The sequence below is a fragment of the Pseudonocardia zijingensis genome, assembly GCF_042657305.1.
GTDB lineage: Bacteria > Actinomycetota > Actinomycetes > Mycobacteriales > Pseudonocardiaceae > Pseudonocardia > Pseudonocardia zijingensis.
Window position 1 is genome coordinate 1 of sequence record NZ_JBHSKO010000015.1, and the last position, 111,989, is coordinate 111,989.

Annotated in this window: 111 protein-coding genes (1 of these 111 running past the window's edge); 45 read left to right on the forward strand and 66 right to left on the reverse strand. The window is 73.8% G+C overall.

What is annotated here, in order from left to right:
- Positions 1–379: 379 nt before the first annotated feature.
- The gene (locus tag ACFPL3_RS25620; RefSeq protein ID WP_343941956.1) at positions 380–796 is read right to left on the reverse strand and encodes a DUF6010 family protein; all 417 of its coding nucleotides are present in this window, start codon (positions 794–796) and stop codon (positions 380–382) included.
- An 81-nt stretch (positions 797–877) separates the two neighbouring features.
- Here ACFPL3_RS25620 and ACFPL3_RS25625 point away from each other — a divergent pair, with 81 nt between their 5' ends.
- Positions 878–1,807, forward strand: coding sequence for a GlxA family transcriptional regulator (locus tag ACFPL3_RS25625; RefSeq protein WP_379589684.1), 930 nt, complete (start codon positions 878–880; stop codon positions 1,805–1,807).
- On the opposite strand, the gene ACFPL3_RS25630 is transcribed toward ACFPL3_RS25625, so the two are convergent.
- Positions 1,808–2,041, reverse strand: coding sequence for a hypothetical protein (locus ACFPL3_RS25630; protein ID WP_343941954.1), 234 nt, complete (start codon positions 2,039–2,041; stop codon positions 1,808–1,810). It lies immediately after the preceding gene.
- A 115-nt stretch (positions 2,042–2,156) separates the two neighbouring features.
- A complete protein-coding gene (mftD, locus tag ACFPL3_RS25635; RefSeq protein ID WP_343941953.1) occupies positions 2,157–3,347 on the reverse strand; it encodes a pre-mycofactocin synthase MftD in 1,191 nt (396 codons plus the stop codon).
- 63 nt (positions 3,348–3,410) lie between these two features.
- Here mftD and mftR point away from each other — a divergent pair, with 63 nt between their 5' ends.
- On the forward strand, positions 3,411–4,019 hold the full coding sequence (gene mftR, locus ACFPL3_RS25640; RefSeq protein WP_343941952.1) for a mycofactocin system transcriptional regulator: 609 nt from the start codon (positions 3,411–3,413) through the stop codon (positions 4,017–4,019).
- 1 nt (position 4,020) lies between these two features.
- Here the strand turns inward: mftR and ACFPL3_RS25645 are convergent, their stop codons facing one another.
- Positions 4,021–4,596, reverse strand: a complete 576-nt coding sequence (locus tag ACFPL3_RS25645; RefSeq protein WP_343941951.1) for a TetR/AcrR family transcriptional regulator — start codon at positions 4,594–4,596, stop codon at positions 4,021–4,023.
- 122 nt (positions 4,597–4,718) lie between these two features.
- Between ACFPL3_RS25645 and ACFPL3_RS25650 the strand changes: the two genes are divergently transcribed.
- Complete coding sequence (locus ACFPL3_RS25650) at positions 4,719–5,552, forward strand: alpha/beta fold hydrolase (RefSeq protein WP_343941950.1); 834 nt, start codon at positions 4,719–4,721, stop codon at positions 5,550–5,552.
- A gap of 94 nt (positions 5,553–5,646) precedes the next feature.
- The gene (locus ACFPL3_RS25655; RefSeq protein ID WP_343941949.1) at positions 5,647–6,486 is read left to right on the forward strand and encodes a CBS domain-containing protein; all 840 of its coding nucleotides are present in this window, start codon (positions 5,647–5,649) and stop codon (positions 6,484–6,486) included.
- A gap of 17 nt (positions 6,487–6,503) precedes the next feature.
- Here the strand turns inward: ACFPL3_RS25655 and ACFPL3_RS25660 are convergent, their stop codons facing one another.
- The 4 genes from ACFPL3_RS25660 to ACFPL3_RS25675 are packed head-to-tail and all read right to left on the reverse strand — an operon-like array spanning position 6,504 to position 13,800.
- Positions 6,504–10,955: a hypothetical protein gene (locus tag ACFPL3_RS25660; RefSeq protein WP_379589685.1), complete on the reverse strand. Its 4,452-nt coding sequence runs from the start codon at positions 10,953–10,955 to the stop codon at positions 6,504–6,506.
- Positions 10,948–11,748, reverse strand: a complete 801-nt coding sequence (locus ACFPL3_RS25665; protein WP_343946704.1) for a hypothetical protein — start codon at positions 11,746–11,748, stop codon at positions 10,948–10,950. The genes ACFPL3_RS25660 and ACFPL3_RS25665 overlap by 8 nt, the downstream gene beginning before the upstream one ends.
- Entirely contained in the window at positions 11,745–13,193 is a 1,449-nt protein-coding gene (locus tag ACFPL3_RS25670) for a hypothetical protein (protein ID WP_343946708.1), read from the reverse strand. Before ACFPL3_RS25670 ends, ACFPL3_RS25665 begins: the two co-directional genes overlap by 4 nt.
- A 43-nt stretch (positions 13,194–13,236) precedes the next feature.
- Entirely contained in the window at positions 13,237–13,800 is a 564-nt protein-coding gene (locus tag ACFPL3_RS25675; RefSeq protein ID WP_343946705.1) for a hemerythrin domain-containing protein, read from the reverse strand.
- Between the two features lie 106 nt (positions 13,801–13,906).
- On the opposite strand from ACFPL3_RS25675, the gene ACFPL3_RS25680 reads away from it, so the two are divergent.
- A complete protein-coding gene (locus ACFPL3_RS25680; protein WP_343946706.1) occupies positions 13,907–14,527 on the forward strand; it encodes a protein-L-isoaspartate(D-aspartate) O-methyltransferase in 621 nt (206 codons plus the stop codon).
- 1 nt (position 14,528) lies between these two features.
- Here ACFPL3_RS25680 and ACFPL3_RS25685 read toward each other — a convergent pair whose 3' ends face one another.
- Positions 14,529–16,121, reverse strand: coding sequence for a phytoene desaturase family protein (locus ACFPL3_RS25685; RefSeq protein WP_343946707.1), 1,593 nt, complete (start codon positions 16,119–16,121; stop codon positions 14,529–14,531).
- 33 nt (positions 16,122–16,154) lie between these two features.
- Between ACFPL3_RS25685 and ACFPL3_RS25690 the strand changes: the two genes are divergently transcribed.
- The 4 genes from ACFPL3_RS25690 to ACFPL3_RS25705 are packed head-to-tail and all read left to right on the forward strand — an operon-like array spanning position 16,155 to position 21,051.
- Positions 16,155–17,528 (forward strand): pyridoxal phosphate-dependent decarboxylase family protein, encoded by a 1,374-nt coding sequence (locus ACFPL3_RS25690; RefSeq protein ID WP_379589686.1) that lies wholly within the window; start codon positions 16,155–16,157, stop codon positions 17,526–17,528.
- A 50-nt stretch (positions 17,529–17,578) separates the two neighbouring features.
- On the forward strand, positions 17,579–18,541 hold the full coding sequence (locus tag ACFPL3_RS25695; RefSeq protein WP_343945541.1) for an ABC transporter substrate-binding protein: 963 nt from the start codon (positions 17,579–17,581) through the stop codon (positions 18,539–18,541).
- A 3-nt stretch (positions 18,542–18,544) separates the two neighbouring features.
- The gene (locus ACFPL3_RS25700) at positions 18,545–20,062 is read left to right on the forward strand and encodes a sugar ABC transporter ATP-binding protein (RefSeq protein WP_343945542.1); all 1,518 of its coding nucleotides are present in this window, start codon (positions 18,545–18,547) and stop codon (positions 20,060–20,062) included.
- Positions 20,059–21,051 carry an ABC transporter permease subunit gene (locus tag ACFPL3_RS25705; protein WP_343945543.1) on the forward strand — a complete coding sequence of 331 codons (993 nt, stop codon included), beginning with the start codon at positions 20,059–20,061 and terminating at the stop codon, positions 21,049–21,051. The genes ACFPL3_RS25700 and ACFPL3_RS25705 overlap by 4 nt, the downstream gene beginning before the upstream one ends.
- A 4-nt stretch (positions 21,052–21,055) precedes the next feature.
- Here ACFPL3_RS25705 and ACFPL3_RS25710 read toward each other — a convergent pair whose 3' ends face one another.
- The 13 genes from ACFPL3_RS25710 to ACFPL3_RS25770 form a co-directional block, all read right to left on the reverse strand.
- A complete protein-coding gene (locus tag ACFPL3_RS25710) occupies positions 21,056–22,270 on the reverse strand; it encodes an epoxide hydrolase family protein (RefSeq protein WP_343945544.1) in 1,215 nt (404 codons plus the stop codon).
- 35 nt (positions 22,271–22,305) lie between these two features.
- Positions 22,306–22,572: a DUF6510 family protein gene (locus ACFPL3_RS25715; protein ID WP_343945545.1), complete on the reverse strand. Its 267-nt coding sequence runs from the start codon at positions 22,570–22,572 to the stop codon at positions 22,306–22,308.
- Complete coding sequence (locus tag ACFPL3_RS25720; protein ID WP_343945546.1) at positions 22,541–23,323, reverse strand: ferredoxin reductase; 783 nt, start codon at positions 23,321–23,323, stop codon at positions 22,541–22,543. Before ACFPL3_RS25720 ends, ACFPL3_RS25715 begins: the two co-directional genes overlap by 32 nt.
- Positions 23,293–23,901 carry a molybdopterin-dependent oxidoreductase gene (locus tag ACFPL3_RS25725; protein ID WP_343945547.1) on the reverse strand — a complete coding sequence of 203 codons (609 nt, stop codon included), beginning with the start codon at positions 23,899–23,901 and terminating at the stop codon, positions 23,293–23,295. Before ACFPL3_RS25725 ends, ACFPL3_RS25720 begins: the two co-directional genes overlap by 31 nt.
- A gap of 352 nt (positions 23,902–24,253) precedes the next feature.
- Positions 24,254–24,853 (reverse strand): cupin domain-containing protein, encoded by a 600-nt coding sequence (locus ACFPL3_RS25730; RefSeq protein WP_343945548.1) that lies wholly within the window; start codon positions 24,851–24,853, stop codon positions 24,254–24,256.
- On the reverse strand, positions 24,853–25,446 hold the full coding sequence (locus ACFPL3_RS25735; RefSeq protein ID WP_343945549.1) for a cupin domain-containing protein: 594 nt from the start codon (positions 25,444–25,446) through the stop codon (positions 24,853–24,855). The genes ACFPL3_RS25730 and ACFPL3_RS25735 overlap by 1 nt, the downstream gene beginning before the upstream one ends.
- 33 nt (positions 25,447–25,479) lie before the next feature.
- A complete protein-coding gene (locus ACFPL3_RS25740) occupies positions 25,480–26,523 on the reverse strand; it encodes a Bug family tripartite tricarboxylate transporter substrate binding protein (RefSeq protein WP_343945550.1) in 1,044 nt (347 codons plus the stop codon).
- A gap of 17 nt (positions 26,524–26,540) precedes the next feature.
- Entirely contained in the window at positions 26,541–27,086 is a 546-nt protein-coding gene (locus tag ACFPL3_RS25745; RefSeq protein WP_343945551.1) for a tripartite tricarboxylate transporter TctB family protein, read from the reverse strand.
- Positions 27,083–28,606 carry a tripartite tricarboxylate transporter permease gene (locus tag ACFPL3_RS25750; RefSeq protein WP_343945552.1) on the reverse strand — a complete coding sequence of 508 codons (1,524 nt, stop codon included), beginning with the start codon at positions 28,604–28,606 and terminating at the stop codon, positions 27,083–27,085. Before ACFPL3_RS25750 ends, ACFPL3_RS25745 begins: the two co-directional genes overlap by 4 nt.
- 136 nt (positions 28,607–28,742) lie before the next feature.
- On the reverse strand, positions 28,743–29,732 hold the full coding sequence (locus ACFPL3_RS25755) for an ABC transporter substrate-binding protein (RefSeq protein WP_343945553.1): 990 nt from the start codon (positions 29,730–29,732) through the stop codon (positions 28,743–28,745).
- Positions 29,733–29,734: 2 nt separating this feature from the next.
- A complete protein-coding gene (locus ACFPL3_RS25760; RefSeq protein WP_343945554.1) occupies positions 29,735–30,751 on the reverse strand; it encodes an amidohydrolase family protein in 1,017 nt (338 codons plus the stop codon).
- Positions 30,751–31,434, reverse strand: a complete 684-nt coding sequence (locus ACFPL3_RS25765) for a 4-carboxy-4-hydroxy-2-oxoadipate aldolase/oxaloacetate decarboxylase (protein WP_343945587.1) — start codon at positions 31,432–31,434, stop codon at positions 30,751–30,753. The genes ACFPL3_RS25760 and ACFPL3_RS25765 overlap by 1 nt, the downstream gene beginning before the upstream one ends.
- A 2-nt stretch (positions 31,435–31,436) precedes the next feature.
- Complete coding sequence (locus ACFPL3_RS25770) at positions 31,437–32,555, reverse strand: zinc-dependent alcohol dehydrogenase (protein WP_343945555.1); 1,119 nt, start codon at positions 32,553–32,555, stop codon at positions 31,437–31,439.
- 70 nt (positions 32,556–32,625) lie between these two features.
- On the opposite strand from ACFPL3_RS25770, the gene ACFPL3_RS25775 reads away from it, so the two are divergent.
- A complete protein-coding gene (locus tag ACFPL3_RS25775; RefSeq protein WP_343945556.1) occupies positions 32,626–33,579 on the forward strand; it encodes a substrate-binding domain-containing protein in 954 nt (317 codons plus the stop codon).
- A gap of 5 nt (positions 33,580–33,584) precedes the next feature.
- Here the strand turns inward: ACFPL3_RS25775 and ACFPL3_RS25780 are convergent, their stop codons facing one another.
- From ACFPL3_RS25780 to ACFPL3_RS25795, 4 genes are all read right to left on the reverse strand, one after another.
- Positions 33,585–34,439, reverse strand: a complete 855-nt coding sequence (locus ACFPL3_RS25780; protein ID WP_343945557.1) for an alpha/beta fold hydrolase — start codon at positions 34,437–34,439, stop codon at positions 33,585–33,587.
- Positions 34,436–35,167 (reverse strand): 3-methyl-2-oxobutanoate hydroxymethyltransferase, encoded by a 732-nt coding sequence (locus ACFPL3_RS25785; RefSeq protein ID WP_343945588.1) that lies wholly within the window; start codon positions 35,165–35,167, stop codon positions 34,436–34,438. The genes ACFPL3_RS25780 and ACFPL3_RS25785 overlap by 4 nt, the downstream gene beginning before the upstream one ends.
- Before the next feature lie 91 nt (positions 35,168–35,258).
- Entirely contained in the window at positions 35,259–35,780 is a 522-nt protein-coding gene (locus ACFPL3_RS25790) for a hypothetical protein (protein WP_343945558.1), read from the reverse strand.
- Positions 35,780–37,066, reverse strand: a complete 1,287-nt coding sequence (locus tag ACFPL3_RS25795) for an aromatic ring-hydroxylating dioxygenase subunit alpha (protein ID WP_343945559.1) — start codon at positions 37,064–37,066, stop codon at positions 35,780–35,782. Before ACFPL3_RS25795 ends, ACFPL3_RS25790 begins: the two co-directional genes overlap by 1 nt.
- A gap of 152 nt (positions 37,067–37,218) precedes the next feature.
- Here ACFPL3_RS25795 and ACFPL3_RS25800 point away from each other — a divergent pair, with 152 nt between their 5' ends.
- Positions 37,219–37,992, forward strand: a complete 774-nt coding sequence (locus tag ACFPL3_RS25800; protein ID WP_343945560.1) for a FadR/GntR family transcriptional regulator — start codon at positions 37,219–37,221, stop codon at positions 37,990–37,992.
- A gap of 92 nt (positions 37,993–38,084) precedes the next feature.
- On the opposite strand, the gene ACFPL3_RS25805 is transcribed toward ACFPL3_RS25800, so the two are convergent.
- Positions 38,085–38,321: a hypothetical protein gene (locus ACFPL3_RS25805; RefSeq protein WP_343945561.1), complete on the reverse strand. Its 237-nt coding sequence runs from the start codon at positions 38,319–38,321 to the stop codon at positions 38,085–38,087.
- 142 nt (positions 38,322–38,463) lie between these two features.
- Between ACFPL3_RS25805 and ACFPL3_RS25810 the strand changes: the two genes are divergently transcribed.
- The 3 genes from ACFPL3_RS25810 (at position 38,464) to ACFPL3_RS25820 (ending at position 41,499) form a co-directional block, all read left to right on the forward strand.
- A complete protein-coding gene (locus ACFPL3_RS25810; protein ID WP_343945562.1) occupies positions 38,464–39,402 on the forward strand; it encodes a helix-turn-helix transcriptional regulator in 939 nt (312 codons plus the stop codon).
- 9 nt (positions 39,403–39,411) lie between these two features.
- Positions 39,412–40,227: an SDR family NAD(P)-dependent oxidoreductase gene (locus tag ACFPL3_RS25815; RefSeq protein ID WP_343945563.1), complete on the forward strand. Its 816-nt coding sequence runs from the start codon at positions 39,412–39,414 to the stop codon at positions 40,225–40,227.
- Between the two features lie 1,089 nt (positions 40,228–41,316).
- Positions 41,317–41,499, forward strand: coding sequence for a YegP family protein (locus tag ACFPL3_RS25820; RefSeq protein WP_379589687.1), 183 nt, complete (start codon positions 41,317–41,319; stop codon positions 41,497–41,499).
- Between the two features lie 22 nt (positions 41,500–41,521).
- Here the strand turns inward: ACFPL3_RS25820 and ACFPL3_RS25825 are convergent, their stop codons facing one another.
- The 5 genes from ACFPL3_RS25825 to ACFPL3_RS25845 are packed head-to-tail and all read right to left on the reverse strand — an operon-like array spanning position 41,522 to position 44,718.
- Entirely contained in the window at positions 41,522–42,208 is a 687-nt protein-coding gene (locus tag ACFPL3_RS25825) for a GntR family transcriptional regulator (RefSeq protein ID WP_343945565.1), read from the reverse strand.
- Complete coding sequence (gene pcaC / locus ACFPL3_RS25830) at positions 42,201–42,593, reverse strand: 4-carboxymuconolactone decarboxylase (RefSeq protein WP_343945566.1); 393 nt, start codon at positions 42,591–42,593, stop codon at positions 42,201–42,203. Before pcaC ends, ACFPL3_RS25825 begins: the two co-directional genes overlap by 8 nt.
- Positions 42,590–42,985, reverse strand: a complete 396-nt coding sequence (locus ACFPL3_RS25835; protein WP_343945567.1) for a cupin domain-containing protein — start codon at positions 42,983–42,985, stop codon at positions 42,590–42,592. Before ACFPL3_RS25835 ends, pcaC begins: the two co-directional genes overlap by 4 nt.
- A 6-nt stretch (positions 42,986–42,991) precedes the next feature.
- Complete coding sequence (locus ACFPL3_RS25840) at positions 42,992–43,903, reverse strand: NAD(P)-dependent oxidoreductase (protein WP_343945568.1); 912 nt, start codon at positions 43,901–43,903, stop codon at positions 42,992–42,994.
- On the reverse strand, positions 43,900–44,718 hold the full coding sequence (locus tag ACFPL3_RS25845; RefSeq protein ID WP_343945569.1) for an N-acyl homoserine lactonase family protein: 819 nt from the start codon (positions 44,716–44,718) through the stop codon (positions 43,900–43,902). Before ACFPL3_RS25845 ends, ACFPL3_RS25840 begins: the two co-directional genes overlap by 4 nt.
- Positions 44,719–44,967: 249 nt before the next feature.
- Here ACFPL3_RS25845 and ACFPL3_RS25850 point away from each other — a divergent pair, with 249 nt between their 5' ends.
- Entirely contained in the window at positions 44,968–46,068 is a 1,101-nt protein-coding gene (locus ACFPL3_RS25850) for an aminotransferase class I/II-fold pyridoxal phosphate-dependent enzyme (protein ID WP_343945570.1), read from the forward strand.
- 3 nt (positions 46,069–46,071) lie between these two features.
- Here ACFPL3_RS25850 and ACFPL3_RS25855 read toward each other — a convergent pair whose 3' ends face one another.
- Positions 46,072–46,692 (reverse strand): dihydrofolate reductase family protein, encoded by a 621-nt coding sequence (locus ACFPL3_RS25855; protein WP_343945571.1) that lies wholly within the window; start codon positions 46,690–46,692, stop codon positions 46,072–46,074.
- Between the two features lie 55 nt (positions 46,693–46,747).
- Positions 46,748–47,449 carry a helix-turn-helix domain-containing protein gene (locus tag ACFPL3_RS25860; RefSeq protein ID WP_343945572.1) on the reverse strand — a complete coding sequence of 234 codons (702 nt, stop codon included), beginning with the start codon at positions 47,447–47,449 and terminating at the stop codon, positions 46,748–46,750.
- A gap of 85 nt (positions 47,450–47,534) precedes the next feature.
- Between ACFPL3_RS25860 and proS the strand changes: the two genes are divergently transcribed.
- The 5 genes from proS (at position 47,535) to ACFPL3_RS25885 (ending at position 52,752) form a co-directional block, all read left to right on the forward strand.
- Positions 47,535–48,953 (forward strand): proline--tRNA ligase, encoded by a 1,419-nt coding sequence (proS, locus tag ACFPL3_RS25865; protein ID WP_343945573.1) that lies wholly within the window; start codon positions 47,535–47,537, stop codon positions 48,951–48,953.
- Positions 48,954–49,065: 112 nt separating this feature from the next.
- Positions 49,066–50,184 (forward strand): NDMA-dependent alcohol dehydrogenase, encoded by a 1,119-nt coding sequence (locus ACFPL3_RS25870; RefSeq protein ID WP_343945574.1) that lies wholly within the window; start codon positions 49,066–49,068, stop codon positions 50,182–50,184.
- Positions 50,185–50,188: 4 nt separating this feature from the next.
- Positions 50,189–51,505, forward strand: coding sequence for an MFS transporter (locus ACFPL3_RS25875; protein WP_343945575.1), 1,317 nt, complete (start codon positions 50,189–50,191; stop codon positions 51,503–51,505).
- Between the two features lie 24 nt (positions 51,506–51,529).
- Positions 51,530–52,309 carry an SGNH/GDSL hydrolase family protein gene (locus ACFPL3_RS25880; protein ID WP_343945576.1) on the forward strand — a complete coding sequence of 260 codons (780 nt, stop codon included), beginning with the start codon at positions 51,530–51,532 and terminating at the stop codon, positions 52,307–52,309.
- A gap of 125 nt (positions 52,310–52,434) precedes the next feature.
- Positions 52,435–52,752: a hypothetical protein gene (locus tag ACFPL3_RS25885; protein WP_343945577.1), complete on the forward strand. Its 318-nt coding sequence runs from the start codon at positions 52,435–52,437 to the stop codon at positions 52,750–52,752.
- A 7-nt stretch (positions 52,753–52,759) separates the two neighbouring features.
- On the opposite strand, the gene ACFPL3_RS25890 is transcribed toward ACFPL3_RS25885, so the two are convergent.
- The 6 genes from ACFPL3_RS25890 to ACFPL3_RS25915 form a co-directional block, all read right to left on the reverse strand.
- Entirely contained in the window at positions 52,760–54,052 is a 1,293-nt protein-coding gene (locus ACFPL3_RS25890) for a glycosyltransferase (protein ID WP_343945578.1), read from the reverse strand.
- 6 nt (positions 54,053–54,058) lie between these two features.
- Complete coding sequence (locus ACFPL3_RS25895; RefSeq protein WP_343945589.1) at positions 54,059–56,290, reverse strand: glycoside hydrolase domain-containing protein; 2,232 nt, start codon at positions 56,288–56,290, stop codon at positions 54,059–54,061.
- Positions 56,291–56,372: 82 nt separating this feature from the next.
- Positions 56,373–56,960: a nitrile hydratase subunit alpha gene (locus ACFPL3_RS25900; RefSeq protein WP_343945579.1), complete on the reverse strand. Its 588-nt coding sequence runs from the start codon at positions 56,958–56,960 to the stop codon at positions 56,373–56,375.
- Complete coding sequence (locus tag ACFPL3_RS25905) at positions 56,957–57,238, reverse strand: SH3-like domain-containing protein (RefSeq protein WP_343945580.1); 282 nt, start codon at positions 57,236–57,238, stop codon at positions 56,957–56,959. The genes ACFPL3_RS25900 and ACFPL3_RS25905 overlap by 4 nt, the downstream gene beginning before the upstream one ends.
- Positions 57,231–57,491 (reverse strand): hypothetical protein, encoded by a 261-nt coding sequence (locus ACFPL3_RS25910; RefSeq protein WP_343945581.1) that lies wholly within the window; start codon positions 57,489–57,491, stop codon positions 57,231–57,233. Before ACFPL3_RS25910 ends, ACFPL3_RS25905 begins: the two co-directional genes overlap by 8 nt.
- 9 nt (positions 57,492–57,500) lie before the next feature.
- A complete protein-coding gene (locus ACFPL3_RS25915) occupies positions 57,501–58,133 on the reverse strand; it encodes a TetR/AcrR family transcriptional regulator (protein WP_343945582.1) in 633 nt (210 codons plus the stop codon).
- Between the two features lie 98 nt (positions 58,134–58,231).
- Here ACFPL3_RS25915 and ACFPL3_RS25920 point away from each other — a divergent pair, with 98 nt between their 5' ends.
- Positions 58,232–59,248 (forward strand): aldo/keto reductase, encoded by a 1,017-nt coding sequence (locus ACFPL3_RS25920; protein WP_343945583.1) that lies wholly within the window; start codon positions 58,232–58,234, stop codon positions 59,246–59,248.
- Here the strand turns inward: ACFPL3_RS25920 and ACFPL3_RS25925 are convergent.
- Positions 59,179–59,811 carry a TetR/AcrR family transcriptional regulator gene (locus ACFPL3_RS25925; protein WP_343945584.1) on the reverse strand — a complete coding sequence of 211 codons (633 nt, stop codon included), beginning with the start codon at positions 59,809–59,811 and terminating at the stop codon, positions 59,179–59,181. The genes ACFPL3_RS25920 and ACFPL3_RS25925 overlap by 70 nt on opposite strands.
- A 70-nt stretch (positions 59,812–59,881) precedes the next feature.
- Here ACFPL3_RS25925 and ACFPL3_RS25930 point away from each other — a divergent pair, with 70 nt between their 5' ends.
- Positions 59,882–60,775, forward strand: a complete 894-nt coding sequence (locus ACFPL3_RS25930; protein WP_343945585.1) for an NADP-dependent oxidoreductase — start codon at positions 59,882–59,884, stop codon at positions 60,773–60,775.
- A 19-nt stretch (positions 60,776–60,794) separates the two neighbouring features.
- Here the strand turns inward: ACFPL3_RS25930 and serA are convergent, their stop codons facing one another.
- Positions 60,795–61,985, reverse strand: coding sequence for a phosphoglycerate dehydrogenase (serA, locus tag ACFPL3_RS25935; protein ID WP_343945590.1), 1,191 nt, complete (start codon positions 61,983–61,985; stop codon positions 60,795–60,797).
- Positions 61,986–62,127: 142 nt separating this feature from the next.
- Here serA and ACFPL3_RS25940 point away from each other — a divergent pair, with 142 nt between their 5' ends.
- Complete coding sequence (locus ACFPL3_RS25940; protein WP_343945591.1) at positions 62,128–62,364, forward strand: IclR family transcriptional regulator domain-containing protein; 237 nt, start codon at positions 62,128–62,130, stop codon at positions 62,362–62,364.
- Here the strand turns inward: ACFPL3_RS25940 and ACFPL3_RS25945 are convergent.
- The 3 genes from ACFPL3_RS25945 to ACFPL3_RS25955 form a co-directional block, all read right to left on the reverse strand.
- Positions 62,345–65,158 carry a helix-turn-helix transcriptional regulator gene (locus tag ACFPL3_RS25945; protein ID WP_379589688.1) on the reverse strand — a complete coding sequence of 938 codons (2,814 nt, stop codon included), beginning with the start codon at positions 65,156–65,158 and terminating at the stop codon, positions 62,345–62,347. The genes ACFPL3_RS25940 and ACFPL3_RS25945 overlap by 20 nt on opposite strands.
- Positions 65,159–65,318: 160 nt before the next feature.
- Positions 65,319–67,022, reverse strand: coding sequence for a peroxidase family protein (locus ACFPL3_RS25950; protein ID WP_343947048.1), 1,704 nt, complete (start codon positions 67,020–67,022; stop codon positions 65,319–65,321).
- A gap of 94 nt (positions 67,023–67,116) precedes the next feature.
- Positions 67,117–68,013 (reverse strand): universal stress protein, encoded by an 897-nt coding sequence (locus ACFPL3_RS25955; protein WP_343947047.1) that lies wholly within the window; start codon positions 68,011–68,013, stop codon positions 67,117–67,119.
- A gap of 196 nt (positions 68,014–68,209) precedes the next feature.
- Here ACFPL3_RS25955 and ACFPL3_RS25960 point away from each other — a divergent pair, with 196 nt between their 5' ends.
- Both ACFPL3_RS25960 and ACFPL3_RS25965 read left to right on the forward strand, forming a co-directional pair.
- Positions 68,210–68,737, forward strand: coding sequence for a CBS domain-containing protein (locus ACFPL3_RS25960; RefSeq protein ID WP_343941457.1), 528 nt, complete (start codon positions 68,210–68,212; stop codon positions 68,735–68,737).
- Between the two features lie 5 nt (positions 68,738–68,742).
- Positions 68,743–69,741, forward strand: coding sequence for an Acg family FMN-binding oxidoreductase (locus ACFPL3_RS25965; RefSeq protein WP_343941508.1), 999 nt, complete (start codon positions 68,743–68,745; stop codon positions 69,739–69,741).
- 19 nt (positions 69,742–69,760) lie between these two features.
- Here ACFPL3_RS25965 and ACFPL3_RS25970 read toward each other — a convergent pair whose 3' ends face one another.
- The 6 genes from ACFPL3_RS25970 to ACFPL3_RS25995 form a co-directional block, all read right to left on the reverse strand.
- Entirely contained in the window at positions 69,761–70,729 is a 969-nt protein-coding gene (locus ACFPL3_RS25970) for an ABC transporter substrate-binding protein (RefSeq protein WP_343941458.1), read from the reverse strand.
- 30 nt (positions 70,730–70,759) lie between these two features.
- Positions 70,760–71,857, reverse strand: a complete 1,098-nt coding sequence (locus ACFPL3_RS25975) for a FecCD family ABC transporter permease (RefSeq protein WP_343941459.1) — start codon at positions 71,855–71,857, stop codon at positions 70,760–70,762.
- The gene (locus ACFPL3_RS25980; protein WP_343941460.1) at positions 71,854–72,642 is read right to left on the reverse strand and encodes an ABC transporter ATP-binding protein; all 789 of its coding nucleotides are present in this window, start codon (positions 72,640–72,642) and stop codon (positions 71,854–71,856) included. The genes ACFPL3_RS25975 and ACFPL3_RS25980 overlap by 4 nt, the downstream gene beginning before the upstream one ends.
- Before the next feature lie 8 nt (positions 72,643–72,650).
- A complete protein-coding gene (locus ACFPL3_RS25985; RefSeq protein ID WP_343941461.1) occupies positions 72,651–73,919 on the reverse strand; it encodes an MFS transporter in 1,269 nt (422 codons plus the stop codon).
- 60 nt (positions 73,920–73,979) lie between these two features.
- Positions 73,980–75,479, reverse strand: a complete 1,500-nt coding sequence (locus ACFPL3_RS25990) for a long-chain-fatty-acid--CoA ligase (RefSeq protein ID WP_343941462.1) — start codon at positions 75,477–75,479, stop codon at positions 73,980–73,982.
- A 67-nt stretch (positions 75,480–75,546) separates the two neighbouring features.
- Positions 75,547–76,752, reverse strand: a complete 1,206-nt coding sequence (locus ACFPL3_RS25995) for an MFS transporter (RefSeq protein ID WP_343941463.1) — start codon at positions 76,750–76,752, stop codon at positions 75,547–75,549.
- 97 nt (positions 76,753–76,849) lie between these two features.
- On the opposite strand from ACFPL3_RS25995, the gene ACFPL3_RS26000 reads away from it, so the two are divergent.
- Complete coding sequence (locus tag ACFPL3_RS26000; RefSeq protein ID WP_343941464.1) at positions 76,850–77,455, forward strand: TetR/AcrR family transcriptional regulator; 606 nt, start codon at positions 76,850–76,852, stop codon at positions 77,453–77,455.
- Positions 77,456–77,462: 7 nt separating this feature from the next.
- Here the strand turns inward: ACFPL3_RS26000 and ACFPL3_RS26005 are convergent, their stop codons facing one another.
- Complete coding sequence (locus ACFPL3_RS26005) at positions 77,463–78,815, reverse strand: aspartate aminotransferase family protein (RefSeq protein WP_343941465.1); 1,353 nt, start codon at positions 78,813–78,815, stop codon at positions 77,463–77,465.
- Between the two features lie 11 nt (positions 78,816–78,826).
- Positions 78,827–80,350, reverse strand: a complete 1,524-nt coding sequence (locus ACFPL3_RS26010) for a CoA-acylating methylmalonate-semialdehyde dehydrogenase (RefSeq protein ID WP_343941466.1) — start codon at positions 80,348–80,350, stop codon at positions 78,827–78,829.
- 91 nt (positions 80,351–80,441) lie between these two features.
- Between ACFPL3_RS26010 and ACFPL3_RS26015 the strand changes: the two genes are divergently transcribed.
- The 5 genes from ACFPL3_RS26015 to ACFPL3_RS26035 all read left to right on the forward strand — a co-directional run bounded on the left by ACFPL3_RS26015 (position 80,442) and on the right by ACFPL3_RS26035 (position 86,861).
- Positions 80,442–82,031 (forward strand): PucR family transcriptional regulator, encoded by a 1,590-nt coding sequence (locus tag ACFPL3_RS26015; RefSeq protein ID WP_343941467.1) that lies wholly within the window; start codon positions 80,442–80,444, stop codon positions 82,029–82,031.
- A 226-nt stretch (positions 82,032–82,257) separates the two neighbouring features.
- Positions 82,258–83,418: an LLM class flavin-dependent oxidoreductase gene (locus ACFPL3_RS26020; protein WP_343941468.1), complete on the forward strand. Its 1,161-nt coding sequence runs from the start codon at positions 82,258–82,260 to the stop codon at positions 83,416–83,418.
- A 1-nt stretch (position 83,419) separates the two neighbouring features.
- Positions 83,420–84,205 carry an SDR family NAD(P)-dependent oxidoreductase gene (locus ACFPL3_RS26025; protein WP_343941469.1) on the forward strand — a complete coding sequence of 262 codons (786 nt, stop codon included), beginning with the start codon at positions 83,420–83,422 and terminating at the stop codon, positions 84,203–84,205.
- A complete protein-coding gene (locus tag ACFPL3_RS26030) occupies positions 84,202–85,503 on the forward strand; it encodes an MFS transporter (protein WP_343941470.1) in 1,302 nt (433 codons plus the stop codon). Before ACFPL3_RS26025 ends, ACFPL3_RS26030 begins: the two co-directional genes overlap by 4 nt.
- A 14-nt stretch (positions 85,504–85,517) precedes the next feature.
- Entirely contained in the window at positions 85,518–86,861 is a 1,344-nt protein-coding gene (locus ACFPL3_RS26035; protein WP_343941471.1) for an amidase, read from the forward strand.
- A gap of 8 nt (positions 86,862–86,869) precedes the next feature.
- Here ACFPL3_RS26035 and ACFPL3_RS26040 read toward each other — a convergent pair whose 3' ends face one another.
- The gene (locus ACFPL3_RS26040; RefSeq protein WP_343941472.1) at positions 86,870–88,258 is read right to left on the reverse strand and encodes an HNH endonuclease; all 1,389 of its coding nucleotides are present in this window, start codon (positions 88,256–88,258) and stop codon (positions 86,870–86,872) included.
- A 1,104-nt stretch (positions 88,259–89,362) separates the two neighbouring features.
- On the opposite strand from ACFPL3_RS26040, the gene ACFPL3_RS26045 reads away from it, so the two are divergent.
- Genes ACFPL3_RS26045 through ACFPL3_RS26070 form a run of 6 tightly spaced genes read left to right on the forward strand, consistent with a single transcriptional unit; the run spans position 89,363 to position 94,757 of the window.
- Positions 89,363–90,511: an extracellular solute-binding protein gene (locus ACFPL3_RS26045; protein WP_343941473.1), complete on the forward strand. Its 1,149-nt coding sequence runs from the start codon at positions 89,363–89,365 to the stop codon at positions 90,509–90,511.
- Between the two features lie 9 nt (positions 90,512–90,520).
- Positions 90,521–91,414 carry an ABC transporter permease gene (locus ACFPL3_RS26050; RefSeq protein WP_343941474.1) on the forward strand — a complete coding sequence of 298 codons (894 nt, stop codon included), beginning with the start codon at positions 90,521–90,523 and terminating at the stop codon, positions 91,412–91,414.
- Positions 91,414–92,220 carry an ABC transporter permease gene (locus tag ACFPL3_RS26055; protein WP_343941475.1) on the forward strand — a complete coding sequence of 269 codons (807 nt, stop codon included), beginning with the start codon at positions 91,414–91,416 and terminating at the stop codon, positions 92,218–92,220. The genes ACFPL3_RS26050 and ACFPL3_RS26055 overlap by 1 nt, the downstream gene beginning before the upstream one ends.
- Entirely contained in the window at positions 92,217–93,245 is a 1,029-nt protein-coding gene (locus ACFPL3_RS26060) for an ABC transporter ATP-binding protein (protein WP_343941476.1), read from the forward strand. Before ACFPL3_RS26055 ends, ACFPL3_RS26060 begins: the two co-directional genes overlap by 4 nt.
- A 5-nt stretch (positions 93,246–93,250) precedes the next feature.
- Positions 93,251–93,967, forward strand: coding sequence for a glycerophosphodiester phosphodiesterase (locus ACFPL3_RS26065; RefSeq protein WP_343941477.1), 717 nt, complete (start codon positions 93,251–93,253; stop codon positions 93,965–93,967).
- Positions 93,945–94,757, forward strand: a complete 813-nt coding sequence (locus tag ACFPL3_RS26070) for an inositol monophosphatase family protein (protein WP_343941478.1) — start codon at positions 93,945–93,947, stop codon at positions 94,755–94,757. The genes ACFPL3_RS26065 and ACFPL3_RS26070 overlap by 23 nt, the downstream gene beginning before the upstream one ends.
- Positions 94,758–95,163: 406 nt before the next feature.
- Here ACFPL3_RS26070 and ACFPL3_RS26075 read toward each other — a convergent pair whose 3' ends face one another.
- Positions 95,164–96,138 (reverse strand): AraC family transcriptional regulator, encoded by a 975-nt coding sequence (locus tag ACFPL3_RS26075; protein WP_343941479.1) that lies wholly within the window; start codon positions 96,136–96,138, stop codon positions 95,164–95,166.
- A gap of 74 nt (positions 96,139–96,212) precedes the next feature.
- Here ACFPL3_RS26075 and ACFPL3_RS26080 point away from each other — a divergent pair, with 74 nt between their 5' ends.
- The 4 genes from ACFPL3_RS26080 (at position 96,213) to ACFPL3_RS26095 (ending at position 101,218) form a co-directional block, all read left to right on the forward strand.
- Positions 96,213–97,136 (forward strand): alpha/beta hydrolase, encoded by a 924-nt coding sequence (locus ACFPL3_RS26080; RefSeq protein WP_343941480.1) that lies wholly within the window; start codon positions 96,213–96,215, stop codon positions 97,134–97,136.
- 78 nt (positions 97,137–97,214) lie between these two features.
- Positions 97,215–98,615 (forward strand): lyase family protein, encoded by a 1,401-nt coding sequence (locus tag ACFPL3_RS26085; RefSeq protein ID WP_343941481.1) that lies wholly within the window; start codon positions 97,215–97,217, stop codon positions 98,613–98,615.
- On the forward strand, positions 98,612–100,162 hold the full coding sequence (locus tag ACFPL3_RS26090; protein ID WP_343941482.1) for an SLC13 family permease: 1,551 nt from the start codon (positions 98,612–98,614) through the stop codon (positions 100,160–100,162). The genes ACFPL3_RS26085 and ACFPL3_RS26090 overlap by 4 nt, the downstream gene beginning before the upstream one ends.
- Positions 100,163–100,198: 36 nt before the next feature.
- Entirely contained in the window at positions 100,199–101,218 is a 1,020-nt protein-coding gene (locus tag ACFPL3_RS26095; protein WP_379589689.1) for a LacI family DNA-binding transcriptional regulator, read from the forward strand.
- Positions 101,219–101,225: 7 nt separating this feature from the next.
- Here ACFPL3_RS26095 and ACFPL3_RS26100 read toward each other — a convergent pair whose 3' ends face one another.
- Positions 101,226–101,834, reverse strand: a complete 609-nt coding sequence (locus ACFPL3_RS26100; protein WP_343941484.1) for an Rv1733c family protein — start codon at positions 101,832–101,834, stop codon at positions 101,226–101,228.
- Between the two features lie 125 nt (positions 101,835–101,959).
- On the opposite strand from ACFPL3_RS26100, the gene ACFPL3_RS26105 reads away from it, so the two are divergent.
- From ACFPL3_RS26105 to ACFPL3_RS26115, 3 genes are all read left to right on the forward strand, one after another.
- Positions 101,960–102,184 carry a DUF4177 domain-containing protein gene (locus ACFPL3_RS26105; protein WP_343941485.1) on the forward strand — a complete coding sequence of 75 codons (225 nt, stop codon included), beginning with the start codon at positions 101,960–101,962 and terminating at the stop codon, positions 102,182–102,184.
- Between the two features lie 39 nt (positions 102,185–102,223).
- Positions 102,224–102,421 carry a hypothetical protein gene (locus tag ACFPL3_RS26110; protein ID WP_343941486.1) on the forward strand — a complete coding sequence of 66 codons (198 nt, stop codon included), beginning with the start codon at positions 102,224–102,226 and terminating at the stop codon, positions 102,419–102,421.
- 72 nt (positions 102,422–102,493) lie between these two features.
- Positions 102,494–103,033: a hypothetical protein gene (locus ACFPL3_RS26115; RefSeq protein ID WP_343941487.1), complete on the forward strand. Its 540-nt coding sequence runs from the start codon at positions 102,494–102,496 to the stop codon at positions 103,031–103,033.
- Here the strand turns inward: ACFPL3_RS26115 and ACFPL3_RS26120 are convergent.
- The 4 genes from ACFPL3_RS26120 to ACFPL3_RS26135 are packed head-to-tail and all read right to left on the reverse strand — an operon-like array spanning position 103,014 to position 106,894.
- Positions 103,014–104,198, reverse strand: a complete 1,185-nt coding sequence (locus ACFPL3_RS26120; protein WP_343941488.1) for a cation:proton antiporter domain-containing protein — start codon at positions 104,196–104,198, stop codon at positions 103,014–103,016. The two genes, ACFPL3_RS26115 and ACFPL3_RS26120, sit on opposite strands and share 20 nt — an antisense overlap.
- Positions 104,189–104,683 carry an RDD family protein gene (locus ACFPL3_RS26125; RefSeq protein ID WP_343941489.1) on the reverse strand — a complete coding sequence of 165 codons (495 nt, stop codon included), beginning with the start codon at positions 104,681–104,683 and terminating at the stop codon, positions 104,189–104,191. Before ACFPL3_RS26125 ends, ACFPL3_RS26120 begins: the two co-directional genes overlap by 10 nt.
- Complete coding sequence (locus ACFPL3_RS26130; RefSeq protein ID WP_343941490.1) at positions 104,680–105,432, reverse strand: hypothetical protein; 753 nt, start codon at positions 105,430–105,432, stop codon at positions 104,680–104,682. Before ACFPL3_RS26130 ends, ACFPL3_RS26125 begins: the two co-directional genes overlap by 4 nt.
- 25 nt (positions 105,433–105,457) lie before the next feature.
- Positions 105,458–106,894: a DUF2252 domain-containing protein gene (locus ACFPL3_RS26135; RefSeq protein ID WP_343941491.1), complete on the reverse strand. Its 1,437-nt coding sequence runs from the start codon at positions 106,892–106,894 to the stop codon at positions 105,458–105,460.
- Positions 106,895–107,025: 131 nt separating this feature from the next.
- On the opposite strand from ACFPL3_RS26135, the gene ACFPL3_RS26140 reads away from it, so the two are divergent.
- Positions 107,026–107,523 (forward strand): NUDIX hydrolase, encoded by a 498-nt coding sequence (locus tag ACFPL3_RS26140; protein WP_343941492.1) that lies wholly within the window; start codon positions 107,026–107,028, stop codon positions 107,521–107,523.
- 12 nt (positions 107,524–107,535) lie between these two features.
- On the opposite strand, the gene ACFPL3_RS26145 is transcribed toward ACFPL3_RS26140, so the two are convergent.
- The 6 genes from ACFPL3_RS26145 to ACFPL3_RS26170 all read right to left on the reverse strand — a co-directional run.
- The gene (locus tag ACFPL3_RS26145) at positions 107,536–108,909 is read right to left on the reverse strand and encodes a diacylglycerol/lipid kinase family protein (protein ID WP_343941493.1); all 1,374 of its coding nucleotides are present in this window, start codon (positions 108,907–108,909) and stop codon (positions 107,536–107,538) included.
- 11 nt (positions 108,910–108,920) lie between these two features.
- On the reverse strand, positions 108,921–109,346 hold the full coding sequence (locus tag ACFPL3_RS26150; RefSeq protein ID WP_343941494.1) for a DUF7144 family membrane protein: 426 nt from the start codon (positions 109,344–109,346) through the stop codon (positions 108,921–108,923).
- Positions 109,343–110,551: an AI-2E family transporter gene (locus tag ACFPL3_RS26155; RefSeq protein ID WP_343941495.1), complete on the reverse strand. Its 1,209-nt coding sequence runs from the start codon at positions 110,549–110,551 to the stop codon at positions 109,343–109,345. Before ACFPL3_RS26155 ends, ACFPL3_RS26150 begins: the two co-directional genes overlap by 4 nt.
- A gap of 65 nt (positions 110,552–110,616) precedes the next feature.
- On the reverse strand, positions 110,617–110,919 hold the full coding sequence (locus tag ACFPL3_RS26160; RefSeq protein WP_343941496.1) for a DUF3040 domain-containing protein: 303 nt from the start codon (positions 110,917–110,919) through the stop codon (positions 110,617–110,619).
- A gap of 15 nt (positions 110,920–110,934) precedes the next feature.
- The gene (locus ACFPL3_RS26165; protein WP_343941497.1) at positions 110,935–111,159 is read right to left on the reverse strand and encodes a hypothetical protein; all 225 of its coding nucleotides are present in this window, start codon (positions 111,157–111,159) and stop codon (positions 110,935–110,937) included.
- A 107-nt stretch (positions 111,160–111,266) separates the two neighbouring features.
- Positions 111,267–111,989: the final stretch of a winged helix-turn-helix domain-containing protein gene (locus tag ACFPL3_RS26170; protein WP_343941498.1), read on the reverse strand. 1,854 nt of this gene lie beyond the right edge of the window; only the last 723 of its 2,577 coding nucleotides appear in the window; its start codon lies beyond the right edge, outside the window; it ends in the stop codon at positions 111,267–111,269.

Sequence of the window (111,989 nt, forward strand, 5' to 3'; positions counted from 1 at the left end):
CGAAATCGACACGGGAATGCGCCAACTCTCCGATCTTGGACCAAGATTGCGCTCTGGGGGCGTCGATCAAGGGGAAATGGTCGCTAGATGATCTTCAGGAGCGACCATTTGCCCTTGATCGCGTGAAACCTCCGGCTCCGCCCTTCAAGGGAAGCTGCCTCCTGGTGGCGCCGCGCGCCAGGTCAGGCAGGCCCCTGGCCTGCCCGCGAAGCCTGCCGTAGGGGCCGCAGAGGCTCGCGGGCCCCGCACGATGCGCGGCGCCACCAGGAGGCCGGCCCCGCAAGGAGGGCATGATCATTGCTCTGGCGCAAAACCCGACGAGACACGTCGGAAAACGCGCCAAGCCGGCGATCATGGCCGTGTGATGGCGGGCCGGCCGTCACATGGTCCAGGGCGCGCGGCGGCGCGGCAGGCGGGCGCGCACCGCGTCGATCACCGACGGCCCGCCCAGGAACGCCCACACCGCGATCACCGGGTCGCAGATCGCGCAGCCCAGCGACGAGTGCTCGGCGAACGGGACGATCGGCTCACCGCGCAGGTGGTGCACCACGTCCCAGGCCGTGTGCAGCAGCCAACCGATCCCGATGAACGTCCACGACTCCAGCCCGCGCCACGCCACCCAGGTCAGGAGCGCGGTGAACGCGAACTCGGCGATCCCCAGCCCGCCGCCGCTGAGGTAGGCCGCGCCGGCGCCTGCCACCACGATCGCGTTGACGTGGCGGCGGTGCGGCTCCGGGAGCAGGGAGGCGAGCACGATCCAGGTGAGGCCGATGGCGATCGGCACGAGCACGGTCACGAGCGGACCGTACGGAGGCGCGCCGCCCGCGAGGAGTGGCGCGAGCGCCGGTCTCCGACGGATTCGCGCCACACTGGCCGGGTGCACCGCGTCGCCGTCCTCGCCGTGAACGGGGTGGTCCCGTTCGACCTGTCCGTGCCGATCGAGGTCTTCGGCCGGGCCCGGCTCCCCGGCGGGGGTGCGGCCTACGACGTTCGTGTCTGCGGCCCGGACCCGGACGTCGACGCCGGGCCCGTCGGGTTGCGCGTGCCGCACGGGCTCGACGTGCTGGCGGCCGCCGATACCGTCGTCGTGCCCGGGGTCGCCGACATCACCGCGCCCGTGCCGCCCGCGGTGCTCGACGCGCTGCGGGCGGCGTCCGGGCGGCTCGTGTCGGTCTGCGTCGGGGCGTTCACGCTGGCCGCGGCCGGGGTGCTCGACGGGCGACGGGCCACCACCCACTGGGCCGCTGCCGCCGAGCTCGCCCGCAGGCACCCGGCGATCACCGTCGACCCCGACGTCCTCTACGTCGACGAGGGCGACGTGCTGACCTCGGCCGGCGCGGCCGCCGGGCTCGACCTGTGCCTGCACCTCGTGCGCCGCGACCACGGCGCCGCGGTGGCCGGCCGCACCGCGCGGCTGTCGGTCGCGCCGCTGGAGCGCGCGGGCGGGCAGGCCCAGTTCGTGGCGCACGAGCCACCGGCCCCGCAGGGCAGCTCGCTCGAGCCGCTGCTCGCCTGGCTGGCCGAGAACCTGCACCGCCCGCTCACCCTCGCCGAGATCGCGAGCCGCGCGTCGATGAGTACCCGGTCGTTCTCCCGCCACTTCCGCCGGCAGACGGGCACCACCCCGCTGCGCTGGGTGAACCGGCACCGGGTCCGCCGGGCGCAGCAGCTGCTGGAGGAGACCGACCACCCGGTGGAGCGGGTCGGCGAGCTGGTGGGGCTGGGCGCGCCGACCTCGTTCCGGGAACGGTTCCGGGAGGTCGTGGGGGTCAGCCCGCAGGCGTACCGCCGTTCCTTCCGGGCGTGATCAGGCGGGCGGGTCGAGCGCGATGCCCGCGTCCTCCAGCGCGGCCTCGGTGAGCATGCGGGCGAACGCGCGATCGCAACCGGTGGCCGTGGCCAGGGGCGCCTCGACCTCCACCATCGCGCAGGCCTCGAGCAACGCGTCGTCGTAGGCGGCGAGCAGGGCCACCGTGCGCACCCGGGTGGGCGGGCGGCAGTCGCGCACCCGGCGGTGCAGCCTGCGCAGGTCGGCGACCACGGACTCCAGGCACGGCCCCACCGGCGGGCTCGGGCAGCCCCGATGCCAGCATGGTGGCTTTGCTGGCCTATTACGCCAGTAAGGCCACCATGCCGGCATTCCGGAGGCGGCCGCGTCAGCGCGCGGCTGCGCCCTGGGGGCGGGCGGCGTCGCAGAACCCCGCCGGGACGATCACGTCCTCGCGGCTCAGCTCGGCCACCGAGCGGCGGCCCAGGCCGAGCAGGGCGGAGTCGATGCCGCCGCGTAGGACGTCGAGGACGTTCTCCACGCCGGCCTGCCCCGCGGCGGCGAGGCCCCACAGGTACGCGCGGCCTATCAGGACGGCGCGGGCGCCCAGCGCGAGGGCCTTGACGACGTCGCTGCCGCGGCGGATGCCGCCGTCGAGCAGGACCTCGACCTGGTCACCGACGGCCTCGGCGACGGCGGGGAGCGCCCGGATGGTGGCCGCGGTGCCGTCGAGGTTGTTGCCGCCGTGGTTGGACACGGAGACGGCGGTGACGCCTGCGTCGACGGCCCGCTTCGCCTCGTCCGCCCGGTAGACGCCCTTGAGCAGGAACGGCCCGTCCCACTGCTCGCGCAGCCACCGCACGTCGTCCCAGCTCGGGGGCGGGGTCTGCATCCACCGGCCGTAGGCGCCGAAGAAGGTGAGCGGCGGCTCGCCGGGGTCGTACATGTTGGGCACGGTGAGGTCGGGCAGGGTCTTGCGGCGGGCCCAGTCGAGCAGCCAGCGCGGGTGGGTGATCCCCTCAGGCGCGAAGCGCAGCGCCTCCCGGACCGAGAGCCGCTCGGGGATGTGCGGGCTGCCCCAGTCGCGGCCGTGGGAGAACGACCAGTCGGGGGTGAGGATCAGCCCGACGGCGCCGGCCGCGCGGGCCCGCTCGACACGCCGGGCGACGTCGTGGCGGCTGCCGCACCAGTAGATCTGGAAGAGCGTCTGCGGGTTGGCGGCCACGACCTCCTCCACCGGCTTGCTCGCGAAGGACGACAGACCCATCGCGGTGCCGCGCGCCGCGGCGGCCCGCGCCACCGCGACCTCCCCGTCCGGGTGGACCGCCTGGACGCCGGTGGGTGAGATCAGCACCGGCAGCGACACCTGCTGCCCCAGCACGGTGGTGCCCAGCTCGCGCTCGCCCGCGAAGCCCGCGGTGCGGGGCGCGAAGCCGATCTCGTCGAAGGCGGCCTGGTTGTCGCGGATGGTGAGGCCCTTCTCCGATCCCGCCACCAGCGCGCCGTACACCGACGGCGGCAGCCGCTTGCGTGCGCGCCGCTGCGCCTCGGCCACCGTCTCGAACCAGGCCCCGCCCATGAACAGCCTCCGTCGGCTTTTCGACATGCAGTGACGAATTTACCGGGACGATAGCGTCGCACCGTGACGGGAACAAGACCGGCGCGTCGTGGGCGCCCGCGGGGCACGAGCACGCGCGAGCTCGAACTGATCGCGCTGCACCTGTTCACCGAGCAGGGCTTCCACGAGACCACGATCGAGCAGATCGCCGCGGCGGCGGGCGTCAGCACCCGCACCTTCTTCCGCTACTTCGACGCCAAGGCGAGCGTGCTGTGGCAGACGTTCGACTCCGAGGTCGAGGCCATCCGCGCCGCGCTCGCCGACGCCCCCGACGACCTCCCGGTGATGGAGGCGATCCGCCACGCGGTGCTGGCCGCCAACCACTACCGCGCGGCCGACGTGCCCGAACTGCGCATGCGGATGAACCTCGTGGCCACCGTGCCGGAGATCGCCGCGAGCGCCGGCGTGCGCTACGACGCATGGGAGCGTGCGATCAGCGAGTTCGTCGGCAGGCGCGTGGGCCAACCGGCGGATTCCCTGTTCCCGCACGTGGTCGGGCGGGCGACGCTCGCCGCCTGCCGGGCGGCGTACGAGCGGTGGGCGGCGCGCGCCGACGCCGATCTCACCGTCTACCTCGACGCCGCGCTGCGCGCACTCGCAGGCGGGTTCGCGCGGCCGACCGCCGAACCCTGAGCTACTCCGGGAGCTGCTCCGCCCCCAGCAGGAGCTGCGGGAGCGCCGCGATCGTGCGGCGGAACGCGCCGGCGTCGCCGCGCAGCCGGGCGAGCACCAGGCTGCCCTCGATCCGCACGAACGCCTCCTCGGCGGCGGCCTGCGCCTGCTCGGGCGAGGCACCGGCGCGGCGGGCGGCGGTGGCCATGGCGTCGATCCACGCCCCGGTGACGGCGGCGGCGCCCGCGCGGACGCCGTCGGGCGCGCCCGAGAGCGTGAGGGTGTCGAGCACGCACGGCAGCGTGCCGTCGGCGTAGATCTCCGAGATCCGTCCGGCCGACTCGGCGACGCCCGCCGCGACGTCGGGGTGGCCGGTCATCGGCTCGAGGGCCTGCTCGAACCGCTCCCGCACGCGGCGCATCACAGCCTCGGCCATCTGCACCTTTCCCTCGGGGAAGCGGTGGTACAGGCTTGCGCGCTGGAGCCCCGCACCGTCGGCGAGCGCGCCGAGCGAGGCGCCCTCGAAGCCGGCGACCCGGAAGACCTCGGCGAGCCGGTCGTACAGGTCGTCGTCGGGAACGGTGCGGGGACGAGGCATGACCCAACATTACCGAACGGACGGTAAGAGCACCGCGTCGCGCACGTCACGTTGCTTTACCGATCGTTCGGTAATAGCTTCGCTCCCGTCAGCACACCGACAGCCGGAAGGAAGTCGCGATCATGGCCACGATCACCGTCGGGACCGAGAACAGCACCGACATCACGCTGCACTACACCGACCGGGGCACCGGGCAGCCCGTCGTCCTGATCCACGGCTACCCGCTCAACGGCGCCTCCTGGGAGAAGCAGGAGGAACGCCTGCTGGATGCCGGGTATCGGGTCATCACCTACGACCGCCGCGGCTTCGGCGAGTCGAGCAAGCCCTCCGGCGGCTACGACTACGACACCTTCGCCGACGACCTCGACAAGCTCCTCACGACGCTCGACCTGCACGACGCCGTGCTCGTCGGCTTCTCGATGGGTACCGGCGAGGTGGCGCGCTACCTGGCGCGGCACGGGTCCGGCCGCGTGGCGAAGGCCGTGTTCCTGGCCTCGCTGGAGCCGTACCTGATCAAGACAGCCGACAACCCGGCCGGCGTGGACCAGAGCGTGTTCGACGGCATCCTGGCCACCGCCAAGGCGGACCGGTACGCCTGGTTCACGCAGTTCTACCAGGACTTCTACAACCTGGACGAGAACCTCGGCTCGCGGATCAGCGAGGAGGCCTTGCGCAACAGCTGGAACGTGGCCGCAGGTGCCGGCGCCCGCGCGTCCTGGGCCGTGGTGCCCAGCTGGGGCACCGACTTCCGGGGTGACATCGAGAAGGTGGACGTGCCCACGCTGATCGTGCACGGCACCGCCGACCGCATCCTGCCGATCGACTCCACCGGCCGGGAGTTCACCAAGCGCCTCCCGAACGCCCGCTACGTCGAGATCGAGGGTGCGCCCCACGGGATGCTGTGGACGCACGCCGACGAGGTCAGCGACCTGCTGGTCGAGTTCCTCGCCTCCTGAGCCGGGCCGGCGGCGGGCACCGGCCCGCACGTGGATCGCGACACTTCCCGCGATCACCGCGTGCGGGTCGGTACCCGCCGCTACGGTCGGTCCCATGGCTCTGCGCGCCCGTGATGTCATGACCACCCGCGTCGTCACGGTCGGCCCGGACGACCCCGTCTCCGTTGCCGTGCACAAGATGACCGAGCTGCGCTACAGCGCCCTGCCGGTGATCGACCGCCGGTTCCGCCTCGTCGGGATGATCAGCCTCATCGACGTGCTGCGGCACCGCGAGGACGGTGGCAGCGACAGCACCCGGGTCAGCGCCGTGATGAACCCGGACGTGCTGTCGGTGCCCCCGCGGGCCAGCCTCAGCCTGCTGGCCCACCGGCTGCGCTCGTACGGCGAGCTGCGCGTCATGCCCGTGGTCGACGGTTCCACGCTCGTCGGCGTCGTCACCCGCAGCGACCTGCTGCGCGTCCGGACCCGCCCCGGTCCGCTCGGGCGGCTGATCGAGCGCGTCAAGGGCGGCGACGACCTCGACCGGCTGGCGGCCCCGCCCCCCGGGCGCCGCCGCGGCGCCACCCTGCCCGCCACCAGCCCGGTGCGGGAGGCGATGACCACCGAGGTCGTCACGGCCCGCGCGTTCGAGCTGATCGACGTCGTCGCCGAGCGCCTCGTCGAGGGCAGGCACAAGTCGCTCCCGGTGGTCGACGACCAGCACCGCCTGACCGGGCTGGTGAGCGAGGCCGACATCCTGGGCAAGGAGCCGCTGTCGGGCCGCTCGAGCGGGCGCACGGTCGGCTCGGTCATGACCAAGGACGTCGTCACGCTCTCCCCCGACGACTCGATCGGGAGCGCGCGGCTCCTCGTCGCGGAGCACGGCCTGCGGATGGTGCCCGTGGTCGAGGGCGGGCGGCTGGTCGGGGTGCTGTCGCGCAGCGACCTGGTCTGAGCGGGCGGGCGGGGCGGTCAGCCCGGGATCGGCTCGGGCCTGCGGAACACCCGGGCCGCCGCCACCCGCCCGCTGCCGTCCGGTGGCTCGAGTTCGGCAAGCCGGCGCGCGACGCGGTCGTCCACGGACAGGTACTTGCGGCCCGCCCGCAGGTCGGCGTCGTTGCGCAGCCGGATGATCAGCGGGAACGCGCTGAGCGCCCCCGCGTCGAACAGACCGGTGGTGTAGATCAGCTGCACCCCCAGCGCGCGGGCCACGCCGAACTGCAGCTCCAGCAGGTAACCGGCGGACGCACGGCCGATCGGGTTGTCCAGGAACAGCACGCCCGCGTGTGCCCGCCTGCCCTGGCCGCGCTGGTGGGCGCGCAGGGCGGCCATCGTGCAGTACAGGACGATCGCGGCCGTCAGCTGCTGCCCGCCGGAGAACACGTCGCGGATCTCCGACACCCGCAGCCGCTCGGTGCGCAGCACGGCGTCCGGCTTGAGCATCTCCACCCGCACGCCCTTGGGCATGGCCGCCCGCACCCCGCGCAGCAGCAGCGACATGCCGTCGCGGCGGTCACGGGCGTTGCCCGCGCGCTCGGTGGCCGTGCGGTCCACCACCTCGCCGAGCTCGTGCAGCAACGCGGCGTCGTCGGCCTCGTCGAAGCGGATGCGCAGGAACTGCTGGCCCGACCAGTCCGACAGGCCCTCGGGCAGCTCGGAGAGCCGCTGGGCGAGCCGCAGCGTGCGCAGGGCCTCCCCCACCATGCCGTGCAGGCGCGTGACGATCCCCGAGCGGTGCCGCCCGATCGTGGCCAGGTCGTCCTCCAGCGAGCGCAGGCGCGGGCGCAGCGCCTGCTCCCACTCGCCGGCGAGCCCCGGCATGTCGGCCCGGGCCACGCCGAGCAGGTGGCTGCGCACCGGGCTCGCCACGCCGGAGAAACGGGCCTCCTGCGCGAACTGCGCCACCGCGTCGACGGCGCCGCGCACCGCCCGCTCGGCCGCCGCGCGGTCGCGGGCCGCGTCGCGCACCGCCGACCGAAGTTCCTTCCAGCGGGCGAGCGCCGCGTCGACGTCCCCGGCGAACGGCGCGGCACCGGGCTCAGCGCTCCCGCCCGCGGCGTCGCCGGAACCGTCGTCCAGGCCGGCCACCACGTGCCGGAAACCCTCTGCCGACGCCGCCGCGGTCGGCCGGGCGGCCTCGGCCCCACCGGCCGCGTCCCGGGCCGCCACCGCCTCCGCGGCGGCCACGCGGCGGTCGCGCTCGGCCCGGTCGACCAGCTCCCGGCCGTGCTCGACGTCGGTGGGCTCGTCGTAGGGCTCCAGCGACCGCGGTCCCGCCGGGTAGCGGCCCGCCTCGCGCGTGGCCACCGCGAGCTCCGCCCCGGCCTCCCGCAGCTCCTCGGCGCACCGCGCGAGCGCCGCCCTGGCCTGGGCCGTGGCGGCCCGCCGGGTGGCCGGGTCGGCCGCGTCCGGTGAACGCAGCAGCGCGTCGGCGGCCGCCCGCACCTCGTCCGGCAGATCGTCGAACGCGGCCTGCGCCACCCGCGCCTCGCGCTCGGCATCGCCGAGCCGGGACCGCAGGTCGGCGTCGACCTCGGCCGCGGAGTAAACGGCCTCCGCGCGCCGGTACTCCGCCCGCAGCACTTCCAGGGGCGCCTCCGGCGCGCCTTCGGGGTGCGGGTCGGCGTCGTCGTCGAGCGGGAGGTCGGCGAGCTCGGTGCGGCAGGAGTCGGCCACCGCCTGCTGGCGGTCGCGGCTGCGGCGGGCCTCGTCGGCCTCCCGGCGGGCGGTGGCAGCGGCGGACCGGGCGGCCGCGGCCGCCGACTCGGCCCGCTCCACCGCGGCGCCGGCCGCCCGCACCTGCTCGTCCAGCTCCGGACGGCGCCGCGTCTCGGTGTGCAGGCCGGCGAGTGCCGCGGCCCGGGATCGGGCCTCCTCGGCGGCGGCCGCGAGCCGCGGCGCGTCCTGCTCGAGCCGGTCGGCGCGCGCGTCGAGCGCGGTGACCTCCGCGTCCGCCGACTCGGCCTCCCGGCCGGTACCCGCGACGGCCGCGCGCGCCGTGTCGGCGGCCTCGGCGAGCGCCTCGCGCTCCCCCGCCGGGTGCCGGTCGCGCCAGGCGCGCAGCCGCGCGAGCAGCTCGCGGTCGGACTCCAGCGCCTCCCCGACCGACCGCAGCCCCGCGTTGCGTTCCCGGGTCTCGTGCTCCAGCTCGGCGCGCACGGCGCCCGCGGCCGCCTCGTCGACCATCGCCGGGTTGGGGGGCACCACGTAGTCGACGCCCGGCGCCGCGGCCTCGTCCGAGATCGCGGTGGTGACGCCGACGGCCACCGCGGCGCAGGGCAGCAGCCGGGCTCGTTCCAGCTCCTCGCGCGCCCGCGGCGCGTCCTCGGGGTTGTTGAGCAGCACGCCCGCCACCAGGTGCGGGAGCCGGGCCACCACCAGCGCGCGCTGCTGCTCCGGCAACGTCGCGAGGTAGCGCCAGCCGGAGTACGCCGTGATCCCCGCGGCCTCGAGCACGCCGAGGACCTGCTCGATCTCGGCGGGTTCGGGGAGCAGCCCGCCCTCGCCGAGCGCGCGCAGCGCCCGCGCGTCGCGGTCCTGGGCGGCGAGAAGCTCGGTGCGCCTGCGGTCGCCCGCGGCGAGCGCCGCGACCAGGCGTTCCTCCAGCGCGGAGGCGTCGGTGTCGGGCCGGATCTCCTCGACGCCGAGCAGCTCGGCGAGACGCGGCTCGGCGGCCAGGGCGTCGCGGGCGGCGAGGGCCTCGGCGAGCGCGGCCTCCGCACGGTCGGCGGCGGCCCGGGCGGCGTCGTCGGCGCGGCGGGCGGCACTGCGGCGCTCGTCGGCGGCCCGCCGCGCGCGCCGCAGGTCGGTGAGCTCGGCGTGCACGGCGGCCACCTCGGCCTGCACGGCCTCGGCAGCGCTCTGCGCCGCGGCGCTCGCGGCCGCCACGTCGGCACCCTCGGCGAGGTGGCCCGCGGTGTCGGCCACCGCGGCGCGCCGGTCGGCTCGTCGCAGGTCGGCGCGGGCCTGCTCGGCGGCCGCGCGGTGGGTGGCGGCGGCGCTGACCTCGGCCAGCTCGGTGCCCCGCGCCGCCTCGGCCCGCCCGTCGGCGGCGTCGGCGGCCTCCTCCGCGGCCGCGGCGGCGGCGTCGGCCTCGCGCACCATGGCCCGCAGCACGGCGGCGAGCGCCCGCGCCGCCTCCTGGCGAGCCCGCAGCGCGGGCCGGGCCCGCTCCTGCTCGGCGTCCACCACGGTGCGCAGGCGGCGCGCCTCGGCCTCGGCCACCCGGTGGCGCAGCACCGGCTCGACGGCCAGCCAGGCCGCCACCTGCCGCTCGGCCTCGGCGTGGGCCTCCCGCGCCGCCGTCTCGGCCTCCTGCGCGGCGGCCAGCTCCAGCGCGGCGACGCGGCGGCGCAGCTCGGTGGTGACCTCCTGCAGCCGCCGCTCCGCCACCTCCGCGGCGCGCACCCGCTCCCGCGCCGCGTCGTGCGCCTGCACCGCGACGGCCAGGCGCTCGTCCTCGGCGCGGCGGCGGGCCACGATCGCGGTGGCCAGGTCCCGGGCGTCGTCCTGCGCGGTCGACTCGGCGCGGCGGGCGGCCGCCGCGGCGCGCTCGGCCTCGGTGAGCGGGCCGAGGCGGGCGAGGGTGCCCTCGACGAAGTCGCGCTCCTGCTCCAGGTCGGCACGCTGGGCCAGCCGCGTGGCGTACCCCGAGACGAGGTCGGCGAGGTTCTGGGGCTCCTCGGTGTCGAGCACCGCACGCAGCAGGAAGTCGACGAACGCCTCGTCGGAGGGGAACGCGAAGGCCTCGGCGGCCTCGCCCTCGCCCGCGTTCATCGCCCGCTGGTAGCGGAACAACTCCGGGTCGAGCCCGGTGTCGGCCAGGTGGCGGGTCCAGTCGCGCGGCCCGGTCTCCCAGACGAGCTCCAGCCCCGGCCGCTCGCGGTGGGCCTCGGTCAGCCGGTCCTTGAACCCCGTGGTGGTGACGCGGCGGCCCTCGACCGTGAACGGCAGGTCGTCGAGGCCGAAGCCGGGCCCGGGCCGGAACGAGTACCAGGCGTTGCCGAGCTTCTCCGGGTCCAGCGACGTGACGTGCCCGCGCCACTCCGACACCTTGCCGGTGACCAGCAGCTGGCCGGTGCGGGTGTGCATCCACTCCAGCACCACGTGGGCGACGTCCTCGCCGAGCACGAACTTCTCCAGCACGGTGGTGCTGGTGGTGCCCACCACCTGCCTGCGCCCCGGCAGGAGCACCGAGAACACGAGCTTGAGCAGCACGGACTTACCGCCGCCGTTCTCCAGGAACAGCACCGACGCGGGCGAGGGGCGGCGCGGCACGCGCTCCAGGTCGTCGGGGGCGAACAGGTCGGCCTGCTGGGCGGCGTGCACGGCCGGCCCGACGCCGCGCAGATCGAGGGTGACGTCCTGGTAGCGGGCCCCGGGCGGGCCGATGGAGAACAGCCGGACGCGGGAGAGCTCAAACATCGGGCGCCTCGAGACCGGGGGCGGCGGGGGCGCGCAGGGCACCGGTCGCGGACGCGGCCGGGAGCACTCCCAGCGCCAGCAGCTCGTCGAACGCGCGCTGCGCGGCGAGCTCGCGCACCTGCACCTGGTAGCGCGGGGTGGTGCGGTAGGTGCCGTCGGTGCCGACGGCCACCAGGAAGCCCTGGTCGGCGAGGAACCGCAGCGCCTTGCCCACGATCCCGCGGGTGGTGGCCTCGCCGGCCCGCCCGTCCTTCGTGGCGGTGGCCTCCGGCCTGCGCAGCCACGCGCGCCAGGCGACCTCCAGCTGCGGGGCGTCGGAGAGCGGGTCGGCCTCCGCGCCCGCCGTGCGCTCCTCGAGCGTGCGGCACGCCTCGCGCACGGCGCCGTCGACCTGGTCGACCGACACGCGCCCGACGTAGCTGTCGTCACCGAGGTCGTCGGGGCGGGGGAACGCCAGTGCGGCGGCGGCGAGGTGGGCCAGCCCGTGCAGCATCTTGTCGGTCTGGCGGTTCTGCAGCACGGTGCGCCGCGCGTACTCGTCCATCCGGATCTCGAAGACCGACTCCTCCACCGCGGCCAGCACGATCCCGGACTGCGGGCCGACCGCGAGCACGACCAGGCCGAGCCCGGCCGCCACCCGCTGCACCGTGTCGGCGAACGCGTCGTCGTCGCGGTAGCGGCGCACCAGCTCCGCGTAGCCGCCGTCCCGCGACGGCAGCGCCTTGGGCCGCATCCCGTGCGCGACGAGCCGCGCCGCGGACTCGACGTCCTGCGGCTGGAGGTCGCGGGTCATGCGACCTCCTCGATCCCTTGCTCCTGACCCAGCACCGCGGTGGTGACGAGCAGGTCGGCGCCGCCGAACTCCGGGTCGCGCAGCACCGTGCCGTCGTCGACGGCGAGCAGGACCGTGGAGTCGCCCTGGCTGCGCGCGGTGCCGACGCTCGCGCCCACGGCGTGCACGACGCGCAGCGCCACCAGGGTGGGCAGCTCCGGGTCGATCCCGCGCGCCTCGGCGAGCAGCTCGGACAGCCGCCGCGCGCGCCGGGCCGGTGCGAGCAGCGCGGACGCGCCTTCCCACAGCTGCTCGCCGAACCGCTCGGGCGTGACCGGCGCCAGGTCCGGCTCCACCACCGGCTCCCCCAGCGGGTCGCGCTCGACGGGCGGGGTCAGCAGCGTCTCCACCAGCCCGGTGAGGCTCGGCACGCTCGGCACGCGCACGCCCGCCCCGGCGCCGAAGAAGGCCGCGGCGGGCCCGGTGGCGGTGGCCGTGTCCAGCGCGAGGCAGGGGCGCAGGAGCTGCCCGAACACGTCGATCGCGGCCCGGCGGGGCCGCCCGCTGAACTGCTGGCGGTCCTGCTCCGCGCGGAACGTCGCCCCCGCCTCCTGCAGGCGCGCCTGCAGCTGGGTGTGCCGCTGGATGCAGTCGCTCACGACGTCCACCAGCTCGGCGGCCTGCCGGCGCCGGTCGGGCTCGGTGGCCTCGTCGCGGGCGTCGGCGATGTTCGCGAGGATCGCGGTCTCGGCGCGGTAGCGCGACTCGATGTGGGTGAGCGCCTCGTCCAGCAGCGCGGGCACCGTGGTGAGCCAGTCGACCGACCGGACGTCGCGGCGGGTGGCGTCGAGCTTCTGGCGCAGCGCCTCGGCGTACTGCACGGTGCGGTAGCGGGCCTGCTCGGCGGCCAGGCGCGCGTCGCCGAGGCGACCGCGGCTGATCAGGTTCTCCAGCTTCACCTCGGCCGCGACCTGCGCCGACTCCACGTCCGTGTCGAGCGCGCCCACCAGCACGTTGATCGCCTCGTCGGAGGCGCGCAGGTACACCTCACCGTCCGGCGCGGCCACCTCGACGAGCAGCTTGAAGTCGAAGCGCCGCCGCACGTAGCGTCCGTCCGGCGTGAACGTGCCGTAGTCGACCTGGAACCCGCGGTCCAGGCTCCCGACGTTGATCAGGTTCTCGATCACCCACTGCGCGACGCGCTCGTGCTCCCCGGGCGGAGCGCCGGGCGCCTGCGCCGCGACGAACGGCCGCAGCCGCCGCACGACCTGGGCCTGGTCGGCGCCGTGGTCGAAGTCCATCGACAGCGTGACCTGGTCGATGGCCTGCAGGGCGATCTCGGCCATCTGGTAGCGCGAGGCGTCCACCCAGTCCAGCCGCGCCTTGCGGGCGTCCAGGTCGTGCAGCGGGGCGGTGCAGGCCAGCGCCTTGAGCCGGCGCGTGACCCCCTCGTCCACCGCCCGCAGCACCCCTTCGACCACGGAGGGGCACTCTACGGGCGGGCGGGCCTCAGCCGGCGCGGTGGGTGAGCCGGTCGCGCAGCCGGTCGACCAGGCCCACGCCCGGGCCCACGAGCTTGTGGAACAGCTCCGAGTTGGGGGCGCTCGGGTGCGGGCGGGTGGGCGCCACCTGCTTGGCGGTCTCGACCTTCTCGCGCAGCCGCACCAGTTCCTCGTGCGGGATGTGCTCGCGCAGCTTCGGGAACTGGTCGGCCTCCTCGTCCCGGGCGTGGTGGCGCAGCTGCTCGGTCATCGTCCGCACGACCTCGTCGAACCGGGGGTCCGCCGCGTCGACGCCCTCCAGCTGCTTCATCGTCTCCTCGAGCTCCTTGTGCTCCTCGATGTCGTGCTCCACCTCCTCGTCCCCGCCCGGGACGTGTTCGCGCATCGCCGGGTAGACGTACATCTCCTCGGCGATCGCGTGCCGGACGACCTCGGCGATCACGGTGTCGGCCAGGTCGCGCTTCTCGGCCGGGTCGGTGGTGGCGGCGATCCGGTCGAGGAGGAACAGGGCCTCGCGGTGGTCGGCGATCAGCTCGTCGACGACGTCGGTGGTGGTGGTCTGGTGGGCCACGGGTGGAGCTCCTTCGAAGGTGCGAGGTTCGGGAGCTCTGGAGGTACCCGGCCCCGACCGGCCCAACCCCGCGCATGGGTCGGGGGCGCCGCGGGAACCCGCGGGCATGGCGAGCCGGGAGGCCGAGCGCGCCGCCATGGTGGAGCGCCTGCGCGCCCAGGGGATCACCGACGAGCGCGTCCTCGACGCGATGCGGCAGGTGCCGAGGGAGCGGTTCGTGCCGCCCGGGATGGCGCGCGACGCCTACCGGGACACCCCGCTGCCCATCGGCCTCGGCCAGACCATCTCCGCGCCGCTGATCGTCGCGCTCTGCACGGCGGCCCTGCAGGCCGGGCCCGACGCGCACGTCCTCGAGGTCGGCACGGGGTCGGGGTACGGGGCGGCCGTGCTCGCGCACCGCCACCGCTCGGTGGTGACGATCGAACGCCACGCCGCGCTGGCCGAGCGCGCCCGCGCCGCGGTCGCGGCGATCGGGTGCACGAACGTCGAGGTCCGCACCGGCGACGGCGCGCTCGGCGCCCCCGACCGCGCCCCCTTCGACGGGATCGTCGTCACGGCCATGGCCCGCGACGAACCCCCGCCCGCGCTGCTGGAGCAACTCGCGCCGGGCGCCGCACTGGTCTGCCCGGTCGGGCGCCGCGGGTCGGGACGGCTCCTGCGCTACCGGTCGGGCCGCGTCGAGGACCTCGGCGCCGTGGCGTTCGTGCCGCTGGTGACCGGGGGCTGAGCTAGGACCCGATCACCCGGCGCACCCGCTCCCGGGGTGTCGGCGCCGCGAGCCGCCGGGCCACGAGGTGCCCGGACGCCCCGCCCAGCCCGGGGCCCGGGTGGGTGGACGCGCCGATGTGCCACAGCCGCGGCACGGGCGTGGCGTGGCTCGAGCGCCACAGGAAGTTCTGGTCCAGCTCGGCCGACCCGCCGTACGGGTCGCCTGCCACCGCGTTCGGGTTGTACGCCGCCAGGTCGACCGGAGTGATCACGTCGACCCCGACCACCAGGTCGCGCAGCCCCGGCGCGTGCGCGGCCACCCGGTCGAGCACCCGGTCGGCGTACCCGCGGGCCAGCCCGGCGTCCCAGCCCGCGCTCACGTCCAGCTCGCCCGCCGCGTCGCCGGCCGGGGCGAACGGCACCTCCTGCAGCTGCAGCCACAGCGCGGCCGCGCCCGCGGGCACCCGCGAGGGGTCCAGGACGTGCTGCTGGCCGACCACCACGGTCGGGTGCCGGGGCAGCAGGCCCGCCTCGGCCTCCGCGCAGGCGATCGCCGTGGACGACGAGCCGTCGGAGAGGTGGACCAGCGGCACCGCGCCCAGCGCCGGATCGCGCCACGGCACCGGCCCCGACAGCGCCACGTGCACCTGCACCGCCGCCCGCCCCGGCCGGAACCGCGCCGCGTCCTCGGCCACCCCGGCCGGCACGGCCCCGGGCGGCAGCAGCGACCCGTACAGCGCGCGCGGCGCGACCGACGCGAGAACGGCCCGCCCTGCCGGGATGCTCCAACCCTCGCCCGCCACCCCGGCGGCCACCCCGTCCCGCAGCACCACCCGGTCGACCCGGCGATCGGTGTGCACCGCGACGCCCCGCTCGGCGAGCAACCGCTCCCACGCGGTGAGGAAGTTCCCCGCGCCGCCGACCACGACGGGCAGACCCGCGGCGTGCAGGGTGGCGGCGAACACCGGCACCATCAGCCCGCCCGACGCGCTGTCGGGCGCGAGACCGGCGTGCAGCAGCCAGGGCGCCCAGAGCCGGTCCACCTCGGGGCCACGGAAATGGGTGCGCAGCCACGCCCGCCCGCTGGTGACCGCCTCCCGCGCGTAGGCCGCCACCTCGCGGCGCCCACCCTCGCGGGCGAGCCCGAACAGGGGTGCGAGCACGCCGGGCGAGCGCAGCTCGCTGCCCAGCAGCCCGCCGAGGTGCGCGGCGTGCGACCCGAACCGCGCGATCGCCGCGCGGTAGGCGTCGCGGTCGGCAGGCTCGGCGAAGCCCGCCACGGTGGCCTCGACGTCGCGGTGGGCGAGCGTCACGGCGCCGTCGGCGGACACCGTGGCCGTGACCGGCCCGTCGGCGTTGGCGTACTCCAGGCCGTGCCGGTGCAGGTCGGCGCCCAGATCCGCGTAGACGGGACCGGTGACGAAGAGCGGGTGCCACGAGGAGTAGGTGTCGTGCCGGTAGCCCGGCACCGTGCGCTCGCCGCCCGCGACGAACCCGCCGATCCGGGGGTGGTCGTCGACGAGCGCGACCGACCACCCGGCGCCTGCGAGGTGCGCGGCGGCCGCCATCCCGTTGATCCCGGCCCCGACCACCACGGCGTCCACGTGATCCACGGGCCCAGCGTATGGCCTTCGTACGATCCGGCGATGGACCTGCGATCGCTCCTGCACCACGCCGCGGACGTCGCCGCGGACTACCGGGCGTCGCTGCCCGACCGTCCCGTGCAGGCGCCGGTCGACGAGGAGACGCTGCTCGCGCGGTTCGGCGGGCCGCTGCCCCGCACGGGCACCCCGCCCGAGCGAGTGGTGGCCGATCTCGTGGCGGCCGCCGAGGGCGGGTTGATGAGCACCGCGGGGCCGCGCTACTTCGGGTTCGTCGTGGGAGGCGCGCTCCCGGCCGCCACCGCGGCGGACGTGCTCGCCGCCGGGTGGGACCAGGCCCCGTTCAACGCCGCGCTCTCCCCCGCGGGCGTGGCCGCCGAGCGGGCGGCGGGCCGGTGGCTGCTCGAACTGCTCGGCCTGCCCGCCACCGCCACCGTCGGCATGGTCACCGGGGCGCAGGCGGGCAACACCGTGGGGCTCGCCGCGGGCCGCCACCGGGTGCTGCGCGACGCGGGCTGGGACGTCGAGCGCGACGGGTTGCAGGGCGCCCCGCGGGTCCGGATCGTGGCGGGCGAGGAGCGCCACGCCACGATCGACCGCGCCGCGCGGCTGCTCGGCCTGGGCGCGGCCGCGATCCGGCCCGTCGCCGCCGCCCGCAACGGCGCCGTCGACCTCGCCGACCTGGGCCGGGTGCTCGCCGCCGAGCCCGGCGCGCCGACGATCCTGTGCCTGCAGGCGGGCAACGTCAACACGGGCGCCTGCGACGACCTGCGCACGGCCGTGGCGCTGGGCTGCGAGCACGGCGCGTGGGTGCACGTGGACGGCGCGTTCGGGCTGTGGGCGGCCGCCGCGCCCGGGCGCGCCCACCTCGTCGAGGGCGCCGAGCTGGCCGACTCGTGGTCCTGCGACGGGCACAAGTGGCTCAACGTGCCCTACGACTGCGGCTTCGCGATCTGCGCGCACCCGGACGTGCACGTCGCGGCCATGAACTACGCGGCGAGCTACCTCACCGGCTCCGGTGGCCCGGTGCCGATGCCCGGCGACCTCGTCCCCGAGTCGTCGCGCCGCGCCCGCGGGTTCGCCGTGTGGGCCGCGCTGCGCGAACTCGGCGCGGAGGGGATGGCCGAGCTGGTGGAACGGTGCTGCCGGCTCGCCGCCCGCTTCGCCGAGGGGCTGGCGGCCCGTGGGCTGGAGATCGCGAACGAGGTCGTGCTCAACCAGGTGCTCGTGGGCTTCGGCTCCGACGACCGCACCGACGCGGTGATCGCGGCGGTGCAGCGCGACGGCACGTGCTGGATGGGCGGCACCACCTGGCGCGGCCGCCGGTACATGCGCATCGCCGTGTCCAACGCGGCCACGACGGAGGCCGACGTCGACCGCTCGGTCGAGGCGGTGGTGCGCGCCGTCGCTCTTATCTGATGTGTGCGTTAACATCGCGTCCCGCGACGGTGCGAGCAGGAGGTACGAGGATGGGGCTGCGGCAGCGACTGCTGGTGGCGAGCGGGCTGGTGCTGGCGTGCACCGTGGCCACGGCCTGTAGCGAGGGTGATCCGGTCACCGCCGAGCGGGGAGGGCCGGGAGCGAAGGTCGAGACGATCGGCCTGATGGTCCAGGACCTGTCCAACCCGTTCTTCCAGTCGATGGCCAACGGCGTGCAGGCCGCGGCGGAGAAGATCGGTGCCACCGTCAACGTGCAGGACGGGCGGCAGGACCTCGGCGCGCAGAACGAGCAGATCGACGCGTTCATCCAGCAGCAGATCGACGTGCTGCTGATCAACGCCGTCGACTCCGACGGCATCGGGCCCGCGGTCGACCGCGCCAAGGAGGCCGGGATCCGGGTGGTGGCCGTCGACGTCGCGGCGCGGGGCGCCGAGGCGCAGGTCACCCTCGACAACACCGCGGCGGGCAACCTGGCCTGCACCTACCTGGCCGACCAGATCGGCGGCGCGGGCGACATCCTGCTGATCAACGGCACGCCGATCTCGTCGGTGCAGGACCGCGTCACCGGGTGCAAGCAGGCGCTGCAGAACTACCCGCAGATCAGCATCGTGGCCGAGCAGAACGGCGACAACGGGCGCGCCGAGGCGCTCACCATCGCCACCGACATGCTCACCGCGCATCCCGACGTGAAGGGCATCTTCGGGATCAACGACCCCACCGCCCTGGGCGCCACGCTCGCCGCGCAGCAGGCCGGTATCGGCGGCCTGGTGATCGTCGGGGTCGACGCGTCGCCCGAGGCCGTGGCGGAGCTGCAGAAGCCGGACTCGATGTTCGAGGCCACGGCGGCGCAGGACCCCAACACCCAGGGCGCGATCGCGCTGGAGATGGCCCAGAAGCTGTTCGCGGGCGAGCAGCTGGAGGAGCAGTCCGTGCTCGTGCCCACCGAGATGATCACCCGCGAGAACCTGGCGCAGTACAAGGGCTGGCAGTAGGGCATGACCGCCCTGGTCTCCATGGAGGGCGTCACCAAGTCGTTCGGTGGCGCCCCCGCCCTGCGGGGCGTCGACTTCGACCTGCGCACCGGCGAGGTCCACGCCCTCATGGGGGAGAACGGGGCGGGCAAGTCGACGCTGATGAAGGTGCTGGCCGGCGTCCACAGCCCCGACGCGGGCACGATCCGCATCGACGGGAAGCCGGTCACCATCTCCTCGCCGATCGAGGCCACCGCGCTCGGAATCGCGATCATCCACCAGGAGCTCAACACCGTGCCCGACATGACGGTGGCGGAGAACCTGGCCCTGGGCGCCGAGCCGCGCACGCGCTGGGGTGCGCTCGACCGCAGGCGCGTGCTGCGCGACGCCGAGGAGAAGCTCGCCCGCGTCCGCGCCGACATCGACCCCCGGCTGCCGATGCGGCGCCTGTCCGTCGGCCGCCAGCAGATGGTCGAGATCGCCCGCGCGCTCGCCGAGGACGCCCGGGTGCTCGTGCTCGACGAGCCCACGGCGGCGCTGTCGGACCGGGAGGCCCGCCGGCTCTTCGCGCTCATCGACGAGATGCGCGCCGCCGGGATGGGGCTGGTCTACATCAGCCACCGGATGGAGGAGGTCTGGGAGCTCGCCGACCGGGTCACGGTGTTCCGCGACGGGCGGTCGGTGGGCACCAGCGAGAAGGCCGAGATCACCCCGGAGCGGGTGGTCACCCAGATGATCGGGCGCAACGTCGAGGACCTCTACGTCCACGACGACCGCACCCCCGGCGAGGTCGTGCTGCGGGTGCGCGGCCTCACCGACGGCGCCGGGATCGGCCCGGTCGACCTGGACCTGCGGGCGGGCGAGGTCGTGGGCATGGTCGGCCTGATCGGTGCCGGCCGCACCGAGATCGCGAGGATGATCTACGGCGCCGACCGCGCCCGGGGCGGCACCGTGGAGCTCGAGGGCAGGGTCCTGGGCGAGCGCTCCCCCGACACCAGCATCCGCGACGGCATCGGCCTGCTCCCCGAGAGCCGCAAGGAACAGGCCTTGTTCCTGCAGATGTCGATCCGCGACAACCTCGTCACGTCCGCGCTCGGCAGGCTCTCCCGCCTCGGTGTGCTGCGCCGCGGCGCCATCGGTGACGCGGCGCGCAGGCAGATGGACGCCCTGGGCATCCGCACCCCGCCCACGCGGGAGGCGGGGCACCTGTCCGGCGGCAACCAGCAGAAGGTGGTGCTGGGGCGCTGGCTCACCGTCGGCCCGCGGGTGCTGATCCTCGACGAGCCCACGCGCGGCGTGGACATCGGCGCCAAGCACGAGATCTACCGGATCATCAACGAGCAGGTCAGCCGCGGCGTCGCGGTGCTCGTGGTCTCCTCCGACCTGCCCGAGGCGCTCGGCATCAGCGACCGCGTCCTCGTGGTGCGCGGCGGGCGGATCGTGGCCGAGCTCGACCGGTCGGAGGCCACGGAGGAGGCGGTCATGCTGCACGCGACGGGAGTCGCCACCGCCGCGGAGAAGAACGGAGGCACCACGGCATGACCCGGACCGCCCCGGCGGGCACGCCGGCGACCGAGCCCGCGGAGCGCACCCGGCCCAGCTTCGGCCAGGTGTGGGACCGCTACGGCATCCTCGTCGTGCTGCTGGCCATGGTCGCGCTGATGGCTGTGATCGCGCCGAACTTCCTGAGCCTGTCCAACGGCTTCAACGTGGCCCGCGCCGTCTCGATCAACGCCGTGCTGGCGGCGGGGATGACGCTGGTGATCCTGACCGGTGGCATCGACCTGTCGGTGGGGTCCGTCATCGGCGTCTCCGGCGTCTCGTCGGTGCTGCTGTGGAACGCGGGCGCCCCCGCCGTCGTCGCCGTGCTCGGCGGGATCGCGGTCGGCGCGGCCGCCGGGCTGCTCAACGGCTTCCTCGTGGCCTACCTGGCGCTGCCCGCGTTCATCGTGACGCTCGGGGCGCTCACCTACCTGCGCGGCACCGCCTACGCCCTCACCGACGGCCAGCCGCTGATCGCCGAGGGCGACCTGGGATTCCGCCTGCTGGGCAACGGCAACATCGCCGCGATCCCCTCCCCCGTGGTGGTCATGGTGATCACCTACGTGGCGGTGTGGTTCATCCTCGAACGCACCACGTTCGGCCGCCACATCTACGCAGTGGGCGGCAACGTCGAGGCCGCCCGCCTGGCCGGCATCAAGGTCCGGCGGGTCCTGCTTCAGGTGTACCTGCTCGCCGGGCTCACGGCCGGCCTCGCGGGCGTCATGTTCGCCGCGCGCGTCGAGTCCGGCCAGCCCCGCGCGGGCGAGGGCTACGAGCTCGACGCGATCGCCGCGGTGGTGCTCGGCGGCACCTCGCTCTTCGGCGGCCGCGGCCGCATCCACGGCACGTTCGTCGGCGCGCTCATCATCGGCGTCCTCAGCAACGGCCTGGTGCTCATGAACGTCCCGTTCTTCACCCAGCTGATCATCAAAGGCGCGGTCATCATCGTGGCCGTGGGCCTGGACAGCCTGAAGAACTGGCGTTCCTAGCCGGTCACGCCCGCAGCGGCCGGAACGCGGCCCGCAGCTCGGCGGCGAAGACCTCCGGCTCCTCCCAGGCGGGGAAGTGGCCGCCGCGCTCGGCCTCGTGGAAGTACACGACGCCGGGGTAGACGGTCTCCACCCAGCTGCGCGGGGCCGCCCAGATCTCGCCAGGGAACGTCGTGAAGGCCACCGGCACCGCGACCGGCGGTGGTTCCCGGCCCGTCGCCGCGGCCACCGCGACGAACTGCCCGAACTCCCAGTACCAGCGGGCGGCCGAGGTGCCGGTGCCCGTGAGCCAGTACAGCGAGATGTTGTCGACGACGTGCTCCCGCGTGAGGTTGCCGACGGGGTCGCGCTCGACGAAGGCGCGGGACATCTTGTAGTAGCTGTCCGTGTCGTGGTCGAGCAGCCAGGCCGCCAGCCCGACCGGCGAGTCCAGCAGGGAGTAGCCGATCGTCTGCGGCCGGGTGGACTGCTCCAGGAAGTAGCCGAACCCGTCGGTCATGAAGGTGTGGAGCGCGTCGTGCGCCGCCCGTTCGCGCTCGGAACCCGCGGGCAGCCGGTCCGCGAGGCCGAGCGCCCCGGCGAGCAGGTTGACGTGGATGCCGGCCAGCCCCTCGGGTGCCTGACGCGCCATCGCGTCGGTCACGGTGGCGCCCACATCACCGCCCTGCGCAACGTAACGCGAGTAGCCGAGGCGCTCCATCAGCTCCGCCCACGCGCGCGCGATGCGACCGGACTCCCAGCCGGGCTCGGCCGGCTCGCTCGAGAAGCCGTAGCCCGGCAGCGACGGCAGCACCAGGTGGAACGCGTCCTCGGCGGCGCCGCCGTGGGCGGTCGGATCGGTCAGCGGCCCGACCGTCTCCAGCAGCTCGATCACCGATCCGGGCCAGCCGTGCGTCATGATCAGCGGCAACGCGTCCTCGTGCCGCGACCGCACGTGGACGAAGTGGACGTCGACCCCGTCGATCTCCGTGGTGAACTGCGGCAGCGCGTTCAGCCGCGCCTCGCAGGCCCGCCAGTCGTACTCGGTGGCCCAATACCGGGCCAGTGCTCGCACCGTTGCGAGCTGCACGCCCTGCGCGCGGTCCGCGACCAGTTCCCGGGTGGGCAGGCGCGTCGCGACGAGCCGGCGGCGCAGCTCCGCGAGCTGCTCCTCCGGCACGTGGACCTCGAACGGGTCGATCGCGGTGCGACCGGTGTGCGGGACGGTGGTGCTCGTCATGACGACCTCCTCCAGGTGCTGGTTCACGTGCTGGTTCAGGTGCTGATGTCGAGTGCTGCGACGCCGCTCATGTCCAGCCACGTGCGCCCCGGCGTCTCGGCGATCCGCAGCACCATCGCCTCGCAGGCCGGGCAGCGCACGACCATGCCGGGTGCATCGGCGTAGACGTGGTAGGCCCCCAGCGGGGCCGTCGAGCCGCACCCGGCGCACCGGGTGCGCGCGGCGGTGGTCTCGAAGGCGAACACTGCCGACAGCCGGCCTGCGACGGCGTTACCGTCGAGCCGTCGGGACTCCGGGGTCATGGCGGGCTCCTCTCGCATCCCCGAACCGCTCGATCCGCACGGCTGCCGGCGCGTGCCCCGACGCGACGAGGCCGTCCGCCACCGCCTCGGCGAAGCCGGTGGTGCCGCAGACGAAGACGCGCGGCTCCCGGCGGGCGGGCCAGACGTGGTCGCGCACGGTCTGCGGGGTGAGCCGCCCGCACGGGCCGGTCCACCCCGGCGGCCACTCCCGGGTCAGGGCGATCGTGACACCGATCCCGCGCGCCTCGTGCTGCTGCAGGCGGGCGTGGCCGATGACGTCGGCGGGGGTCCGCGCCGAGTACAGGAGGCGGACCGGGGCTCCGGACCCGGTCGCGGCGTGGTGGTCCAGCATCGACAGGAACGGCACCACTCCCGATCCCCCGGCCACGAGCTGCACCGGCGCGTCATCGCGGGCGTCCCACACGAAGTAGCCGCCGATCGGGCCCCGCAACTCCAGCTGGTCCCCGGCGCGCAGCACGTCGGTGAGGTACGGCGAGACCTCCCCGTCGTCGAGCCGCTGCACCACCAGGTCCACGGTGGCGTTGCCGGGCGCCGACGCGACGGAGTAGCTGCGCTGGGCCTGGTACCCGTCGGGCGCGGTGAGCCGGACGTCGACGTGCTGGCCGGGCAGGTGCCCGTCCCACCCGTCGATCCGCAGCGCCAACCGGCGGACGCCGCGGGCCTCGGGCGCGTTCGCGGCGACGGTGGCGAGCCGCCAGGTCAGTCGCCCGCGTACCGCTGCTCGCGCCACGGGTCGCCGTAGATGTGGTAGCCCAGCGACTCCCAGAAGCCGGGTTCCTCGACGCTCGACAGGGCCGCGCCGCGCACCCACTTCGCGGACTTCCAGAAGTACAGGTGCGGCACGAGCAGCCGGGCCGGGCCGCCGTGCTGCGCCTCGAGGGGCTCGCCCTCGTACCGGTCGACGATCCAGGCCTGCCCGTCGGTGACGTCCTCGAGGGGCAGGTTGGTGGTGTAGCCGCCGTCGCAGAACGCCAGCAGGTGGTCGGCCGCGGTGTCGACCCGGTCGAGCAGGGTGTCGAGGGGGACGCCGCTCCAGGCGGTCGCGAACTTCGACCACTTCGTGACGCAGTGGATGTCGACGGTGATCTCCTCGTGGGGCAGGTCCTGGAACTCCCGCCACGTCAGCCGCAGGGGCTCGTCCACCTCGCCGACGATCGAGAGATCCCAGTCCTCCAGGGCGGTGCGCGGCGTCGGCCCGGCCGACAGCACCGGGAAGCCGCTGCCGATGTCGTACTGTCCCGGGGGCAGCGCGTCCGTCTCCGGCCGGCCCTCGGGCCTGCCGACGAACCCCCGCGAGACGAATGCCATGCGCACACCCCGATCCGGCCGGCACCCGGCGGTGGGTGTGGTCCCACCGCGGCGACGCGACAGTGTGCTCGCCGGATCGCCCGGCACCAACGGCCGCCGCGCCGCCGGCCACCGGTGGGCGCGGCGCCACGGGCCCACCCGAGGCCACCGGGGTGACCCCCGTCCGGGGCGGCGCCTGCGCCGGGCGGCGCAGAGCGCGCCGGCCCGGGGTGCCCTGACGGCCGAGCCGACGCCCGGACGGGGGGCGGAATCCCCGGACCTCGCGGCGCCGGCTGCCCGAGCCGGGTGGTCTCGCGCAGGTGCAGGGGAGGTTCGGCCACCCGGAGGCCCGTTGGTCCTCCGCCCGCGACGCCTACCCGGCGCGCAGGTACCCGCGGATCTTCTCGGCGTCGAGCACGACCGACGGGTCGTACTCCGGCGCGTCCTCGATCTGCTCCAGGTCGTTCAGGCCGGAGTGCTTGTAGATCCGGTTGATCGCCGAGATGAGCCGGGCGGGCCGGTGGGGATCGGCGTTGAAGTGCTGGTGGATCGTGTTCGGCGGCACGTAGATCACGTCACCCGCCTCCCACTCGAACCGCTTGACCTCGTCCTGCGGCTTCCAGTGGTAGGTGTCGGTGATCTCGACGTCGCAGTCCTGGTGCAGGTCGTAGCCGCGGCCCTCCACCACGTAGAGGCACTCCTCGGCGAGGTGGCGGTGCTTACCGGATCGGCTCCCGGCCGGGATGATCTGCATGTAGGCGTCGACCGTCTCCATGCGCGTGTTCATGTCCTCGTTGATCAGGTGCTTGAGCAGCCCCTGCCGGGACATCTCCCACGGCATGTCCGACGGTTTGAGGATCTTGCGCCGCCCCGCGTTGCGCCGGGGGGCGTCGGCTGCGTCCTGCAGCAGGTCGGCGTAGAGCGGGGCGTTCTCGGTGCCCGCCAGCCACGCACCCGACTCCGACCACGCCATCAGTACCCCTCCGGAGGATGGTTGAAGTCCTCTTCCTCCTCGCGGACCTCGAACCCGACGCCCTCGGGCGTGGGCGTGGTCTGCCGCGGCTCGACCTGCTTCTGGAAGAGCATGTTCATGAACATGTACATCGGCTTGGTCTTGATGACCAGCGCGCGGGCCGGGCGCTCGGGGTCGGCGTTGAAGTGCTGGTGCACGCAGTTGTTGTGCACGATCGCGACGTCGCCCGCCTCCCAGTCGTAGCGCTCGCCGTCGTGGATCTCGTAGCCGCGCCCGTCGAGGATGTAGAAGGCCGCCTCGTTGACGTGACCGTGCTTCTGCGACTTCCCGCCGGGGCCGTACTCCTCCAGGTGCAGGTGGAAGGTCTGCGTGATGCCGTCCTTCGGTTCCACGTAGTGGCGGCTGTACGCCTGCGGCCCGTCGACGAACTTGATCTCGCTGGCCTTCTGCACCCGCGGCATCGACCGCAGCCGCTCGAGCTCGGCGGTGAGCCCGTACTCGCCCTGGATCGCGCGGACGAAGGTGCGGTTCTTGTTGCTGTGGTACAGCTGCTCGTGCGCCTCGCCGGGCTGCGGGTCGTCGGGCGGTGGCATGCCGGCCCCCTTCGCATGGTCTGACATTCGAACTTAATACATGCCTGCCAGCAGCTCGCGGTACTGCGGCGGCGCGGTGATGATCCGCTCCACGAGCCGGTCGAGGTCCTCTCCGCTGAGGTAGGCGAGCTCGCGCTCCTGCTGCTGGGCCGCGGCGAGCAGGTCCGGGTTGGCCATCACCGCGGCCATCGCCTCCCGCCAGCAGCTCTTCGGCGCGTCCTCCATCCCGGGCGGGCCCACGAGCGGGCGGCCGATCTCGATCAGCGCGAGGTGCGCGTCGACCAGCGCCCGCTGCTCGTCGGTCATCGGCACGTCACGGACCCACGGCACCTCGACCCGCAGCCACGGCGACGGCACCTCGCCCATGCGCAGGACGGGGGTCTGCGTGCCCTCCTCCACGGCCTGGCGGCGGCTGCCGGGGTTGCCGGACATGCCGTCGATGGCGCCCTGCAGGATCGCCAGCTCGGTCTCGCCCGAGCCGGGGAACCCGGTGACGACCTCGGCGTTGATGCCGAACACCGCGTTCAGGAGCGAGGCGGTGACGTAGTCCTCCGCGCCCGGTCCGGTGGACCCCCACCGGAAGCCCTGCGCCGCGCGCACGGCGTCGAAGGTCTGGTAGGGCCCACTCGCGCTGGTGACGATCAGCGGGGGCTCGCTCACGACGCGGCCGATGTAGGTGAAGTCGTCGAGGCCGAACTGCGCCCCCTCGGCCCCGGCGAGGGACGAGCCGCCCGCACCGACGCCGTTCATGATCGCGATCGTGGTGCCGTCGGGCCGGGCCGTGAGGAGGTTGTTGAGCGCCAGCAGGCCACCGGCGCCGGGCTGGTTCTCCACGGCGATCGTGGTGCCGGTCTGCTCCTCCAGGTAGGGCGCGAGCAGGCGCACGTAGGAGTCGTAGCCGCCGCCCGGCTCGTAGGGCACCACCAGGGACACGGTCTCCCCGTCGAGCGTGGAGCAGGCGGTCAGGGCCTCCGCCGAGCTCGCCTGGCCGCTGGAACACCCCGCCAGCACGGCTGCCCCGACCCCCAGCGCCGTTACCGCCGTGAGGCCCCGCCGTCGGGACGAGCGGTCACCCATCGAAGATCCCCTCGAGTTCAGTCCAGGAGCAGGCCGGACGGCGTCGGAACGCCGAGCGCCAGCTCGAATGCGACGTACAGCAGGACAGCACTCACAATGGCGTAGATAGCGCTGAAGATCCACGTCCTCCCGCCGGCGAACCTGAGGTAGAGCAGCGAGAAGATCGGCGCTGTGAGGTAGAGGCCGACCACGTAGAGCAGCACGAAGAACGTCGTCACCCAGGCGAGCGCTGACGCCCAGGCCCGCGCCCCCGCCGTCCGGAAGACGTGCGCGACGTCGTCGGGGTCGCCATCGGTGTCGCCGTCGGGGTCGCCCTCGGGAGCCGGCGCGGGCCGCCACAGCCGCGGCACCACCAGCCCGAGGTGCAGCGCCGCGAGCGCGACGCCGGCCACCGTGACGAGGCGCGGGAACAGCGCGGCCCGCAGCGACCACCCGCCGGCCTCGACGAACGCCCACGCGAACAGGGCGAGGAGCAACACCGTGACGGCGACGTCGGCCACCGCCTCGGGCGAGGGGCGCCTGCGCACATCCGCATCCCCGGTGGCCGGCTCGGCGGAGGTCACACCGCCTCCTCCTCGCTCGCGGGTGTCGGCGTCGGCGGGCTCTTCCGCCGGTGGCGGAACCTCCGGATCGCCGGGGCCAGGATCGCCAGGAGCATCGCCGCGGCGATCACGAGGACCACCGGCCGGCTCAGCCACGTCCACCCGTACAGCGAGTGGGACAGGAACAGGTAGCGCTCGGCCAGCGAGCCGAGCACGACCGCGAGCAGGAACGGCACACGCGGCCAGTCGTACCGGATGCAGACGACGCCCACCGCGGCGGCCCCGATCATGACGAGGACGTCGGCGAACGCGTTGCTCGACGTGTAGGCGCCCAGGGCGAGCACGAGCAGCAGGAACGGCACGAGGAGCGGGCCGGAGACGAAGGTGAGCCGGGTGAGCGGCCGCAGGATCAGGAATGCCGCCGCCACCGCCACGGCGTTGGCCAGGACGGTGACCCAGATCATCGAGAACGTGACGTCGAGCGAGGTGGTGAGCATCTCCTGGCCGGGGTTGAGCCCCACCACGAGGAAGGCCGACAGCAGCACGGCGCTGCCGGCGCCGCCGGGGATGCCGAAGCCGATCGTCGGGATCAGGGAGCCGCTGTCCTTGGCGTTGTTCACCGCGCCGGCCGCGATCACGCCCTCGATCGAGCCCTTGCCGAACATCTCCGGGTTCTTGGAGCTCTGCTGTGCGGCGCCGTAGGCCATGAACTGGGCCACGGTGCCCCCGAGGCCCGGCACCACCCCGACGCCCGTGCCGATCGCGCTGGAGCGGATCACGAGCGCCCAGTGCCGCAACACGTCGCGCAGGCCCTCACCGACGCCGGTGATCGGGGTGCCGGTGCCGGTGTCGGTGCGCGCGATGCTGCGCCGGGTGAGCATGATCTGCAGCACCTCGGCGCCGCCGAAGAGGCCCACGACCAGCGGGACGATCCCGATGCCGTCCCACAGGTAGAGCAGGTCGAAGGTGTAGCGCGGCACGCCCTCCTGCGGGTCGATGCCGACCAGCGCCACGAGCAGGCCGAAGCTCGCCATGACGAAGCCCTTGAGCAGCCGCCCACCGGAGAGCGCCACCACGAACGTCAGGCCGAGGACGGTGAGGGCGAAGAACTCCGGCGGGCCGAACAGGAGCACCACCGGGCGGATGATCGGGATGGACAGCGCGAGCACGAGCGCGCCGAAGACCGCACCGAGCGCGGAGGACAGGAGCACCGCGCCGAGCGCCCGCCCGGCCTCGCCCCGCTTCGTCATCGGGTGCCCGTCGAGCACCGTGGCCGCCGACGTGGCCTCTCCCGGCACCCCGAACAGGACGGACGTGATGTCGCCGGTGGTCGAGGTGACGACCCACATCCCGAGCAGGAACGCGAAGGCCTCCACCGGCTGCATGTCGTAGGTGAAGGGGAGCATCAGCGCGAGCGTCACGGCCCCGCCCAGGCCGGGGAGGATCCCCACCACGAAGCCGATGGCCACCCCGAGGAGCATCAGCGCGAGCGGCGCGGGCTGGAACACCTGCGCGAGTCCGCTCAGGGCGTCGCTCAGCACAGGGCACGCCCCGGCCGGTTGCGCGACGCTGCGGTGATCAACGGCACGGCTCGTAGTTTGGCACGACAGTCATACCTTTGCTGCGGCCGATCGGAGCACCCCTGCTCGCGTCCGGCCGGAGCACGGGGGTGCGCCTTCAGATCACGAACTCCTCGACGGCCTCCGGGGCGAACAGCTCCTCCGGCGCGTACCGCCGCCGCGACAGGCCCTGCTCGTGGTGGTAGCGCAGGAACGTCGAGAGGGTCTCCGCGTTCGCGGCGAGCCCGTAGGACCAGTAGTCCTCCCCCATCAGTGCCCTGGCCTCCTCCACCGCGGGCACGAGCCAGGGCAGGCTGAACCGCAGCGCGGAGGAGTCGTAGAGGTCGGACAACGCCGCCCGCTTGGCCAGGTGCAGCGCCTTCGTGAGGGACTGCGCGACCCAAGGGTGGCGCTCGTGGACGTCGCGGCGCACCACCACCACGTGCATGATCGGGAAGATCCCGGTGGCGGCGAAGTACTCCTTCTCCGCGGCCACCGGGTCCGCGAACAGCCGCCGCACCGGCCCACCGGGGCGGAACGACGAGGGCACGCGCGGGCTGTGGAGCGCGTCGATGGAGCCGTCGGCGAGCATCCCCGACAGCGTCGCACCGTCCGGGATCGGCGCGATCCGCACGCACCCGCCGAGGTCGACCGGCGACTTCTCGACGCGCCCCGGCGTCTCCTGGCCCCCGGTCCGGTACTCGACCGAGTCGACCGGCACGCCGTGGCGGTCGGCGAGGATCCCACGGATCCAGACGCACGCCGTGAGCTGCCACTCGGGCGTGCCGACGACCTTGCCGCGCAGGTCCTCGGGCCGCTCGATCCCGGACCCGGCGTGGACGAACACACCCCCGTGGCGGAACTGCCGCGACGGGTAGGCGGGCAGCGCGACGAACGGCGGCGGGTCGAGGTCGAGGGACATCACGTAGGACGACAGCGACAGCTCCGCCACCTCGAACTCGCGGTGGCGCATCATCCGGAAGAACGTCTCCTCCACCGGGAGGCGCAGGTAGGTCAGGTCGATCCCGTCCGGCTGGACGGTGCCCTCGTACAGCGCCCGCGTGCGGTCGTAGTCGCCGCACGCGAAGGCCAGCCGCAGCCGCGCCACCCCTACCGCCCGGCGGCGCGCAGCTGCGCGTCCAGGCGGGGGTAGACGCGCCGCACGTTGCCCTCGAACACCTGGTGGCGCTGCTCCTCGCTGAGCTCGAGCCGGTCGATGTAGGACTTCGTGTCGTCCCACGGGACGCCGGTGTCGGGGTCGGCGCCGCGGACCGCGCCGAGCATCTCCGAGGCGAAGAGGATGTTCTCGACCGGCAGCACGCGGGCGAGCAGGTCGATCCCGGGCTGGTGGTAGACGCAGGTGTCGAAGAAGACGTTGGACAGCAGCGTCGCGGGGTCGGGCCTGCCCATCCGGATCGCGAGGCCGCGGTAGCGGCCCCAGTGGTAGGGGATCGCGCCGCCGCCGTGCGGGATGACGAACCGCAGGGTCGGGAAGCGCGTGAACAGGTCGCTCTCGAGGAACTGCATGAACGCGGAGGTGTCGGCGTTGAGGTAGTGCGCACCGAGCGCGTGGAAGTTGGGGTTGCACGACGCCGAGACGTGCACCATCGCCGGCACGTCCAGCTCCACCATGGCCTCGTAGAGCGGGAACCAGTACTCGTCGGTGAGCGGTGGGGAGTTCCAGAACCCGCCGGACGGGTCCGGGTTGAGGTTGCAGCCGACGAAGCCGGCGTCCACGCAGCGACGCAGCTCGGCCACCGCGTCGTCGAGCGCCCCGGCGGGGGTCTGGGGCAGCTGGCAGACGGCGGCGAAATGCCGCGGGTACAGGCCCACGACCCGGGCGACGAGGTCGTTGCTCGTGGCGGCCCACGCCCGCGCGGTGGCGGGGTCCGGCACGTGGTGGGCCATCGACGACGCCCGCGGGGAGAACAGCATGAGGTCGCCGCCGCGCTCGCGCAGGATCCGCAGCTGATTGCCCTCCACGCTCTCGCGGATGGCGTCGTCGCTCACCTCGGCGGGTGCGGGTGCGGGCAGCGCCGGGTCGGCCAGCGCGGCCAGCTGGGCCTCGCGGAACTCCACCTGGGCCGCCGGGACGGTCGTGTAGTGGCCGTGGCAGTCGATGATCATCAGTGGTGGTCCTCCGCGTCCACGTACGTCAGGCCTTTCGCGGCGAGCGCCTCGCGCATCGCGTTCACGTCGAGGCTCAGCTCGCCCTTGGCGTAACGCTCCCGCGCCCGCGCCTCCCGATCCTCGCGGGCCCGGGAGGCGGCCAGCGCATCGGCCGCCCGCGCACGCGGCACGACGACGACCCCGTCGTCGTCGGCGACCACGACGTCACCCGGCTCCACCCACTGCCCGGCGCACACCAGGCCGACGTTGACGTCGCCGAGCGTCTCCTTGACCGTGCCGAAGGCCGACACGTGCCGCGACCAGACCGGGAAGCCCATCTCGCGCAGCTCGGCGACGTCGCGGCAGCCCGCGTCGATCACGAGACCGCGCACGCCGCGGTGGGCGAGCGCGGTGGCGAGCAGCTCCCCGAAGTAGCCCGCCGACGACGCCGTGGTGGGCGCCACCACCAGCACGTCGCCCTCGGCGCACTGCTCGACGGCCACGTGGATCATCCAGTTGTCGCCGGGCGGCACGCTCACCGTCACGGCGGTGCCTGCCACCCGTGCGCCGGGCCAGACGGGACGCAGGGCCGGGTCGAGCAGCCCGCTCCGGCCCTGGGCCTCGTGGATGGTGGACACCCCGAACTCGGCGAGGCCCTCGACCAGCGCACGGTCGGTACGAGGTGGGTTGCGGACCACCAGGCTCACGCTTGCTCCTTCCACGGCGACAGCGAGATGTGGATCGCATCCTCCCCGGTTTCGCCCGCCAGCGTGCGGATCGCGTGATCGACCTGGCCGAGACCGAAGGTGTGGGTGGCCAGCCGTTCGAGCGGGAAGCGCCCGGACGCGAGCACGCCGAGCGCCAGCTCGACGGCCCGGTACCCGTGGCCGCGCGCGCTCGCGAGGGTGATCGCCTTCTCGGTGAGCTTCTTCAGCGGGAAGTCGGGGAACGCCGCGAGCTCGCCCTGCGTCACCATGATCCCCTCGCGGCGGCGCAACGCGTCGATTCCGAGCAGGAGCGGCGCCGTACCGGCCCCGGAGGTGCAGTCCAGCACGGTGTCGACGCCGCGGCCGCCGGTGAGCTGCAGCACCCGCGCGAGGGGGTCCTCCCGCTCGACGTCGATCACGGCGTCGGCACCCAGCTCCTCGGCCAGCGCGAGCCGGGCCGCGTCGCGTGCCGTGCCCGTCACGATGATCAGCGACGCGCCTGCCTGCTTCGCCGCCACGACCTGGGAGAGCCCCTGCTGGCCCGGCCCCTGGACGAGCACCGTGGACCCGTGGCCGACCCGCCCGGCGCGCAGCGCCCACTCGATGCCGTTGGACAGCGGCGTCACCAGCCCCGCCAGCTCGGCGGACACGCCGTCGGGGACCTTGTGCACCACGGCGTTCCACGGCAGGTACATGTACTGCGCGAACCCACCCCACAATCGGCCGGGATTGTCCGCGGAGGTGTAGCCGTATCGCCGGGCGTCCGGATTGGTGCGCCAGTCGGTGAGCGCGCAGTGGCGGTACTCCCCCGCATGGCACCATTCGCAGTGGAAACAGCCCACGTAGTGCTCGACGAAGACCCGATCTCCCTCGCCCACGCCTTTGCGCTCGGTGAACCGCCGCCCGGCCCTGGAGATGACACCGGCGTTCTCATGCCCCATGATCACGGGGGCGGCCGTCGGCGGCGTCGCGTACATTTTCACGTCGGTGCCGCAGATCCCGGCCACCTCGACCTCGAGCAGGGCGCTGTCCTCGTCCGGGTCGGGCATCGGGAACTCGCACAGCTCGGTCCTGCCGGGGCCCGTACGGACCGCTGCCAGCACCCGATCGACCATCGACCGCCTCCGTCATTGAGGTCTATTGGTAATACCATAGGGTGAGGCCGAGCCACGAGAAGGGATCGAGATGCAGGAACCCGGGCCCGTGCTGCGGACCGTCACCCGCACGCAGGGAGCCAACGAGGCGTTGAAGACAGGGGAGGTCACTCCCCACGGGTTCCGCTTCGAGTTCGAGGAGGTGCCGGTCCTCGTCTCCGGATTCCGCCGGATGGTGCGCGAGCTGGCCTACGACGTCAGCGAGATGGCGCTCATGAGCTACCTGGTGGCCAAGGAGCACGACGTCGAGTTCACCGCGCTGCCGATCTTCCTCACCCGCGGCCTGCACCACGGCGTGATCCAGGTGGCCGCCGGGAGCGGGATCCGCAGCCCGAAGGACCTGGAGGGCCGCCGCGTCGGGGTCGACCGCGGCTACACCGTCACCACCGGTGTGTGGGCGCGCGCGATCCTGCACGACGAGTACGGCGTCGACCTCGACAAGGTCACCTGGGTGCTCTCCGGCGACGAGCACGTGGCCCAGTACCGGCCGCCCGCCAACGTCGTGCCGGTCAAGCCCCCGCGCAGCCTGGAGGACCTGCTGCGCAGCGGGAAGCTCGCCGCGGTGCTCGGCGCCCCCATCGACGCCCCGGACGTCGTGCCGCTGATCCCCGACGCCACTCAGACCGCCCTCGCCGCGGTGCGCGAGCGCGGTCTGTACCCGATCAACCACCTCGTCGTCGTCCGCGACGACGTGCTGCGCCGCCACCCCGACCTCGCGGGCGGCATCTTCGACGCGTTCGCGCGCGCGAAGCAACTCTACGTCGAGCGCCTGGACAACGGGGGGATCGCCGCCCCCACCGCGCACGACCGGATGTACCGCCAGGTGCTCGAGACCACCGGCGCCGACCCCCTCCCCTACGGCCTCGACGCCAACCGCGACGTGCTCGAGCAGCTCGTGCGCACGGCCGTCGACCAGAAGATCCTCACCAAGCCGGTGAAGCTGGAGAACCTGTTCGCCGCGGGCACCCACCGGCTCGAGGCCTGACCGACTCAGACCGCGCCGAGGAACTCCATCACCCGCGCGGCCGCCGTCTCCCGCGTCGGCCCCGCGGGCCCCGCGTCCCAGAACTGCGCGCGCGGCAGGCACTCCCGCAGGTAGTGCGCCGCCGACGGGGCGTGCGACTCGTCGTGCCCCGGCACGACCAGCGCCGGCACGTCCAGGCGCAGCAGGTCCTCCGGCTCCGGCCCCGGCACCGTGTCGCGGTCGAACAGCAGGCGCGCCGTACCCGTCACCACGAGCCCGTAGCTCGCGACGTCCTGCGCCACGTACGCGGCCGCGAAGGCCGGGTCGGTGCGGATCACGCTGTTCCACGGGCCCACCCGCGGATCGGCAGAGAAGCCCGCGTCGCTCGCCCGCACGAGCTCGGCCACGCCGTCGAGCCCGTGGGCCTGCACGTGGGCGAGGTGGCGGGCGAACCGGTCCTGCTGGCGCAGCCGGTAGCGCACCCCGCCCGCGGGCGAGAACAGCACCGTGGAGCGGACGCGGCCGGGTTGGGCCACCGCCATGGCCGCGGCGCTCGAGCAGCCGACGCAGGCGCCCACGAGGTGGGCCCGCTCGATGCCGAGGTGGTCGAGCAGGCCGACCGCCTGCGCCACGTAGCGGTCCCAGGTCAGCCGCTCCACCCGGCCGCCGGACCGGCCGGATTCGCGGCGGTCGAAGGTGATGCACGTGTAGCGGGTGGCCAGCTGTCCCAGCAGGTCGAGGCGGCGATGGATCCCGACCGTGCGCCAGCTCTCGAGTGTGGAGTCGAAGCCGCCGGGCGAGAACATCAGCAGCGGGGGCCCCGACCCCGTCACCTCGAAACGGGTGGGGATCCCGTCGGCCACCGCGGTGGGCACGCTCACCGCCCCCCGGGCAGCGGGCGGGCGCCGCGCACGTCGTCGACGTAGCGCGTGAGCACGTCGAGGGTGGTCCGCGCGACGTTCACGTAGGCCGCGGGCGGGTCCTCGTCCAGGCCCGAGGCGGCGTAGCCGATCGCGGCGTGCGCCATGCGCATCCGCCCGTCGAGCCACGGCCCGCCGCCGAAACCGCCCAGCACCGGCACGGTGGCCGCCTCCGCGACCGCCGCCCCGGCCACCGGGCCCGAGTTCGTGAAGTTCAGCAGCACCGCACCCGCCTCCTCCAGCCGCCGCGCCGTGGCGACCATCTCGCCGGTCAGCTCCGGCGGCACCCGGTCGGCGGCCGACGGCGTGGAGGAGTATTCGACGCCGTGGCGCAGGGCGGTCTGGGGCGTGATGCCGAACTGCGCGAACACGGGAATCCCGGCGCGGGTGATGGCCTCCACGGCGTCGAGGTGGTCGGCGGCGCCGTCGACCTTCACGAGGTCGGCACCCGCCTCCTTCACGAAGCGGATCGCCGCCCGCACGGCCTCCGCGGGGCCCTCCTGCACCGGGCCGAACGGGAGGTCGGCCGACACCAGCGCGCGGGACACGCCGCGGCGCACCGCGCGCGCCACGACGAGCATCTCGTCCACCGTGATCTCGAGCGGGCTCGCGTGGCCCCAGAGGTTCACGCCCACGGTGTCGCCCACCGAGACGATCTCCACGCCCGCGCGGTCGGCGATCAGCGCGATCTGGTGGTCTCACGCCACCACGCCGACGATCTTGCGACCCTCGGCCTTCATCCGGTGCAGGCCCCGCACCGTGATCCGCGGGCCCGCCCCCTCACGCACGGAGGGCCCTCAGCAGCTCGACCACGTCGTTCTCGTCCGCCCCCGGCAGCAGGACGCGGGCGTGCGGCCGCAGGGCGGCGACGGCCCGGTCTGCGGCATGGGTGTCGGCGCCGGCATCGGGACCCGCCACCACCAGGCCCGCCGTCATGATCCCGCGCTGCCCGCACGCCGTGCCGATGGCGTGCGCCCCGCCTGCCCCGCGGTCGTCCGTCGCGATCATGACGACGACGTCGGCGGCGACCAGCTCGTCGGCCAGGCCGGCCGGGCGGCCCTCGATCCGCCGCAGCACCACCGCTTCCCCGCCGGCCTCGCAGGCGTAGAACTGGGCGTTCGCCCACGGCAGCCGGGCCATGCGGCGGACGACCGCCACCGCGCCGTCGTCGAGCGCGACCACCCGCGGGGCCCGCGCGGGCGCGATCGGGCGTTGGATGCGGTGGCGGGCCTCGGCCGCCGTCGCCGCACGGGCGCAGCTGCTCGGCAGGGCCGGGTCGGCCCGGGACTCGACGGGAGCCATCAGACCGACGCGATCGGCACGCCGGGGCGCACCCGGACGTCGTCGCTGCAGGCGTCGAGGAACGACTCGGCGTCCGGGAGCACCACGGCGGCGGACCGGACGCGGTGGTGCGCCGGGTCCACGCCGGGCGGGGTCGTGCCGTGGTCGCGCAGCGCAACGGCGGCTTTGCGCAGCTTCTGGCGTGCCTTGATGATCCCGGCGTCGGCGGGCACGAGCCGCTCCCTGGTGCGGTCGGCGATGGGCCCCATGCTCTCCTGCAGGGACGCGTCCTGGATCGCGATGCCCTTCACCCCGGAGTAGTACTCCCCCGTCCGCTGCTTCTCGCGGTCCATCAGGTAGTCGTTGTCGCGGTTGGCGACCGGCCGGTAGGTGCCGGGGATGTTCTCGCTGTGCACCCCGTGCCCGTCGATCATGGCCTGGCGCTCCGCGGCGGACAGCGGGCGCACCGGGTGGTAGTCGAAGCTGTAGACCCAGCAGTTCTCGTCGTCGATCGGGATCCAGAAGTGCCCGTGGATCGGGTGGTCGCCGCGCGGGGGCACCATCGTGAACGACGGCATCACCCACGGCGTGATCCGCCAGTAGTAGGTGCCCTCCTCGGCGTTGCGCCGGGCGCCGACGAAGAGCCCGCCGTCGGAGTCGGCCACCTCGAAGAAGGGCTTGGTGTCCTTCTGGTTGTACTCGTTGCCCTTCGCGCCCTTGAAGAGCGGGTCGTTCTTGAGCCCGCCGGAGTGCAGGAACGTGACGTGGCTGGAGTCGATGCCGCCCTCGAACGCCTGCAGCCAGTTGCACTGCTGGAGGCGCTTGGACGTGTAGGTCTGCTCCGGGGGCACGAGCGCGAACTCGAACTCGGGCAGCGGCGGCCGCGTGGCCGGGTCGCCCATGTGGGTCCAGAGGATGTCGCCGATCTTCACCAGCGGGTAAGCCGTGAGCTTGACGTTGCGGCAGAAGCGGGAGTTGTCGGCCTCCGACGGCACCTCGACGCACTGGCCGGTGACGTCGTACTTCCACCCGTGGTACGGGCAGCGCAGCCCGCCCTCCTCGTTGCGCCCGAACCAGAGGGAGGCTCCGCGGTGCGCGCAGAACTCGTCGATCAGGCCGTAGCGGCCGGCGCTGTCACGGAAGGCGATGAGCCGCTCGGACAGCAGCTTGATCCGCACCGGGGCGCAGTCGTCCTCGGGCAGTTCCTCGGCCAGGCAGGCCGGTATCCAGTACTGCCGGTAGAGCTCCCCCATCGGCGTGCCCGGGCCGGTGCGGGTCAGCAGTTCGTTGATGTCCTGACGAAGCACGAGCAACTCCCCCTCCCCAAAGTGGACTAACCGTTATACCTACCGCATGGCGTCCCAGCTGGACAGGTGGCGAGGGCGGACACCACGAATCGTGACGTCCCAGCCCGCCGTGCCTCGATCGTGGAAAGTGGCCCGAGGCATACAATGCGTGAGTGACGACGCCGGGCACCTCTTCCCCCGCCCCGGACACCGACGTGGTGTCCAACAAGGGTGACCTGCTCAGCAGGGTCAGCGTCGGCCGGATCTCCGAGGTCATCGTCGACCAGATCCGCCTCCTCATCCGCTCCGGACAGCTCACTGCGGGTGACCGCCTTCCCAGCGAGCGCGAGCTCTGCGAACGGTTCGGCGTCAGCCGTGTCACTGTGCGTGAGGCCCTCCGGGTGCTGGAGGCCAACGGTCTCGTCGACATCCGGGTCGGTGCGCGGGGCGGCGCGTTCGTCACCGCGCCCAGCAGCCGCATGGTGGGCGAGGGCATCGCCGACCTGATCTCGCTGTCGAGCCTGTCCGCGCTCGAGGTCACCGAGGCGCGCATGGTCTTCGAGCTCGGCCTGGTGCCGGTGGCGTGCGAGCGCGCCACGGAGGAGGACATCGCGGCGCTCTACGAGATCTGCGACCGCGCCGACGCGGCCCTCGTCGGCGACGACTACCCGCTCACGCTCTCGGCCGAGTGGCACAGCCGGTTCGCCCGCTCCACCCACAACCGCGCCATCTCGCTGCTCGCCGAGTCACTCCACGACCCGATGATCCGCTCGCTCCAGGAGGCCCGCTCCAGCGTGCCCGACCACGGCCGCCGCGGCGTCCAGGAGCACCGCGCGCTGGTCGACGCCCTCGCCGCACGTGACGCCGAACGCGCCACCGAGCTCATGCGCGTCCACCTCTCCCGCACAGCCGAGCGGGTGTCCGGCCCGGACGACACCACCCGCTGAGATCCCGGGGGGCGCCCGCTACCCGTCCGCCCAGTCGTCGAGCCGGTGCAGGTCGGTGGGCATCAGGGTGGCGGAGCGGACGAGCTCGCGGATCAGCTGGTCGTCGAGCTGGTTGCCGAGGGACCGTCGACCTCCGAGGCGACGAGGCCGCGCACGCCCTGCCGGTGCGGCCGTTTGCGCACCTTCGCCACCCGGTGCTCCACGGTCTTCCCGCTCCACCCGCCGTCCGCGTCGAGCTGGGCCTCCAGATCGGCGGCCCCGCCACACCTCGCCCATCCCGCCTGCGCCGATCTCGGCCTCGAGCCGGTGGCGCCCGGCAACCACGTCACCACTCACCACGACGTCCCGCGCCCGGGTGGCCGTGGCGCAGCACGCGCTCGTTGTCCACACCCGGAAGAACGATCTCCGTCGCCGTCGGTCACCGGGGTGGGCGAGGTTGATCCCCGGAACGCGGTGCCGTAGAGATCCCCCGTGGTCCTCTCGACGCCGGCCCGGCTCCTGCGCCTGCTCAGCCTGCTGGAGAGCAGGCGCGAATGGGCGGGCACGGAGCTGGCCGAGCGCCTCGGCGTCACCGACCGCACGGTGCGCCGCGACATCGGCAGGCTGCGCGAGCTCGGCTACCCGGTGGAGGGCACCACGGGCACCGGGGGCGGCTACCGGCTCACCTCCGGCGACGACCTGCCCCCGCTCCTGCTCGACGACGACGAGGCCGTCGCGATCGCCGCGGGCCTGCTCGGCACGTCCCCCGACGCGGAGACGGCCGGGCGGGCGCTCGCGAAGCTCACCCAGGTGATGCCCGCCCGGCTGCGCCGCCGGGTCGCGGACGTGGGCGCGTCGGTGGTGTCCGTGCCCGACCACCGCGCCACCCGCATCGACCCTGGCGTGCTCGCGGTGCTGGCCGGCGCGGTGCGCGACCGCGAGATCGTGCGGTTCGCCTACCGCCGCCGCGACGGCACGACCGGCGACCGCCGGGTCGAACCGCACCACGTGGTGGCCACGTACGGCCTGTGGTACCTGGTGGCCTACGACACCGTCGCCGCCGACTGGCGCACCTTCCGGGTGGACCGCATCGACCGCCCCGAGTCCGTGCGGCTGCGGTTCACCCCGCGGACGTTGCCCGCAGGCGACCCCGCCGAGCACGTGCGCCGCACGATCACGGCCACGCCCTACCGCTACTCCCTGCGCGCCACCGTGCCGCTACCCGCGCAGGACGTGCGCGCCCGCCTGCCGATGTCGCTCTCCGCGCGCATCCAGCCGGCCGACCCGGGCACCTGCACGGTGCAGCTGGGCGCCGACTCCCTCGACCAGCTCGTGCGCGACGTCGTCGCACTCGGGCCGGGCACGCGGCTGGAGGCCTCCCCCGAGGTGCTCGACCACCTGCGCGAGATCGGGCGCTGGCTGCAGGCCTAGCGTTGGGGCATGACGATCCTCGTGACGGGGGCGACCGACGGGCTCGGCCGGTACGTGACCACCGAACTGGCGAAGGCCGGGCACCACGTGCTCGCGCACGGGCGCACCCCGGAGAAGCTGCGCGCCCTCCACGACGAGCTGGGCGTGGACACGGTGCGGGCCGACGTCCGCGAGCTGCGCCAGGTCGACCGGCTCGCCGACGAGGTGCTGGAACGGCTCGACCGCCTCGACGTGCTGGTCAACAACGTGGGCATCGGGCCGGGCGCCGACCAGTCGCGCCGCGAGGAGAGCGCCGACGGGATCGAGCTGCGCTTCGCGGTGAACCACCTCGCGGGCTACCACCTCACACGCAGGCTCCTGCCGCTGCTGGTGGCCTCCGCGCCGGCGCGGGTGGTGAACGTCGCCTCGGTGGGGCAGATGCCGATCGACTTCACCGACCCGCTGCTCGAACGCTCCTACAACGGGATGGACGCCTACCGGCAGAGCAAGCTCGCCCAGATCATGACCACCGTCGACCTGGCCGAGGAGCTGCGCGGCACCGGCGTCACGGTCAACGCGCTGCACCCGGCCACGCTCATGCCCACGTCGATGGTGGCCGAGGCGTGGCCCGGCGTGTCGATGAGCACGCTCGAGCAGGGCGGCGCCGCGACGCTGCGCCTGATCCTCGACGAGGGCCTGGCCACCACCACCGGCCGGTACTTCGACAGCACCACGCCCGACCCGGTCGAACCGAACCCGCAGGCGGGCGACCCGGACGCCCGCAGGCAGCTGCGGGAGCTGTCGGACCGGCTGGTGCGGTCCGCGCTCGACCACGCCGCGCGATGACGGCTCCGGTCCACGGTCCGGGAGGCGGCATCGCCGGCTCCGCGTTCAGCCATGATCACAGAGTTGGCGCACCCGGGTCGAAAACGCCCGGGAATGCGCCGAAGCCGTGATCACGCCCTCGTCGCGGGACCTCCTGGCGGCGGCGCGCATCGTGCGGGGCCGCCCCTCCCAGGTCAAGGGCGCCTCCGGCGTCGCTCCGCGATCGCTTCGCGCCCCTCGACCTGCGAGCCTCTGCGACCCTACGGGCAGGCTTCGCGGGCAGGCCAGGGGCCTGCCCCGTTGGCGCGCGGCGCCACCAGGAGGCCGCCTCCCCTGGAGACGACTGCTCGCGGCCGGGCCTCCGCGCCGATCAGGGGCCAAACGGCGGATCTGACGGCGATCAAGGGGAAATGGTCGCTCTTGAAGATCATCTAGCGGCCATTTTCCCTTGATCGACGCCCCCACAGCGCAACCTGGGCCCAAGATCGGAGAGTTGGCGCATTCCCGGGTCGATTTCGCCCGGGATTGCGCCAAACCCGTGATCATGGCCGCGGAACCGGTCGGAGGTGGCGTCGCGCGCCGACCGGGCAGGCCCCGGCCTGCCCACGTGAATGCCCGGGAGGGGCCGCAGAGGCTCACGGGTCAAGGGTCCGCGCAGCGGATCGCGCAGGCGCCTTGAGGCATGAGGAGCGGCCCCGCACGATGCGCGGCGCCGCCGGAGGCCTCCGGCCCGGTCCGAGGCCACACAGCGACCGGCGCCCGGTCGTGTCCGGCGCCTCCTCGTCCAGGAACGTCATGGCAGCCATCCGCGCGCCGCGACCTGCGGCCGCTCACACACCGGTCATAACGCCGACACACCGACTGCAACCGATGTGTGAGCACGCGAGGTGGTGTGCGAGCCCCGCCGCCGCCTGCTTTGGGGCGCCCACACATCGGTCATTGCGCCGACACACCGGTTGCAGTCGGTGTGTGAGCACGCGAGGTGGTGTGCGAACTCCGGGTGGTCGTTCGGCCCGGTCCCCCGACCGGGTCCGGCGCGTCGCCTGGCGAGTTCGCAGAGCTTGGCTACCTTGCGCCTCGAAGTAGTTACACAGAGTGAAGGGAACGACGATGGCGGGCAAGTTCGAGGTGTACAAGGACCGCGCCGGCAAGTACCGCTTCCGGCTCAAGGCCTCCAACGGTCAGGTCGTGGCCACGGGCGAAGCCTACGAGACGAAGTCGTCGGCGCTGAAGGGCTGCGAGTCGGTGCAGAAGGCGGCCGACGGCGCCCAGATCGTGGAGACCGACTCCTGATCGGCGCCGCCCGGCGGCGGGGTCACGCGGGTTCGCCCGTGTTGAGGCGGGACAGGGCGGTGCGCGCGGCGTTCTCGATGTGGCGGGCGCACGCGGCGGCCGCCGCGTCGGCGTCGCCCGCCTGGACGGCGTCGACCACGGCCCTCAGCTCGGCCGCGGCCTCCTCGGGGCGGCCCGGCACGGACAGCGACGTGGCCCGCAACAGCCGCACGCGGGCCTGCAGCCCGGCCACCGTCTGCTGCAGCGGCGCGCTGCCGGAGCCGGTGAACAGCACCTCGTAGAAGCGGTCCTTGGCCTGCAGCTGCTCCTGCGGGGCCGACCGCGCGGTGCGCTCGATCTCGTCGACGGCCGCGACCAGCGCCTCCACGTGCTCCGGTGCGGCGCGCTGCACGAACCGCCGCACCGCGAGCGCCTCCAGCGAGGCGCGCATCTCGTAGAGGTCGGCGGCGTCGTCCGGCGTGAGGGCCGTGACGACCGCGCCCCGCTGCGGAACGACCGTGACCAGGCCCTCGACCGCGAGCTGGCGCAGCACCTCCCGCACCGTGGGGCGGGAGATGCCCAGCTGCTCCACCAGCTCGCGCTCGACGAGCCGCTGGCCGGGCTGGAGCCGGAAACCGAGGATGGCGTCGCGGACAAGCGTGACCACCTGCTCGCGCAGCGGCGCGGCAACCCGGCCGACCTGGTCGGCCGACCAGGTCGGGTCAGCCATCCCCGTCCACCGCCGCGAGCTCGCCGAGCACCTTCTCGGCCACCCGGAACGACTCCAGCGCCGCGGGGACCCCGCAGTAGATCGCGGCCTGCAGGAGGGCCTCCTGGATCTCCTCCTCGGTGGCGCCGTTGGTGATCGCCCCGCGCACGTGCACGCCCAGCTCGTGGTTGCGGCCCAGCGCCGTGAGCATCACGAGGTTGAGCAGGCTGCGGGTGCGCCGGTCCAGGCCGGGCCGGCCCCACACGTCGCCCCAGCAGGCGCGGGTGACGAACTCCTGCACCGGGCGCGAGAACTCGCTCACCGCGGCCAGCGAACGCTCGACGTGGGCCTCGCCCAGCACCGCCTTGCGGATGGACAGGCCGGTCTCATACCGATCGTCGGTCATGACAACACCCCCCGGTACTCCTCTTCGGTGACCTCGTCCAGCCACACGGTCGGCCCGAGCGACACGGCGAGGTGCGTCATGATCGTGTCAGGTGTGCCACCGTGCCAGTGTCGCTCCCCCGGCGGCACCCACACCACGTCACCCGCCCGGATCTCCTGCGGCTGCTCGCCGTACGGGCACACCCAGCCGCGCCCGGCCGTGACCACGAGGATCTGGCCTGCGGTGTGGTGGTGCCAGTACGTGCGGGCCCCCGGCGTGAACGTCACCGAGTTGATCGTGTTGCCCTCGGGGGTGGTGGGCAGCACCGGGTCGCCCCACACCGTTCCGGTGAAGGTCTCGGTGCGGTTCTGGGTCGGGGTGGTCTCGGGGGCCCGGCCCCGGACGATCTGCACTGAGCGCTATCCCTCCGTCGTGTCGTGCACGCGGACCCCGCCGGCCACGTCGCCGATGGCGTCCACGACACGATTGCTGATCTGGTCTCCGTAGCCGAGATTCTCGGCCAGACCGAAGCTTGCAAGAGGCCCCGACGCGTTGAGGGCAGGCACGCCGAGGCGGCCCGCGAGCTCGACGTAGAGGGCGATGTCCTTCGTCATCAGCCTGCCGGTGAGCCCGCCCTCCAGGTAGTCGCCGCGGACGATGTGCGGGAACCGGTTGAGGCTGGCGAAGCTCACGCCGCTGCTGGAGTTGATGACCTCGAGCAGCTGGACGAGGTCGAGCCCCGCCTTCTTGCCCGCCACCATCACCTCGGCGGTGGCGGCGAGGGTGACGCCGTTGAGGAAGTTGTTGAGCAGCTTGGCGGTGTGGCCCGCGCCGGAGGCCCCCATGTGGTGCACGTGGGCGGCGATCGGCTCGAACACCCAGGCGAGCTCCTCGAGCGCCCCGGCGTCGCCGCCGGTCATGATCGTGAGCGTGCCCTTCTCCGCCGCCGCGGCACCCCCGGAGATGCCGGCGTCGAGGTAGCGGACGCCGACGGCCGCGGCCTCGGCGTGCAACGCGGTGGTGGAGGCCGGGGCGGCCGTGGACAGGTCGACGATCGTGGACCCCGCCTCGGCGGCGGCCAGCAGGCCGTCCGGGCCACGCACGACCGGTTCCACCACGTGGCTGTCGGGCAGCGACATCAGCAGCACCCGCGCCTGCCGGGCCACGTCGGCCGGGTTCTGCGCCGGGCGGGCGCCGCACTCCTGCACGGCGCCGGGCCGCGGGTCGAACCCGACCACCTCGATGCCGGCGTCGACCAGCCGCCTGGCCATCCGCCCGCCCATGTTGCCCAGGCCGACGAACCCGACGGTCCGCTCCTGCGTGCCGGTCATCCCTGCTCCTTCCCGCTCAACCGCACCACGTGCTCGCCGAGGCCGGCAGGCAACCCGTCGACCCGGTCGGGGAACCGGCGCCGCACCTCGGCGTCGTGGCCCGCGACGACGGCGCTGCCCGGCTCCTCCCCCATCTCGCGCACCACGTCGAAGCCGCGGTACATGCCGGGAAGGTCGGCCACCACGAAGAACGGGCGGTCGCGTTCGATCTCTTCGTAGAAGTGCACGGCGTCGGCCGCCAGCACCACGGTGCCGCCGCCCTCGCCCGCCACCCGGGCCACCATCTGGCCGGGCGTGTGCCCGCCCACCACCACCAGCTCGACGCCGGGTGCGAGGTCGAGGGTGTCGTCCACCAGCCGCAGCCGCCCCTGCGCGCCGGCCTCCGCGAGCCGCGCCAGCTCGGTGGGTTCGGTGGAGTGGGCGAGCTGGTAGCGGCCCGCGTAGGGGCCGGTCCAGAACTCGTACTCGCGGCGGGCGACGACGATCTCCGCCTGCGGGAAGCGGTGCAGGTTGCCGATGTGGTCGTAGTGGGCGTGGCTGACCACGACCTGGTCGACGGCGGCGGCGTCGACCCCCAGCCCGGCGAGAGCCTCGACCGGGTCGACCACCGTCTGCCGCCCGCGGCGCGCGCCCGGCTCGGCGCCGAACCCGCAGTCGACCAGCAGCGTGCGACCGGCGCCCCGCACCAGCCAGAAGTAGTAGTCCATCTCGAAGGACTCGTCGGGCTCGCCGTACAGGTGGAAGTTGAGGTAGCTCTCCGCCTTGGTGGCGGTGCGCGTGCCGTAGCGCACGGCGAGCACCTCGTACTCCGTCATCCGGCCTCCTGCCCTCGATATGTGAACTGACAGTCAGGCTGTCAGACAATCTTGCCCGGGGCAAGCGCCGCTTCGGCGCACCGGCCGACCGTTCCCCCACCCGGGTGCGATCGGCGTGAACCGCGAACCGCCGCTGCACGTGCGTGCCTGTGACCCGACGCGGCACGAGATCAGAGGGACGTGATGGTGAGACACGGTACTGGGGACCACCGTGCCGGCGAGGACGGTGGGACGACGGTCGACTTCGGCGTGCCGTGCAACCCCCACTTCCCGACGCCGGAGATGTTCGCGCAGCTCGCCGCGGGCCTGGAGGGTGCGCTGAAAAGGCAGCCAGGCGACGCCGCCGCGGTCACCGCGCAGCTGGCGCGGGCCCTGCGGCTCAACCCCGCCACCGTCGTCGTGGCGAACGGCTCGACGGAGCTGGTGACGTGGCTGGACCAGCTGTGGGTGACGGAGAGCGTCGCGGTGCCGGTGCCCACGGCGAGCCGGTGGATCGACCGGCCGATGGACAGCGGCAAGCGGGTGGACCTGTTCCCGCTGCGGGAACAGGACGCGTTCGAGCTCGACGTCGACCGCTACCTCGCGTTCATCCGCGCCCGCGGGTCACGCGCCGCGGTGCTGCGCAACCCGAACGACCCGGACGGCGGGTACGTCCCGCGCCGGGAGGTGCTCCGGTTCCTCGACGAGCTCGCCGACCTCGACCTCGTGGTCGTCGACGAGACGTCGATCGAGGTGGTCGACACCGAGCACAATCCCTCCGTGGCGGCGGAGGCGGCGCTGCGACCGAACGTCGCCGTGGTCGCGAGCCCGGGCACGAGCCTCGGCCTGCCCGGTGCCCGGTTCGGCTACCTGGTCGCCAACCCGGCCCTCGCCGCCACCGTGCGAAGGGCGCTCCCGCGGTGGAACGTCAACGGGCTCGCCGAGGCGCTCCTCGGCCTGCTCGCGCAGCACCGGCCCGCGTACCGGGAGAGCCTGCGGCTGGTGGCGCGCGACCGGTTCGCGATGGGCGTGGAGCTCGCGCGGATCCCCGAGCTCGGCGTCTACTCCTCGCAGGCCGACGTCCTGCTGGTGCGCCTCGCCGACGACGTCGACGGCGCCGAGCTGCGCGAACACCTCTGGTCGCGCCACGGCGTCCTCGTGCACGACTGCGCCGACCAGCTGGGCCTGAGCAGCCAGTTCCTGCGCCTCGTGGTGCGACCTGCGCCCGACGTCGCCCGGCTCACCGAGGGCATCCGCACCTTCCTGCTCGCCCGGCGGCCGCGCCGCGAGCGCCGCGACCCCGCCTCCGCGCAGCTGTCCGCCATCCCCCGGCCACGCCCCCGCCCGGACCTGCGCCCGTCATCCCGCTAGCAGCTACACCTGTTCCGGGCCGAGGGCGCCGACCTGGAGCGGGCCGCTGCGCCGGTAGGTGCTCATCGCCACGCCGGGGGGCGTGGTCACCGTCCCCACGAGCTCCAGCGCGCCCGGGCCCGTGCCCTCGCCGAACAGCCGCTTCCCCGGCCCGACGAGCACCGGGAACACCACGAGCACGAACTCGTCGACGAGGTCGTGGCGCAGGAGCGTCTGGATGAGCGTGCCGCTGCCGGAGACGTGGATCTCGCCGCCGGGCTGCTCCTTGAGCTTCGCGACCTCCTCGGCGACGTCGCCGGACAGCACGGTGGTGTTCGCCCAATCGGGCCGCTCCAGCGTGCGCGAGACGACGTACTTCGGCATCCGGTTGAGCTTGGCCGCGATCGGGTCCTCGTCGCCGACCAGCGGCCAGGCCGCCGCGAACCCCTCGTAGGTGCGGCGCCCCAGCAGGAGCGCGTCGGACCGTTCGGTGAGCTCGACCATCCGCTGCCCGAGCTCGTCGTCGAACAGCGGCACCGTCCACCCGCCGTTGGTGAACCCGCCGTCGGTGTCCTCGTCCGGCGCGCCCGGCGCCTGCACCACCCCGTCCAGCGTCACGAACGTCCCGACCACCAGCTTGCGCACCTCGCGCCCCCTCCACTCGATCTCCGGCAGCGGAACGCTAGAGGCGCAGGCGCGGTCAGGTCTTGTACAGGAGCGACAGGGGCTCGTCCCCGGCGCCGGTGCGCAGCGACGTGGCGGTGCGTCCGATGAACCGGCTCAGCGAGCGGGCCAGGTGTGGCTGGTCGTAGTACCCGAGCCCGTGCACCACGTCGGCGATCGCGACGCCGTGGCGCAGCAGCACCGCGGCGTGCCGGGCCCGCTCGATCTGGCGCACCGTGCCGGGGGTGAGCCCGGTGGATGCCACGAATCGCCGCTGGACGCTGCGGGGCGACAGGTCGGGCTGCGCACCGCGCACCACGTCCGCCACCAGCGGGTCGCGGGCCAGCACGCCTTCGCGCACGAGCCGCCCGACGAACTCCTCGGCGTCGTCCCAGCCGGGGCGGTGCCACGCGGAGCCGTCCAGCCAGAAGGACCGGCGCGTGACGACGGGGAGCTCGGCGCTCCCGTCGACGAGCCCGCCCACCGGCAGGCGCGGCATCGTGGCGCCGAGGGCGAAGTCGATGCCGAAGAACGTGGCGTCCTCGGGCACGGGCGCACCGGCCGCCCGTGACCCCGGGCCCTGCACGGCACCGAACGCCCGGCTCGCCTGCTCCCAGAGGACGAGGCTCCAGCGCGGGGAGGCGACCGCCGTCATCGTCGCGACGTCCGTGCTGCGGCTGCGCCACACGCCCTCGACCCAGGGCGAGGGCGAGCTGCGGTACTCGATGTCCAGAGCCATCGCGTCGGATTATGGCCGGTAATGCGGTTGCCGGGCGCGGCTACCGTCGTGCTGTCCAGTTCCCGGCGAACCCGAAGGCAGCACCGTGGCCAAGGCCGTACTCACCCCGCAGGCGGAGAACTTCCCCGCCTGGTACCAGGACGTCGTCGCTCGAGCCGAACTGGCCGAGAACGGTCCGGCGCGGGGGACCATGGTCATCCGACCGTGGGGGTACGCGATCTGGGAACTCATGCAGGCCGACATGGACCGGCGGATCAAGGCGACGGGGGCCCAGAACGTCGCCTTCCCGATGTTCATCCCCATGAGCTTCCTGGAGAAGGAGAAGGAGCACGTCGAGGGCTTCTCCCCCGAGCTCGCGGTGGTCACCCACGGCGGCGGGCAGGAGCTCACCGAGCCGCTGGTGGTGCGCCCCACCTCCGAGACCGTGATCAACCACTACTTCGCGCGGTGGGTGCAGTCGCACCGCGACCTGCCGATGATGCTCAACCTCTGGAACAACGTGGTGCGCTGGGAACTGCGGCCGCGGCTGTTCCTGCGCACCACCGAGTTCCTCTGGCAGGAGGGCCACACGGTGCACCCCACGTATGCGGAGGCGGTGGAGGAGACCGCACGCATGCTGGAGGTGTACCGGCGGTTCATGGCGGAGACGCTCGCGATCTCGGTCGTGGTCGGCGAGAAGTCGCCCGGCGAACGGTTCGCGGGCGCCGATCACACGTTCACCTGCGAGGCGCTCATGCGCGACGGCAAGGCGCTGCAGATGGGCACGAGCCACAACCTCGGCCACAATTTCGCGCGGGCGTTCGACATCCGCTACCTCGACGCCGACGGCGAGCGCCGCCACGCCGCCACCACGTCCTGGGGCACGTCCACGCGCATGATCGGCGGGATGATCATGGTGCACGGCGACGACCACGGGTTGCGGCTGCCCCCGGCGATCGCGCCGCACCAGGTGGTGGTGCTCCAGCTCGGCGACGAGGACGAGGTCGCGGCGGCCGCCGGGCGCATCGCGGCGGAGCTGCGCGGGGCCGGCGTGCGCGTGCACGTCGACGCCCGCACCCACACCTCGTTCGGGCGCCGGTCGGTCGACTGGGAGCTCAAGGGGGTGCCGGTGCGGATCGAGCTGGGGGCACGGGAGCTGGCCGCGGGCCGGGCCACGATCGTGCGCCGCGACGACCGCAGCCGTACCGGCGCTCCGCTGGACGGGGCCGCCCGCGCCGCGGCCGGCCTGCTCGACGAGATCCAGGCGGCGCTGCTCGCGCAGTCCCGCGCGTTCCGGGAGGAGCACACGCACCCCGTCACCGACCTCGCCGCGCTCACCGACGGGGTGAGGCGCGGCGGGCTGTTCCGCGCGGCGTGGTCGGGCGCGGAGGGGTCGGAGGAGGCGCTCGGCGCGGCCACGGGCGCCACGATCCGCTGCATCGTCGACGACGACCCGCCCGCCCCGGCGTGCGTGGTGACCGGTGAGCCGGCGCGGTACACCGTGCTCATCGGGCGTGCCTACTGAGCGAGTACGACGCATGACGTAAGGGCGCCCAGGCATGCGTCGATCGCTCCGCGCCCGCGGCCTCTCTAGCGTCGCTTCCGGGAATCGCCTGGTCAGCGACGACAGGAGGGCCATGCGCACGAAGGCAGCCATCATCCGGGAGACCGGCAAGCCGTGGGAGCTGGTCGACCTCGAGCTCGACGAGCCCCGCGCGGGCGAGGTCCGGATCAAGTTCGCCGCCTCCGGGATGTGCCACTCCGACGAGCACCTGCGCACCGGTGACTCCCGGTGCCGGCTGCCGATCGTCGGCGGGCACGAGGGCGCGGGCGTGGTGGAGGCCGTGGGCCCGGACGTCACGCGGGTGCGGCCGGGCGACCACGTCGTGTGCTCGTTCATCCCGGCGTGCGGCACCTGCCGCTACTGCTCCACGGGCCGGCAGAACCTCTGCGACCAGGGCGCCCAGATGGTCACCGGGATGCTCGGCGACGGCACGTTCCGCTTTCACGACGAGTGGGGAGAGGACCTCGGCGGCTTCTGCATGCTCGGCACGTTCTCGCAGCGCGCGGTCGTGTCGCAGGCATCCTGCGTGAAGATCGACGACGACATCCCGTTCGAGGTCGCGGCGCTCACCGGGTGCGGGGTGCCCACCGGCTGGGGCACGTCCGTGTACGCCGCGGGCGTGCGGGCCAACGACACCGTGGTGATCTTCGGGGTCGGCGGGGTCGGCGCCAACGCCGTGCAGGGCGCGCTCCACGCGGGCGCGCGCAACATCGTGGCGGTCGACCCGGTGGCGTTCAAGCGCGAGAAGGCGCTGGAGTTCGGCGCCACCCACGCCTTCGCCGACGCCGCGCAGGCCCACGAGGCCGTCGTCGACATGACCCGCGGCCAGCTGGCCGACCACGCCATCTGCACCGTCGGGGTGCTCAGCGCCGAGGTGGTGTCGCAGGCGGCCGCGATCGTCGGGAAGGGCGCGCAGGTCACCGTCACCTCGGTGGGCCGCAGCTCCGAGGTGCAGGTGCAGCTCGCCGCCAACGGGATGCTGGTGGGCTACCAGCGCCGCATCCAGGGCCACGTCTTCGGCATGTGCAACCCGCTGCTGGACATCCCGCGGCTGCTCGACCTGTACCGCGCGGGGCGGCTCAAGCTCGACGAGCTGATCACCCGCCGCTACTCCCTCGACGAGATCAACCAGGGCTACCAGGACCTCGACGAGGGCCGGATCCTGCGCGGCGTCGTCCTCCACGAGGACTGAGCCGGTGACCGTCGACAGCACGGCACAGCCGCCGCTCCACGACGACGAGCGGCTGCGGACGCAACGGCGCCGGGTGCTGGTGTCCGGCACGATCGGCACCACGATCGAGTACTTCGACTTCCTGCTGTTCGGGCTGATCGCGCCCGTGGTGTTCAACCAGCTCTTCTTCCCCGACGCCGACCCGCTCGTGGGCACGATCGCGGTGCTCGCGACGTTCGCCGTCGGGTACGTGGCGCGCCCGCTGGGCGGGCTGGTGTTCGGGCACTTCGGCGACCGCATCGGGCGCAAGCCGATCATGTTCGTGACGCTGGTGCTGATGGGTGCCGCCACCACCGGGATCGGCCTGCTGCCCACCTACGCCGCCATCGGCGTGGCGGCGCCGGTTCTGCTCACGCTCCTGCGGTGCGTGCAGGGCTTCGCCCTCGGCGGCGAGACCGTCGGCGCCACGATCATGGCCACGGAGAGCGCGCCGCGGGGCAAGCGCGGTGGCTACGCGGGCACGATCCAGATCGGCGGGGCGCTCGGCTCGGTGCTGGCCTCGCTCGCGGCCGCGCTCGTCGCGAGCATGCCCACCGAGGAGGCGATCGCCTGGGGCTGGCGGGTGCCGTTCCTGCTCAGCGCCGTGCTCGTGGTGGTCGGCGTGTACGTGCGCACGCGGATCGACGAATCGCCGGTGTTCACTGATGCGGCGCGGACGGCCCCGCCGAAGGCGCCGCTGCTCGTGGCGCTGCGCGAGGAGCCGAAGGCGTGCCTCACCGTGTTCCTCTGCGTGATCACCGAGACCAGCATGCTGCAGCTGTTCTCGGTGTACGCGCTGGTCTACGGGGGATCGCAGCTCGGGATACCGACGTCGGTGATGCTGAACGGCCTGCTGATCGGCAACATCGTGGGCATCGCGATGAACCCGCTGTTCGGCCGGCTGTCCGACTTCGTCGGCCGCCGCCTGCTGATCGCGGTCTCGCTGGTGCTCGGCGCGCTCTACACGGCATTCGTGTACTTCCCGCTGCTGGCCACCGGCGACACCGTCCTCGTCGTCGTGGCGGTGGCGATCCCGCCCGCCCTCATCCAGACCATGATCTTCGCCACCGAGGCCAGCTTCTTCGCGGAGCTGTTCCGCGGGGCCGCGCGCCGGTTCTCCGGGCTCGCGGTGAGCCGCCAGGTGGGCGGTGTGGTCGGCGGGCTGTTCCCGCTGATCGCGGCGTCGCTGTACGCGGCCGCCGGGTCGGTGTGGGCGGTGGTCGGCTACTACGCGGCGATCTCGGCGATCTCCCTGGTCGCGGTGCTCGCGGCCCGGGAGACGCACCGGGAGGAACTCACCTGAGGGCCGGGTGGTAGACGAGAGGTCATGTCTGGAGGTGCGGTCCGGTACGCGGCGATCGGTGACAGCTTCACGGAGGGGGTCGGCGACGAGCTCGGGGACGGGGTGGTCCGCGGGTGGGCCGACCGGGTGGCCGCCGGTCTCGCGGCCACCCACGGCGACGTGCGGTACGCCAACCTCGCGGTGCGCGGGCGCCTGCTGGCGCCGATCGTCACCGAGCAGCTCGACGCGGCGCTGTCCCTCGATCCGCCCCCGACCCTGATCACGCTCAACGGTGGCGGCAACGACATGCTGCGCCCCGGCGTGGACGTGGCGAAGCTCGTGGCCCTCACCGAGCGGGCGGTCCGCCGCTGCGCGGACGCCGGTGTGCGGCTGGTGCTGATCAGCGGGGCCGACCCTTCGGACCGGCTCCCCTTCGGGCGGACGATCCACCGCCGCGCCGCGCAGCTCACCGCGGGCGTCGCGGCGCTGGCCGCCGCCCACGGGGTGGAGTTCGTCGACGTCTTCAACGACACCGAGATCCGCCGCCCCGGATACTGGTCGCCCGACCGGCTGCACCTGGGCAGCGCCGGCCACCAGCGCGCGGCCGAGCTCGTGCTGGCGGGCCTCGGCGAGGGGCCGGCGGCCCAGGAGGCGGGCGCGGACTCGCCCGCGGCACGCGGGTTGCTCGCCGAGGCCCGGTACTACCGCGAGCACGTGCTGCCGTGGGTCGGGCGCCGCCTGCGGCGCCGTTCCTCCGGCGACGACCGCACCGCGAAGCACGCCACGTGGATCTCCGTGCAGGCCGTCGACCGCACGGCGCGGTAGGGCGCAACGGGTGACCGTCCATCGACCTGCGGTCACCACCCGTTCGGTAGCTGGTCGGCGGTCGGGCACGGGCGTAGCTTTCGGCGGCCCTCCGACGACCAGCGCAGATCCGGGAGGAGTACGCCATGGCCGGGTTCATCCAGATCATCGAGATGCACACGTCGCGCATGGACGAGGTCGAAGCGCTCGGGAAGGAGATCCGCGCCCGGCTCGACGACGGCCGCCCGTCCAGCCCCCTGCGGGGCACGATCGCCGCCGATCGCGACCGCCCCGGCGTCTATTTCAACCTTGTGGAGTTCGCGTCGTACGAGGCCGCTATGGAGAACTCCAGCCGGCCCGAGACCGGGGAGTTCGCGGCGCGCCTCGGCAAGCTCTGCGACGAGCCGCCGAAGTTCTACAACCTCGACGTGCGCGAGGTGTGGGAGCCGCAGTCGCAGCGCTGATCACAACTCAGCCGGCGTGGGCGGCGGGAGCCCCGCCCACGAGGGTGACGTGCCTCGGGGCGCGAAAGAGGTGGTCGAAGACCCGGAAGCGGTCGAAGGCCATGGCGTGGTCGCGCCCGCGCAACTCCATGCCGCGCCGCTCTTGCTCGGACATCTCCAGCACCACCCCGTCCAGCGCCGCCCGCAGGCCCGCGACGTCGCCCGCCTCGACGATCACGGCGGTGTCGCCGACGGCCTCGCCGGTGCCGCCGGTCAGCGTGGTGATCACCGGGCCGCCCCCGGCGAGCTGCTTCTCGGCGAGGGCGATGCCGAACGTCTCCACGAAGTCGGGCTCGGGCTTGGTGGGCAGGGCGTAGGCGGCGCATCCGCGCATCAGCAGCGGCTTCTCGTCGTCGTCGACGTCGGTGAGGAAGACGACGCGCTCGTCGTCGCCCGCGAGCGCGCGGATCTCGGGCAACGCGGGCCCGGTGCCCGCGACGACGAGCCGCACCCGCTCGCGCGCCCGGGACGCCGCGTAGGCGGCCACCAGGTCGTGGATGCCCTTTGCCCGGGTCACGCGCGAGAGGAACAGCACGTAGCCGTCGCGCTCGAGCCCGCGCCGGGCCAGCGCGGCGTCCACCGCCGCCGGGTCGAGATCCAGGTAGGCGGCGGTGTCGATCGGCGGGTAGCTGATCGTGACGCGGTCGCGGCACGCCACCGCGAACCGCGTGCCGCAGTGGGCGTCGACCGCCTCCGCGGCGAGGATGATCTGCTCGCGCGTGTACTCCGACACCGCGAGCACCTCGTCGTGGGCGAGGTAGGTCGTGAAGACGGCCGCGGCCGCGCCGAACCGCCCCTCCCGCAGGCAGGACCGGATCACGTTGGTGACGTCGGAGCCCACGGCCTTGGCCATCGTGTGCACGTCGGCGGGGAAGCCCGCCGCGCGGGCGGCGGCCACGGCGTCGACCACGACGTTCGCGTGCGGTGACAGGTACATCGACAGGCACGTGGTGGGGATCGGCTCGGCGAGCAGCTCGACCAGCCGCCCGGTGAGCCCGGCCAGGTAGCGCCCGTCCGGCACCCGGTAGTCACCGACGGGCTCGGGGCGCTCCACGGCGATGCCCGCGGTATAGGGCTGCAGGCGGTCCAGCGGCTTCAGCGGCAGCCCGGCGGCCTGCAGCGCGGCCACCGGCCACGTGAGGAGCCGGACGTCGGTGAAGCCGCGGCGCAGCGCCACCTCGGCCAGGTTGCGGGCCTCCCCGGAATGACCGCAGATCACCGGATCGGCCCGGACGACGATCACGAGTCGGCGTTCGCCCATGACCGGTCACCTCCCGTGCGGGTCGGACAGCGACGGTGGCCGGATCGCGCTCCCCCACGGAGACGGCTCCGGCCCCAGCTCCAGGTGCAGCACGCCGCCCGCGTGCACGTCGGCCGCGTCGAGGTGGGTGGCCTCGAGGGGCTCGCCGTTCAGCCATGCGGCCTGGACGTACTGCGTGGGTGGCGTCCGCTCCACCCCGTCCGCGCCGACGGGGTGGTCGCGGTGCCCGCTCGTCTCGATCACGAACTCGCCCCCCGCCACCTGCAGGGCGGCGCGGGCGAAGGCGGGTGCGTTGACCAGGAACAGGCTCTGACCGGCGATCGGGAACAGGCCCAGCGACGCCCAGACGTACCAGGAGCTGAGGCCGCCCGAGTCGTCGTTGCCCGGCAGGCCGCCGGGCCCGGTACCGAACTGCCAGGTCAGAGCGGCGTGCACGATCTCGGCCGTGCGGTCGGGGCGCCCGGCGTAGTGGTAGGCCCACGGCGCTTCCATGTCGGGCTCGTTGTTGAGGCCCTCGAAGCGGTTGAGCGCGTACCCGGCGGCCATCTCCTCGGGCGTGGGCCGCGGCCCGGGTTGCGTCACGGGATCCGCGCCGAAGCCGAAGAAGGCGTCGAGGACGTCGAGGAACGCCGCGTCACCGCCGGCGAGCGCGATGCGCGCCCGCATGTCGTGCACGAGCCGGAACGAGTAGTTCCACTTGCCGCCCTCGTAGAACTCCGAGTCGCGCAGCAGCCCCGTGGCCGGGTCGAACGCGTTGACCCACCAGCGGCTGCGCGCCTGGAGCTCGTCGGCGAGGCGCTTGTCGCCCAGGGCCTGCGCGACCGTGGCCGTGCAGTGGTGGCCGTAGGCGAGGTCGAGGGTGTGCGTGACGGGGTGCACGAACCCGTGCTCGAAGAAGTCCTCCCCGTAGAGCCGGCGCAGGTCGTCGGCCATGTGCACCAGCGCCCAGCTCCAGTCGATACCGGGCAGCGCGAGCGCGTGCGCGTCGGCCAGCGCCGTGTGGGCGAGCGCGCTGGCCTGGCGGAAGAAGCGGTCCGCACCCCGGGCCATCCGGTAGCCGATCGGGAAGTTGCCCTCCTCCTCGCAGACCCGGATCAGCGACTCGAGCAGGTCGGTGGCACGGGTCGGCGCGATCGTCATCAACAGGGGGATCTGGGTCTTGTAGAGGTCCCACATCGTGCAGATGTCGAACGCGAACGGCCCCGACGCCGGCCAGAACGGGCTCTCGTCGTCGGCGAAGCAGGGCTTGATCAGCGAGTGGTAGAGCGCCGTGGCCATCACCTGCCGCCGGGCCGTGGTGCCGCCCTCCACCCGGACGCGGCCGATGTGCTCGGCCCAGCGCTCGCGCGTGCGGGCCCGGACCGCGTCGAAGACCGGATCGGCGCCCGCGCACTCGCGTTCCAGGTTCTCGCGCGCCTGCTCGCAGCCGCGCAGCGAGAACCCCAGGCGCACCTCGACCACGTCGCCCGCCCGCACCGGACCCATGAACAGCAGGCCGAACGGTCGCAGGGTGGTCTGGCGGATGCTGTCGAAGTCGAGCCGGGTGCCGCCCTCGATCAGCCGGCGGTCGTGCCAGAGCATCTGGCGCCACCCGGGCCCGTGCACTTCGATGTGCACCGAGAGCGGCACGCCCTCCAGCACCACGGTGCCCTGCGCGCGTCCGTACCCCGTGCTCTCCACGTGGGCCCGCAGCGGCACCGTGCGGCCCAGCTCGATGGCCAGCCCGCCGCACGACAGGTCCACCACCACGCGGGCGCTGCGGCTCTCCGGGAAGGTGTAGCGGTGCACGGCGACCTTCTCGCCGACCGTGATCTCGCAGTGGATCCCGGTGTCCAGGGTGGTGGCGTAGTAGCCGGGCGACGCCGTCTCGTCGTGCAGGGCCCACGACTCGCCGAGGTCGTCGAGGGGCTGCACCATAGGGGTGACCCGCACGTAGTTGTAGTACTTGCGGATCGCGCCGGTCCCGGATTGCTGGAAATGCGTGAAACCGGACGCCTGCAGCGTCTCGAACATCACCTCGGGAACGCCCTCGGTGTTCTTGCTGTAGCGCCCGTAACCCGTGGGGTAGGCCCCGGAGTAGGCGCACGCGGAGACCATGCCCAGGGGCGACGTGGCACCCGGGTGGGTGTTGCCGACCTGCGGTTTCGGCCACCACCACGTGGCGGCGAGACCGCTCGCGGGCGGAAGTCCGGTCGCGGCGGTCCCGATGAAGGGGTCAACGTCGTCGAGAATGCGCAGACTGTAGAACCGCGCCCGCCCTCGACCGGTTACGCCGGCGTTACCACTCGTGGTCTTGTTCGGGGAGCCGTCCGAAAACCGATCACACCGCGGCGGTGCCGATCAGCCCTTCCCGCGTGACCAGAGCCGCGAGTTCGGCCTCGCCCAGCCCGTCGGTGCCCTCCGGCCGCAGCGGCAGCACCATGTGCCTGCTCTCGGCGCTGGTGTCGTGCACGACGATCTCGGTGTCGGCCGGCAGTTCGAGCCCGAACTCGGCGAGCACGGCCCGGGGCTCGCGCACCACGCGCGAGCGGTAGGCCTCGCTCTTGTACCAGGACGGCGAGGGCCCGAGCAGCGCGATCGGGTAGCACGAGCACAGGGTGCAGACGAGCACGTGGTGCCGGGTGGGGGTGTTCGCGAGCACGCTGAACCGCTGTGGTTGCGGCCCGCTGCTCATCGACAGGCCCAGCTCCTCGAGCCCCCGGTTGCCGTCGGTCAGGAGCCGCTCGCGGTACGCCGGGTCGACCCACGCGCGCGCCACGACCCGCGCGCCGTTGGCGGGCGTGCCCGACACGACCTTGGCGATGATCGCGTCGAGCTGGTCGTCGCTGGTGAGGTCCGCACCGATCAGCTGCTCCTCCAGCCTGCGCACCCGCACCGCCACCTCGGAGCTCGCATGCCGCCCGCTCACCGCGCCACCTCCAGGTAGGACTCCCACAGCTCGACCTGCACCCAGTGCCCGCCCGGCGGACCCCACAGGTCCGCGGCCGGGAACCGGACCGTGTACACCGGCTCCACCCGCGGCTCGGCCACGCCCTGCGCGCTCTCGTCGGCCAGCGGCCAGGTGCCCTGCACCTCCACCACCTCGCCGACCTGCCCGCGCGCGTAGCGGGGCAGCCGGGTGTGGTGGGGCGGGTCCACCGTGCTGGTGCGCACGCGGTCACCCACCGCGAACCGCGGCTCACCCATGGCGCGCGCCCGCGGTGAGCGTCTCGACGGCGTGCAGCCAGCGCTCGTAGTAGGACGCCGCCAGGTACTCCGCGGGCGGCATCCGCTCGATCGCGTCGCGGAACTGGTCGAGGTTGTACACACCCCGGCGCAGCATCGCGACGTTGAGCGCGTACACCCGCGCCTCCCAGTCGGCGTGGAACGGTGGCTCGTCGCCCTCCACCGGGACCGGCCCGAACCCCGACTGCCCGCCGACGTCGTTGACCCGCGACATGGCCCCACCCTAAGAGGAACCCGCGCCTCGGGCGATCGGCGGTTCCGGCCTCCGTCCCGGTGGACCCGGCCCGTCCACCCGGCGCAGGCCGTCGACCAGCAGCCGGGCCATCCTCCGCCCGTGCTCGGGTCCGCGCCCGGGCACCGGCTGGCACAGCTGGGCCACGGCGTGCAGGAGATCCTCGGCCCCCACGTCGTCGCGGAGCGCCCCCTCGGTCACGGCGGCCTCGAGCAGGGCCGCGAGGGTGGGGCCGAGCCGTTGCATGAAGTAGCCGGGCAGCCCGGCGAACGCGGGGTCGCCCGAGTGCAGCGCCGAGGCGAGCCCGCGCTTCGTGCCGAGCAGCTCGGTGTAGCGGTCGATCCAGCGGGTGAGCGCCTCCCCCGGGCCGTAGGCGCCTGCCAGCGCCGGGCCGGCGTCGGCCACCTCGTCGATCCCGGTCTCGACCACGGCTTTCACCAGGTCGGAGCGCTGCGGGAAGTGCCGGTACAGGGTGCCGACCCCGACCCCGGCCAGGTCGGTGATCTCCTTCGCCGGGGCGTCCACGCCGGAGGTGTCGAAGACCTTGCGCGCGGCCTCGATCAGGGCGTCGACGTTGCGGCGCGCATCGGCGCGGCGGCGTCGCGGTACGGGGCCGTCGGTCACCGGGCATCACCTCGCTTGCTCAACCGGAAAGCTCTTCCGTATAGTTCTGGAAAGTCTTTCCGCTTAAGATACCCGACCAGCACGAAGGCAGGCATCCCGTGCAGTACCGCACCCTGGGCCGGACCGGCATCACCGTCAGCCCGTACGCACTCGGCACGCTCAACCTCGCCACCGCCATGGGCAACGATCCCGCGGACTCGGCGCGGATCGTCCACAAGGCGCTCGACGCCGGCATCAACCTCGTCGACACCGCCGACGCATACGGCGACTCCGAGGAGGTGCTCGGCAGGGCGCTCGCCGGCCGCCGCGACGACGTCGTACTCGCCACCAAGTTCGGCCGCCCGACCGGACAGGACCCGAACCACCGCGGCGCCTCGCGGCGCTGGATCGTGACCGCCGTGGAGAACTCGCTGCGCCGGCTGCGCACCGACCACATCGACCTCTACCAGCTGCACCGCCCCGACCCCGACGCCGAGGTCGAAGAGACCCTCGCGGCGCTCACCGACCTGCTCCGCAGCGGCAAGGTCCGCGCGATCGGCACCTCCGGGATGCCGGCGTCCGACATCGTCGAGGCCCAGTGGGTGGCGGAACGGCGCGGCCTCGCCCGGTTCCGCACCGAGCAGGTGGCGTACTCGATCCTCAACCGCGGGATCGAACGCGAGGTCCTGCCCACCGCCCAGCGGTTCGGCATGGGCACGCTGGTGTGGGGCCCGCTCGGGCAGGGGCTGCTCACCGGCCGCGTCCGCCGCGACCACAACGACCTCACCCGCGCCGGCCTGTTCCGCCACCTCACCGACGACCACCGGCTCGCGACGGTGGAGAAGCTCGTGCCCCTCGCCGCCGAGGCCGGCCTCCCCATGGCCCACCTCGCGATGGCGTTCACCATCGCCCACCCCGGCGTCACGTGCGCCCTGCTCGGCCCGCGCACCGAGCAGCAGCTCGACGACCTGCTCGCCGGCCTGGACGTCACCCTCACCGACGACGTGCTCGACCGGATCGACGAGATCGTCGCGCCGGGCACCGACATCGGCACCCTCGACCAGGCCTACCGGCCGCCCGCACTCGACGACGCCGCGCTGCGCCGCCGGCCGATCGGCTCCCGCGCGGCGGCCTGAGCCGCCCAGGCCGACTCGATCATCCGGAAGACCTCGTCGAGCGCAGCGTCCGGATCGGGCGCCTCCCGGGCCAGCTGGAAGGCGTCCACCACGAACCGCGCGAGCGCTCGGCAGGCCGTCGAGGGCTCCGCGAGACCCAGCTCCCCCGCCACGGCCGCGGCCAGCGAGTCGGCGTGCCGCAGCCGCATCGCCTTCTCGTACTCCTGCAGGGCGGGCGAGGCCTCGATGATGCTCCCCGCCGGACGCGCGTCGTCCGAGGTGCAGTGGCGCACCTGCGCCCGCAACTCGCGGTGCAACGCAGACACGAGGCCCTCCTGCGGCGCCCGTTCGGAGACCGCCCGCACGAGCCCCTGCTCGAAGTCGCGGTCCTGGTCGAAGACCAGGGCCTCCTTCGAGGCGAAGTGCGAGAAGACCGTGGTGACGGCCACGTCGGCCTCGGCGGCCACGTCGCGGATGCCCACCGCGTCGAACCCGCGCTCCCGGAAGAGCCGCAGCGCCGCGTCGGCGATCTTCTGCCGCGTGGCGGCCTTCTTGCGCTCGCGGCGCCCGATCGGCTCGGTCACCGGCTGATGCTACCAAGCACAAAGTCATAACCGTTGCAAAACACTAACCGTTAGCATTACGGTCGGCAGCATGAAGATGGTGAGCTTCACCGAGTTCGGCGGGCCCGAGGTCCTGGAGCTGGTCGACGCCGAGGAGCCGCACGCAGGTCCGGGCCAGGTGCGCATCGCCGTGCGGGCGGCGGGCGTGAACCCGGTGGACTGGCGGATCCGGGAAGGCCAGTTCCAGCAGATCCACCCGGTCGAGCTGCCCGCCGGGGTCGGGATCGACGCCGCCGGTGTGGTGGACGAGGTCGGCGAGGGCGTGACCGGCGTGGAGGTCGGTGACCCCGTGTTCGGCGAGGGCACGAACACCTACGCCGAGTTCGCCGTGCTGCGGGCATGGGCCCGCATGCCCGCGGGGCTCCCGTTCGACGAGGCGGCCGGCTACCCGTCCGTGGTGGAGACCGCGCTGCGGATCCTCGGGCAGGTCGGCGTGCAGGCCGGGCAGACGCTGCTCGTCAGCGGCGCCTCCGGGGGCGTCGGTTCGGCCGTGCTGCAGATCGCCCGCCACCGCGGCATCGCGGTGATCGGCACCGCAGGCGCCGCCAACCAGGACTACCTGCGCGGCCTGGGTGCCCTCGCCACGACCTACGGCGAGGGCTGGGTCGACCGGGTGCGGCAGCTGGGCCGGGTCGACGCCGCGCTCGACCTCGCCGGATCGGGGGTGCTCCGCGAGCTCGTCGAGCTGACCGGCGACCCGCAGAAGGTGATCTCCATCGCCGACCCGCGTGCCCCGGAGTTCGGCGTCCGGTTCTCGAACGAGGCCGGGAGCATGCCGGACGCGCTCGCCGCAGCCGCCGACCTCATCGCCCGCGGCGCGCTGCACATCCCGGTCTCGGCGTCCTACGCGCTCGCCGGCGCGGCGGCGGCGCACGCCGACAGCCGCGCCGGGCACACCCGCGGACGGCGGGTCGTGGTCGTCTGACCCCCGGCCCCGATGGCCCTCAGAGCTGCCAGGTGCGCAGCCAGATCGTCTGCGGCGACCGGCGCAGCGCCGACAGCGTGTCGTCCGACAGCACGGCGTCGGTGTCGGTAAGGACGTACCCGTGCTCGCCGCGGGTCGAGAGCGACTGGCCGACCACGTTCACCCGGGCGTCGGCGAGCAGCCGGTTGATCTCGGCCAGCACCCCGGGCGAGTTCTGGTGCAGGTACGCCATCCGGAACTTGCCCTGCGGCTGCGGCGCGGCCACCTGCGGCATGTTGACCGAGAGCGCCGTGCTGCCCGCGCCGACGAACCGGAGCAGCTTGTCCGACACGAAATGGCCGATCCCCTCCTGCGCCTCCTGCGTGGAGCCGCCGACGTGCGGGGTGAGGATCACGTTGTCGAGGCCACGCAGCGGCGAGTCGAACGGGTCGCCCTGGGCCTTCGGCTCGAGCGGGAACACGTCGATGGCGGCGCCGGACAGGTGCCCGGACCGGATGTGGTCGCGCAGGGCGATCTCGTCGACCACCATCCCGCGCGAGGCGTTGATGAACGCGGCACCGGGCTTCATCATCGCGAACTGCTCGGCGCCGAAGAGCCCCGCGTTGCCCGGCCTGCCGTCGACGTGGATGCTCACCACGTCCGACTCGGCCAGCAGCTGCTCCAGCGACCCGACCCGGGTGGCGTTGCCGTGCGCCAGGCGGTCGGCGGTGTCGTAGAAGATCACCCGCATGCCGAAGGCCTCGGCGATGGTGGACAGCTGGGTGCCGATGTTGCCGTAGCCGACGATGCCGAGCGTGCGCCGGCGGACCTCGTGGCTGCCCTTCGCCGACTTGTCCCACACCCCCTCGTGCATCCGCTGGGTCTTCTCGGTGAGCCTGCGGGCGAGCGCCACGATCTCGCCCATCACGAGCTCGACGACGCTGCGGGTGTTGGAGTACGGCGCGTTGAAGACGGCGACGCCGCGCTCGGCCGCGGCGTTCAGGTCCACCTGGTTGGTGCCGATGCAGAAGCACCCCACCGCCAGGAGGTCCTTGGCCGCGTCGAGCACCGCGGGCGTGATCGTGGTGTTGGAGCGGATCCCGAGCACCGACACGCCGGGGAGCTCCGCGACGAGCTCCTCCTCGCTCAACGATCGCGAGCGCAGGTCGACCTCGAAGCCGGCGCGGCGGAACGCCTCGGCCGCCACGGGGTGGATGTTCTCCAACAGCATCGCCTTCACGGCTCCCAACCTATGCGCGCCCGGCGACGGGGTGGGAACCGGCTCAGCCGACCAGGTCAACGGCGATCTTGCCGAGCGGCCCGCGCCCGGGCGGCGGTCCGCCGCGTCATGACGATCCGGCTACGACCAGGAACTGGAGGTGGGAGTGCGGAGCGTCGCGGTGCCGGTGCACGACGCCACCGGCGCGGTCGTCGCGGCGCTCACCGTGGGCACCCACACCGGTCAGGTCGACGAGGACGCGCTGGTGAACGTCATCCTGCCGCACCTGCGGGACTGCGCGGCCACGATCGAAAGCACCGTCACCACACGCTCCCCGACGGCGGTGGCCACCTCGATGCTCTACCCGGCCGTCAGACCGGCGGGGAGCTGAGTTCCGCCGGGTCGGCGGCCCGGTCCGGTTCGAGCACGGGTGCGAGCAGGCGCACCAGCTCGGTGCGCGAGCGCACACCGAGCTTGCGGTAGATCCGGGTGAGGTGGGCCTCGACCGTTTTGCGGGAAACGAACAGGGCGGCCGCCACCTCGGCGTTGTTGCGGCCCTCCGCCACGCGGGTGGCGACCTGCAGTTCCTGGGCGCTGAGCCGCCGGGCGTACGCGGCGCCCGCCCGCCCCGGCCCGGCTGCGCCCCGGCCCCGCCCGCTGCCGCCCGCGGCCGCGACCTCGGCCGCCGAGCGGACGGCCCAGGGCGCCGCTCCGAGCTCGGTGAACAGCGCGCCCGCCTCCCGCAGAACCGGACGGGCCAACGCGGGGCGGCGCAGCCGCCGCAGCACCTCGCCCTCGCACAGGAGGGTGCGCGCCCGCTCGAACGGCACGGGGTGCGCGCCGTGCCAGGAGCGGGCGTCGGCGAAGTGGCCCTGCGCGGTCTCGAGGTCCTCGGCGAGCATGCCCCGGCACCGGGCCGCCGCCGCGGCGGGCTGGGCGAGACCGTCCTCGGCGGCCTCGTCGAGGCGGGCGAGCGCCTCCTCCGCGCGGCTCGGTTCGCCACGCCTGATCTGCGCCTCCGCCAGGTCGGCGGCGAGCGTGGCCACAGGCACGGCCCCCAGCCCCTGCGCGCTCGCGGCGCGCGACGCCTGGTCGAGCTGGGTGACGGCGGCCTCGGGGTCCCCGGCGGTCAGCGCGGCGAGGCCGAGTGCGGCGGGGACGGCCACCCGCAGGCTCGCGATGCCGTAGGGCCCGACCTCCTCCCGGGCGCGCTCGGCCCAGCGCCGGGCCTCCTCGGGGCCGCCGCACACGGCGTCCAGCCGGGCGAGTGCGACCAGGGCGAGCCCGATGACCGGGACCTGCCCGAGCTCCTCCGCACGGCGCAGGCCCTCGACGAGGTCCGCGCGCGCGGCCGCCCACTCGCCCCGGGACAGGTCCAGATCCGCCCGCGCCACCAGCGCGAAGGCCTGCACCGCGGACACCCCGGCCCGCCGGGTGGCGTCGAGCACGGCGCCGAGCAGCCCCTGGGCTGCGACCGGGCGTTCCAGCCGGGCGAGCACCTGCGCGAGCAGCACCAGGTGGTGGCCGTGACCCCGGGGGTCGGCGGCGGGTGCGAGCCGCTCCGCCACCACCGCGCGGTCGCGCGCCTGCGCCGTCCGGCCGGCCTGCAGCAGCGCGGACGCCGCGGCCACCGCCACGGAGAACCGCTCGGGAGCGCCCGGCTGCGCCGCTGCGCACTCCGCGGCCCGTACCCCCTCCGCGATCCGGCCGACGATCCCGAACGCCGGCGCCGCCTCCGCGTAGAGGCGTGCCGCCCGGCCCGCATCGGCGCCCCGGACCGCGTCGGCGGCGCGCACGAGGTCGTCGGCCGCGTGCGCGGGATGACCGAGCCAGGCGTGGGCGCGCCCGCGGACCAGCGCGAGGTCGGCCGCCGGACCGGGGTCGGGTTGCAGGGCGAGCCCGTCGTCGCACCACCGGCGGGCCTGCTCGGCCGCGCCGCCCAGCAGGGCGTCCACGGCCGCAGCGTGCAGCCGTGCCGCCCGCCGCCCCGGGTCCGAGGTCAGCGCCGCTGCCTGCTCCCCGACGCGCCCGGCGGCCAGGTGGCCCCCGCGGCTGCGCGCGGTCGCGGTCGCGTCGTCGAGCCCGTCGGCGATCGCGTCGTCCGCCCCGGTCAGGGCCACGGCCCGCGACCACGACCGCAGGTCCCCGTCGACGTGCACGGCGAGCGCGAGCACGACGCGGCGGCGCGCGGCGGGCGGCGTGCACGCGATGACGGCAGCCGGCAGCAACGGGTGGCGCAGCGACACCGTGCCGTGCCGCGTGCGCAGCAGGCCCGCCTGCTCGGCCGCGTCGAGGTCGGACAGCTCGGCCCCCAGCGCCGCGAGGACCGGCTCGAGCTCCTCCAGCTGCGCCGGACCGATGGTCGCGAGCACGGCGAGGGCCATCCGGGTGGCCTCCGGCAGCGATTCCACCGCCGCCGACCAGGCGTGCTGGAGCGCGGGCCCCGGCCGGGAGCCCGGGAAGGCCTCGGCCGGGCCGGCCAGCAGGTGCGCGGGCGTGGCGGTGACCGTCTCGATCACGGCCGACGGGTTGCCGCCGGTCTGCGCCGCGATCTGCTCCTCGACCTGCGGCGACACCTCCACCGGCAGCGCCGCGACGAGCTCGTGGCACTCGGTCTGGTCCAGCCCCTCCAGCCGCAGCTCCGGCAGATCGGCCGTGAGACGCCCGCCCGGCTGGTCGCGGTAGGAGAACAGCACCGCCGCCGACGGGAGGGACAGCCGCCGCGCGGCGTACAGCAGGATCCGCCGGGACTCCGGGTCGACCCACTGCAGGTCGTCGACGACGATGAGGAGCGGGGCATCGGCCGCCGCGGCGGTGAGCACGTCGAGCACGGCCACGCACGCCGCCAGCGGGTCCACGACGCCCGGGCGGAGCGCGAGCACCGTCTCGACCGCCACCTGGCGCGCGACCGGGAGGTGCTCGGTGTAGCGCCACAACGGCACCAGCAGGTCGACCGCGGCCGCGTAGGGCAACCCGGACTCGGCCTCGCCGCCCCGGATCCAGACGGTGCGGCGCTCAGCGCTCGTCGCCACCGACGCGAGCAGGCTGGTGCGACCGATCCCCGCCTCGCCCGCGACCACCACCGCGCGTGCACCCCGGCCGTTCCCGGCCACGACGGAGGACAGCACCTCGCGCTCGCGGACGCGACCGACCAAGGACGGTGGAGCTGGTGCGGTGACGCGCATGCGCGGCTCCCGTTCCTCGGGGGCGTTGCACGCGTGGTCGCCGCGGACACACGCAGCGTTAACGCGCACCGCCACCGAGGGCGGGAGAGCGCGGTGCCCCCCGATCCCCACGGGGCGAGGAGCGGGAGGGACCCGCGCGTGATACCTCCAGGTCGCCCGGTCAGGCGAGCACGCCGGCGAACCGCAGGAAGTCGGCGATCGACCGGACCGGGCTGCCGTCACGCAACCGCACGCCCTGGGCCGGGCTCCAGCTCGCCTGGTGCAGGAACGAGCCGGGGTCGTGGCGGAGCTGGGCGATGATCGTCTCGGCGACGATCCGGCTGCCGACCTCGCCCAGCGTGTTGCCGCGGGCGCGGACCTCGGACTCCTTGAGCACGTAGAACCACAGCGGCGTCCGCTCGACGAACCCGCCGTCCCGCAGGGCCTGGGCCACGCCGGGGTCGCCGCTGGTGAGCTCCTCCTCGGTGAGCGGCGCGACCCCCAGGGTACCGGCCACCGCCTGGCCCGTCGGCATGGCGAGCAGGTAGCCGCGCAGCAGGTTGCGCACGGCGAGCCGCTTCAGCACCTCCTCGATCTCGTCCGGTGTCTCCGGCGGCAGGCCGCCGATCTCGTTGGCCATGTCGTGCAGCGGCGGGGCCAGCACCGTGTCGATGCGGCGGGCGAACCGGTCGGCCAACGGGCTGTTCGGATCGACCATGCGGTCCCACTCGGCGATCCAGTTGAACGGCAGCGATTCCAGGTTCTCGTCGCCGAACGGCGGGCGGGCCTTGCCGGTGAACCGGAAGAGCAGGGCGAACGGCGCGTTGGCGATCACGTTGCCCGGCCGCCCGAAGTTCCGGTTCCAGTCGTAGGCGCCCCGCACCATGCTGTGGCCGAACCGGTAGGCCGCCACCGAGAACTCCAGGGGCATGTACAGCCCCCGCGTCGGGAGCTGCAGGCGGTCCTGGTCGGCCGTGAGGACCTGGTCCACCACCAGGTCCGCGGTGACCGTGCGCAGGAAGTCGTGGACCACGACCCACTGGAAGGTCCAGCGCAACAGATCGCGGGCGCGCAGGAAGACCTCACCGTCGCTCACCCGGTCCGGCTCGTTGGCCCGCACCCAGTCCACGGCCTCGTTGTGGAACCGCAGGAACGCGACGTGGAGCTGGGCCACCACCAGGTTCTCGTCGTTGCGGTGGTCGCCGATCAGCGCCGTGCGCGCGGCGTTGCGGGGCAGGTCGCGCGCCAGGTCGTGGATGGGCGGGATGCGCACGCCGGGGATGTCCGGTCCGACCGCGGCCCGGCCGAGCCGGAACTTGATGCCGTCGTAGGGGACGAACTCCTCGGCGGCCGGGTCGGTCACCGCGAACGGGCCGTCACCGTAGACGGAGTCGAGGTTGAGCGACGGGTGCCGCAGGTTCGCGAGCTTCTCGGTGACCACCTTCGGGTCGAGCGGCACGAGTGGCCGCCGGGTGATGTCGGAGACCTCGCTGTCCCGGTCGGTGTTCGCGGTGAGGTCGTGATCGAGGAACTGGCCCCAGTAGGTGAAGATGGGCGGGATCGGGGAGTTGCCGTCGTCCCCGGCCGGGTCCTGCTCCACCATCGCCCGGCCCAGCGTCGTGAGCGCGTCGACCACGGCGTCCGGGTCGTCGTTCGGCAGGTGGTGCTGCGGGAACTCGTCCGCGAACCGGCGGAACAGGTAGTCGAACCGCGTGGTGGCGACCTCCGCCGCCACGGCCGGCTCCGCCTGCACCACCGCGCTCAGCGGGGTCGCCGTGCCCTGCTCGGCGATCATCTCCCTCTCGTCGTCGTGGAGGTCGCGCACGGCGTGCCCACCGTGCGCCAGCTCCGCGATCACCCGCGCCGGCTCTCCCTGACCGCTCATCGGCAATCCCCTTCCACAGTTCGGGGTACCGAGGTTGACGCGGGCCGCAGGCCACCGGCTTCCGGGAATTCCCTACATCCGTCACCTCATCGGGTCATCCCGCGCTCGTGGTCTCCGCGCGCACGACGGCCACCGGGCAGTGCGCGCGGTGCAGCACGGCGTGGCTCACCGAACCGAGCACGAGGCCCGCGATGCTGCCCCGGCCGCGGGAGCCGACCACGACCAGTTGCGCGCGCAGCGACTGCTCCACGAGCGCGTGGGCGGCGTGGTCCCGCGTGACGACGCGCCGCACCGGCACGTCCGGGAACTTCTCCGCCCACCCCGCCAGCCGCTCGGCCAGGAGCTGCCGTTCGCCGTCCTCGATCGCGTCCCAGTCCAGGAGCGGCGCCACCGCCGGATCGACCAGCAGGTCCCACCACGTGTGCACCGCCACCAGCGGGACGTTGCGCACCGCCGCCGCCTCATAGGCGAAGGCGAGCGCCGCCTCGCTCGTGGGCGACCCGTCCACGCCGACCACGACCGGCGCCTCCGGGTCGGGCGTCTCGGCGTCACCGCGCACGACCACCACCGGGCACTCGGCGTGCGCGCCGAGCGCCACGGCGACCGAGCCGAGCAGCAGACCGGTCACCCCGCCGAGCCCGCGGTCACCGATCACCACCAGCTGGGCGCGCCGCGCCTCGTCGGTGAGCACCGCGATCGGGAACCCCACGACCAGCTGCGACTGCACCTCGAGTTCGGGCTGCTCCTGCTCGGCGAGCTGCGCCGCCTCGGCCAGGTGCCTGCGGCTCACGCCGAGCATGATCTCCCGGTAGCTGTCGCCCATCCCGACGTAGCCGATCGGCTGCCCGCGCAGCCACTCGAACGCCGTCACGACCCGCAGCGGCACCCGCCGCCGCACGGCCTCCTGCGCCGCCCAGCGCACGGCGCGCCGGGCCGGCTCCGACCCGTCCACGCCGACGACGACCGGGCGTCCCCGCTGTGGTGTGCTCATCCTCGTTCCTCCTCGGGTTCGTGCTCCCGAGGTTCGCCCGCCGGCACCGCGCGGCGGCAGTGGCGCCGGTCCCGACCCCGCGGGTCCGGCGGCCGCCACGCGCCGTGACCTCCGGCGGGGCACGGGGGGCCGTCCGCCCCTGCCCGCCGCCGCGCACGCCCGGAACGCTGGCGCCGTCCCGCCGAGGGGAGGCGCGATGACGACACCGGATCCGAGGACCGAGCGCCCGTGCCCGGCCGCGCCGCCGGAGGTGCGCGACGACGACCCGCTGGTCACCACCCTGATGAGCCGCAGGGTCGTCGGGATCACCGCCGACGTGGACCTCTCCACCGCGCTGCGCCTGATGGCCGCGGGCCGGGTCCGGCACCTCCCGGTGTTCGACGGCAAGCGCTGCCTGGGGCTGCTCCTCGAGACCGACGTCGTCGACGACCTGCTGGCCGCCGGCGTCCCGGCCGACCGGTCCCGGGGAACGGTGGGCCCCCTCGTCCGCCCGGCTCCGACGGTGCCGGCCACGGCCCGGCGCTCCGACGTCGCGCGGTGCATGCGCGACGAGGGACTCGACGCGGTGCTCGTCGTCGACGAGGGGCGGCCGGTCGGGATCGCCACCGTCACCGATCTCGTCCGCTCGCTGGCCGATGAGCAACCCCCGTCCGAGGGCCGTGGCCCGAGGGGCCGTTCGCCCGTGGCGCGCCGCGGGGCGCCGGGGCGAACGTGGCGGACGTGACCGCGATGCCCGACATCCCCGAGGCCTTCGGCCTCCGACCCGAGCAGGTCGAGTCGCTCCTCGTCACGGTGGGGAGGGCACCGTCGCTGCACAACGCGCAGCCGTGGCGGCTGCGCCTCGACCGGGACGTCATCGAGCTGCACGCCGACCCGGAGCGCAGGCTCCCGGCGGCGGACCCCGACGACCGCGAGCTGCGCATCGGGTGCGGCGCCGCCCTGTTCAACCTGCGCCTCGCCCTGCACGGCTACGGCGTCCGCCCGCTGGTCACCGTGCTGCCCGACCACGACCGGCCGGAGCTGATCGCCACGGTCCGCCACGGCGGGCGCACGCCGCCCACCCCCGAGCAGGAACGCCTGCTCCGCGCGGTGCCCCGGCGCCGGACCAACCGGCACCCGTTCACCGACGAACCGGTGCCCGAGCCCGCACAGGCGGCCCTGCACCGGGCGGCGCTCGAGGAGGACGGCTGGCTGCACGTGCTGGACGAACCCGGGCAGCGCACGGCGCTGCGGGAGATCGCCGCCCGCGCCCACCGCGCCCAGGTGGACGATCCCGCCTTCCGGGCCGAGTTCGCCCGGTGGACGGGCCGAGCCGACGACGCGACCGACGGCGTGCCCGCGGCCGCGGGCACACCCGCCGAGCCGCACGACCGGTGGGTGCTGCGCGACTTCACCGGCGGCAACCGCCCCAGGCGCGTGCCGGGCAAGGACTTCGAGCCCGACCCGTTCATCGTGGTGCTCGGCGCTCACGGCACCGGGCCCGCGGCCGACGTCCAGGCGGGACAGGCGCTGCAGCGGGTGCTGCTCACCGCCACCGCGGAGGGTCTGGCCACCTCGTTCCTGTCGCACGTCGTCGAGGTGCCGCGGACCCGCGACGAGCTGCGCCACCTCATCGGCGGCACCCGGGCGCCGCAGGCGGTGCTGCGTGTGGGCCGCGGCTGGCCGGTCCCGCCCACGGGCCGGCGCGACCCCACCGACCTGATCGCGCGCCGGCCGGTCTCCCGGTGACGACCGTCGGCCGCGCGGATCAGCCGAGGGCCGCGAGCTCGTCCGCGAGCACCTCCAGGCCCTCGACCGCGACGGGGCCGGGCCCGGTGTAGCCGAACGGCACGGCGATGACCGCGCCGGTGCGGATGGCGGTGACGGCGCCGAGCTCGGGCCGCTGCCGCAGCGCCTGGCGGGCGCTCTCGGGCGTCTGGTCGCCCTGGGTGAGCAGGATCAGCACCTGCGGGTCCTGGGCCACGAGCGTCTCGAGGTTCACCTCGAAGTTGCGCCGGGGCACGTCGCTGAACACGTTCGCCAGCCCGAGGATGCGCATCTGCTCGTCGACGGTGCTGGTCGCGCCGTAGGCGGAGAGGCCGCCGCCGTCGCGGGAGAGGATGAGGGCGGCCGCCCGCCGGGCGGTGGCGGCGGGCGGGAACCGCTCCCCCACCGCGGCCACCCGCTGCCGCAGCGATGCCACCTCGGCCGCGGCGGCCTCGGCGGTGCCGAAGAGCCGCCCGTAGAGCTCGACGTCGGCGAAGACGTCCTCGAGGTCACCGGCCGCGTCCTGGCAGTAACCGCGGCTGACCAGCAGGTCGATCCCGACCCCGGCGAGCTCGTCCGCGCCGGTGGCCGCGCCCTCGTAGCTGATCACGAGGTCCGGGATGCGGCTGATGATCTCCTCCCGGGCCAGCTCGACGGTCGGGGCGACGACCTCGACGCCGTCCAGCTCCGGCGCGTACTCACCGGGGAACGAGGCGGTCTCGAAGGTCCGCACGACGATCCGGTCGGCAGCCCCCGCTGCCGCCACGAGCGGTGCGGCCACGGAACCGACGGTGACCACGCGGCCTGGGGGCTCGTCGAACGTCACCTCCCGGCCGCAGCTGGAGATCGTCATCGGGAACCCGTCCCGTGGGCCGTCGTCCGTGGCGGGGGTCGCGGCCACCGTGCCGCAGGCGGCGAGCAGGACGGCGGCGGCGAGGACCGTCGGGGCGGTCGTGGGGTTGAGGCGCATGCGTGGGTCTGCTTCCGTGTTCTGTCGGGGTCAGGGCGTGGCCTGGAGGCGGCGGACGAGCAGGAGCAGCAGCGGCGCTCCGACGACCGCGGTGACGATGCCGAGGGGGAGCTCCCGGGGTGCGAAGGCGGTGCGGGCGACGACGTCGGCGGCGAGGAGGAACAGGGCGCCGAGGAGCGCGGCGACGGGGATGACGCGCCGGTGCGCTCCGCCGACGCACAGCCGGGCGACGTGCGGCACGACCAGCCCGACGAACCCGATCGCCCCGGACACGGCGACCACGGCCCCGACGCAGAGGGCGACCACCACGAGCGCCTGCGCCCGCAGCCGGGCGGGGGCCACGCCGAGGGTGCGGGCCGTGTCGTCGCCGATGGCCAGCGCGTCGAGCCGGTTCGCCATCAGCAGCAGCACGCCCAGGCCGGCGACCACCGTGGGCGCGGTGCTCACGAGGGCGGGCCACTGGGCCGAGCTGAGCGACCCGAGCAGCCAGAACACCACCGCGCGGGCCCCTTCCGGCGAGTCCGACGCGAAGATCAGGAAGCTCGTCGCGGCCGAGAGGACGTAGCCGATGGTCACCCCGGCGAGCAGCAACCGGATCGCGGTGATCCGGCCGCCCTGCCGCGCCACGACGAACAGGACGGCGGTGGCGGCGAGCGCGCCGATGAACGCGCTGGCGGTGAGGGCGGCGGTGCCCGCTCCCACGCCCACCCCGAACAGGATCGACGCCGCGGCGCCGGTGGAGGCCCCCGACGTCACGCCCAGGAGGTGGGGGTCGGCCAGGACGTTGCGCACCATCGCCTGCAGCGCCACCCCGCCCACCGCGAGGGCGGCCCCGACCAGCGCGCCCAAGAGCACCCGGGGCACCCGGACCAGCCAGACGATGGTGTCCTCCGCCGCGGACCACGTCGGGTCGTGCGGCCACCCGACGAGATGGTGCCCGACGATGCCCGCGACGGTCCCGGGCGCGACGGCGACCGGCCCCAGGCCGACGGCGACGGGGAGGAGGACGAGCAGCGCCGCGGTCAGCCCACCCACCCACATCGAGACGTGCCTGCGGCGGCGGGCGTGGTCGAGGTCGTCGAGCGGCTCGGGGTCCGCGCCCGCGGTCCGCGGTTCGACGGCGGTCACCGCGCCACCACGCCCGCCGAGCGGGGATCCGGGTGCGGGCCGAACACGAGCTGGACGGCGCCGAGCTCGACGAACCGGCGGACCGCGACGTCGTAGACCGGTTCCAGCACCTCCGGGGTGAGGACCTCGCCGGGATCGCCCGCCGCCACGACCTTGCCGCGGTGGAGCAGCACCAGCCGGTCGCAGTAGCGGGCGGCGAGGTTCAGGTCGTGCAGCACCACGACCGTGGTGAGGTCCAGCGCGCGGACCAGGCCCAGGACCTCGTGTTGGTACCGGACGTCGAGGTGGTTGGTCGGTTCGTCGAGCAGGAGGTGGTCGGCCTCCTGGGCGAGGGCACGGGCGATGAGGACCCGCTGCCGTTCCCCTCCGGACAGCGACCGGAACTCGCGGTCGGCGAGGCCGCGGGCACCGACCCTGCGCAGCGCCGCGGCGGCGGCGCGGTGGTCGGCCGCGGTGTAGCGCTGGAACGACGTCTGCAGCGGGGAGCGGCCCAGCAGCACCATGTCGGCCACGGTCATCGGGATCTCCGACGGGTTCTCCTGCGCGACCACGGCGATCCGGCGGGCCAGTTGCCGGCCCGAGAACTCCCGCAGCGGCGTGCCGTCGAGGCTGATCGTGGCGGTCTCCGGGCGGATGGCCCCGTGGAGCACGCGCAGCAGCGTCGTCTTGCCCGAGCCGTTCGGGCCGATCAACCCGACCGTCTCCCCGGAGCGGGCCACCAGCGCGGCGTCGGAGAGCACCAGGGTCTCCCCGTAGCTGAACGAGATGTCGTGCGCCGAGATCATGTGCGCCCTCACCCCGCCACGACGGGCGTGGGCACGGCACCGCGCCGGTGCAGGCGCAGGATCGCCGCGGCGGAGCCCAGGGCCACCGCCGCGCACAGCAGCCCCGGGCCCCACGCCAGCGCGTCGCCGCCCGCGTCGACCACCGCGCCGAGGAGCGGTGTGAGGGTCACCGTGGTGAGGCCGGCGAGCAGGTAGAACGCCCCGAAGTAGGTGCCGGTCAGGCGCGCGGGCCCGAAGGCGGGGATCAGCTCGTTCACGAACGGCTGGGCGATCATCACCCCGAACGCCAGCACGGTGGCCGCGACGACCACCGTCGCGAGCTGCGCCGCCGGGACCGGCGGCACCAGCAGGACCCCGAGCGGGGGCACCAGGAAGGCCGACCCCATCACCGAGAGGCCCAGCGCCATCGCCCGACCCCGGGCCACCGCCCCGCACAACCTGGTCACGCGGACCTGGAACAGGATGCTGACGACGGTCTCGGCGATGAAGAGCGCCGCCACCGCCGGGGCGGCGCCTGCGGGTCCGGCGGCCTGCTGCGCCTGCAGCGTCAGCACGAAGTAGATCTGGCTCTGCAGCGCGAACATGCCCACGAGCGCCACCGCGAAGGCCCAGAACGCCCGGTTCGCGACGAGCTCTCCGAGGTCGCCCAGCACGCTGGTGGTCGCGCGCTCGACCGGCCGCGACGGGAGCACCAGCAGCTGGCCGATGGCCAGCACGGCGAAGATCCCCGCCGCGGCGACGGCGGTGATCCGGAAACCGAGCGCCACCATCGCGATCCCCAGCAGCGGGCCGAGCGTCGACCCGACGTTGCCGAACACGTTGAACAGGGCGAACGCCTCGGCCCTGTGTGTCCCGGAGTCGTGCGCGATGTGCGCGCGCACCGCCGGGTTGAACAGCGCGCCGGCGAACCCGGTGCACACGGCGGCGAGCAGGACGACCGCGAGCGACCCGCCCGCGGCGAACAACGCGAAACCCACCGCCCGCACGGCCAGCCCGACCACGATCACACCGCGCGTCCCGAGCCGGTCGGCGGTGGACCCGCCGACCAGGTACAGGCCCTGCTGGCTGAAGTTGCGCACCCCCAGCACCACGCCGACGGTGACCGCGGACAGCCCGATGTCGTCGAGGAGGTAGTCGGCGAGGAAAGGGATCAGCATGTAGAAGGCGGTGTTGCCGGCGAGCTGGTTGACCAGCAGCAACCGGACCGCCACCGGCAGCGCACCGAAGATCCGCAACGTGCCCACGATCAGCTTCCACACCCCTCGCCCGACGATCACGCAGTGCGAGCGAGACGATAACCGTTTTCACTATCGGATGGAAGAGATCACCCGCGCGGGTCAGGTCGGCCCGGACGTGACGGGCGGGCGCACGTCGCGCCGGAGGATCTTGCCCGTGGGCCCCTTGGGCAGGGCGTCGACCAGCCAGACCGCGCGCGGGTACTTGTAGGCGGCCAGCCGCTGCCGCACGAAGTCCGTCAGCTCGGCGGCGTCGGCGCGGGCGCCGGGCTTGAGCGCGACGGCCGCGCCGATCTCCTCGCCGAGCTCGGCGTGCGCGAACCCGATCACGGCGGCCTCGGCCACGGCGGGGTGCTCGTAGAGCACCTCCTCGACCTCGCGCGGGTAGACGTTGTAGCCGCCGCGGATGATCAGGTCCTTCTTGCGGTCGACGATGGTGTGGTAGCCCTCGGCGTCGCGGGTGGCGATGTCGCCGGTGCGGAACCAGCCGTCCGGGATGGCGGCGGCGGTGGCCTCGGGGCGGTTCCAGTAGCCCTTCATCACGTTCTCGCCGCGCACCGCGATCTCGCCCGGCTCGCCGTCGGGTACGTCGTGGCCCTCGTCGTCGACCACGCGCATCTGGCACCCGCGCACCGCGAAGCCGATGGTGCCCGGCTTGCGCGGGTGCCCGGGATGGTTGAACGACACGACCGGCGCGGTCTCCGACAGCCCGTACCCCTCGAGCACCGTGCAGCCGAACCGCGCCTCGAAGCCCTTCAGGACCTCCACCGGCATCGCCGCGCCGCCGGTGATGCACGTGCGCAGGGACGACGTGTCCGCTCCCCCGGCGTCCGGGCTGTGCAGCATCGCGGCGTACATCGTCGGCACGCCCTCGAACACGGTCACCCGGTCACGCGCGACGACCCGCAGCGCCGTGGCCGGGTCGAACCGCGGCACCAGGGTCAGCGCGGACCCGGCGACGACGGCGGCGTTGAGGCCGCAGGTCAGCCCGAACACGTGGAACAGCGGCAGGCACCCCATGACCACGTCGGCAGCGGTGACCTCGATCAGCGTCTCGGCGGTGGCACGGGCGTTCGAGTCCAGGTTGTGGTGGGTGAGCTCGGCGCCCTTGGGCTCACCGGTGGTGCCGGAGGTGTAGAGGATCACGGCGGTGTCGCCGTCGGCCCGGTCGACCGGATCGGGCGCGGGCCTGCCGTCCAGCTCCGTCGGCCCGGTCGCGGGCACCACGACACCTGGGATCCCGGCGGCCCGCGCCGCCTCGGGCACCACGTCGCCCGAGCGGTCCCAGCCGTAGACCAGCGACATGCCCGAGTCGCGGATGTAGTACCCGACCTCCCGGGTCTTGAGCAGCGGGTTCATCGGCACCACCACGGCGCCCGCCAGCATCGCGCCGTAGAACAACACCGGGAACGCGGGCACGTTGGGCAGCACCAGCCCGACCCGGTCACCCGGCCCGACGCCGCGCTCGCGCAGGTCCCCCGCCACGGCCGCCGCGTTGGCGTGCAGCTGCGCGTAGGTCAGCACGTGGTCGTCGAGCTTCACCGCGGTGCGGTCCCCGTGCTCTCGGGCGGTCGCGACGAGGTTCGCGGCGAGGTTGGTCATGCGCCCGAGCGTGCGGGGAGAACGCGGCCGCGCACAACGCAAGGTGCAGGAGGTGCAACCAACGGGGTCACGGGCGCGCGGTGGCGGGGAAGCCGTTCCTGCGGGCCGATGCGACGACGAGGAAGGCGATCACGGAGAGGACACCGGTCGCCACGGGGACTGCCTGGGCACCGATGCCGTCGACGATGACCGCCCCGACCGCGCCGGCGGCGAAGATCGCGGCGTTGAACACGGTGGTCAGCATCGCGTTGGCGACGTCCGCGCTGCGTCCCGCGGCGTTCGCGCTGGCCGTCTGCAGGTGGGTGGCCGCACCGCCGAAGGCGACGCCCCACGCGAGGATCGCGCCCACCGTCGCGGGCAGCGACCCCGCCGCGACCGTGAGCACCGTCGCGGCCACGACGAACGCCGCGACGCTGCACAACGTCAACGCGCGCAGGGCACGGTCGATCAGCACGCCGGTGATCCAGATCCCCACCAGCGCGGCGACCCCGAAGGCGAACAGGGCCACGTCCGGCCGCAGCCCGAGCCCCGCCGAGGAGAGGAGCGGCGCGATGTAGACGTAGAGCAGGTTGTGGGCGAGCATCCAGGTGAACACCACGGCCAGCACGGCCGCCACCCCGGGGATCATCGCCACCCGGTGCAGCCGGGGCCGATCGCCCGACCGCCCGCCCCGCGCGTCGGGCACGATCGGCAGCACCGCGACGATCACGACGGCAGTGAGGGCGGACACACAGAGGAACGCCCACCTCCACCCGACGACCGAGCCGAGCCACGCACCCAGCGGGGTGCCGATCGACAGCGCCACCGGCGTGCCCGTCATCGCGATCGCCAGGGCGCGTCCCGCGTGCTCGGGAGCCACGATGCGGCGCGCGTACCCGGCGAGCATCCCCCACAGCAGCCCGGAGAACGCGCCGCCGACGAACCGCGCCGCCAGCGCCACCACGAGCGACGGGGCGAGCGCGGTGAGGGCGTTCGCGATCAGGAAGCCGAGCAGGCCGACGACGAGCAGCCGCTTGCGGGACACCCCCTGGGTCAGCGCGATCGCGGGGATCGCCGCGAGGACGGTGCCCAGCGCGTAGGCGCTGACCAGTTGGCCCGCGGTGCCCTCGCTGACCGCGAAGTCGGCGCTCAGCTGCGGCAGCAGGCCCGCGGGCAGGGTCTCGGTCATGATCACGATGAAGCCCGTGAGGGCCATCAGCGTGAGCGCTGCCGTGGGCAGTCGCCCGTGGGTCGGCGGTGACTGGCGGGCTGGATCGACGACTCGGCTGGGCACGGGACTCCTCGACACCTATTTCGGAACGAACGATCCATATCTAGCCGCCGGCTGCGCGGCATGTCAATATGGATCAGACGATCCGAAAGGGGTGTTCATGGCCACAGCGGGCCGGCCGCGGAAGTTCGACGAGGACGCCGTCCTGGATGCCGCGATGACCGTCTTCTGGCAGCACGGCTACGACGCGGCCACCCTCGCTCAGCTACGAGAGGCCACCGGGCTGTCCTCGGCCAGCCTGTACGGGGCGTTCGGCTCGAAGAGCGAGCTGTTCGAGCGCGCGGTCGAGCACTACGTGAAGGGCCCCGGCCGGGTCACCGACCTGGTCACCGACCCGGACCTCAGCGCCGCCGAGGCCCTCCGGCGCATGCTGTACGCCTCGATCGCGATGCAGAGCGATCCCGCACACCCGCTCGGCTGCCTCGTGGCGCTGTCGGCCACGGTCGGCGCCGACACCGACGAGGGCGCCGCCGCCCGCACCGCGGCAGCCCGGCGCAGGCAGGCCGACCGGGACCGGATCACCGACTGCGTCCGGCGCGGTCAGAGCTCGGGCGAGTTGACCGGCGACCTCGACGCCGACGCGATCGCCACCCTCGTCCACACGTTCCTGCTCGGCATCTCCACGCAGGTGCGCGACGGGGTCCCACCCGAGCGGCTCCGCAGCGCCGCCGACGCGTGCCTGGCGCCGCTGCGCGTCCGCACGTGACCGCTGCTCAGACGAGCTCCTGGGCCTCCACCAGCGTGTGGCGCAGGATCTGCTCGATCTCGTCGAACTCGGCCTGGCCGCAGGTGAGCGGCGGGGCGACCTGGACGACGACGTCGCCGCGATCGTCGGGCCGGCAGTAGAGGCCGTTGTCGAACAGCGCGCCGGGCAGGAAGCCGCGCACGAGCCGTTCGCGCTCGGCGGCGTCGAAGGTCTCCCGGGTGGCCTTGTCCTTCACCAGCTCCACGGCCCAGAAGTAGCCGTCGCCGCGCACGTCGCCGACGATCGGCAGGTCCAGCAGCTTCGACAGCGTCGCGCCGAAGTCCGCCTCGTGGTCGAGCACCCGCTGGTTGAGCTTCTCGCGCTCCATCAGGTCGAGGTTGGCCAGCGAGACGGCGGCCGCCACCGGGTGGCCGCCGAACGTGTACCCGTGCGGGAACGTCACGCCGGGGCGCAGGAACGGCTCGATCACGCGCTCCGAGGCGATCATCGCGCCGATCGGGCCGTAGCCGGAGCTCATGCCCTTCGCGCACGTGATGAGGTCGGGGACGTAGCCGAACTTCTCGCAGGCGAACGTGGTGCCGTGGCGCCCGAACGCGCAGATGACCTCGTCGGAGACGAGCAGCACGTCGTGGCGGTCGCAGATCTCACGGACCCGGTCGAAGTAGCCGGGCGGCGGGGTGAGGCAGCCGCCGGAGTTCTGCACCGGCTCCAGGAACACCGCCGCGACGGTGTCGGGCCCCTCGAACAGGATCGCCTCCTCGATCCGGTCGGCGGCCCACTGCCCGAAGGCCTTCGGGTCGTCGGCGAACTCCGGGTGGCGGTAGAGGTTGGTGTTCGGCACCCGGAACCCGCCGGGGGCCACCGGCTCGAAGTCCTTCTTCATGGCGGGCAGCCCGGTGATCGCGAGCGCACCGTGCGGGGTGCCGTGGTAGGCGACGGCGCGGCTGATCACCTTGTGCTTCTGCGGCTTGCCGGTGAGCTTGAAGTACTGCTTGGCGACCTTCCAGGCCGTCTCGACGGCCTCACCGCCGCCAGTGGTGAAGAAGACCCGGTTCAGCTCGCCCGGGGCGAGGTCGGCCAGGCGGGCCGCGAGCTCGGCCTGGGCGGGGGTCGTGTAGCCCCAGACGGGGAAGTAGGCGAGCTGCTCGGCCTGCTTCGCCGCGACCTCGGCGAGCTCGCGGCGGCCGTGGCCGACCTGCACGACGAACAGCCCCGACAGGCCGTCGAGGATCTTGCGGCCGCGGTCGTCCCAGATGTGGGCGCCCTCCCCGCGCACGACGACCGGCACGGGCGTCGCGGGGTGGCGGCCCTGGCGGGCGAAGTGCATCCAGAGGTGGTCGGCAGCGGTGGCCGCGGTCATCGGGTGCTCCTTCAGACGTTGCGGGGGAAGCCGAGGTCGATCCCGCGCAGGCTCGGATCCAGCCAGCGGGACGTCACGACCTTGGCGCGGGTGAAGAAGTGGACGCCCTCGGTGCCGTGGGCGTGGGTGTCGCCGAACAGCGAGTTCTTCCAGCCGCCGAAGGAGAAGTAGGCCATCGGCACGGGCACCGGCACGTTGATGCCGACCATGCCCACCTCGACCTCGTTCTGGAACCGGCGGGCCGCGCCGCCGTCGTTGGTGAAGATCGCGGTGCCGTTGCCGTACGGATTGGCGTTGATCAGGTCGATGGCCTCGTCGTACGTCGCGACGCGGACGACCGACAGCACCGGGCCGAAGATCTCGTCGGTGTAGATCGACATGTCGGTGGTGACGTGGTCGAACAGGGTGGGGCCGACGAAGAAGCCCGTGCCGTCGGCGTCGGGGCTCACCCCGCGCCCGTCCACCACGAGCGTGGCGCCTGCGGCCTCCCCCGCGTCGACGTAGCCGGCGACCCGGTCGCGCGCCGCCGCCGTGACCAGCGGCCCCATGTCGCAGCCGCGCCTGCCGTCGCCGGTGCGCAGGGCGCGCGCCCGGGTGGCGATCCGGTCGACGAGGTCGTCGGCGACGTCCCCCACGGCGACCACCGCGGAGATCGCCATGCAGCGCTCCCCCGCCGACCCGAACCCGGCGTTCACGGCCTGGTCGGCGGCCAGGTCCAGGTCGGCGTCGGGCAGCACCACCATGTGGTTCTTCGCCCCGCCCAGCGCCTGCACCCGCTTGCCGTGCGCGGTGCCGGTCTCGTAGACGTGGCGCGCGATCGGGGTGGAGCCGACGAACGACACCGCCTTGACGTGGGGATGGGTCAGCAGCCGGTCGACGGCCGCCGCGTCCCCGTTGACCACGTTGAACACGCCCTCGGGCAGGCCCGCCTCGACCCACAGCCGGGCCAGCCACAGCGCGGCCGAAGGCACCTTCTCGCTCGGCTTCAGCACCACGGTGTTGCCGGCGGCGACGGCGATCGGGAAGAACCACATCGGCACCATGGCCGGGAAGTTGAACGGGCCGATGATCGCGACCGGGCCGAGCGGCTGGCGGATCGAGGAGACGTCCACGCGGGTGGAGGCGTTCTCGGTGAAGTCCCCCTTGAGCAGGTGCGGGATGCCGCAGGCGAACTCCACGACCTCCTGGCCGCGGGCCACCTCCCCGCGTGCGTCGTCGAGGACCTTGCCGTGCTCGGCGGTGATCAGCGCGGCGAGCTCGTCGGCGCGGGCGTTGAGCAGCTCGCGGAACCGGAACAGCACCTGGGTGCGCCGGGCAAGTGACGTGTCGCGCCACGCCGGGAACGCGGCCCGCGCGGCGGCGACCGCCGCGTCGACGTCCGCCGGGGACGCGAGCGCCAGCCGGGCCGTCACCTCGCCCGTCGCGGGGTCGGTCACCTCGGAGAACCGGCTGCTCGAGCCCTCGTGGGCGGCACCGCCGACCCAGTGGTGCAGGACGGGAACCTGTGCCGCGATCACGCCGGTCGCTGTCGACATGGCCCGAGTGTGCCGGCGACGGCCCCGCGGCGGAGTTGACAGAACATATGCTCGCGCCCGGAATCGTTGACACTCCGGAAAGGGCGGCCCGGTGTACCCGACGCTGGCCGATGTGCTCGACCTGCCGGTGCTGCGGGCCGCGGCGCCCCGGGTGCGCGCCGGGTCGGGCGGCCTGGACGTCCCCGTGCGGTGGGTCCACGTGAGCGAGCAGCGCGACCCGGCCGGCACGCTGTCCGGCGGCGAGCTGGTGCTGTCCATCGGCGTCGCGGTGGCCGACCCGACCACCGACCCGGCCGCTTACGTCGCGGCGCTGCGGGCCGCCGGAGCCGTCGGCCTCGTCATCGAGCTGGGCCAGCACCTCGACGCCCTGCCGGGCCCGCTCGTGCAGGCCGCCCGGGCCGCCGGCTTCCCGCTGGTCGAGCTCGGCCGCACCGTGCGCTTCGTCGAGATCACCGAGGTCGTCCACGCGCAGATCCTGAACAGCCAGTACGCCCGCATGCAGTTCACGCAGCGGGTCCACGACACGTTCCGCGCGCTGGCCGTCGAGAGCGGCGAGGTCGGCCGGGTGCTGGCCGAGGCGGCGACGCTCACCGGGCAGCCGGTCGTCCTGGAGGACCTCGGGCACCGGGCGCTCGCCTTCGCCGGTGACGTCCCCGCGGCGGTGCTGCTGAAGGACTGGACCGCGCGGTCCCGGCAGGCCCCGGCCACCCCCGAGCCCGCGGCCGCGGGGCCGGAGGGGTGGGCGACGTGCCCGGTGGGGCCGCGCAGCCGCCGGTGGGGGCGGCTCGTGGTGCCGCAGCGGGCGGTGGCCGACGACGCCGCGGAGCGGACGGCCATCGTGCTGCGCAACGCCGCCGACGCACTGACCATCGGCCGCCTGCTTGGCGACGACTCGCTCGGCCTCGAACTGGAGGCACAGGGCGAGCTGCTGCAGGACCTGCTGCACAGCACCACCCTCGACGAGCCGGCCCTGCGGGCGCGGGCCCGCGCCCTCGGGCTGCCGGCGGGCGGCGCACTGGCCGTGGCCGTGGTGGCGGCGGGTGGAGTGGCGGGCGCCGATCCGCACGACCGAGGCCCGGTGGAGGTCGTGGCCGCCGCGGCCCGCACCGCGCAAGCACCCGCGATCGTCGGCCGGTCCGGTGCGGGCCGGATCGCCCTCGTCGTGTCCTGCCGGTCACGCGATCAGGCCGACGGCCTGCTGGAGCGGGTCGTCGAGCTGCTGCCCGCGGGTTTCGCAGATGCGGTCGGCGCGGCGGGACCGGTCACGGCGTTCACCGACCTGGCCGCGGCGCTCACCGAGGCCGCGTTCGTCGTCGACGTCGCCGCGTCGGCCGCGGAGCCGCCACCGGCGCGGATCCGGCGCAGCAGCGACCTCGGGGCGGCGGGCCTGCTCTGGCAGCTGCGCGCAGACGAGCGGCTGGCGTCCTACGTGGACACCCAACTCGGGCCGCTGCTGCGCCTCGACGAACCGGCGCGCGGCACGATGCTCGCCACGCTGGCCGCCTTCCTCGACGCAGGCGGCCGGATCAGCACGTTCGCCGCAGCGGTGAACCTGAGCAGGCCCGCCGCCTACGCCCGGGTCGCACGCCTGCAGGAGCTGCTCGGCTGCGCGCTCGACCAGCCCCGCGTGCGGCTGTCGTTGCACCTGGCGGTGCTCGCGCTGCAGCAGGACGGGAGCTGAACCCAGAGCGGAGCAGTTTGCTGCTATCCGTCATTCTCAGCCTTGACAGTGAGATTCTGCGTCGCCATCATTCGCTCCACTACGCCGAACCGCCACGCCGGCGACCGTCCCACCCCTCCCCCATCCCGGCGCGCGCAGCCGCGTGCCTCGCTGCCCCCTGCCACGCACCTCGGCCGAGGTGCGTCCACGTGCTGCCGCGGGGCCCGAGCCGAAGGAGTTCCCCGAAGTGCCTCCACCCTGGGTGAAGAGACGCCGCCCGGACCCGACGATGCGGTTCGGGCTGATGTGGTTCAACTCCCCCACCCCCTACGCACTCGTCGACGGCCAGGCCGAGCGCAACCCCGACGTGCTGGACCCGCAGGTCCAGGCCCGGCTGGCCCGCGCCGCCGAGGACGCCGGGTTCGACTTCCTCTTCCTCGCCGACCGCTACCAGGTGATCAGCGACGCGAGCTCGCGGATCGGGCACGGCGACCCGTTCCTCGCGGCGAACTCGTGGGCGCCGATCCTCATGGCGGCGACGTCCCGGATCGGCGTCGCCACCACCATGCACACGCGCTACCTCTCCCCCGCGGTCATCGCACGCATCGGGGCGAACCTGGACACCATCAGCGGCGGCCGCTGGGCCTGGAACGTCGTGCCCGGCACCGTGGACGACGAGCTCATGGGCGTCCCGCCGCTGCCCCACGAGGACCGCTACCGCTACACCACCGAGGTGGTCGGCCTGGTGAAGGCGCTCTGGGCCGCCCGCGGCGACCGGGTCGACCTCTCCGGCGAGTTCCACTCCCTGCGCGGCCGGATGATGGGCCCGCACATCGTGCAGCAGCCCGCCCCGCCGCTGTTCAACGCCGGTGTCTCCGACGCCGGTCTGGAACTGATCGCGGCAGAGTGCGACTACGGCTTCTTCACCGTGGTCGACGACCTCGCCAAGGTCCGCACACCGGTCGAGCGGATCGCGGGCCTGGCCGCCGACCGGGGCCGTGACCCGCACGCCGTCACGCTCGTCGGCTCCGTCGGCGTGCTCGTCGACGACGACCCCGCGCGGGCGGCCGACCGCCTGGCCGAGCTCGAGCGGGACCTCGACCCCGCCGCAGCCACCGGGTGGGCGCAGTCCTTCCTCGCCCGCAGCCACACCTACCGCTCCACCCACGGCGACGAGGAGATCCGCAAGACCTTCGGGCTCGCGGGCGGCTCCCGCGTCCTGTGCGGCACGCCGCAGGACGTCGCGGAGCAGATCCTCGACGTCCACCGGCAGACCGGGCTGCGCGGCTTCCAGATCCTGCCGCTGACCTGGTCGGTGGACGAGATCGCCCGCATCGGGAACGTGTTCGCCCACCTCGAGCGGACCGGCTGCTGGGAACCGCCGGCACGACGCGACTGGAGCTGGTGAGATGACCACGCAGGGCCATGTCCTGATCACCGGCGTCATCGGGCGGATCGGCACGGCGATCGCCCAGGCGTTCCTCCGCGCCGGGTACCGCATCACCGGGATCGACTTCCGCGCCGACGAACTGGCCGCCACCGTGGCCGCACTCGGCCCGCCGGACCGGGTTCGCGGCCGGATCGCCGACCTCTCCGACGCCGCCCGGGTCGAGACCACGTTCGAGGAGGCCTGGGTCGACCCCGGGCCGGTGGACGTCCTCGTGAACTGCGCCGCGATCGCGCCCGTGAACCCGGTGGCCGGGATGGACCCCTGCATCTGGGACCGGGTCATGGCGGTCAACCTGCGGGCACCCGTGATCCTGACGTCCGCACTGGCGAAGCGCGTGCTGGCGGCCGGGCGCACCGCCTCGATCGTCAACATCAGCTCCGGCAACGCGCTGCGGGCCCGCGCGGGCGCCGCGCACTACTGCGCGTCGAAGGCGGCGGTGGAGAGCCTGACCCGCTCCGCCGCCCTCGAACTGGGCCCCAGCATCCGCGTCAACGCGGTCAGCCCGGGATTCGTCGACGTCGACAGCCCGGTGAACCCGGTCAGCCGCGAGTACGCCGACAGCTTCCCGCTCACGCCGATGGGCCGGCACGGCACGCCCGAGGACATCGCCCGCGCGGTGTTCTGGCTCGCCGGCCCCGACGCCGAGTTCTGCACCGGCACCGTGCTCCGGGTCGACGGCGGGTCGCTCGCCGGCCTGAAGAGCCTGCCGGTCCAATCGCGCCACGACGGAGGAACCCCCTCATGACCACGCAGTCACTCGACTCGGCGTCGTACGAGTCGGCCCGGCAACGGTTCCGCGCAGTCTTCGCCGGCAGCGTCGGCAACCTGATGGAGCAGTACGACAACCTCATCTACGCCTACTCCGCCGTCTACATCGGCAGCGTCTTCTTCGCGGGCGGCGGCACGCTGACCACCACGCTGGCCACCTTCGGCGTGTTCGCCGTCGGCTTCCTCGCCCGCCCGGTCGGCACGATCTTCTTCGGCCACATCGGCGACCGGTACGGCCGCCGACCCGCCCTGATCGCGAGCGTCGTCCTCATGGGCGCCGCCACCGTCCTCATCGGACTCCTGCCCGGCTACGCGACGCTGGGCGCCGCGGCCCCGCTGCTGCTCACCGTCCTGCGGCTGCTGCAGGGGTTCGCGGTGGCCGGGGAGTGGGCAGGCTCCACCACGATGCTCGTGGAGTACGCACCAGCCCACGCCCGCGGCCGCTACGGCAGCTTCAACCAGGTCAGCACCGTGTCCGGGTTCCTGCTCGCCGCGCTCGTGGTGTCGGTGAACGCGCTGCTGTGGCCCGCCGAGTCGATGCTGACCATCGGCTGGCGCATCCCGTTCCTGCTCGGCATCGTCACGATGCTGATCGCCCTCGTGCTCCGCCTGGGCCTGCGCGACACCCCCAAGTACGAGGAGGAGGCCCAGAGCGGCGCCACGAGCAGGCACCCGCTGCGGCTCACGTTCCGCACCCAGAAGAAGCCGATGCTGCTGGGCTTCTGCCTCAACGTCGGCAGCGGCGTCGGCTACTACTTCTTCCTCAGCTACCTGCCCACGTTCCTGCAGCAGCAGTTCACGCTGCCGCAGCCGCTCGTCTTCGCCTCGACCCTCGTCGGCCTCGCCGTCATGCTGGTGACGGTCTACGCCGCAGGCGCGCTGTCCGACCGGATCGGCCGCAAGCCGACGCTGCTGGCGGGCGCCGCGGCCACCACGGTGCTGAGCTGGCCGGTGCTGGCGCTGCTGTCCACCGGCGACCCGCTGGCCGTCCACCTCGCCCAGGCCTGCATCGGGGTGATGCTCGGCCTGCTGTGCGGGCCGATCCCGACCGCGCTCGCGGAGCTGTTCCCGACCAACGTCCGCTACTCCGCACTCGGCATCGGCTTCAACTTCGCGATCATGGCGTTCGGTGGCACCGCCGGCTTCATCGCCACCGGCATCATCGGCGCGAGCTCGTCCCCGCTGCTGGTGGCCGTGCTACCCGCCGCGGCGGCGCTCGTCTCGCTGATCACGATCATCGGGATGCCCGAGACCTACCGCAACGAGCTGCGCTGATGGGACCTCGACAGATGAGCACGAACTTCCGCGACGGCACCGACACCCCGCGCGCCTACCTGGAACGCTGCCTCGACGTCATCGCGCAGCGGGAACCGCAGGTCCGGGCGTGGGTCGTCCGCAACGAGGAGGCCGCGCGGGCAGCGGCCGACGCGAGCACCGAACGGTGGCGGGCGGGCTCCCCGCTCTCCCCGGTCGACGGCATGCCGATCGGTATCAAGGACCTCCTCGAGACCGCCGACATGCCCACGCAGATGGGCTGCGCCGCGTACGCCGGGAACTTCCCGCGCCACGACAACGCCGCTGTCTGGGCCCTGCGCAGGGCGGGCGCGGTGATCCTCGGCAAGACGGTGACCGCCGAGCTGGGCGGCACCGAGCCCGGACCGACCACGAACCCGTTCGACGCCTCCCGCACCCCCGGCGGTTCGTCGTCGGGTTCCGCTGCGGCGGTCGGCGCCGGGATGGTGCCGGCCACCGTCGGCACCCAGGTGGTGGGCTCGATCATCCGCCCGGCGAGCTACTGCGGGAACTGGGCGCTGAAACCCTCCCAGGGCGCGATCAACCGCGGCGAGCGGCAGGCCACCAGCATGAGCACGCACGGCGTGCACGCCACCGGCCCCGAGGACATGTGGCTCACCGCCATGGCGATGGCCGCCGCGGGCGGCGACCCCGGGCACGCGCCCCTCGCCGGCCCGGTGGACACGACACCCGCCCCGAGCCGCCCCCACTCGGTGGCCGTGATGGAGACGGAGGGCTGGGACGAGCTCGACCCCAAGACCCGAGAAGCGTTCGACCAGGTGCTCGGCCGCCTCGAGGAGCTCGGCTGCCCGGTGCTGCGCCGGGGTGGCACGCCGCCGCTGGAGCGGTTCGAGCGGTCGCTGACCGGCGCCGTGGACATGGCGATCCGCATCACCGCGTGGGAGAACCACTGGCGGCTGCGCGGCCTCATCGCCGAGCACCCCGACGGCGTGAGCGCCCGCGGCCAGGAGACCCTGCGCGTCGCGGAGGAACTGGGCGTCGACGGCTACGTCGAGCTGCTGGACCGGCGGCGGACCCTGCGCGCCCGCCACGCGAGCCTCGCCGGCGTCGCCGAGGTCCTGATCTCGCCGGCGTCCCCGGGCCCGGCACCCGCGTCGTCCGTGGACACCCCGGGCCGGCCCCGCGCCCCGTGGCCGACCGGCAACCCCGTCTTCAACGCGCCGAGCTCCGTGCTCGGCGCGCCGGTGGTGACCGTCCCCCTGATGACCGTGGACGGCCTACCCGTGGGCGTGCAGGTGCTGGGCCAGCCGGGCGCCGACGCCCGGGTGACCGCGATCGCCCGGTGGCTGGGCGACCACGTGCCCCCGGTCTGCGTCTAGCGCCCCCCTCACGCCGCCACCGCCCGAACCCGCTTCGGGAGCAGGGCGTCGAGGATCGGGTCGGGGTCGAGGCGGTCGCCGTACCAGTCCGGTGTCAGCGTCCAGTGATCGATCCGGGCGTGCCGCTCGGCGAGATCCTCGAGATTCCCGCTCAGCTGCGGCGCGACATCCGGGATCGGTGACCCGTCGGGCCGGGCGAATTCCCACCTCCCTGCTCGTCGTTTCACGTGATAGCCGTGGTCGTGGATCACTTTGTGGTGGTGGCTGCAGAGCAGCACGAGATTGTCGATATCGGTCGGACCGCCCCGCACCCACCACCACACGTGATGCGCAAGCAAGAACCGAGTATGCACACACCCCGGGAATTGACACCTGTCGCCGTCCCGGACCGTCAACGCCGCGATCTGCGCCGGAGTCGCCAGCCGCCGTGTTCGACTCAGGTACATGCGGTTGCCGGTGCGGTCGTTCAGCAGAACCTGCACCCGGGCATCACACGCCAACCGCTCCGCGGTCGTCCTCGGGATCTCGGGCCCGTTCTCCAGCCGCGCGGTGCCGGAGTCGGCATCCAGGTGCACGACCACCCGGGCGGTGCCCCGCTCCACGACCGGCCCGTCCCCGGGCTGCCGGGTGACGTACTCCAGCAGCGCGTCGGCGCGGCGGGCCTCGGTCCGGTCGAGCGAGGCGCCCGGTTCCTGCTCCCGGGCCTGCTCGTCCAGGTCCGGCGGAACCGGCTCGGTGCGGGCGGTGACCGGTCGCCGCTTCGGCACCCGGGCCTCGATCGCGCTGATGAACGCCGCCCCGGCGTCCGGCGTGAGCCGGGCCCGCACGATCAGCGAGCCGTCGTCGTCCCAGGTCCAGGTCAGCGACCTGCGGGCCGCGGTGTCGCCGGCCGGGGTGTGCCTGCGTCGCACTGCGCGGACGACGGTTTCGAGGTGTCCGGCGGTGCCGCCCAGGGCGAGGGTGAGCAGGATCTTCTCGGCGGTCTCCGGATCGGCGACCGTGGTGTGCTTCAGGTCCGACGTGCCCGCAGCGATCTCGGCCGCCATCCGGGTCAGGGTGGCCGAGTCGGAGCCGACGACCCGGGTGATCGCTCGGACCTTCGAGTACGACAACCGGCCGGCCGCGAACGCCTCGGTGATCTTCGGTAACCGCTGCAGGGCGTGGGCCACGCGGAGCCGTTCGTTGGCGGTGCGGATGTTCATGCCGGCGCGCCAGGACAGCCAGTGGGCACACGAGTGGACGCCGTCGATGGCCCAGTCGCGGCGATCGTCGAATTCGGCGAGAAGCACCAGGAAGCGGCATTCGGCGGCGGCGAGTTGCCCGGCGAGGGTGAGTAGTTCGTTTTCCAGGGCGTCGACTGTGAGGCCGGTGGGGAGGGGGAGGATGGTTGCGACCATGGTGTGAGGATGACAGGAGGGTCTGACAATTCCGGGCCGTCAAGGACGGCTCCGGTGAAGATTTTTTGGTGGCTTCCTCGGAACGGGGCGGGAAAGCAGGTCGCCCATGGAGAGGCGGCCCGGCTCGCCCACGCAAGATCGCTGCGCGAGCCGGGTTCCGCGGAACCCAGCCGAGAAGACAGCCCCGATGAAGGACATCGCTGGGGATGGTTCGGGACCACAAGACAGTCGCGCAGGCACCCGGCAGCGACGGGCTCATCGCGAACCGGCGTGCCCCCCAGCCGGGGACGGCCGTCCACGCCACCCCGGGGCCGGGCTGACTGCACGGCGGGCCAGGACGAGGCCCGGCGTGGCCTCCGCGACGCGCCGACCCGGCTCGCCAACCGCAAGATCAGCACACGAGAGTGGGTTCCGCGGAACGCGGCTGGGGTGGGCTGGCGCGATCCTCGACCGCGACTCGCGGCGGTCTGTCGGAGATGCGCCTCCTCTCGGTCTCGCCCTTGCCTCGGGTGATGACCACCGATCCTCGGGTGGACGGGCCGCGCTCCGCGCGCTGCGGTGCCGTACGGGCCGGGTCTGAAGACGACCGATCCGGTGGGCACACCGCGAGATGCTCGTCGCGGCCTCCCGGGCTCGTGGACGAGCACGTCCCGTCGGCTGCAGGGCGAGATTGGCGCGCTTCCCGACGCGAGGTGTCGGGAAACGCGCGCGGCCGGTGATCATGCGGTGCCGGCGGGTTCAGCGGAACCCGGCCGGGAAGACATCCCTGGAGGAGCGGGGCCGGATCAACCCCGGTTTCCCGCTCCTGATCTTTCTTCTTGGTGTTCCGGGAGCCACGACGAGGAGCGGAGGCCCCGCTCCTTCATCGCATCAGTGGCGTAGGCACCCAGCAGCGACGGTCTCGTCGAGAATCGCCGTGCCCCCGCGCCGGGGACGGCCGCCAGAGCGACCACGGAGTTCGGCAGTGAACCCAACGCGACCACCGCGCCACCGGCACCGGGTCGCCACGCGCGGTTCACGGGGAGTCCAGGAACACGATCTACCGAAGATCCGAATGTCATGTCATGATCCCGGGGCTCCCCGACAACCGCAGAAGGCAACCCGATGACGCGACGCCGCTTCCTCCCCACGGCAGCCTTCCTCGCCGTGGCCGGTCTCCTCACCGCATGCGCAGGCAACGGCCCGGGCGCCACGGCCCAGGGGGCCGGGGACCCGCAGAACGTCCGGGTGTACCTCGCGGGCGACACCAACATCCAGGAGCTCTGGGAGAACACCCTGATCCCGGCGTTCACCGCGGCGAACCCGGGCGTCGGCGTCGACCTGCAGTTCGACCTGCACGGAGCCAACAAGACGCAGACCATCGCGAAGCTCGCAGCCGCCGACCAGCAGGGTGAGGACGCGGGCATCGACATCGTCGAGGGCGGTGCCGCCGAGGACGCCGGACCGGCCGGCCTGCTGGTCGACCCGGCGGGTCTCATCCCCGGCCTCGACTCCGTCGACCCCGAGGTCCTGGCGGCGGCCGGGCCCGGGGCGGTGCCCTACCGGGCGTCGTCGGTGCTGCTCGCCTACGACTCGACGAAGGTGCAGGACCCGCCGCGCACCCTCGACGAGCTGCTCGCGTGGATCAAGGCGAACCCGGGCCGGTTCACCTACAACTCGCCCAAGACCGGCGGATCGGGCCAGGCGTTCGTCACCACGGTGCTGGACAAGTTCGTGCCACCGGACGTGCGCGCGCAGATGACGACGGATTACCACAAGGAGCTCGAGAGCAGCTGGGACGAGGGCTGGCGGACGCTCGCCGAGCTCAACCAGTACGTGTTCCAGGGTGGCGTCTACCCGAACGGCAACAACGGCACGCTCGACCTGCTCGCCAGCGGCCAGGTGTCGATGGTCCCGGTGTGGTCGGACCAGTTCTTGACGGGCCAGCGCAACGGCAGCATCCCGCCCACCGTCAAGGCGCTGCAGATCAGCGACCCGCCCTTCACCGGCGGCGCCACGCCGATCGGCATCGTCGAGGCCTCCGAACGGCGCGACAATGCCGTGAAGCTGGTCGACTTCCTGCTCCAGCCCGCGCAGCAGCAGGCGATCGCGGAGAAGATCGCCGGCTTCCCGGTGATCCCGCTCGACGAGCTCTCTGCCGAGGTGCAGACGGCGTTCGGCGAGGCCCACCCGGACCAGCTGCGCCCCACCTACTTCACCGACCACAAGAACGACCTGAACAACCTCTGGGACCAGCTCGTCCCCGGCCACTAGGCACCCGACATGCGCAGAAGACCGATCGCCGGGCTGCTGATGGCGGCCCCGCCGGTGCTCGTCGTCGCGGTGTTCGTCGGCTTCCCGATCGCGACGGCGATCGCGTACAGCCTCGGGCACGTCGGCGGGCTGAACGCCACGATCGCGCGGATCGCGCGCGAGCAGCACACCGTGGACGCCTGGTGGCAGCAGACCCTCGGCGCCTACGCCGACGTGCTGGCGGACGGGCGGGTGCTGCGCGACCTGCTGACCACCGTGACGGTCACGCTCGTGACGACGGTCGTCGTGGTCGGGCTCGCCTGGGTGATCGCGCTCTACCTGCGGTTCTCAGGCTCCTGGGCGGCCCAGGTGCTCGCCGCGATCGCCGTGGTCCCGATGTTCATCCCGGTCGTGATCGCGTCCTGGGCCATCCTCACGTTCTACGCGGGCGACGGGTTCGTGCGCTCGGTCGCCGCGACGCTCGGCGGGGAGGCGCCGACCCTGGGCTACACGGTCACCTGCATCACGATCGCGATGATCTGGACTTCGCTGCCGTTCGCCACCCTGATGGTCACCTCGGGCGTGCAGTCGGTGCCGAACGCGCTCATCGAGGCCGCGGCGGACGCGGGCGCGTCGCTGCCGCGGATCGTCCGGTCGGTGCTCCTGCCGATGGCAGTGGTGCCCACGGTGATCGCGGCGACGTTCACGGCCATCGCCACGCTCGGCGCGTTCACGGTGCCGTACTTCACCGGGCCGAACGCGCCGACGATGCTCGGCGTCGGCATGGCGGCCTACTTCCAGTCCTACAACCTGCCCCAGCAGGCCGTGGTGATCGCCGTGATCGTGTTCGTGATCGCGGCCGGCATCGGTGCGCTCTACGTGTGGGCGAACCTCCGGGCGGCGCGCGCCGCGGGACGGGTCTGATGGCCACGGCCGGGCGGGTGCTGGGCGGCATCGCGATGGTGCTGCTCGGCGTCTTCATCATCGGGCCGCTGGTGTGGCTCGCCGTGCGCGCGTTCGCCACCGGGTGGACCTATCCGCACCTGCTCCCCGACGGGTGGACGCTGCACTGGTTCGGCGAGGTGTTCGCCGACCCGTTGCTGTTCTCCTCGATCCAGCTCTCGCTCGCGTTCGCGTTCACCACGATCGCGGTCGCCGCCGTGATCTGCCTGCCCGCCGCGTACGCGTTCGCGCGGTTCGACTTCCCGGGCAGGCGGTTCTTCCTGATCGGCCTCTTCGCCACGAACGCGTTCCCGAAGACCGGACTGTTCGTGTCCATCGCCGCCCTGTTCTACGCGTTCGACCTGATGGCGACGTTCAGCGGGATCGTGATCGTGCACCTGCTCGGCACGGTGGTGTTCATGACGTGGATCCCGGCGGCGGCGTTCGCGGCGGTGCCGCGCAGCCTCGAGGAGGCCGCGCGGGACGCGGGAGCGCGGCCGCTGCGGGTGTTCACGTCCGTGACGTTGCCGATGGCGCTCCCCGGGATCCTCGTGGCCCTGACCATGTCGTTCCTCGCCTCGTTCGACGAGGCGCAGGGCACCTACCTGGTCGGCGCCCCCGTCTACTACACGATGCCGACGGAGATGTACTCATTGGTGCTCAACTACCCGCGCCAGGTCGCAGCGGTGTTCTCGATCCTGCTGTCGATCCCGTCCGTCGCCCTGCTGCTCCTCGTGCGCAAGCACGTCATGGGCGGCCAGCTCGCGGAGGGGTTCCAGATCCGGTGAGTCTGCACCTCTCTGGCGTCTCCAAGGATCTGGGCGGGCGCCGCATCGTCGACGACCTCGACCTCGACGTCGACAGCGGGGAGCTGGTGTGCCTGCTCGGACCGTCGGGGTGCGGGAAGACCACCACCCTGCGCATGGTCGCCGGCTTCCTCATACCCGACGTCGGGAAGGTCGTCATCGACGGCCGGGACGTCACGAACCTCCCCCCGGAGCGCCGCCCCACGGCGATGGTGTTCCAGAACTACGCGCTGTGGCCGCACATGACCGTGTTCGACAACGTGGCCTTCCCTCTCAAGCTGCGCAAGCTGCCCCGGGCCGAGATCGCGACGCGGGTGGAGGCGATGCTGGAGCTGGTCGGGCTCACCCACCACCTGCGCAGCCGGCCCGCCCACATCTCCGGTGGGGAGCAGCAGCGCGTCGCGCTCGCGAGGGCGCTGGTGCAGGAACCCGCGGTGCTGCTGCTCGACGAGCCGCTGTCCAACCTCGACGCGAAGCTGCGGGTACGCGTGCGTGAGGACATCCGCGACATCCAGCAGCGGCTCGGGATCACCACCCTCGTCGTCACCCACGACCAGGACGAGGCGCTGTCGATCGGGGACCGGGTGGCCGTGATGAACGGCGGTCGCATCGAGCAGGTCGCGCCGCCCGACACGCTCTACCACCAGCCCGCCACCCGGTTCGTCGGCGGCTTCGTCGGCGCGATGAACAGTCTGTCCGGCTCGATCGAGAACGGGAAGGCGGTCCTCGCCGGCGGCACGGTCGTCGCCGTCCTGACCCCCTGCGCAGCGGGTGGCACGGAGATCGCGGTGCGCCCCGAGGACGTCGTGTTGGCGCCCGACGGTGCTCCCGCGCGCGTGGAGCGCGTCGTTCCCCGCGGGCACTTCACCGAGATCGTGCTCGACCTCGGCGGGACGGGCCTGCGGGCCTACCTCGGCCCCGACGATCCACGCCCCGCGCCGGACGACACCACCGGCGTCCGGTTCCGTCGAGCGCTGGGTTACGCGGACGGGCAGCTCATCGGATGAACCCGATGACGCCGGGAGGCACCGGCGACACGGCACTGGCCATCGCACATCGCGGAGACCCCGTCCGGAACCGGGAGAACACGCTGCCGGCCATCGGCGCGGCCGTCGACCAGGGCGCCGATCTCGTCGAGATCGACGTCCGGCTCACCTCGGACGGCGCGGTGGTGCTCCTGCACGACGCCACGCTCGAGCGGCTCTGGGGCATGCCGGCACGGGTCGACGCCGTCCTGGCCGCCGACCTGCCCGCCGGGATCCCGACCCTCACCGAGGCCCTCGACCACATCGCGGGCAGCGGGGTGGGGCTGCTGATCGACATGCCCGAACCGCTCGCCGCCGGACCCGCCTACGACGTCGTACGCGAGCGGGTGGGTGCGGCGGCGCTCGCCCCGCACGAGGTGCTCTGGTGCGGGGCGACGGACGCGCTCGCGCGGGTGCGCTCCGCCGACCCGGACGCGCGGCTCCTGCTCTCGTGGGACAGCGCGGACTACCCGCCGGAGCCGACCGTCGAGGCCCTCGCCCCGGAGGCGTTCAACCCGAACTGGCGCACCATGGCAGCGGACGTCGTGACCTGGGCCCACGACCGTGGCATGGCCGCGTGCTGCTGGACGGTCGACGACGAGCCGGTGATGGGCGACCTGCTGCGCCGCGGCATGGACGCCATGATCACCAATCGGATCGGGAAGTTGCGGAGGGTGCTCGATGGGCTCGACGGTGCCGCCTGAGGAGCTGGCAGAGGCGGCCCGGGTCGCCGAGGAGGCCGCCGGTATCGCGATGCGGATCGTCCGAGCCGCCCCGCTCGGCGTGGTGCAGGAGAAGGCGCACGCCGCCGACCTCGTCACCGACGTGGACCGGGCGGTCGAACGCGAGGTGCGCGCGCTGGTCGCGGACCGCCTCCCCGGGCACACGGTGGTGGGCGAGGAGTTCGGTGGCGTCGCCACCGACGGCCCCACCTGGTACTGCGACCCGGTCGACGGCACCACGAACCTGGTGGCCGGACTCCCGTGGACGTCGTTCTCGCTCGCGCTCGCCGTGGGCGCGACGCCCCTGGTCGGCGTCGTCGCCGACCCGTGGCGCGACGAGGTCGTGCTGGCCGTCGCCGGGAAGGGCGTCACGGTGAACGGTCGGCCGGTCCCCGGCGCGCGCCCGGCGCACCGTGCGCGGCTCTCCGGCGGCGTGCTCCTCACGGAGTGGGCCGCGCACCGGCCGTGGCCCGGGATGGCGCAGCTGCTCGCCGCGCTCGCCGACCGCGCGTGCACCGTCCGCGTGATGGGCAGCGGCACGCTCGCCCTGGGCCACGTCGCTGCCGGCCGCGGCACCGGGGCGATCATCAGCGAGTTCCACCCCGAGGACCACCTCGCCGCCGCGTTCGCCTGCGCCGAGGCCGGGCTCGCGGTGCGCGACGAGTCCGGGGCGCAGCGACCGTTCCCCGACCGGGGCGGCATCCTCGTCTGCGCGCCGGAGGCCGCGGACGAGCTCTTCGACGTGTGGCAGGAGGCGCTGCGCGCCTGGTAGGTCCTGCGTCGACGGCCCGCGGTGGGTGGCCCGCCCACCGGGGACGGGTAGGCGCACCCCCGGAGCGACTCCGGCTACGGGGGTGGATCGTCGCGCGGGACCTACAGCTTGATCAGCGGACCGGCGCGTTTCCCGACGCCAGGTGTCGGTTTTCGCGCCCGGCCGGTGATCATGGTGCCGGGAGGCCGCGTCAGCCGCGCTGGTGTGCTGCCCGGGCGTCGGCCGCATCGGGAGCGGCGGTGCGCATGACGCGGCCGACGGTGTGGCCGATGGCGTTGCGCACCGCGAGTCCCCCGCGGGTGTGGGGGACTCATCAGGGCGGCCACCAGGTTGACGCGGCGCTGGCGCGTGCGGACCTCGCGCCGGTGGCTCATCCGCGACACCGACTACGGCAACCGGAAGGGGATCAGGCTGCGCCGGTCGGACGTCGAGCGCCGGTTCCCGGGCCTGCTCGACCTGCTGGCAGCGGAGTTCGAGCGGCGGCGCGGCGCCGGTGACGACTCGGGGACGTGCCCGTGATGCGGGTGAAGGCGTGGCTGAACGAGCTCTCGGAGGCGTAGCCGAGGCGCCTGGCCAGGGCGGCCACCGTGGTGTCGGAGTCGCGCAGCGCCCGCTCGGCGAGCCGGATGCGCCAGTGCGCCAGGTAGGTCAGCGGGGGCCGGCCGGAGACCTCGCGGAAGCGGTGGGCGAAGTGGCTGCGCGACATGCCGGCCGCGGCGGCGAGGTCGGCGAGGCCCCAGTCGCGGGCCGGGTCGGCGTGCATCAGGGTCACCGCCGGGAGCAGCTGGGGATCGGCGAGCAGGCCCAGTGAGCCGGGCTGCGTGAGCGCGTCCTGCCGCAGGCCCGCGCGCAGGACCTCGAGCAGGAGGAGCTGGGCGAGCTGGTCGGCGGCGAAGCTCGCGCCCGGGCGGGCGGCGGCCGTCTCCTCGACGATGCGTTCGAGCAGCCGGCGCATCTCCCCCGCCTCGGGGCTGGACGCCCGCACATGGGTCACCGCGGGAAGGGCCGAGGTGATCAGGGCCGCCGCGGCGGGGTCGAGGTCGACGTGGCCACCGAGGATCGCGACGTCCCCGCCGGCACGCAGCTGCGCGACCGGGCTGCTCTCGGCGGTGGGACCGGTGGCGTCGACCGGCCGCAGGCGGGGGTCGCTGCACAGCACCATCGTCGTGATCCCGTTGAGCACGACCGCCTCGCCCGCGGCGATCCGCACCGGCGGGCCGTCGTCGACGACGAGCCAGCAGGAGCCGCCGACGACGGCGTCCAGCTTGACCTGGGCGTCCACCTCGTACCGGACCGCGAACTCCCCGCCGGTGCGGAAGCCGCCGGAGATCACGCAGCGGGCGTCGGCCAACGCGAGCACCTCGGACAGCGGATCCGGCACGATCGGACTCTAGCGCAAGAAGCACGCACTCCAGAGCATTCACAGTCCGGCACAGCACGAGCAGGCTTGCGGTCGTGGATTCACCAGTACGCAGCGTCGTATTCAGCAACAGGAACATCGACATCGCAGGCGACCTCCACCTGCCGCCCGGGTTCGACGCGGGCAGGAGGTACCCCGCGATCGTCACCGTGCACCCGGGCAGCGGCGTGAAGGAGCAGACGGCCGGGATCTACGCCCGGCACCTGGCCGAGAAGGGGTACGTGACGCTGGCGTTCGACGCCTCCCATCAGGGCGAGAGCGGTGGCGAGCCGCGCCACCAGGAGGAGCCGGCCGCGCGGGTGGAGGACATCCGCTGTGCCGTCGACTTCCTGACCACCCTCGGCCACGTGGACGACGAGCGGATCGGTGTGCTCGGCGTGTGCGCGGGCGGGGGGTACGCCGTGAACGCGGCGATGACCGAGCACCGGATCAAGGCCGTGGGCGTGGTCTCGGTGATCAACATCGGCAGGGCGTACCGCGCCGGGGCGTCCGTGGGCGAGGCGCTCGAGGCCGTCGGCCGGCAGCGCACGGCCGAGGCCCGGGGTGCGGCACCGCTGATCACGAGCTGGACGCCCGAGAGCCCCGAGGCGGCGGCGGAGGCCGGCATCACCGACTCCGACATGCTCGAGGCGGTCGACTACTACCGCACTCCCCGGGGGCGGCACGAGCGGTCGGACAACCGGCTCCGCTTCACGAGCGTGGCGTCGCTGCTCGCGTTCGACGCGTTCCACCTGGTGGAGGAGCTGCTCACCCAGCCCCTGCAGATCGTCGTGGGCAACCGGATCGGGAGCTCCGGCTCCTACGAGGACGGCCGCGAGCTGTTCCGGCGGGCGACCGGCACCAAGGACCTGTTGGTCGTCGACGGCGCCGGCCACTACGACCTCTACGACCGGCCGGAGTACGTGGGTCAGGCCGTCGCGAAGCTCGGGGACTTCTTCGCGGAGAACCTCAAGGCGTAGCCCGGCAGGGATTGACGCGACGTGGAATGGATTCCATAGTGGAATCCATTCCACACGGAGCGCCATGGAGGTTCGACGATGACCCCGACCGCGGGGCGGTCCCCCTTCTCCCTGCTCGTCCACCTCGCGGGCGACGGGGAACAGCTGGAGATCTTCTCAGAACAGAGCTCGATCGAGGCCTGGCTCGCAGCGGAGCGGGCGCTGGCCCGCGCGCAGGCCGAGCACGGCGTGATCACCCGCGACGACGCCGACGCGATCGTCGCCGCCGCCCGCCCGGGCAACGTCGACGCGGCCGCTCTCTGGACGAGCGCCCGCACCGTCGGCTACCCGATCCTCGGCCTGGTCCGGGCGATCAGCGCGGCGCTCCCGCCCGGCCCCGACGGCCGCGTGCACTACGGCGCCACCACCCAGGACATCATGGACACGGGGCTCGCCCTGCAGATGGCGCGCTCGCTGGCGGCCCTGGACCGGGCGCTGGGCCGCCTCGGTGACGCCCTCGCCGCGCGGGTCACGGAGCACGCCACCACGGTGATGGCCGCCCGCACCCACGCCCAGCAAGCCGTTCCCACCACGTTCGGCGCCACCCTCGGCTCGCTGCTGGCGCAGTTCGCCCGCCAGCGCGAGCGACTCGCCCAGGCGGCGCCGCGGATCGCGCTGGTGTCGCTGTTCGGCGCGGGCGGGACCGCGGCTGCGCTGGGCCCGCGCTCCGCGCAGGTGCGCGCCACGATGGCCGGCCTGCTGGGCCTGCACCACACCGACGTGCCGTGGCACGTCGACCGCGACGGCGTGGCGGAGTTCGGCTGGCTCTGCACCACGCTGACCGCCACCTGCGCGAAGCTCGCCCGCAACGTCGTGGACCTGTCGCGCACCGAGATCGGCGAGGTCTTCGAGCCGTACGAGACCCACCGCGGCGCGTCCTCCACGATGCCGCAGAAGGTCAACCCCATCTCCTCGGAGATCGTGATCGGGCTCGCGGGCACCGCGGGGGCGCTGGCGTCGTCGCTCGCCCGGGTGCAGGAAGCGGGGCACGAGCGGGCGGCAGGCGAGTGGCAGATCGAGTGGCAGGTCGTCCCACAGCTCGCCGTGCTGGCCGGCACCGCGCTGGCCGAGACGCTCGTGGTCGTCGAGGGCATGCGGGTGGACGCCGAGCGGATGCGCGCCAACCTCGAGCAGGACGGCGGCCTCGTCATGGCGGAGGCGCAGATGATCTCCCTCGCCGCCGCGATGGGGCGCGAGCACGCGCACGACCTCGTCTACGAGGCCGCCGCGCGCACCCGGACCGCCGGGCGCACCCTCGCCGAGGTGCTGCCCGACGTGGCCGCCGAGAAGGGCAGGCGCGACCTGCTGCCCGACCCGCTGGTGACCGCCGACGACTACGTCGGCGAGGCCGCCCGGATCGCCGACGCCGCGGTGCGCGGCTGGGCAGGCGTCCCGGCGCTCGCGATCGCCGGCACCCCGCTCGCGGAGCTGGCGTCGTGAGCGCGCAGATCGAATCCGCCGCCGCCCCGGCCGCCGACGTCGAGGGGCCGGACAACCGGTTCGACCGGGCCCGTTCCCGGGTCGGCGCGGTCGCGGTCCTCCCGCTGATGGCCCTGGCCCTGCTCTGGCCGGGCGGGATGCCGGCCGCGCAGCGCGGCATGCTCGCGGTGCTGGCGTTCGTGATCGTGCTGTGGATCTGCGAGACGATCCCGATCGCGGCCACGGCGCTGATGGGCATCGCGCTGCTGGTGCTGCTCGGGGTCGGCACGCCGTCGGAGGTGTTCGGGGCGTTCGGCTCGCCCACCGTGTTCCTGGTGGTCGGCGCGTTCCTGCTGGCCAGGGCGATGACCGTGCACGGCCTCGACCGCCGCTTCGCGCCGCGGGTGCTGTCGCTGCCCGGGGTCGGGAACAGCACCTACCGCACCGCGCTGGCCTTCGGCGTGGTCGCGACGCTGCTGGCGACGCTGGTGTCGGCGTCGGCCACCGCGGCGATGCTGCTGCCGATCGGCGTCGGTGTCGTCCGCACCGTCGGCGACCTCGTGCGGGAGCAGGACCCGTCGATCACCGGGTACCGCACCCGGTTCTCGTGCATGCTCATGCTGGCGATCGCCTACGGCGCGGGCGTGGGCTCGGTGCTCACCCCGATCACCGGGATCGCGAACGTCATCGGGCGCGGCGCGGTCGAGGAGATGACCGGCTACCGGATCCCGCTGTTCGACTGGCTGTCCATGTCCGCGCCCTACGTCCTCGCGCTCGGCGCGGTGATGTTCGGCGCGCTCGTGCTGCTGAACCGGCCCGAGACCCGCCGCATCCCCGGCGGGCAGGAGCACTTCCGCGCCGCGCACCGCGCGCTCGGGCGGATGAGCGGTGGGGAACGAAACGTGCTGCGGGTCTTCGCGGTGACCGTGACCCTCTGGGTGGTGCCCTCGCTGCTGGAGACCCTGGGCGTCGTCACCCCGGACACGCCGGCGGCGAGCGTGATCAGCCGCCTCGACGAGGGTGCGGTCGTGGTCGCCGCGGCGGGCCTGCTGTTCTTCCTGCCGACCGGCGCGGGCGGCCGGACGCTCACCTGGGCGGACGCGGCGAAGATCGACTGGGGCACCGTGGTGCTGGTCGGCGTCGGCCTCACGATCGGCCGGATGATGAACGCGACCGGCCTGGCCGACAGCTTCGGGGCCGCGGTCGCCGGCCTCACCGGCGTGCGGTCGACGCTGCTGCTCTGCCTGGTCGCGGTGGTCCTCGCGATGGTGATCTCGGAGACCACCAGCAACACGGCCTCGGTCGGGATCGCGGTGCCGATCATCGTCCCGATCGCGACCGCGATCGGCGTGGACCCGCTGATCCCGGCGATGGCGGCGATCTTCGGCGGCAACGCGGGCGCGATGCTGCCGGTCTCGACGCCGCCGAACGCCATCGTCTACGGCTCCGGTTACGTGCCGATGATCCGCATGATCCGCACCGGTGTGGTCGCCGACCTGGCGACGATCCCGTTGATCCTGCTCGCGACGGTCGGGATCGGCTCGATGATCGGCCTGGCGCTCCCGTGACGCCGTGAGCACCGCCCCGGCCAGTAGGTTCGCCCCGTGAGCACTCTCGCGGACGTGGCCCGGCTGGCCGGGGTCGGTGTGGGCACGGCGTCGCGCGCCATCAGCGGGAAGGGCTACGTCGACGCCGAGACCCGGCAGCGGGTGCTCGACGCCGCGGCCGAGCTCGGTTACCGCCGCAACGCGGCCGCCCGGGCCCTGCGCGAGCGGCGCAGCCACGTGGTCGGGCTGATGCTCCCGGACATCCACAACGAGTTCTACACGGCCAGCGCCGCCGTCCTGCAGGCCGAACTGGACGCGGCGGGCTACCAGCTGCTCGTCACCAGCACCGGCAACAGCGTGGAGGGCGAGCGGCACGCGTGGGACACGATGCTCGACCGGCAGGTCGACGGCGTGGTGCACGTCCCGGTCGACCCCCACGCCGCACCGCCGCTCGGGCTCCCGGTGGTGCAGCTCAACCGGCACACCCGCACGGCCACCGCCACGGCCGTCGTCAGCGACGACGTCGCGGGAGTGGCCGAGCTGACCCGGCACCTGGTCGACGCCGGGCACTCCGACCTCGTCGCGCTGGTCGGCGCCCCGCAGCTGTCCACCAGCGAGGAACGCACGAGCGGGTTCCGGCAGGCGGCCGACGCCGCCGGCCTGGTGGAGGACGCGGCGAGCGGGCCGCGGTACCGGGTGGTCGTCACCGAGTTCAGCGCCGACGGCGGCGCCGAGGCGATGGCGCGGATCGAGCCCGACCTCCCCACCGCCGTGGTGGCCCTGAGCAGCCGCCTGGTGATGGGGGTGCTGCGGTGGGCGCGGGCCCGCGGGGTACGGATCCCGGAGGACCTCTCACTGGCCGGCCTCGGCGATCCCGAGTGGTTCGAGCTGTGGCAGCCCGCCATCACCACCTTCGCGCCGCCGCTTGCCGAGATGGGCAGGCGGGCCGCCCACGAACTCGTCGCGCGGATCGGCGGGGACGCCGCGCCGGCCGCGACGACGATCCGCCTCGCAGGCGAGGTGCGCAGGCGCGACTCCGTCCGGGCCCCGGCGCGGCGCGGCGCGGCGCGGGCCTGAACCGGCGTCACAGGACGTCGCGGCGCCAGTCCGGCTCCACCGCCGTCCACTCGCTGTTCCACCGCCGGGCGTTGATCGCCGCCGTGGCGAGGCGCACGGCCAGCCACGCCGCGGCGAGCAGCGAGCCACCGGCGATCAGCACGCCGGACGCGGCGACGATGCCGCCGACCACCGCGTTCACCTGCGTGGTCGGGCGGGGTACCCGCTCGCCCGCTTCGTCGATCCACACGTCGACCTCGGAGCCCGCCGGCAGCGTCCGCTCGACCACGACGAGGCCGGTGTGCTCGCGCCCGGCGCGGTCGATCCAGCGGGCAGGCACCTGCGCCGCCAGCTGCTCGCCCGAGTAGCCGATCTGCACCTTCGCGTCGTCGAGCAGGACGGCGCGCGTCTGCGACACCGTGGCGGCCTCGATGTCGGCGCGCTCGCTCTCGTGGCGGTGGACGGCCAGACCGGTCACGATCGCGGCCGCGAGCAGCAGCAGGGCGGCGACGCCCAGCACCCACGCGATCACGTCCTCGGCGCGGTCGGTACCGCGCCGGGGAAGGCTGCCGGTCACGTCGAGCAGGGTGCCGGGATCCGCGCGCGCCACGACAGCGCCTGCAGACCCCACCCGCATGGGCCGAGAGTCCTGCGCCGGGATTCCTACAGGGCCCGGATCCGGGCGGCCGCCTCGGCGCTGTCGAGGTGATTCACCCGCTGCAGGGGACGCCGGGGGGCCCACCGGGTCGGCACTGTCGGGCCATGCGACGTTCCGATGTCACCCAGCGGGTGGAGTACCGCGTTCTGGAGCTCCGGGAGAGCCGGATCGGAGGGGCGCTGTCCGGGAGCAAGTTGGAGGAGATCCTGAACGACGAGGCGCGGCAGGGCTGGATGCTCAAGTCGATCACGCACGCCGACGTGAAGGGACGGATCGGGCCGGGAGCCGTCGAGGGGCTGCTCCTGACCTTGGAGCGTCCGGTCAGCTGAACGGGCGCACATCCGGCACGGTGGGTCGGAGGGGTGGACATGCACCGGATGCAGGACCGCTATCGATTCGAGACCGCCGTCGGCGTCGTCGACGTGTGGGTGATGCGCGAACACCGGGACGGCACCGTCGACGTCCTCTGCACGTGCTGCGGTGCCCGGTGGGAGCGGGTGCGGGTCCACCTCCAGGGCGGGCCCGGCGGGCCGCCGGACAGCTCGTCGCCCACCGCCGCGCGGTAGGGCCGGCGCGGTCCGAGCGGCATCACCCCGGGCGGGTGGTGCGCGACCGGCGGATCTCCGCACGCTGGTGCCATGGCGAGCGACGGCCCGGCCGCGGCACCCGCGCGGCGCCACCTGCTCGGTAGGTTCCTCGGTTGGCAACGACGGAGGTGGAGCTCGAGCCGCGAGCTCGCCCACGCGATCCACGGCACGGTCGTCGGGGCCGCCGCCATGGCCGCGGCCAGCCTGCACGGCACCATGCAGGACGTGGTCGTGACCGTGCTGGTCACGGTGGTCGTCTACTGGGCCGCGGAGCGGTACGCCCAGGTGCTGGGCGCCGCGGTGAGCGGGCCGCAGCGACGCGCCCGGGTCCGCGCGGCGCTCCGGCAGGGCCGGCCGATGATCGAGTCGGCCTACACGCCGCTGGCGGTGCTGCTGGTGGTCGGGACCCTCACCGGCAACCTGCGCACCGGCGTGCTCTCCGCGCTGATCACAGCCACCCTGCTGCTGGGCGCGCTCGGGCACGTGGCGGCCCGTCGCGCCGGGACGTCCACAACCGGGGCGATCGGCTGGGGCGCGGTCAGCGCGAGCCTCGGCATGGTCATCATCCTGCTCAAACTCGCGCTGCACTGATGCGCGAGACGAGCGGGGCTGCGCTGAGGCCGTGCGCGACGACGCTGAGCAGCACGGTGACACCGATGATCGCGATGGCGAGGCCCGCCGGGTCCCCGAGCTCCTCGAGGGCGAGCAGCGCGAACACCAGCGACGCTAGCCCGCGCGGGCCGAACCAGCCGATGAACAGGACGGTCGGCCGGTCGAACCCGGCACCCAGGCAGGCGATCGCCACCGGCACCATCCGCACGAGGGTGAGGCTGAGCACCGCGTACGCGACGACGAGGAGATCGGCCCGCTCGGCAACGATCGGGACCGCCAGCGCACCGAACGCGAACCACACCAGCAGCGACACCAGCCCGCCCGTCTGCTCGAGGAACACCAGCTCGGCCGGACCGCGGCGCCCGGCGGCGACCCCGAACGCCAGCCCCGCGCAGAAGGCGGCGACGAACCCGTTCCCGTGCAGCCACAACGCCGCGGTGTAGGCCACGAGGGCGAGGGCGAGCACCGCGGCGCCGGCGAAATCCTCGGCGGCCAACCCACGATCGCGGGCCCGCCGCAGGAGGCTCCCGCCGGCGAGCCCGGTCCCGCCGCCGACGACCACGCCGATCGCGAGTTCGGCCAGGGCCTCCCCCACGCTCGGCGCAGCGTGGACCGCCTCGGCCGTTGCGGCGCCCGCGAGCGCGACCATGACGACGGGCGTGACGATGCCGTCGTTCAGCCCGCTCTCCACCGTGATCAGACGGCGGATCCGGGACGGCACCCTCCGGTCGGTGACGACCGGGAGCCCCAGTGCGGCGTCGGTGGGGGCGAGCGCGGCGGCGACGAGCAGGGCGAGCCAGAGGCCCAGGCCCGGGAAGAGCCAGGTGGCCAGGCCCCACCCGGCGAGGACGGTGAGCGGCAGCCCGATGGCCAGCAGGCGCAGGATCCGGCCCACGTCCGCGCGCAGCTCACGGAACGGAACGCCCGCCGCGTCGGAGAACAGCACCCAGACCAGGGTGAGCTCGGCCAGGGGTTCGAGCACGGCGGTGGCCGTCTGCCGGTCGACGGTGCCGGCCGCGGAGCAGAGCCCTCCGGCCACGACGAACACGATCGGCGCGGTCAGGTCGTCGCGCTCGAGCCGGCCCGACAGCACGCCCCACAGGAACACCAGCCCTGCGACCAGCAGGATCGCCGTCACGTCCATCGGCCGGCCCTCCCCGGTGGTTCCGGCGCGGACGCGGCGAGCCCCGCGTCGTCGCTCCAGTCGTAGACGACCTCGCTGAGCAGCAGCGCGTCCTGCAGCGAGCGACGGCGCCGGGTGATGGCCGCCCACAGCAGGCCGGGCGGGAAGAGCAGGCACAGGGTGGCGCGCAGGGCCGCGCGCGCCCACCCCAGCTTGAGGTGGCGCGCGGTCAGCACGCGCAGCCCGAGGACCGCCGCACCGTAGGTGCGCCCCGTCGTCGCCCAGGCGATCGTCAGGTACGCGCCGGCGATCACCGCGCCCACGGCGAGCACCAGCGCCCACGGCGGGCTGGGCCACCGGAAGGTCAGCGGTGACCAGGCGAACCGCGCGGCCGCCGCGGCGAGGAACACCCCGCCGCTCATCACGAGCACGACGACCAGGTCGACGGCCGCCGCCACCACGCGTGTGACGATGCCGGCCGGCCGCGGGTCCGGCGGGCTGTTCACGGGCCGGCCGGGGCCTGGCGCGGCCGGTGCAGGAGGCGGTCGACGAAGCCGGCGACGGCGTCGTCGGCCTGCCGGGCCTCGATGCGGACCCCGCGGATGGTGTCCGAGGTGAGCGAGCCGGTCGAGTGCCGCACGATCTCCGGCAGGTCGATCGCGTCGATGACCTCACGGGCGAGGCCGACGAGGTCGATGCGGGCGATCACCGCGTCGAGGTCGATCCGGGCGGCGACGGCGTCGACGTCGAGGCGGTCCGCGATCGCGTCCAGGTCGACCCCCGCCACGACGGCGTCGACGTCCAGGCGGCGCGCGATCGCGTCGAGGTCGACCCGCGCGACGGCCGCGTCCAGATCGACCCGCGCGACGGCCGCGTCCAGATCGACCCGGGCGACGGCCGCGTCCAGATCGAGCCCCGCAGCCACCGCGTCGAGGTCGACGTGCCGGCGGACCAGCGCGGTCAGGTCCGTCGTCTCGAGGAACGCCGCGAGGACCTCACCGACGAGCAGGCGCAGGAGCCCGCGCGCCTGCCGCTGCAGCTCGGCCCCGCCCTCCCGGCCCCGCGCGGCGAGCGCGGCGACCGCATCGGGCCCGGCCAGCACGGAGGCGAGGGTCACCGACCGGCCCAGGACCGCACTCGCCAGCGTGCGGACCGGCCGGCCCGCCTCCCACAGCCGCCTGCCCGCGACGAGCCCCAGCCCGGCCACGACGGCGGCCGCGGCGCCCACCTGCCCTCGCTGCGTCCCCGGGTCCACGTCGCCTCCTGGCCTGCACTGCCGGTCACACCCCGGCGGTGGCCTCGACGCGGCCCTCCGTGATCGCGGTGACCAGCGCGCGGTGGTCGCGTGCGTTCTGGTCCGCGTAGGCCTCGGCGAAGTGCACGAGGGCGTCGTCGAAACTGCGCCCCGAACCGAGGTAGGCCGCGATCGCGATCCGGTCGCCGGTGCGCGCGTGCGCTCTGGCGAGGGTCCACCCGCAGAGCTCGGCGTACAGCCGCAACCCCCGCGGGAGCATCTCCTCGACCTCGAGGGAGCCCTTCCAGTCGCGCAGCTGGCGCAGGTAGAAGTCCCGGTCCGCGCCCTCGATGCCGGACACCCGCAGCCACCCGAGGAAGATGTCGCCCACCGCCTGCATGAGCCGCTGCCCGATGACCACGCGCTGCCCGTGGTTCTTCTCGGCCGCGCGCCCCAGGTGGGTCTCCAGGACCGAGGTGCCGGCCTCCTTCGCCTGCAGGAACAACGGGTCCTGTGGGTCCCGGCCGAGCAGCAGCACCATCCAGCACCGGGTCCCGACGCTGCCGACGCCCACCACCTTGCGGGCGAGGTCGACCGCCCGGTACTGGTCGAACAGCACCCGCCGTTCCACCGGCAAGGTGTCGCGGTACTGGCGCAGCAGCGCGTACAGCGAGGCCTCGATGTCCGGGACCTCGGTGAGCAGGTCGCGCACCGGCACGACGAGCGGCGGGTCCGCGGTGAACCGCGGCTGCCCGTCGACCATCGCGGTGAACCGGGCGAGGGCGCCCGTGTTGTCGCGGGTGCGGGCCTTGTCGAGGCTGCGGTCCAGCATCTTGCGCCGGGACGCCTTGAGATGCCCGAGGTACTGCCTGCGCAGGGCGTCGACGTTCGCGTGGGCGTACCAGACCTCGAGGTTGGTGGCCCCGGCGAACCCCCGCATCGCCTCCCGGTAGGAGCTGCACGCGGCCCGCACTGCGGCCCGCCGGTCGGCGTCGTCGAGGCCGCGGTCGCGGCCGGCGACCTCGACGCTGGCCGCGAGCCGCTTCACGTCCCACTCCCACGGGCCCGGCAGGGTCTCGTCGAAATCGTTGATGTCGAACACCAGCTGGCGCTCCGGCGAGGCGAAGAAGCCGAAGTTGCTGAGGTGCGCGTCGCCGCACGCCTGCACGACCAGCCCCGAGTCGGGCGTGGTGGCGAGGTCGGCCGCCATCACCGCCGCGGCACCTCGGAAGAAGGTGAACTCGGAGACGGCCATGCGGCCGTACCGGATGGGCAGCAGGTCCGCCACCCGGTCCGCGGCCTGGTCCTGCAGCAGCGTGACCGGGTCGGGGCGGTCCGCGGCCGGTGTGAAGCCCGCGTGCGCCGAGCGTGGCACGCGGACCCGTACGGCCCGCCCCATCGCCGCGCGTTCGCGGGCGGTCCGGACCGCCGGCGGCCGCTCGGAGCCGAAGGTGCCCTGGGGTCGAGCCATCGTGCTGGTCACGGGAACCCCCTCGGGTCGTCGACGTCCTACCGGACCGTGGCACCGGACGCAGCGGCACGGCTCACCCACGACGGGTGACGCGCCGGATCGGCGGCTGATCGGACGATGGCCCTGGCGGACGGGGGTGCGAGGTGCAGCTCAGCGGGGGCGAGCCGGGAGCGGTCCGCAGCGTTCACTTCCACGACCCGGCCGCGCCGCGGGCGGCCGCGGTCGTGCCCTCGGTGTTCGTCGCCGTGCGCGACGCCGCCGGTCGGCTGCTGCTGGTGCGCCGCTGCGACGACGGCACCTGGGAGCTGCCGGGAGGGCAGGTCGAGGTCGGGGAGAACGCGATCGCCACCGCGGTGCGCGAAACCGCCGAGGAGACCGGGGTCGACGTGCGGGTGACGGGCCTGGTGGGGCTGTACACCGACCCGGGGCACGTCGTCCGCTCGGTGCGCGGTGCGGTGCGCCAGCAGTTCGTCGTGGTGCTGCGGGCCGACGTGGTGTCGGGCGAGCCGCGCCCCGACCGGGAGGAGACCACCGCGACGGGGTGGTTCACCCCGGAGGAGGCGCTCAGGCTGCCGCTACGGGATCCGGTGCGGCGGTGGATCACGGACGCGCTGGCGGGAGGTCCCCCTCGGCTGGAGTGAGATCGGCGCCGCTCACGCCGCCGGGTGCCCGGCGAGCACGCGCAACAGGGCGGGCACCGCCTCGCCGATGCGCGGGCGGCGCGGAACGCCGCGGGCCGACAGCGGCGTCCGCACCCGCAGCGCGTGCGGGAGCGACCGGAACCGCAGCGGCGGCGCCAGGCGCAGCGCCTCACCGTCGACGCCCACGTCGACGAGCGGCTCGGCGGAGTCGACGACGAACTCCCGGGTGCTCCAGGCCCGGTACCCGCGGAAGCCCTGGATGTGACCGGTGGCCTCCGCGGTGACCAGCGCGGGGATGTCCCGCGCCCGGTCGACCTTCACCGTGACGACACCGAGCACGCCGTCGTCGATGCGGGGCCGGGTGCCGAACCCGGTCATGCTCTCGAGGTGGTAGACGTCGTTGGACACGAGCACGAGATCGGCCGTGCCCTCCGGCTCCCCGTCCGGCCGGTCGAAGCGCAGGTCGAACGGCTTCGCCTGCGTCCCGAGCAGGTCGGGCAGCATCTGGGCGGCGGTGCCGAGCTTCGCGTCGCGGTAGGCCTCGGACTGCACGACCGTCGCGTACACCCCGAGTGACGCGTTGTTGACGAAGATCCGGTCGCCGATCTGGGCGAGGTCGATCCGCCGCTCGAACGCGTCCCCGAAGGCGTCCAGCGCACCGACGACGTCGGCCCGGTCGAGGCCCAGGTCGAGCGCGAAGTGGTTGCGGGTGCCCGCGGGAATGCACACGAGCGCCACGTCGTGCTCGCGGGCGACGTCGGCCACCAGTGCCTGTGACCCGTCGCCGCCCGCCATGCCGATCACGTCCGCTCCGGCCGCGACCGCCTCCTCCGCGAGCGCGCGCAGGTCGTCGCCGGGGTGCAGGACGATCGGCCGGATCCCGCGCCGCTGCGCCTCGTCCTCCAGGTGGAAGCGGACGACCTTGCCGCCGCCCGAGCGCGGGTTCATGAGCAGGACGCCGCGCCGGGCCGGGCCGACCTGCCGCCCGGTACGCGGGCCGGTCAGGTCGTCACCCAGTGCCACGCGCGCCGCGCCGACCGAGACCAGAACCAGGACGAGCAGCAGCACGGCCCGGCCGATCGCGCTCGCGTCGATCTGCAGCGCCGCGACGACGAGGAGCACCACCGTGGCGACGAGCAGCACCACCGCGAGCGCAGCCGCGAGCACCCGCCGCGTCCCGCGGTTGACCAGCGCGGTCCAGCCGGCCATGACCGCCAGTGCCACCAGGACGAGCGTCAGCACCAGCAGCCCGAGGTTGCGGAACGCGGCCATCGCGACGACCACGAGCGCGGCGGCCAGCGCGAGGACGGCCACCGCGGCCGCGATCCGCCGGCCCGGGGACGGCGACCGCCGGTCGGATTCCGGCGCGGCGATCGTCGTGTCCATGCCGCCCGCCCTCAGGCCGTCTCGCGGCCGGCCGTCGCGAGTGCCCAGATCACCGCGATGCCGAGCGCGATGATCGTCAGCGACCAGATCGGGTAGTACGGGATGAACAGGAAGTTCGCGACCAGGCTGAGGCAGGCCAGCCCGATGCCGGTGATCCGTGCCCACGTGGCGCCGGTGTTGACGGCGAACCCCGCGACCGCGATCGCGATCCCGAGCAGCAGGTGGATCCAGCCCCACGCGGTGAGGTCGAAGGCGTAGATGTACTCCGGCGTGGTCACGTAGACCTCGTCGTTGAACAGCGCGGCGAGTCCGGCCAGCGCGAGCCACAGCCCGTTGACGATCATCATCGCCGCGGCGAACAGGATCAGTCCGCTGCGGGCCACGGAGGTGCGGTCGGTCGAGCCGGCCGTCATCCGGGACGAGCTCTCGGTGCTCATGCTTCGGCTCCTTCCATGGAGGATCTGCTGGAGGCCTGCTCGTGGTGTCGCCACCACGAGCGCGACCCGCGCGGCCGGTGCCGCGAGGTGGGGGTGTCGGCCTGATCGCCGCCGCCGGCCGAGGAGGTCAGCGCGTCCACCCACGACGCGCGGGGGTCGACGTCGACCATGACGGCCTTGGCGAGCAGCGTCAGGGGGATGGCCAGGATCGCCCCGAGCGGTCCGAGCAACCACGTCCAGAACGCCAGCGCGACGAACGTGATCGTCACCGACAGGCCGACGGCGTCGCCGACGAAGCGCGGCTGGATCAGCGACTGGATCACGAAGTTGAGTACGACGTACACGACGATGACCACGACCATCAGGCCCGGGCCGCCGATCAGCAGCGCCAGCAGCGCCGGCGGGACCAGCCCGATGATGAACCCGATGTTGGGGATGTAGTTCGTGACGAACGCGAGCACGCCCCACAGCACCGCGAGGGGGATGCCGAGCAGGGCGAGCGCGATCCCGTCGAGAACCGCGACGATCAGCCCGAAGACGGTGGTGACCAGCATGTACTGCCGGGTGCCGTGGGCGAAGCCGCCGAGCGCCTCGCGCATCTCCGGCCGATCGGCCTCGATGCGCGCGAGCCGGTTGCCGACGCTGCCCGACTCGAGGCTGAGGAACAGCAGCAGCGTCAGCACGAAGACGAGGTTCCCGGCCAGCCCCGCCACGTCGCTGAGCAGCGACCCGAACAGTGCAGCCAGCTTCCCGAGGTCCAGGGACTCGGCGGCCTGGCGCAGCTCGGCCGGCCCGACACCGAAGCGCGCCCCCAGGTTCGCCACCGACTCGGTCAGCTGCCTGCTCTGCGCCGCGTACTGCGGGAGGGCCGTGGTGAGCCGGGCGATCGAGACGATGACGGCGATCGCGATCGCGAGCACCACGGCGTAGACCGCGAGCACGAGCACGAGCGTCACCGCCCACCGCGGCCAGCCCCGGTTGCGGAACCACCGCTGCACGGGTGCCACCGAGATGACGATGACGAGCGCGAGGAACACCGGCCCGATCAGCCAGGCCACCGACCGGATGCCGGCCGCCACGATGATCGCCGCAGCCGCGCCCAGCAGGACGACCAGCCCCCGGGGGATCACGACCCCGAGAACCGCCGCACCGGGTTCGCGGCCGTCCGTGCCCGTGGGCTCGGCGGGCTCAGCTGCAGACGTCATACCGGCACGCTGACAGGCCCGCCACCGCCCCGTACCACCCGCGCAGGGTGAGCGTCGGGCACCCCTCAGCCGGCGCGGCGCCTGCGCCGCCGCACACGGGCCAGCCACCAGGCGGCCGCGAGCAGCACGCAGCCGGGGAGGAACACGTCGCCCCAGCCGGACAGCGCCCCGATCCCGGCCAGCAAGGAGCCGATGACGATCGTCGCCCAGAACAGGAACGTCACGGCGCACCGCACGGCTCCGCGGACCCGCCGCGTCCGCGTGGAGCTGGTGTCGAAGCGCCGGAAGCGGCGGACGAGAGCGGGATCGTCGGCGAGCATCTGCCGCTCGATGGCGGCCAGCCGCCGCGCGTCCTCGTGGCTCAACACGGTCTCACCCCACAGTCAGGACGTCCTGCGCACCGACCGGACGTGCAGGCCGAGCGACTGGATCAGCGAGAGCACCTCCTGGACGCCGCCGTCCTCGTCGAGTTCCCCCGAGATGACGGTCTCCGCCGGTACCTCGCGGACCTCCATGCCGTGCAACGCGTCGCGCGCCTGCTCGGGCAGACGCCCGACGATCCGGAATTCGTAGTGCCCTTCCGGAACCGCGTTGCTCCCCGTGCCCATCGGCCGGCCTCCGCGCATCCGCTGCTGCTCGTCCCGTCACGCTCGCCGCCCGCCGGCGCCCGCGCGTCACCCCGAGAAGGTGAACGGCGCCGAGGTGGAACGGCGACTCATGCCAGGAGGCTGCGCTCCCGCGCGCGCTCGACGGCGTCGCGGCGGCTGCTGACGTGCAACTTGGCGTAGATGGACCGGATGTGGGTCTTGACCGTGTTCACCGAGACCGTGAGCTCCTCGGCGATCTCGGCCGCGCTGAGCAGCGACGGGAGCATGGCCAGCACGGCCAGTTCGCGCTCGCTGAGCGCGGCCGGGACGTGGTTGTGCACGAGCGGGCGCGCGCTGTCGATCCGGTGGCGCAGCCACGCGCCGGCCGCGACGGGTGTGACGACCGTGAGCAGTTCCTCGGTGGCACCGCTGGTGAGCGCGAACGGGCGGGCGACCTCCAGTTCCGAGGCCTGGGCGAGGGCGGTCTCCAGCTCCTCACGTCCACGGTCGGGCGCCCCGGCCTGGAGCGCGGACTCGGCGAGCACCAGGTGCGCCTCCACCGGCGTGTAGGCCACCAGCCTCGGCACCGCGCCGCGCACGATCGGCTCGACGGCGATCGCCGCCGCGTGGTGCTGGCCGGCGAGCTGGTGGGCCCAGGCGTCCATCAGCAGGACCTCGGCCACCTTGCCGACGCGCGCCTCCAGCCATTCCGTGGTGCGGGCTGCGCTCGACGCTCCGGCCTGCACCACCGCGACCCGGTGCTCCAGCACGGCGAGCGCGGCCAGCGTCGCCGCGGGTGCGCGGTCACCGTGCGCCACCAGCGCCTCGCGCCACCGGGCCAGGCCTCCGTC

Excerpts from the sequence above, each read along its gene's own strand:
- mftD (WP_343941953.1), bottom strand. The coding sequence starts at position 3,347 with ATGGGCGGGGCCTGGTTCGAGACGGTGGCCGAGGCGCAGCGGCGCGCA.
- ACFPL3_RS25645 (WP_343941951.1), bottom strand. The coding sequence starts at position 4,596 with ATGCCTCGTCCCCGCACCGTTCCCGACGACGACCTGTACGACCGGCTC.
- ACFPL3_RS25650 (WP_343941950.1), top strand. The coding sequence starts at position 4,719 with ATGGCCACGATCACCGTCGGGACCGAGAACAGCACCGACATCACGCTG.
- ACFPL3_RS25655 (WP_343941949.1), top strand. The coding sequence starts at position 5,647 with ATGGCTCTGCGCGCCCGTGATGTCATGACCACCCGCGTCGTCACGGTC.
- ACFPL3_RS25660 (WP_379589685.1), bottom strand. The coding sequence starts at position 10,955 with ATGTTTGAGCTCTCCCGCGTCCGGCTGTTCTCCATCGGCCCGCCCGGG.
- ACFPL3_RS25665 (WP_343946704.1), bottom strand. The coding sequence starts at position 11,748 with ATGACCCGCGACCTCCAGCCGCAGGACGTCGAGTCCGCGGCGCGGCTC.
- ACFPL3_RS25680 (WP_343946706.1), top strand. The coding sequence starts at position 13,907 with ATGGCGAGCCGGGAGGCCGAGCGCGCCGCCATGGTGGAGCGCCTGCGC.
- ACFPL3_RS25690 (WP_379589686.1), top strand. The coding sequence starts at position 16,155 with ATGGACCTGCGATCGCTCCTGCACCACGCCGCGGACGTCGCCGCGGAC.
- ACFPL3_RS25695 (WP_343945541.1), top strand. The coding sequence starts at position 17,579 with ATGGGGCTGCGGCAGCGACTGCTGGTGGCGAGCGGGCTGGTGCTGGCG.
- ACFPL3_RS25700 (WP_343945542.1), top strand. The coding sequence starts at position 18,545 with ATGACCGCCCTGGTCTCCATGGAGGGCGTCACCAAGTCGTTCGGTGGC.
- ACFPL3_RS25705 (WP_343945543.1), top strand. The coding sequence starts at position 20,059 with ATGACCCGGACCGCCCCGGCGGGCACGCCGGCGACCGAGCCCGCGGAG.
- ACFPL3_RS25710 (WP_343945544.1), bottom strand. The coding sequence starts at position 22,270 with ATGACGAGCACCACCGTCCCGCACACCGGTCGCACCGCGATCGACCCG.
- ACFPL3_RS25715 (WP_343945545.1), bottom strand. The coding sequence starts at position 22,572 with ATGACCCCGGAGTCCCGACGGCTCGACGGTAACGCCGTCGCAGGCCGG.
- ACFPL3_RS25725 (WP_343945547.1), bottom strand. The coding sequence starts at position 23,901 with ATGGCATTCGTCTCGCGGGGGTTCGTCGGCAGGCCCGAGGGCCGGCCG.
- ACFPL3_RS25730 (WP_343945548.1), bottom strand. The coding sequence starts at position 24,853 with ATGGCGTGGTCGGAGTCGGGTGCGTGGCTGGCGGGCACCGAGAACGCC.
- ACFPL3_RS25735 (WP_343945549.1), bottom strand. The coding sequence starts at position 25,446 with ATGCCACCGCCCGACGACCCGCAGCCCGGCGAGGCGCACGAGCAGCTG.
- ACFPL3_RS25740 (WP_343945550.1), bottom strand. The coding sequence starts at position 26,523 with ATGGGTGACCGCTCGTCCCGACGGCGGGGCCTCACGGCGGTAACGGCG.
- ACFPL3_RS25760 (WP_343945554.1), bottom strand. The coding sequence starts at position 30,751 with ATGATCATCGACTGCCACGGCCACTACACGACCGTCCCGGCGGCCCAG.
- ACFPL3_RS25770 (WP_343945555.1), bottom strand. The coding sequence starts at position 32,555 with ATGGTCGATCGGGTGCTGGCAGCGGTCCGTACGGGCCCCGGCAGGACC.
- ACFPL3_RS25775 (WP_343945556.1), top strand. The coding sequence starts at position 32,626 with ATGCAGGAACCCGGGCCCGTGCTGCGGACCGTCACCCGCACGCAGGGA.
- ACFPL3_RS25790 (WP_343945558.1), bottom strand. The coding sequence starts at position 35,780 with ATGGCTCCCGTCGAGTCCCGGGCCGACCCGGCCCTGCCGAGCAGCTGC.
- ACFPL3_RS25815 (WP_343945563.1), top strand. The coding sequence starts at position 39,412 with ATGACGATCCTCGTGACGGGGGCGACCGACGGGCTCGGCCGGTACGTG.
- ACFPL3_RS25820 (WP_379589687.1), top strand. The coding sequence starts at position 41,317 with ATGGCGGGCAAGTTCGAGGTGTACAAGGACCGCGCCGGCAAGTACCGC.
- ACFPL3_RS25825 (WP_343945565.1), bottom strand. The coding sequence starts at position 42,208 with ATGGCTGACCCGACCTGGTCGGCCGACCAGGTCGGCCGGGTTGCCGCG.
- pcaC (WP_343945566.1), bottom strand. The coding sequence starts at position 42,593 with ATGACCGACGATCGGTATGAGACCGGCCTGTCCATCCGCAAGGCGGTG.
- ACFPL3_RS25840 (WP_343945568.1), bottom strand. The coding sequence starts at position 43,903 with ATGACCGGCACGCAGGAGCGGACCGTCGGGTTCGTCGGCCTGGGCAAC.
- ACFPL3_RS25845 (WP_343945569.1), bottom strand. The coding sequence starts at position 44,718 with ATGACGGAGTACGAGGTGCTCGCCGTGCGCTACGGCACGCGCACCGCC.
- ACFPL3_RS25860 (WP_343945572.1), bottom strand. The coding sequence starts at position 47,449 with ATGGCTCTGGACATCGAGTACCGCAGCTCGCCCTCGCCCTGGGTCGAG.
- ACFPL3_RS25870 (WP_343945574.1), top strand. The coding sequence starts at position 49,066 with ATGCGCACGAAGGCAGCCATCATCCGGGAGACCGGCAAGCCGTGGGAG.
- ACFPL3_RS25880 (WP_343945576.1), top strand. The coding sequence starts at position 51,530 with ATGTCTGGAGGTGCGGTCCGGTACGCGGCGATCGGTGACAGCTTCACG.
- ACFPL3_RS25885 (WP_343945577.1), top strand. The coding sequence starts at position 52,435 with ATGGCCGGGTTCATCCAGATCATCGAGATGCACACGTCGCGCATGGAC.
- ACFPL3_RS25890 (WP_343945578.1), bottom strand. The coding sequence starts at position 54,052 with ATGGGCGAACGCCGACTCGTGATCGTCGTCCGGGCCGATCCGGTGATC.
- ACFPL3_RS25905 (WP_343945580.1), bottom strand. The coding sequence starts at position 57,238 with ATGGGTGAGCCGCGGTTCGCGGTGGGTGACCGCGTGCGCACCAGCACG.
- ACFPL3_RS25910 (WP_343945581.1), bottom strand. The coding sequence starts at position 57,491 with ATGTCGCGGGTCAACGACGTCGGCGGGCAGTCGGGGTTCGGGCCGGTC.
- ACFPL3_RS25930 (WP_343945585.1), top strand. The coding sequence starts at position 59,882 with ATGAAGATGGTGAGCTTCACCGAGTTCGGCGGGCCCGAGGTCCTGGAG.
- serA (WP_343945590.1), bottom strand. The coding sequence starts at position 61,985 with ATGCTGTTGGAGAACATCCACCCCGTGGCGGCCGAGGCGTTCCGCCGC.
- ACFPL3_RS25945 (WP_379589688.1), bottom strand. The coding sequence starts at position 65,158 with ATGCGCGTCACCGCACCAGCTCCACCGTCCTTGGTCGGTCGCGTCCGC.
- ACFPL3_RS25950 (WP_343947048.1), bottom strand. The coding sequence starts at position 67,022 with ATGAGCGGTCAGGGAGAGCCGGCGCGGGTGATCGCGGAGCTGGCGCAC.
- ACFPL3_RS25955 (WP_343947047.1), bottom strand. The coding sequence starts at position 68,013 with ATGAGCACACCACAGCGGGGACGCCCGGTCGTCGTCGGCGTGGACGGG.
- ACFPL3_RS25960 (WP_343941457.1), top strand. The coding sequence starts at position 68,210 with ATGACGACACCGGATCCGAGGACCGAGCGCCCGTGCCCGGCCGCGCCG.
- ACFPL3_RS25965 (WP_343941508.1), top strand. The coding sequence starts at position 68,743 with ATGCCCGACATCCCCGAGGCCTTCGGCCTCCGACCCGAGCAGGTCGAG.
- ACFPL3_RS25970 (WP_343941458.1), bottom strand. The coding sequence starts at position 70,729 with ATGCGCCTCAACCCCACGACCGCCCCGACGGTCCTCGCCGCCGCCGTC.
- ACFPL3_RS25980 (WP_343941460.1), bottom strand. The coding sequence starts at position 72,642 with ATGATCTCGGCGCACGACATCTCGTTCAGCTACGGGGAGACCCTGGTG.
- ACFPL3_RS25990 (WP_343941462.1), bottom strand. The coding sequence starts at position 75,479 with ATGACCAACCTCGCCGCGAACCTCGTCGCGACCGCCCGAGAGCACGGG.
- ACFPL3_RS26000 (WP_343941464.1), top strand. The coding sequence starts at position 76,850 with ATGGCCACAGCGGGCCGGCCGCGGAAGTTCGACGAGGACGCCGTCCTG.
- ACFPL3_RS26005 (WP_343941465.1), bottom strand. The coding sequence starts at position 78,815 with ATGACCGCGGCCACCGCTGCCGACCACCTCTGGATGCACTTCGCCCGC.
- ACFPL3_RS26010 (WP_343941466.1), bottom strand. The coding sequence starts at position 80,350 with ATGTCGACAGCGACCGGCGTGATCGCGGCACAGGTTCCCGTCCTGCAC.
- ACFPL3_RS26025 (WP_343941469.1), top strand. The coding sequence starts at position 83,420 with ATGACCACGCAGGGCCATGTCCTGATCACCGGCGTCATCGGGCGGATC.
- ACFPL3_RS26030 (WP_343941470.1), top strand. The coding sequence starts at position 84,202 with ATGACCACGCAGTCACTCGACTCGGCGTCGTACGAGTCGGCCCGGCAA.
- ACFPL3_RS26035 (WP_343941471.1), top strand. The coding sequence starts at position 85,518 with ATGAGCACGAACTTCCGCGACGGCACCGACACCCCGCGCGCCTACCTG.
- ACFPL3_RS26040 (WP_343941472.1), bottom strand. The coding sequence starts at position 88,258 with ATGGTCGCAACCATCCTCCCCCTCCCCACCGGCCTCACAGTCGACGCC.
- ACFPL3_RS26045 (WP_343941473.1), top strand. The coding sequence starts at position 89,363 with ATGACGCGACGCCGCTTCCTCCCCACGGCAGCCTTCCTCGCCGTGGCC.
- ACFPL3_RS26050 (WP_343941474.1), top strand. The coding sequence starts at position 90,521 with ATGCGCAGAAGACCGATCGCCGGGCTGCTGATGGCGGCCCCGCCGGTG.
- ACFPL3_RS26055 (WP_343941475.1), top strand. The coding sequence starts at position 91,414 with ATGGCCACGGCCGGGCGGGTGCTGGGCGGCATCGCGATGGTGCTGCTC.
- ACFPL3_RS26065 (WP_343941477.1), top strand. The coding sequence starts at position 93,251 with ATGACGCCGGGAGGCACCGGCGACACGGCACTGGCCATCGCACATCGC.
- ACFPL3_RS26070 (WP_343941478.1), top strand. The coding sequence starts at position 93,945 with ATGGGCTCGACGGTGCCGCCTGAGGAGCTGGCAGAGGCGGCCCGGGTC.
- ACFPL3_RS26085 (WP_343941481.1), top strand. The coding sequence starts at position 97,215 with ATGACCCCGACCGCGGGGCGGTCCCCCTTCTCCCTGCTCGTCCACCTC.
- ACFPL3_RS26100 (WP_343941484.1), bottom strand. The coding sequence starts at position 101,834 with ATGCGGGTGGGGTCTGCAGGCGCTGTCGTGGCGCGCGCGGATCCCGGC.
- ACFPL3_RS26105 (WP_343941485.1), top strand. The coding sequence starts at position 101,960 with ATGCGACGTTCCGATGTCACCCAGCGGGTGGAGTACCGCGTTCTGGAG.
- ACFPL3_RS26110 (WP_343941486.1), top strand. The coding sequence starts at position 102,224 with ATGCACCGGATGCAGGACCGCTATCGATTCGAGACCGCCGTCGGCGTC.
- ACFPL3_RS26115 (WP_343941487.1), top strand. The coding sequence starts at position 102,494 with ATGGCGAGCGACGGCCCGGCCGCGGCACCCGCGCGGCGCCACCTGCTC.
- ACFPL3_RS26120 (WP_343941488.1), bottom strand. The coding sequence starts at position 104,198 with ATGGACGTGACGGCGATCCTGCTGGTCGCAGGGCTGGTGTTCCTGTGG.
- ACFPL3_RS26145 (WP_343941493.1), bottom strand. The coding sequence starts at position 108,909 with ATGGACACGACGATCGCCGCGCCGGAATCCGACCGGCGGTCGCCGTCC.
- ACFPL3_RS26150 (WP_343941494.1), bottom strand. The coding sequence starts at position 109,346 with ATGAGCACCGAGAGCTCGTCCCGGATGACGGCCGGCTCGACCGACCGC.
- ACFPL3_RS26155 (WP_343941495.1), bottom strand. The coding sequence starts at position 110,551 with ATGACGTCTGCAGCTGAGCCCGCCGAGCCCACGGGCACGGACGGCCGC.
- ACFPL3_RS26165 (WP_343941497.1), bottom strand. The coding sequence starts at position 111,159 with ATGGGCACGGGGAGCAACGCGGTTCCGGAAGGGCACTACGAATTCCGG.